General features: G+C 70.6%; 71 protein-coding genes, 1 tRNA gene and 3 pseudogenes. 33 read left to right on the forward strand and 42 right to left on the reverse strand.

Annotated elements, in window-relative coordinates; translation table 11 throughout:
• Positions 1-86 precede the first annotated feature (86 nt).
• From ACWEBX_RS07645 to ACWEBX_RS07660, 4 genes and pseudogenes are all read right to left on the reverse strand, one after another.
• Positions 87-284: pseudogene (locus ACWEBX_RS07645) on the reverse strand (transposase); the annotation flags it as partial.
• Complete coding sequence (locus ACWEBX_RS07650; RefSeq protein WP_451884055.1) at positions 257-580, reverse strand: hypothetical protein; 324 nt, start codon at positions 578-580, stop codon at positions 257-259. The pseudogene ACWEBX_RS07645 and the gene ACWEBX_RS07650, both read right to left, overlap by 28 nt.
• A 13-nt stretch (positions 581-593) precedes the next feature.
• Positions 594-732, reverse strand: a pseudogene (locus ACWEBX_RS07655) (transposase); the annotation flags it as partial.
• 250 nt (positions 733-982) lie between these two features.
• Entirely contained in the window at positions 983-1,819 is an 837-nt protein-coding gene (locus ACWEBX_RS07660) for a LysR family transcriptional regulator (RefSeq protein WP_451884051.1), read from the reverse strand.
• 96 nt (positions 1,820-1,915) lie between these two features.
• Here ACWEBX_RS07660 and ACWEBX_RS07665 point away from each other — a divergent pair, with 96 nt between their 5' ends.
• Both ACWEBX_RS07665 and ACWEBX_RS07670 read left to right on the forward strand, forming a co-directional pair.
• Positions 1,916-2,410: a cupin domain-containing protein gene (locus ACWEBX_RS07665; RefSeq protein ID WP_355984831.1), complete on the forward strand. Its 495-nt coding sequence runs from the start codon at positions 1,916-1,918 to the stop codon at positions 2,408-2,410.
• Between the two features lie 161 nt (positions 2,411-2,571).
• Complete coding sequence (locus ACWEBX_RS07670; protein ID WP_451883987.1) at positions 2,572-4,464, forward strand: endonuclease/exonuclease/phosphatase family protein; 1,893 nt, start codon at positions 2,572-2,574, stop codon at positions 4,462-4,464.
• 278 nt (positions 4,465-4,742) lie between these two features.
• On the opposite strand, the gene ACWEBX_RS07675 is transcribed toward ACWEBX_RS07670, so the two are convergent.
• A complete protein-coding gene (locus ACWEBX_RS07675; RefSeq protein WP_451883988.1) occupies positions 4,743-5,138 on the reverse strand; it encodes a MerR family transcriptional regulator in 396 nt (131 codons plus the stop codon).
• Between the two features lie 68 nt (positions 5,139-5,206).
• Here ACWEBX_RS07675 and ACWEBX_RS07680 point away from each other — a divergent pair, with 68 nt between their 5' ends.
• Entirely contained in the window at positions 5,207-6,421 is a 1,215-nt protein-coding gene (locus tag ACWEBX_RS07680; RefSeq protein ID WP_451883989.1) for an MFS transporter, read from the forward strand.
• A 42-nt stretch (positions 6,422-6,463) separates the two neighbouring features.
• Here the strand turns inward: ACWEBX_RS07680 and ACWEBX_RS07685 are convergent, their stop codons facing one another.
• A complete protein-coding gene (locus ACWEBX_RS07685) occupies positions 6,464-7,297 on the reverse strand; it encodes an alpha/beta fold hydrolase (RefSeq protein ID WP_451883990.1) in 834 nt (277 codons plus the stop codon).
• A 171-nt stretch (positions 7,298-7,468) separates the two neighbouring features.
• Between ACWEBX_RS07685 and ACWEBX_RS07690 the strand changes: the two genes are divergently transcribed.
• Positions 7,469-7,912: a MarR family winged helix-turn-helix transcriptional regulator gene (locus tag ACWEBX_RS07690; protein ID WP_451884052.1), complete on the forward strand. Its 444-nt coding sequence runs from the start codon at positions 7,469-7,471 to the stop codon at positions 7,910-7,912.
• Between the two features lie 384 nt (positions 7,913-8,296).
• On the opposite strand, the gene ACWEBX_RS07695 is transcribed toward ACWEBX_RS07690, so the two are convergent.
• The 6 genes from ACWEBX_RS07695 to ACWEBX_RS07720 form a co-directional block, all read right to left on the reverse strand.
• On the reverse strand, positions 8,297-9,886 hold the full coding sequence (locus ACWEBX_RS07695) for a hypothetical protein (protein ID WP_451883991.1): 1,590 nt from the start codon (positions 9,884-9,886) through the stop codon (positions 8,297-8,299).
• Between the two features lie 174 nt (positions 9,887-10,060).
• Positions 10,061-10,474, reverse strand: a complete 414-nt coding sequence (locus ACWEBX_RS07700; protein WP_451883992.1) for a peptidoglycan-binding domain-containing protein — start codon at positions 10,472-10,474, stop codon at positions 10,061-10,063.
• A 329-nt stretch (positions 10,475-10,803) separates the two neighbouring features.
• A complete protein-coding gene (locus ACWEBX_RS07705; RefSeq protein WP_451883993.1) occupies positions 10,804-11,106 on the reverse strand; it encodes a protealysin inhibitor emfourin in 303 nt (100 codons plus the stop codon).
• A 70-nt stretch (positions 11,107-11,176) separates the two neighbouring features.
• A complete protein-coding gene (locus tag ACWEBX_RS07710) occupies positions 11,177-12,388 on the reverse strand; it encodes a M4 family metallopeptidase (RefSeq protein WP_451883994.1) in 1,212 nt (403 codons plus the stop codon).
• A gap of 548 nt (positions 12,389-12,936) precedes the next feature.
• A complete protein-coding gene (locus ACWEBX_RS07715; protein ID WP_451883995.1) occupies positions 12,937-13,653 on the reverse strand; it encodes an HAD family hydrolase in 717 nt (238 codons plus the stop codon).
• A 329-nt stretch (positions 13,654-13,982) separates the two neighbouring features.
• Positions 13,983-14,444 carry a hypothetical protein gene (locus ACWEBX_RS07720; RefSeq protein ID WP_451883996.1) on the reverse strand — a complete coding sequence of 154 codons (462 nt, stop codon included), beginning with the start codon at positions 14,442-14,444 and terminating at the stop codon, positions 13,983-13,985.
• 178 nt (positions 14,445-14,622) lie between these two features.
• On the opposite strand from ACWEBX_RS07720, the gene ACWEBX_RS07725 reads away from it, so the two are divergent.
• Positions 14,623-15,822 (forward strand): M48 family metallopeptidase, encoded by a 1,200-nt coding sequence (locus tag ACWEBX_RS07725; protein WP_451883997.1) that lies wholly within the window; start codon positions 14,623-14,625, stop codon positions 15,820-15,822.
• Between the two features lie 62 nt (positions 15,823-15,884).
• Positions 15,885-16,250 (forward strand): signal peptidase I, encoded by a 366-nt coding sequence (locus ACWEBX_RS07730; protein ID WP_451883998.1) that lies wholly within the window; start codon positions 15,885-15,887, stop codon positions 16,248-16,250.
• A gap of 164 nt (positions 16,251-16,414) precedes the next feature.
• Here ACWEBX_RS07730 and ACWEBX_RS07735 read toward each other — a convergent pair whose 3' ends face one another.
• Together ACWEBX_RS07735 and ACWEBX_RS07740 are read right to left on the reverse strand one after the other, a co-directional pair.
• Positions 16,415-17,404, reverse strand: a complete 990-nt coding sequence (locus ACWEBX_RS07735) for an aldo/keto reductase (RefSeq protein WP_451883999.1) — start codon at positions 17,402-17,404, stop codon at positions 16,415-16,417.
• Between the two features lie 272 nt (positions 17,405-17,676).
• Entirely contained in the window at positions 17,677-18,915 is a 1,239-nt protein-coding gene (locus tag ACWEBX_RS07740) for an MFS transporter (RefSeq protein WP_451884000.1), read from the reverse strand.
• Between the two features lie 90 nt (positions 18,916-19,005).
• Here ACWEBX_RS07740 and ACWEBX_RS07745 point away from each other — a divergent pair, with 90 nt between their 5' ends.
• Complete coding sequence (locus ACWEBX_RS07745; protein ID WP_451884001.1) at positions 19,006-19,767, forward strand: DeoR/GlpR family DNA-binding transcription regulator; 762 nt, start codon at positions 19,006-19,008, stop codon at positions 19,765-19,767.
• A gap of 53 nt (positions 19,768-19,820) precedes the next feature.
• On the opposite strand, the gene ACWEBX_RS07750 is transcribed toward ACWEBX_RS07745, so the two are convergent.
• Entirely contained in the window at positions 19,821-20,252 is a 432-nt protein-coding gene (locus ACWEBX_RS07750) for a hypothetical protein (protein ID WP_451884002.1), read from the reverse strand.
• 238 nt (positions 20,253-20,490) lie between these two features.
• Between ACWEBX_RS07750 and ACWEBX_RS07755 the strand changes: the two genes are divergently transcribed.
• The 6 genes from ACWEBX_RS07755 (at position 20,491) to ACWEBX_RS07780 (ending at position 25,295) form a co-directional block, all read left to right on the forward strand.
• A complete protein-coding gene (locus ACWEBX_RS07755) occupies positions 20,491-21,060 on the forward strand; it encodes a hypothetical protein (RefSeq protein ID WP_451884003.1) in 570 nt (189 codons plus the stop codon).
• Between the two features lie 211 nt (positions 21,061-21,271).
• Complete coding sequence (locus tag ACWEBX_RS07760) at positions 21,272-22,027, forward strand: glycoside hydrolase family 16 protein (RefSeq protein WP_451884004.1); 756 nt, start codon at positions 21,272-21,274, stop codon at positions 22,025-22,027.
• A 31-nt stretch (positions 22,028-22,058) separates the two neighbouring features.
• Entirely contained in the window at positions 22,059-22,457 is a 399-nt protein-coding gene (locus ACWEBX_RS07765; protein ID WP_451884005.1) for a DUF4440 domain-containing protein, read from the forward strand.
• Positions 22,458-22,805: 348 nt separating this feature from the next.
• Positions 22,806-23,441: a TetR/AcrR family transcriptional regulator gene (locus tag ACWEBX_RS07770; RefSeq protein WP_451884006.1), complete on the forward strand. Its 636-nt coding sequence runs from the start codon at positions 22,806-22,808 to the stop codon at positions 23,439-23,441.
• 337 nt (positions 23,442-23,778) lie between these two features.
• Positions 23,779-24,387 carry a superoxide dismutase gene (locus ACWEBX_RS07775; protein WP_451884007.1) on the forward strand — a complete coding sequence of 203 codons (609 nt, stop codon included), beginning with the start codon at positions 23,779-23,781 and terminating at the stop codon, positions 24,385-24,387.
• A gap of 143 nt (positions 24,388-24,530) precedes the next feature.
• Positions 24,531-25,295: an SAM-dependent methyltransferase gene (locus ACWEBX_RS07780; RefSeq protein ID WP_451884008.1), complete on the forward strand. Its 765-nt coding sequence runs from the start codon at positions 24,531-24,533 to the stop codon at positions 25,293-25,295.
• Positions 25,296-25,430: 135 nt separating this feature from the next.
• On the opposite strand, the gene ACWEBX_RS07785 is transcribed toward ACWEBX_RS07780, so the two are convergent.
• The 6 genes and pseudogenes from ACWEBX_RS07785 to ACWEBX_RS07810 all read right to left on the reverse strand — a co-directional run.
• Positions 25,431-26,627 carry an NAD(P)/FAD-dependent oxidoreductase gene (locus ACWEBX_RS07785; protein ID WP_451884009.1) on the reverse strand — a complete coding sequence of 399 codons (1,197 nt, stop codon included), beginning with the start codon at positions 26,625-26,627 and terminating at the stop codon, positions 25,431-25,433.
• 112 nt (positions 26,628-26,739) lie between these two features.
• Positions 26,740-27,684: an RNA polymerase sigma-70 factor gene (locus tag ACWEBX_RS07790; protein ID WP_451884010.1), complete on the reverse strand. Its 945-nt coding sequence runs from the start codon at positions 27,682-27,684 to the stop codon at positions 26,740-26,742.
• A 107-nt stretch (positions 27,685-27,791) separates the two neighbouring features.
• Complete coding sequence (locus tag ACWEBX_RS07795) at positions 27,792-28,373, reverse strand: VOC family protein (RefSeq protein WP_451884011.1); 582 nt, start codon at positions 28,371-28,373, stop codon at positions 27,792-27,794.
• Between the two features lie 318 nt (positions 28,374-28,691).
• On the reverse strand, positions 28,692-29,531 hold the full coding sequence (locus ACWEBX_RS07800) for an IS5 family transposase (RefSeq protein WP_451884012.1): 840 nt from the start codon (positions 29,529-29,531) through the stop codon (positions 28,692-28,694).
• A 328-nt stretch (positions 29,532-29,859) separates the two neighbouring features.
• Positions 29,860-30,903 (reverse strand): YVTN family beta-propeller repeat protein, encoded by a 1,044-nt coding sequence (locus tag ACWEBX_RS07805; protein WP_451884013.1) that lies wholly within the window; start codon positions 30,901-30,903, stop codon positions 29,860-29,862.
• A gap of 107 nt (positions 30,904-31,010) precedes the next feature.
• Positions 31,011-31,307: pseudogene (locus ACWEBX_RS07810) on the reverse strand (transposase); the annotation flags it as partial.
• Here ACWEBX_RS07810 and ACWEBX_RS07815 point away from each other — a divergent pair.
• Both ACWEBX_RS07815 and ACWEBX_RS07820 read left to right on the forward strand, forming a co-directional pair.
• Positions 31,306-31,683 carry a hypothetical protein gene (locus ACWEBX_RS07815; protein ID WP_451884053.1) on the forward strand — a complete coding sequence of 126 codons (378 nt, stop codon included), beginning with the start codon at positions 31,306-31,308 and terminating at the stop codon, positions 31,681-31,683. The pseudogene ACWEBX_RS07810 and the gene ACWEBX_RS07815 sit on opposite strands and share 2 nt — an antisense overlap.
• A gap of 510 nt (positions 31,684-32,193) precedes the next feature.
• Positions 32,194-33,747 carry an alpha/beta hydrolase gene (locus tag ACWEBX_RS07820; RefSeq protein ID WP_451884014.1) on the forward strand — a complete coding sequence of 518 codons (1,554 nt, stop codon included), beginning with the start codon at positions 32,194-32,196 and terminating at the stop codon, positions 33,745-33,747.
• On the opposite strand, the gene ACWEBX_RS07825 is transcribed toward ACWEBX_RS07820, so the two are convergent.
• The 12 genes from ACWEBX_RS07825 to ACWEBX_RS07880 all read right to left on the reverse strand — a co-directional run bounded on the left by ACWEBX_RS07825 (position 33,668) and on the right by ACWEBX_RS07880 (position 61,675).
• Complete coding sequence (locus ACWEBX_RS07825; protein WP_451884015.1) at positions 33,668-33,904, reverse strand: DUF6207 family protein; 237 nt, start codon at positions 33,902-33,904, stop codon at positions 33,668-33,670. The two genes, ACWEBX_RS07820 and ACWEBX_RS07825, sit on opposite strands and share 80 nt — an antisense overlap.
• Positions 33,905-33,911: 7 nt before the next feature.
• On the reverse strand, positions 33,912-35,072 hold the full coding sequence (locus ACWEBX_RS07830; RefSeq protein ID WP_451884016.1) for a vWA domain-containing protein: 1,161 nt from the start codon (positions 35,070-35,072) through the stop codon (positions 33,912-33,914).
• 41 nt (positions 35,073-35,113) lie between these two features.
• Positions 35,114-36,325, reverse strand: coding sequence for an AAA family ATPase (locus tag ACWEBX_RS07835; protein ID WP_451884017.1), 1,212 nt, complete (start codon positions 36,323-36,325; stop codon positions 35,114-35,116).
• The gene (locus ACWEBX_RS07840) at positions 36,322-38,250 is read right to left on the reverse strand and encodes an ankyrin repeat domain-containing protein (RefSeq protein WP_451884018.1); all 1,929 of its coding nucleotides are present in this window, start codon (positions 38,248-38,250) and stop codon (positions 36,322-36,324) included. Before ACWEBX_RS07840 ends, ACWEBX_RS07835 begins: the two co-directional genes overlap by 4 nt.
• Positions 38,247-39,380 (reverse strand): gala protein, encoded by a 1,134-nt coding sequence (locus tag ACWEBX_RS07845; protein ID WP_451884019.1) that lies wholly within the window; start codon positions 39,378-39,380, stop codon positions 38,247-38,249. Before ACWEBX_RS07845 ends, ACWEBX_RS07840 begins: the two co-directional genes overlap by 4 nt.
• Positions 39,381-39,486: 106 nt before the next feature.
• A tRNA-Arg gene (locus tag ACWEBX_RS07850) sits at positions 39,487-39,562 on the reverse strand.
• A gap of 114 nt (positions 39,563-39,676) precedes the next feature.
• The gene (locus ACWEBX_RS07855; RefSeq protein ID WP_451884020.1) at positions 39,677-40,456 is read right to left on the reverse strand and encodes an alpha/beta fold hydrolase; all 780 of its coding nucleotides are present in this window, start codon (positions 40,454-40,456) and stop codon (positions 39,677-39,679) included.
• A gap of 62 nt (positions 40,457-40,518) precedes the next feature.
• Positions 40,519-41,655: an alpha/beta hydrolase gene (locus tag ACWEBX_RS07860; protein ID WP_451884021.1), complete on the reverse strand. Its 1,137-nt coding sequence runs from the start codon at positions 41,653-41,655 to the stop codon at positions 40,519-40,521.
• Entirely contained in the window at positions 41,652-44,285 is a 2,634-nt protein-coding gene (locus ACWEBX_RS07865; RefSeq protein WP_451884022.1) for a thioester reductase domain-containing protein, read from the reverse strand. The genes ACWEBX_RS07860 and ACWEBX_RS07865 overlap by 4 nt, the downstream gene beginning before the upstream one ends.
• A gap of 66 nt (positions 44,286-44,351) precedes the next feature.
• Entirely contained in the window at positions 44,352-58,259 is a 13,908-nt protein-coding gene (locus ACWEBX_RS07870) for an SDR family NAD(P)-dependent oxidoreductase (RefSeq protein ID WP_451884023.1), read from the reverse strand.
• A gap of 289 nt (positions 58,260-58,548) precedes the next feature.
• On the reverse strand, positions 58,549-60,267 hold the full coding sequence (locus ACWEBX_RS07875) for a fatty acyl-AMP ligase (RefSeq protein WP_451884024.1): 1,719 nt from the start codon (positions 60,265-60,267) through the stop codon (positions 58,549-58,551).
• Between the two features lie 562 nt (positions 60,268-60,829).
• Complete coding sequence (locus tag ACWEBX_RS07880) at positions 60,830-61,675, reverse strand: hypothetical protein (protein WP_451884025.1); 846 nt, start codon at positions 61,673-61,675, stop codon at positions 60,830-60,832.
• A gap of 633 nt (positions 61,676-62,308) precedes the next feature.
• Between ACWEBX_RS07880 and ACWEBX_RS07885 the strand changes: the two genes are divergently transcribed.
• The 3 genes from ACWEBX_RS07885 (at position 62,309) to ACWEBX_RS07895 (ending at position 65,594) form a co-directional block, all read left to right on the forward strand.
• Entirely contained in the window at positions 62,309-62,887 is a 579-nt protein-coding gene (locus ACWEBX_RS07885; RefSeq protein WP_451884026.1) for a hypothetical protein, read from the forward strand.
• Positions 62,888-63,011: 124 nt separating this feature from the next.
• A complete protein-coding gene (locus tag ACWEBX_RS07890; RefSeq protein WP_451884027.1) occupies positions 63,012-63,350 on the forward strand; it encodes a cyclic-phosphate processing receiver domain-containing protein in 339 nt (112 codons plus the stop codon).
• 741 nt (positions 63,351-64,091) lie between these two features.
• Positions 64,092-65,594: an FG-GAP repeat protein gene (locus tag ACWEBX_RS07895; RefSeq protein WP_451884028.1), complete on the forward strand. Its 1,503-nt coding sequence runs from the start codon at positions 64,092-64,094 to the stop codon at positions 65,592-65,594.
• Between the two features lie 264 nt (positions 65,595-65,858).
• Here the strand turns inward: ACWEBX_RS07895 and ACWEBX_RS07900 are convergent, their stop codons facing one another.
• Both ACWEBX_RS07900 and ACWEBX_RS07905 read right to left on the reverse strand, forming a co-directional pair.
• Positions 65,859-68,345 (reverse strand): ABC transporter permease, encoded by a 2,487-nt coding sequence (locus ACWEBX_RS07900; RefSeq protein WP_451884029.1) that lies wholly within the window; start codon positions 68,343-68,345, stop codon positions 65,859-65,861.
• The gene (locus ACWEBX_RS07905) at positions 68,342-69,157 is read right to left on the reverse strand and encodes an ABC transporter ATP-binding protein (RefSeq protein ID WP_451884030.1); all 816 of its coding nucleotides are present in this window, start codon (positions 69,155-69,157) and stop codon (positions 68,342-68,344) included. The genes ACWEBX_RS07900 and ACWEBX_RS07905 overlap by 4 nt, the downstream gene beginning before the upstream one ends.
• An 860-nt stretch (positions 69,158-70,017) precedes the next feature.
• Between ACWEBX_RS07905 and ACWEBX_RS07910 the strand changes: the two genes are divergently transcribed.
• From ACWEBX_RS07910 to ACWEBX_RS07920, 3 genes are all read left to right on the forward strand, one after another.
• Positions 70,018-70,899 (forward strand): phosphotransferase enzyme family protein, encoded by an 882-nt coding sequence (locus ACWEBX_RS07910; protein ID WP_451884031.1) that lies wholly within the window; start codon positions 70,018-70,020, stop codon positions 70,897-70,899.
• A 209-nt stretch (positions 70,900-71,108) separates the two neighbouring features.
• Positions 71,109-72,875 (forward strand): ATP-binding cassette domain-containing protein, encoded by a 1,767-nt coding sequence (locus ACWEBX_RS07915; protein WP_451884054.1) that lies wholly within the window; start codon positions 71,109-71,111, stop codon positions 72,873-72,875.
• An 833-nt stretch (positions 72,876-73,708) separates the two neighbouring features.
• Complete coding sequence (locus ACWEBX_RS07920; protein WP_451884032.1) at positions 73,709-75,898, forward strand: tetratricopeptide repeat protein; 2,190 nt, start codon at positions 73,709-73,711, stop codon at positions 75,896-75,898.
• 991 nt (positions 75,899-76,889) lie between these two features.
• Here the strand turns inward: ACWEBX_RS07920 and ACWEBX_RS07925 are convergent.
• Entirely contained in the window at positions 76,890-77,723 is an 834-nt protein-coding gene (locus ACWEBX_RS07925; RefSeq protein WP_451884033.1) for an SAM-dependent methyltransferase, read from the reverse strand.
• 216 nt (positions 77,724-77,939) lie between these two features.
• Between ACWEBX_RS07925 and ACWEBX_RS07930 the strand changes: the two genes are divergently transcribed.
• The 3 genes from ACWEBX_RS07930 to ACWEBX_RS07940 all read left to right on the forward strand — a co-directional run bounded on the left by ACWEBX_RS07930 (position 77,940) and on the right by ACWEBX_RS07940 (position 79,707).
• A complete protein-coding gene (locus tag ACWEBX_RS07930) occupies positions 77,940-78,434 on the forward strand; it encodes a hypothetical protein (RefSeq protein ID WP_451884034.1) in 495 nt (164 codons plus the stop codon).
• Between the two features lie 84 nt (positions 78,435-78,518).
• Entirely contained in the window at positions 78,519-78,953 is a 435-nt protein-coding gene (locus ACWEBX_RS07935; RefSeq protein WP_451884035.1) for a hypothetical protein, read from the forward strand.
• Between the two features lie 265 nt (positions 78,954-79,218).
• The gene (locus tag ACWEBX_RS07940; RefSeq protein ID WP_451884036.1) at positions 79,219-79,707 is read left to right on the forward strand and encodes a phosphotransferase; all 489 of its coding nucleotides are present in this window, start codon (positions 79,219-79,221) and stop codon (positions 79,705-79,707) included.
• A gap of 71 nt (positions 79,708-79,778) precedes the next feature.
• On the opposite strand, the gene ACWEBX_RS07945 is transcribed toward ACWEBX_RS07940, so the two are convergent.
• From ACWEBX_RS07945 to ACWEBX_RS07960, 4 genes are all read right to left on the reverse strand, one after another.
• A complete protein-coding gene (locus tag ACWEBX_RS07945; RefSeq protein ID WP_451884037.1) occupies positions 79,779-80,105 on the reverse strand; it encodes a DUF4259 domain-containing protein in 327 nt (108 codons plus the stop codon).
• A gap of 58 nt (positions 80,106-80,163) precedes the next feature.
• Positions 80,164-83,451: an NACHT domain-containing protein gene (locus ACWEBX_RS07950; RefSeq protein WP_451884038.1), complete on the reverse strand. Its 3,288-nt coding sequence runs from the start codon at positions 83,449-83,451 to the stop codon at positions 80,164-80,166.
• A 275-nt stretch (positions 83,452-83,726) separates the two neighbouring features.
• Positions 83,727-84,398, reverse strand: coding sequence for a transcriptional repressor LexA (gene lexA, locus ACWEBX_RS07955; protein WP_451884039.1), 672 nt, complete (start codon positions 84,396-84,398; stop codon positions 83,727-83,729).
• Positions 84,399-84,530: 132 nt separating this feature from the next.
• Positions 84,531-84,719, reverse strand: a complete 189-nt coding sequence (locus ACWEBX_RS07960) for a hypothetical protein (RefSeq protein WP_451884040.1) — start codon at positions 84,717-84,719, stop codon at positions 84,531-84,533.
• A gap of 99 nt (positions 84,720-84,818) precedes the next feature.
• On the opposite strand from ACWEBX_RS07960, the gene ACWEBX_RS07965 reads away from it, so the two are divergent.
• The gene (locus tag ACWEBX_RS07965; protein WP_451884041.1) at positions 84,819-85,880 is read left to right on the forward strand and encodes a LuxR C-terminal-related transcriptional regulator; all 1,062 of its coding nucleotides are present in this window, start codon (positions 84,819-84,821) and stop codon (positions 85,878-85,880) included.
• 111 nt (positions 85,881-85,991) lie between these two features.
• Here ACWEBX_RS07965 and ACWEBX_RS07970 read toward each other — a convergent pair whose 3' ends face one another.
• A complete protein-coding gene (locus tag ACWEBX_RS07970) occupies positions 85,992-87,986 on the reverse strand; it encodes a BTAD domain-containing putative transcriptional regulator (RefSeq protein WP_451884042.1) in 1,995 nt (664 codons plus the stop codon).
• Positions 87,987-88,396: 410 nt separating this feature from the next.
• Here ACWEBX_RS07970 and ACWEBX_RS07975 point away from each other — a divergent pair, with 410 nt between their 5' ends.
• The 7 genes from ACWEBX_RS07975 to ACWEBX_RS08005 all read left to right on the forward strand — a co-directional run bounded on the left by ACWEBX_RS07975 (position 88,397) and on the right by ACWEBX_RS08005 (position 95,699).
• Positions 88,397-89,491, forward strand: a complete 1,095-nt coding sequence (locus ACWEBX_RS07975) for a radical SAM protein (protein WP_451884043.1) — start codon at positions 88,397-88,399, stop codon at positions 89,489-89,491.
• Positions 89,488-90,180, forward strand: coding sequence for an iron-containing redox enzyme family protein (locus ACWEBX_RS07980; protein WP_451884044.1), 693 nt, complete (start codon positions 89,488-89,490; stop codon positions 90,178-90,180). The genes ACWEBX_RS07975 and ACWEBX_RS07980 overlap by 4 nt, the downstream gene beginning before the upstream one ends.
• Complete coding sequence (locus ACWEBX_RS07985) at positions 90,173-90,382, forward strand: aroma-sacti cluster domain-containing protein (RefSeq protein ID WP_369480547.1); 210 nt, start codon at positions 90,173-90,175, stop codon at positions 90,380-90,382. Before ACWEBX_RS07980 ends, ACWEBX_RS07985 begins: the two co-directional genes overlap by 8 nt.
• Positions 90,382-93,567 carry an AAA family ATPase gene (locus tag ACWEBX_RS07990; RefSeq protein ID WP_451884045.1) on the forward strand — a complete coding sequence of 1,062 codons (3,186 nt, stop codon included), beginning with the start codon at positions 90,382-90,384 and terminating at the stop codon, positions 93,565-93,567. The genes ACWEBX_RS07985 and ACWEBX_RS07990 overlap by 1 nt, the downstream gene beginning before the upstream one ends.
• Positions 93,567-94,427 (forward strand): S8 family peptidase, encoded by an 861-nt coding sequence (locus ACWEBX_RS07995; protein ID WP_451884046.1) that lies wholly within the window; start codon positions 93,567-93,569, stop codon positions 94,425-94,427. The genes ACWEBX_RS07990 and ACWEBX_RS07995 overlap by 1 nt, the downstream gene beginning before the upstream one ends.
• Positions 94,424-95,035, forward strand: a complete 612-nt coding sequence (locus ACWEBX_RS08000) for a GAF domain-containing protein (RefSeq protein WP_451884047.1) — start codon at positions 94,424-94,426, stop codon at positions 95,033-95,035. The genes ACWEBX_RS07995 and ACWEBX_RS08000 overlap by 4 nt, the downstream gene beginning before the upstream one ends.
• A gap of 151 nt (positions 95,036-95,186) precedes the next feature.
• Positions 95,187-95,699, forward strand: coding sequence for a GNAT family N-acetyltransferase (locus ACWEBX_RS08005; RefSeq protein WP_451884048.1), 513 nt, complete (start codon positions 95,187-95,189; stop codon positions 95,697-95,699).
• Here the strand turns inward: ACWEBX_RS08005 and ACWEBX_RS08010 are convergent.
• A complete protein-coding gene (locus tag ACWEBX_RS08010) occupies positions 95,685-96,806 on the reverse strand; it encodes a glycosyltransferase (RefSeq protein WP_451884049.1) in 1,122 nt (373 codons plus the stop codon). The genes ACWEBX_RS08005 and ACWEBX_RS08010 overlap by 15 nt on opposite strands.
• 161 nt (positions 96,807-96,967) lie before the next feature.
• Between ACWEBX_RS08010 and ACWEBX_RS08015 the strand changes: the two genes are divergently transcribed.
• The coding region (locus ACWEBX_RS08015; RefSeq protein WP_451884050.1) for an RNA-guided endonuclease InsQ/TnpB family protein at positions 96,968-97,454 on the forward strand (487 nt) is incomplete at its 3' end.

The following is a 97,454-nucleotide window of genomic DNA, read 5'->3' on the forward strand; positions in this document are numbered from 1 at the left end:
CACACCTACAACGAAGCAGTCGCCTTCCCACAGGCCTCAGCAGGCCTCAAGGCAGCGGCGGCTTGACGCTTATCCGCGTGGGATGTCTTGTCGGCGGCCACCGCCCCGGGCCGGGTGCGCGGGCGACCCCTCGGACCTGCGACACGGACCCGGTCGAGTACCGCCCGGAACTGCGGGCAGTCCGCAGCCTGACCTGGGGTCAGCACGAGCACCAGAGGCAGTCCCGCCGCATCGACCGCAGCGTGGACCTTGCTGCTCAGACCACCTCTGGACCTGCCGAGCCCGGCGGCCTTCGCCCGTGCCCGGCGACGACGCCGTGCCGCGGACCGCTTCCGGTCCTCCTCCTGCGCGTCGCCCGCACCGGGTGCGGCCTGCGGCGCATCACCCGCAGAACGGGTCCCTGCTCCGGCAGCGGAACCCCCTTTTCCTCGGTCGGGGCCTGTTCGAGAGCGTCCAGGGTCTCCCCGGCGATCGCCAGGCCTGCCGATTCGTGATGGGCCCGCACGATCGTGGAATCCACACTGACCAGTTCCAGCCCGTCCCGCCCGCGTGCGGCCGCCTCGGCGATCAGGCCGTCCATCAACCCCTGGAACACCCGGCCTTCGACCAGGCGTTGAACCGCGAATACACCGTGGACCAGGGCCCGTAGCGCTCCGGGACATCACGCCATCCGCTGCCGGTACGGAACCTCCACAACACCCCGTTGAACTGGTCCCGCACCCGCCGCGGCAGCGGACCCGTCGCCGCCACCGGCAGACGAGCCTCGACCAACACCCACTCGGCATCCGTCACATCAAAACGCGCCACACCCGACTTCTACCAGCCCGGACCAGCACACCACCGAGCATCAAGAAGATCCGAACTCCGAACAGCTCCTAGAACCCAGATGGTCGGGCCGACCGTGGCCCCAACCAACCATGGTTGAGGTCTGGTGGTCGGGTTGGAGGTGGCGGGTTTTCTCGTCGTTGACCAGACACTCCCCTCAACAACGGTACGCGGTTGTCGCGATCTCGATGAAGGATCGGATCAACGGGTTGGTGTCGCCCTTGTTCCACGCCGCCACCACTCGGTTCGGAGGCATGTCGATCAGCGGCACCAGGGCCAGTCCCCCGGGCAGGTCGTGCCCGAGCGGGGCCAAACCGACCGTGCCGTTCCACAGCACGGCCTGCAGGCATTCCTGGACGGCGCGCACCACTGGGCCCTCACGCGGCCTGCCACCGTTCCAGTACGACTGCCAGACAGGGTCAGTGCCCTGCGGGAACTGGAACCAGCGGCGGTCGCTCAACTCTGCCAGCCGCAGCCCGTCGCGGCCGGCCAGCGGATCGTCGGCGCGCAGAACCACGCCGACCGGATCGGTCCGCAGTTCACGCACCGTCAGTGCGGTCTCGTCGAACGGCGCCCGGGTCAGCGCGACATCGACCAGTCCGGCGCGCAGCCCGCAGGTCGGGTCGGTCAGATCGGTCTCGCGGATGCGGATGTCGATGCCGGGGCGGCTGCGGCGGTAGACGGCGGCCAGCCTGGCCACTCCCGGGTCGGTTCCGTCGCCCAGGAGACCGATGGTGATGGTCGCGACGCCGGCCGCCGCGCTCACGCGTACCCGTAAGCGGTCGGCATGGTCGAGCAGGGCCCGCGCCTCGTCCAGCAGCACCGAGCCCACTGCAGTGAGCGTGACCCCCGCAGGCGAGCGGGTGAACAGCGGGGCACCGACCTCAGCCTCCATCTGCTTGATCGCCCGGCTCAGCGGCGGCTGACTCATGTGCAGTCGGGTGGCGGCCCGGCCGAAATGGAGTTCCTCGGCAACCGCCACGAAGTAGCGCAGGGTCCGTAGCTCCACGCTGCAACAATACCCACGCGGTATCAGCGCCACAGGACGAGTCTTGGACACCGGCGGGTCCCCGCCGGTGAACTCGTGGACATGGCCGAAGAAGCGAAGACCGACAAGCCGCAGACTCACCCCGGTGTATCGGTGGTGGGTGCCGGCGACGGCGAGACGATCGTTCTGGGCACCACACGCATGCGCGTTCTGGAAGACGGCAGCCACACCGGGCACCGCCTCGCGATCGCCGAGTCCGTTCTCGCCCCGTACACCCAGGGACCGCCGCAGCACCGCCACGCCCGCCACGACGAGGGCTTCTACATCCTCTCCGGCACCGTGCGATTCACCGTCGGGGACGAGGACCACGACGCCGCCGCGGGCACGCTCGTGATGGTTCCGCCCGGTACCCCGCACACCTTCGCCAACCCGACCGGCCAACCCGCCGTCATGCTCAGCACCTTCACCCCCGACCTGTACGTCCAGTACTTCCGGGACCTCCAAGACGCGCTCGCCGACGGCCGGCCGCTGACGCCACAGGCCAACATCGACGCGATGAGCCGCTACGCGACCGTGCCCGCCACCGGCCCGGCCTGAAGCGGCATGGCCAAGGACCGTGGGCTGACACCAGGCCGAAACCCCGTACCCGCTGCGTCCGCATGGCGCGTGAGGGGCTCTTGACGCAGAACCGCCGAACTGAAGAGATCGTTCGTGCGGCCGTTCGCAACCTACACAGATCGCTCTGAAAGGGAGACCCGATGCGATTACCGTTGTTCCCGTCCCGTACCAGGGCACGCTCCGGCCCACGCGGATCGCGGCTGACCGCCGTCCTGACCGCCGCGCTGCTGGCTGCCGGACTGCTGGTCGGTGCCGCACCTGGCCCGGGTGGCTACTCGGCGCGGGCCGACGACCGGCGGACAGACCCATCGTCAGACGGCAGCCTGTCGTTCGCCACCTACAACATGCAGGGTTCCAGCCGCGGGTTGCGCTGGAACGGCGAGGTCGGACCACTGACGATGCGACATCAGGTCGTCGCCCTCCAGGAGGTCGGCAACGGACCGCCCCCAGAACCGCACCAGACCCGGGGCACCGGTGAATCGATCCCCATCCCCGGTCCGTTCCCGGCCGGCCTGCCGAACCATGTGAGCCACACGCAGTGGGAATACCACCACCACCGCCTTCACGTCTACTACCTGCAGACCGACCCGCGTCGCGACAGCGCCACGGGACGGGATCGCTGGCAGGGCGGCCGGGTCAACCTGGCAGTCGTCACGCACGCCCGCGCGGACGCGGTCCGCGTCATCGAGAACCCGCTGTACGACCGCGACGAACCCCGCGACGACTACCGCTACCGCCGCGCCCTCGGTGTACGGATCGGCAACACCGTCTACTACAACGTCCACGCCCGCGGCGGCGACGTCCCCGGCCTGCTCGCGGGAATCCGCGCGGCCGCTCGGCCCGGCGAGAACTGGGTCATGGTCGGCGACTTCAACCTCAACATCCGCAACCGAACCGACCAGCAGGCCCGGGATCAGAGTCTGCGCCTGCGTGCCAACGAGCAACTGGCCCGTCCCAACCGCTCCACCCACCAACAAGGCGGCGAACTCGACTACGCGATAACGCGCGGTACACCCCGGTTCAACGCGGACATTCCCGCGGCGCGCGGGGCGGACCACTATCCCGTCCAGTTCGAACCGGCTCCCACTCCCGTTCCGGCCGCGCCCGACGGCCCGGTGCACAACTTCACCTCGAGCCTCGAGAACGCCCGGACCGGGTTGGTCCTGGACGCCCAGAACAGAGCCTGGGGTGAGGTGACCACCACCCAGGAGCGTTACAACCTGCGTCAACGGTTCCGTGTGAACACCGTGCAGGCGCACTGGTACGGCTTTGCCGTCGGCAGCAGCCCCGCGGCGAGGTCCGGCGCCCGAAGCGCTCTTGCCGACCGCGCCACCGGGATGTGCCCCGGCCTCAACCCGTTCCTCCCTCTGTCCGTCATCGTGCTGTCGTGCGACTCCCCCCTCGCACAGTGGCAACCCGACGACCTCGGGACACCCGGCGGCCCGCTGCGCTGGCACAACTCGGCCTATCCGGGCCTGTGTCTGACCGGTCTGGGCAACGAACAGCGTGTCCTGGCCCTGGCGTGCAACGACAGTCCCTCACAGCAGTGGTGGGACAATTCCCGGGGGGTGTCCGACCGCGCGTGGGAGGACGGTGACCTGCGGGTCCGGCTGCGTGCCTGGAACGGCCTCTACCTGGACCAGTTCGGGGAGCCCGGCCGTGACGGCACCCGACTGACCACCCGTTCGCGCAACAACGCGTTCACCCAGCGCTGGGACATGGAATACGCCGGCCTGGGCGACAACATCGTCCGGCTGAAGGCGTTCGGCAGCGGTGGTCGCTGCGTCGATATCCTGGACACCCATCAGCCCCGGCCCGGCGCACCATCCCTGCTGCACGACTGCAGCGACCGAGGCGCCAGGGACGACGGCACGGGGCACCGCTGGCAGGCGGAGATGTACGAGGACGGCTCCCTCCGCTTCCGCAACGAGGCCGCACACCAGTGCCTGGTGCCGTCGGCGCGGGAAGCGGCCTACGTGACGATCGACAACTGCAACGACGACGCCCGGCAGCGGTGGACGATCGTGCCGTAGCCGTGACGCCGTAACCGTCACCTCGCGGCGGCGGGGCGAACCGGGCCTGGGCCGACGCGCAGCAGTCGGCCCAGGCCCCACCGACGGGCCTCCGCCCTCTCCTCACCCGTGCTCAGTGACCGACCGGCCCAGAGCTCCGCGACACCCCTCGACCGGATCACCGCCACGACGGGGACAGGATTGTCCGTGAGCTAGTCAGGTGAGGAAGCGGACGACGGCGACCGGATGGTCCAGGAGCTTGTCCTGCGAGGAACTGGCTTCAAGTGCCGCGCTGTTGATCAGGCGCTGTCCCGCCGACCGGGCGCGACCGGGGCGCGGTGCTGCTCCACCTCGGCCAAGTACTCGGTCATCGCGTTACGGTTCCGGGTGAGCACCTCGATCCGGTCGGTGAGCTTGTCCCGCTCCGAGGTCAGCAACGCCAGCATGTCCGGGGTCGCGTCCGGGAAGTGAATGGACCTGGGCTTGTCCAGGCACGGCAGGATCTGCTTGATGAGCCGGGTGGGCAGCCCCGCCGCCAGCAGGCCGCGTATCTGCTTCACGCGGTCCGCGTTCCGCTCGTCGTAGTCGCGGTATCCGTTCGCCGACCGGTCCGGCACGATCAGGCCCTGCTCCTCGTAGTAACGCAGCAGACGCCGGGACACGCCCGACACGCGGGACAGTTCACCGATGCGCACACGCTTGAGGTTAGCCGCCCGGCCCGGGCTTGACCATCACATGTATGTGAGGGTTTCACGATCAGTGCATGACGACCACAACAGCTCCTCCCACACGACGTGTTGCCCTGCCCTGGTCCGCTCTGCTGGCACTGGGCACCGCGGTCTTCATCACCAGCCTGACCGAGACCCTCCCGGCGGGCGTACTCCCCCAGATGTCCTCTTCTCTCGGCGTCAGCTCCGGTGCGGCGGGCCAGACCGTCACCGTGTACGCCACCGGCACGGCCCTGACCGCCATACCGCTGGCCGCCGCCACGGCGGGAGTCCGGCGCAAGCCGTTGCTACTGGGCGCCATGGCCGTCTTCCTGGTCGCGAACACGCTCACCGCCGCCGCGTCCACCTACGCGGTCCTGCTCGTCTCACGGTTCCTCGCAGGCGTCGCCGCCGGACTCGCCTGGGCGATCCTCGCCGGATACGCACGGCATATCGCGCCTGCCGGTCAGGAAGGACGCGCCATCGCGATCGCGATGACCGGAATCCCCCTGGCGTTGTCGCTGGGTGTTCCCGCCGGAACGCTGATCGGGCAACAGATCGGGTGGCGAGTGTCCTTCGTGGCTGTCTCCGTGATCACTCTCGCCGTCCTCGCGTGGATCCTGTTCAGCGTTCCCGCCATCAGCCGGCCGACGGCGACCGCCGAGAAGCCGAAGCCGACCACCCTGCAAACGCTCCGGGTCCCCGGCGTCAGCGCCGTCATGGCCGTCGTCGTGACCTTCGTCCTCGGCCACACCGTCATCTACGCGTACATCGCGCCGTACCTGTCACATGCCGGCCTCGGCAGCGCGGCGGACGCGATCCTGCTGGCCTTCGGCATCGCGTGCCTGCTCAGCATCTGGTACACCGGCCGCCACATCGACGGTCGTCTTCGCGGGCTCGCGCTGGCCGCCGCGACGCTGTTCACCCTCGCCACGGCCGCTTTCGCCGCCACCACGGCGCACGCCGTCGTCTGGGTGGCGGCCGTCGCGTGGGGTCTGGGGTGGGGCGCCGCGCCCACGCTTCTTCAGACCGCGGCCGGTCAGGCCGGGACACGTCGGAGTCCAGCCGTCGCCGACACCGCGCAAGCCATCCTTGTGACCTTGTGGAACGCGGCCATGGCACTCGGCGGCATCATCGGCGGCCTCCTCGTGCAGCGCGTCGACGTCACCGCCGACGCCACGGTCGCGGCAGGCCTCGGAGTCCTCAGCCTGACCGTGATCGCCCTCGCGCGACACCATGCCTTCGCACCGGCGGACCAGGACGCACCGTGACACGCGCGAACACATCACTGTCCGTGGCACGGGCGGACACCCCTACCTCCGCAGGGCGGGAGCACTCGCGGCACCGGCGTGCGCATCGACGTGCGCGTCGAGGGCGGCGAAGGTCGCTTCGGGGCGCTCGACGTGCGGCAGATGACCGGCCTCGGCGATCGGCTCGAAGCGCCCTCGGGCGAACGCCCGCGCGTAGGCCCGTCCGTACGCGGGCGTGACGATGCGGTCGCTCTCCCCCCACACCACGAGGGCCGGGATCCGCACCCGTCCGAGCCGGTTCAGAAGCTTCGGGTCGTGCATATACGGGTCACCGGCAAGCAGGCGAAGCGTGGCCATGTTGGCCTGCTGGACCGCGATCCGCTCCTCGGTGAGGGTGGCCGGGTCCACCGCGAAACGGGCCGGATCGTGGAAGGAGTACGCGGCGATCTCGTCCGGCCGGAGCCCGAAGATCTCGCGGACCGGCTCTCCCGGGACAGCCACGCCCGCGGCGTTGACCAGGACGAGCGAGCCGATCACCGCGCCGTCGTCGCGGAAGGCCATCTCGGCCGCGGTCCAGCCGCCGAGCGAGGAGCCGACGACGAGGACGTCACGGTGGCCCTCGTCCCTGAGCCAGTGCAGATAGGCGAGCGCCAGGTCGTCGACGCCGGTGAGCCAGTCGGGGCGCTCGGTCCCGTTCCAGCCCGGGTGGGTGGGAACGACGGCACGCATGCCGTGTCGTTCGGCCAGGTGCGTGGCGATGCCCTGAACGGTGGCGGGCCCGCCGCCGCCGTGCAGGACGAGCGCGAGGCGGCCGTCGGCGGGTCCGGTCTCGGTGAGGGTGATGGGGAGGTCGGGGCGAGGATGGACGGTACGGGTGCGCATCTCGGTGTCGGTCATGCGCTCCACGGTATCTACGTATACGTATATACGCAACCGTAGATTCTGGAATAGGATGCGACCATGACCGCGAACCATGAGGAATCCAGGGCCCGAAGCGCGGCCGACAAGGCCGGGACCAGGGCCGCTGCCACCCCCGGCACCGCGTCCGGCCTCGCCGCTCCGGCCGCCGTGGACCCGGGCTCGCCCGCCGTTCCCGTCGATGTCGAAGAGCTGGGGCGCGCCGTGAAGGAAGCGCAGTACCGGCACCACCGCGCGCTCGACACCCGCCTGGCGGCGGTCGGCACGACGCTGGCGCAGTGGGACGCGCTGCGGGCCATCGCACGCACGCCCGGAGCATCCGCACATGAGCTGGCGGTCGCCACGTTCCAGGGCGACCAGTCCTTCGGCACACTGGCCTCCCGGCTCGCGGCCCAGCACCTCATCGAACGCCGTCCCGGTCGCGGCCGGCGCATCGAGCACCACCTGACGGAGACCGGCGAGCAGGTCCTGAGGGCGGGGCGCACCGTCACCCGCGATGTCCTCGCCGCGTCCTTCGACCCGCTCGACGAAGGCGAACGGGCCACGCTGCTCGGCCTGTTGCGGCGCATCGGCGCTCCGGGTGAGGAGCTCTAGGATCAGCGACCGAGCAGCTCCCCGCAGCTCACGAGGGCTGACATCCTGACCTGCGCCACCGTCCTCGGAGCGGGCTGGGAACCCGCCCACGGGTGGCGGCCGGTGTCCCTGTAGCGTCCGGTCCGTGATCGCCCTCGACGCCCTCGTCAGGGTCCTCTGTGGGAGCAGCACGCCATGGGGTGCTCGCTTTCCTCCTGGCCGTGCTCACCGGGACTGCGGAAACGGAGTACTTCGGCTGCCTCCCCGGAGCACTGAAGCCGGGAGAGCACCGTTTCGTGACGGCCGACGCGATGTTGGGCACGGCCGGGCAATGAGCCGTCGGCCGCTCTCGACGCCCCGGACACACACTGACGGACGCTGACGCTCTCGGATCCGGGAGACCTGTCAGACGCGGAAGTACAGGGTGCGTTTCAGGAGGCCGAGCGACGACTGCGCCCAGGCGAGGATGTTCAGGGTGGAGTCCAGGTTGCCGGGAGGCTGGTTGACCAGGGTGTCGCGGCGGATGAGCCGTTCGAAGTCGACCGTGACCGGGGCTGTCCGTGCGCTGCCGTCGGAGTGGCGGAACCGCACGCCGGCGGTGAGCATGACGTTGATCAATTCCTGGGCGACGATCCCGTAGGCGATGGTGGTGGGGTGAATGCCGTCGAGCGAGAACAGGCCGCCGTCGGTACGTCTTGTCCCATCGCTGGTGATGAAGTGGGAGTTCGGCTCCGGAGCAAGGGCCTTGAGTTGCGGCGGCAGTTGGTAGGGCCGCCACCATGAGGGTTGGGCCGTCATGTCTTTCATGTAGCGGCGTGACGCGAGTCGGTCGAGCAGGCCTGCCGTGTCCATGAGGAGCCAGTCCGCCCCCGCCGTCCGCGCTGCTCTCACGTGGTCGGTGATGGCCTCGTTGTAGAGGTCGATGGCACGGTCGATGTCTTCCGCCTGCTGTCCCGTCAGGTGAGGGTGGAGGACGGGGCTGAAGGTGTCGTCGTCGATCCAGGGCCGGGTGTAGTAGGGGAAGTACCTGGATCCTGGAGCGCTCTTGGCGCCGATTCCACGGGCGAGCGGGGCGATGGTGACGTGCGGGACGGTGCACCAGATGACATGGCGAGCCGCGATCTGCCGTACTTGGGCGGCGACTTGCCTCAGCTCGTCCTTGAAGTGGGTGGGATCCCAGACCGTGTACTCCTTCTTGCGTTCGAGGTCGTCGTATCCCTCACCACTCCACTCCACTTTGAGCTGGGTCACTGTCTGCAGGGCGTTGTTGGCGCCGAGGAAGACGATCAGGGTCTCGATTCCGTGGTCCTCTCCGGTGGGCCGGTCCTCACCGAGGCGGCGGGCGGCTGCCAGCAGCGTCATGGTTCCGCCTCGGTCGACGCTGCTGGAGGGCAGGACCCGTAGTGCCGCGCGGTCACCGTTGTTCTCCACGGTCTGCCGCAGCAGGTTGTCGGTGGGTGTCGCGATGGCGTCCTGGCAGATCTTGGCGCTCTTTTCGAGGACGTCGCGCAGGTCCCAGCCGTACACGGACAGGTTGTCGTTGATGGCGTTGATCTGCGGGACGACGCTTCCCGGCCCGCGCTCCCAGTAGTCCTCGACCTCGTCCAGGAACCTGCGGGCGTGGAACAGGGCCAGCGGGACCTCCCACCAGTCCAGATCCTTGCCGAAGCGCTCCTGAAGCTCCCTCAGCAGCAGTTCGATGTTGAGGGGCAGCCCTCCGTACCCCGGGTACTCGGGGAATCGGAAGTCGGTGTCGGAGCCCAGTTCGTGAGCGATGATCGCCGGGTAGGACAGATCGGTGTTGAAGATCGCTCCGCTCTGGAACCCGTGCGTGAGTGAGTCGCCGATCGTCACGAGCCGGTGGCGTGGCTCCTGTCCCGGCTCCGGGTGATCGATCGGGAGCCCCAGCGTAGGGTCCGTGACCGGTTCGCGTGGTGGTTGTCCCCTGCCCGCCAGTACCTCGGGCGGGATGTGGGCGTGCATGTGGTCGGCCATGGTGTTCTCCTCGGCCTGATGTGAACCGGCTCTGCCGACATGGCTGGGTGTCACCCAGGGACCCGGGAGCGTTGGGACCGCGGGGGCGTGCGGGGACTCCCTGGGCGATGGCATGCCTGGTATGCCTGGGCCAAAGACGTCAGGCGCCGGGTTTCCCGGGTGCCCCCTGACTCGTCAGCAGAAGGGAGCGTCCGGAGAGTTGGCCCAGAAGGAAAGGAAGGACCAAGTCTGCGCTCCGACAACCCCGTCGACGACAATCTCGGCACATTGCTGGAATTCCTTCGTCGCGGACTTCGTGAGCTGACCGAAGTCCCCGTCCTCGTCCAGGCCGGCACCGATCGCCTGATTCAGGTAGCACTGAGCTTGTTGTACTGCCCGGCCGGCAGATCCTTGATGAAGGCTCGGTCGGCTCTTGGTGTAGTTGCAGACGTCATCCGGGCCCTGGGACACGAGATGTGCCGGATTCTTCGACTGGTGCACGACCTGAACACTGGAAGCCGCCTTGACGGAGGTCTCGCCGGACGCAGCGACAGACGACGCTCCCGCCAGGGCAATGGGAAGAGCAAGGGCCGCTGCGGCGGTGAACACACGTCGCATCCTCATCGCCTCCAAGAAGAGAGAACCCCTCTCCATCATGCGCTTCACGCAACCTGGTTGCACCTCGAGGAATCCGAAGGTGTCAGCGGTATGAAAGCCTCTCACCAAGCGTGCGGCCAAAGGGAGTTGCACAGGATTCGGTACGGACACCCCGAGACGGCTGAGGGGTCCTTCTGCTGATGTCGCGCGAGATTCTGCATGTGGGGCGGCGGCCTGAACCGCATGACGGAGACCGCCGCCCACTGTCGGCAGCCGCGCAGGGTCTTGGTCGGCAGCCACACAGGGTCTTGCAGCTCTTCATCCGGACGCTCTTGGACGCATCACGGCTGTGCGACGTGCGTTTCGAGCCAGCCGAGCAGAGCGGCGAACGCCGGGGACATGGCGGCTTCGGACTGGGTCAGCGTGGTCGAGCGACCGCCGTCCTCCACCGTGATCGCGTAGCTCATCGCGTCCCTGGCCCGGCTCGGCCGTGGCTTCCCGGCCTCGGGGGCGGCCGCCGCCACCAGCCGGTCCAGCTCTCCCGCCGCGCTCTGGGACAGGGCATCGGCGTCGAGCACCTTGGGCGGGAGGCCCAGGCGGATCGCGGCCGCCTGGCCTCCCTGTGCTTCCCAGGTCACCCGCATCGGGCACACCTTCCCGGCCGACCGACCGGCTCCCTCGCCTCGGAGGGGCGCCGACGTCAACCCCCGTCGGTCACTTGCCCTTCAGCGCGGTCACGTCCCTGGCCAGCCCCGTCACCTGGGCGGCCAGTGCGCCGATCTGTTGGCTCACGGTTGCCATTCCCTTGTCCGCGCCTGAGCCACCGTTCCGGTTGGCGGCGAGGCTTCGCGAGCGGGCGACGCCTGCCAGGATCCCGCTGATCTGGATGCCGACATCCTGCCAGGCGGCCAGTACGGCGAGTTGTTCGGCGCTGTCGTCGCCGAACAACTCCGCGGCCTTCCGGTACGTGGTGTTCGCGAACTCCTGGAACTGCGTCTCGGCGTTGGAAGCCTTGAGCGATTCGTACCAGATGAGGCCGGGAGCCTCCCAGGCGAATCCGCCGATGCGCGACGCCGTCAGGAAGAACGCCTTGTTCGGGATGCCGGAGTTGACGTGTACTCCACCGAGGTCGCCCTTCTCGGTGTCCGGCAGTCTGACGAAGTGCTCCATGTGGTCGGGTTGGGGGTCCCTGCCGAACAGAGCGTTGTCGTACGCGTGCCCCGGGGCCTTCATCGACCGCAGGGCGTCGGCGTCGATTCCCGGGGTGAAGATGTCAGGCCCGATCAGCCAGTCCGCCTCATCGGCCGACTGCTTCAGCGACCACTGTTTGACCAGCGACCCGAAGACATCCGACATGGATTCGTTCAGAGCCCCGGACTGGTTGTGATACTTGAGTCCCGCGGTGAGCTCGGTGACTCCGTGTGTCAGCTCATGGCCGATCACGTCGACCGATCCGGTGAAGTCGGAGAACATCCTTCCGTCCCCGTCACCGAAGACCATCTGCCGGCCGTCCCAGAAAGCGTTGTTGAACCGTTCGCCGAAGTGGGCGAACGCGTCCAGGCGCATTCCCTGGCCGTCGATCGAATTGCGGTTGAACACCGACTTGTAGAAATCGCGTGTCGTTCCGAGTCCGCCGAATGCCCGGTTGACGGAATCGTCCGGGGACTCCGGGCCGTCCTCCGACCGGGCGAGAACAGCCGAGGGGAGGAAGGTGCCGTTCTGGCAGTCGAAGACGGTCCGCCGGCCGTTGCCGGGGGCGGCAGCGACTCCGGCGAAGGATGCCCGGATCCCTCGCTCACCCCGCAACCGAGCGGTGGTCAGCATGGTGTTCAGCGCCATCTGGCGCACTTCGCTGTCGTCACTGCTCAAGAGCTTCTCGAGCAGGTGTGGGGGGATGATGCAATGGAGGTGGTAGGTCCTGGTCATGGGACACCTCGCGTACATGAGGAGAGGCGGGGAAACCTCACTCATCGGATGTGGTCGCGTGGTTGTTCTCAGCGTTCGGAACAATCACACCGATCCCGACTGGAGCTCGCCCTCGTCGATCGTCTGCGCCGGAGACGGCGCATCGACGGTGTCGATCGCCAGGCGGACGGTTTCACTGTGGCCGGACAATCGCGTCTGACGCGCCGGGCCCACCTGCTCCGCACCTCTGTACGGCGAGGTGAATTCCGGGGTGCCGGCTCAGCCGTGTAGCGAGCGGTCTCACTGTCTCTGCTTCGTGCGCATGACCGAAGAGGTGAGAACCGTGTCTACTTCGAGTATCCGCTCCGTGTCATCGACGCGCACCCCGGGCGAGGCCCCTTTTCCCAGGATGACGCGGACCCGGCCGACAGCTTTCCTCAGGCAACAACTTCCGCGCACACTCGGTCACTTCGGACGCGAGTTCGGTGTTCACGCTGTGCCGCCCACACTCATCCGGTGCCGCAGCAGGCAACGTTCGCCCGACGGGGCGAACGTTGCCTGTCGCGGCGCTAGGACGTGAAGGGAGTGCCGAGTCCGGTAGTAGTCGCTCGGTGTGCCGGGGCGGGAGCGAGGAAACGATCGTCGTGGATGAGAGGCGTTTCCGTATCCTCCACCGGTCCCCGCAAGTCGACCGTGAAACCGGCCTGTTCGAGTGCCGTGGCTCCGGCCGTGCTCGCCATGGCCGGCACGAGCCGGGCGGAGGTCTTGTGCAGGGTCACGACCTCGGTCCGGTTCGCGACGGCTTCCAGAGCCGTCAGCCCTTGGCCATCGGACAACTCGATCCGAGCCCGGAAGACGGGCCGGTTCTCCACTGCGGCGCGAGTGAACACGGGGTGAGGCGCGGTACGCAGCCCGGCTTCCCTCGCGAACGCGCGCTCCTGGGGATCCTCGCCGACGAAGACGCAGTCGCCGGCCGCCGAGGGCGGCGAGTCCTCCCCCGCCGTGCCGGCGACCGCCTCGTCGAAGATCTCCCGGTTGTCCTTGGAACCCCAGTGCACGAGCGCGTTGTCCGTGAAGCGACCGGGGAACGCCTCCCGCAGAGCCGAAAAGGCGCGCTCCGCAGCACCTTCACCGGGGCCGGGGTTGGAAATGACACCCTTGCGTACGTCGCGGAATTCATCGAGTACGGCGAGGACACGCGGTCGGGGCAGCAACGTCAGCGAACCGTCCGCCTCCACGCGGGCGTCGGCCAAGGTCGCTCCTATGTCGAAGAAGAGCACGGGCATCTCGATGCCTCCGCGAGGTGAAGCCGGCCCCTGAATCGGCACGCGCCCAGGCGAAACGGCCGTAGCAGGAAGGACTGTTCGGGGACAAGGGGGCCGGAGGGGCGGGTGTCGCCCACTGCGGGAATCCTGAGGCCCGCGCCGTCCGCCGGCGGCCATACAGGCGCTCCGAGCACGGACTCCCGGCTCCTCCATCGTCCCCCTTCGGTTGCGCTTTCGCATCCTGAGATGTATGAGAATGCCGTTCAACTTCAGACAGTTGAAGGGAATACGGAGTGCGAGGAATGCCATCCGCTGAGGAGGGCATCCCACGACGATGGCGGCCTGAGCGACTACACCTGCTCCTGGTACACCCTGATCTCGGCGGGCCTGAGTCTGCGGATCGCCGTCCACGCTGCCCGCTCGGTCACACCCCGGGCCCACTCTTCGAGATCGTCTCCGGCCCCGTGAAAGAACCAGCAGTTGAAGCTTTCCAGGGACTCCAAAGCGGGTGCCCGTCCGTACCGAAGCTCGCAGTGGACCTGCACGTAGTGCTCGTGATCACCGCCGCTGTCGATGACCTCGAATTGCCGGGCGAGGTCCAGCGTGAAGGTCGGAGGACCGTCGAACGCGTACGTGCCGTACTGAAACAAAAGGCCGTCGGCGTCAGGTGCGTCCGGGACATGGAACACCCGTCGGCCGAAACGGAGGAAGGCGAGCCAGACGTCTTCCGTGACCGGATCGGCAGGCGCCCCCGTCCCCACCTCGCCAGCAAGCACCCCCGCGGCTGCGTCCATCGACGGTCTCGGCGTCACGCCCGCCCTCCTCCGACGCAGCCAGGCTGAACGTAACTTTCGATCCCGAGGTTGAACACGTCGGGATCTTCTCAGAACGAGACATCCCACAGGCGGAAAGCCGCCTTGGCAATACTCCGCGCGAGGAGGAGGATGCCGCCTTCGGTGACCGTCGGGGGGAGCGGCATGCGAGGTCGAGGTGGCTGCTGAGGTCGAGGCTGAGACTGACTTACCGTACCGGGAGCACTTATCCACGGCCGCCGCCTATGGCATCGCCTGCCTGGTGCACATCCTGACGGCGAGTTTGCTGATCGGCGGTCTCCTGCTGATCGTGCTGCGCCTCAAGACGGTTGTGCAGCCGCTGGTCGGGCTGGTGCTGGTCCTGTGCGCCGCCCTCTTGCTGCCCCGTTTCGACAGACTCGACCCGGACCTGCCCCCGTTGTCGCGGGAGGAAGCGCCCGCTGTGTACGCCCTGTTGGACGACGTGGCGGATGCACTGGGCGTACGGCGCCTCGATGTCGTACAGCTCAGCACGGACTTCTCCGTACGAGCCACCACCTACGGCATACGACGCAGACGGCGACTGGTGCTCGGCTATCCCCTCTGGCTGGCCTCTGCGCCTCAACAGAGAGTCGCCGCTCTCGCACATGAATTGGGGCACTTGGCATCTCGCGATGTCCGACGTGGGGCAGTCGTCGGCAGCGCGCTCGCTGCCCTGGCCGACGGGGTGGAACAGATGGAACACCGGGCCGCCACAGCGGACGCAGCCTTCGACACGTCCCCGCTCTCCCGGTACGCCGATGAGATGGCCGTGGCTGCCGTGCGGTTCAAGGCCCACGGCCGCACGGCGGATTGGGCCCTGTGGATCCCAGGCCTGCTGATGAAGGGCACCGTTCGGCTGCTGGTCCGGCTCACACTGCCAAGCGCCCGGCGCGCGGAGTTCCAGGCGGACGCCGCGGCTGCTCGTGTCGCTTCCACCCAAGCGGCTCTCTCAGCCTTGCATGACCGGCGACTGGCCGACGGCGTCACTATCGAGATACACCGACTGGCCGTCGCAGCACAGTCGTTCGGCTGGACCGGCAGCGCCCAGAACGTGGACGAGGACTTTTGGACGAAGGTCGGCACGCACGCGGTAGTACTGCGCGACAGCGCGCGAAGCAAGGGCGATGACGTCAACCCGGGCAACGGGGTCCCGGCAGATCCCGCCCCACCGAGCGGACAGGACAAGGATTCCGCTCTCCCAGCCAGTGGCCTGCGCGTGACGCGGCTGTCCCTGGGGACGCCACACCCGGCCACCGTCACGCTCGACGCGCCCCGGGTCGCCGCCATCGAGGACGAACTCCGCGAACGGAAGCGCCTACTGGCTCGCAGGATCGTTCAAGACTGCGTCCAGGACTGACGTTGCAGACGTGTCAGCCATGGCGAACCAACACAATGTAGTCGGCTGCTACCTTCCGAGACATGACCGACAGCGTGTATGTGGGCAACGCGGGCAAGGACGCGGCACTGGACCGGGGATGGCTGCTGGGGCATTTCAAGGGCGTCTCCGACCCTCGGCACAGTGAAGCCCTGGAGATCAAATGGGGCGTCCATCCGCAGGGCGATGAGCGCGCGCAGTGGGTGACGGGTGAGGAGCGCACCGCCCTGCTGGTCCTCATCAGCGGGCGTTTCCGGGTGGAACTGCCGGGACGCAGCGTGCTCTTGGCCGAGCAGGGGGACTACGTCGTGTGGCGCCGGGGCGTCGATCACTCCTGGTTCGCGGAGGAAGAGTCCGTGGTTCTCACCGTCCGTTGGCCCTCGCTCCCCGGATACAAGGCGGCCGACTAGGGCGATCCGGCGGTGTGTCCCATCCGCTTCCTGCCTGGCCACCGGCGTCGGCGCCCCTGAGCGTGCGGTCGCCGCGGCCGGGGGCGGGGAGCCCGCGGCCGCGGCGAAGGCGGCGATTCTGGTGACGGCAGGACCGGACCCGGCAGTGGCTGCCGGCGGCCCGGCTAGCGATTGACGGATCGCATACCGGCCTCGTCGTAGCGCTCCCCCGCCGCCTCGGGCAGCTCCGCGTCGATGCGGGCCAGGTCGTCCTTGGTCAGCTCGATGTCGACCGCGGCGGCGTTCTGCTCCAGGTAGGTGCGGCGCTTGGTGCCAGGGATCGGGACCAGGTGCTCGCCCTGGGCCAGTACCCAGGCGATGGCGAGCTGGGCCGGGGCCACGTCCTTCTCTGCGGCGATCTCCTTCACCTTCGCCGCCAGCCGCATGTTCGCCTCGATGTTGGCGTCCTGGAAGCGCGGGTTCTGGCGGCGCCAGTCGTTCGCGTCCAGCTCGTCCGGCGACGTGAACCGGCCGGCGAGGAAGCCACGGCCGAGCGGCGAGTACGGCACGAAACCGATGCCCAGCTCACGGCAGGCGGGCAGCACCTCGGCCTCCACGTCCCGCGACCACAGCGAGTACTCGCTCTGCACCGCGGTGATCGGGTGCACGGCATGGGCGCGCCGGATGGTCTCCGCGCTCGCCTCGCTCAGACCGATGGCCCGCACCTTGCCCTCGGCGACCAGCTCACCCAGCGCGCCGACCGTCTCCTCGATGGGCACGTTCGGGTCGACCCGGTGCTGGTAGTACAGGTCGATGTGGTCGGTCCCCAGACGCTGCAGGGAGCCGTGGACCGAGCTCCGGACATGTTCGGCGGAGCCGTCCTGCGGGCCGACCGTGCTGATGTCACCGGGTACGGCATCGTCCATCCGGTAGTTGAACTTCGTCGCGAGAACGTACTCCTCGCGACGCCCCCGGATCGCCTCGCCGAGGAGCGACTCGTTGGTGAGCGGCCCGTACATCTGCGCGGTGTCGAGGAAGTTCACCCCGAGGTCGAGAGCACGCCGGATGGTCGCGATCCCCTCGTCCTGATCCGTGGATCCGTAGAAGGCGGACATGCCCATGCATCCCAGGCCGATGGCCGATACCTGAAGGTCCCGCAGACTGCGCTTCTGCATGCCGTCTCCCAGTTTTCTCTGCACACTCGTCATGTCGTTCATCGGGCGGCGAAGCCCTTCATCCATCCAGCGACGATTCCCACGGCCGGGCATCCCCTGAGGGGCCGGGGCCACAGGCTTCGTACACCGTGGTGTCTGCGACGCTACGACCTGGAGCGCACTCCAGCGCAAGTCGGCTCTCACGCCGAGCTGCACCTCGAACGGGACATTCCGCGCGGCCACGGATACCTCCCTGTACCGGCCTCACCCCGTCCGGTGAACGACGCACGCGGTCACTGGCCGACGGGTGCCAGATCTTTCCGGGGCGTGCTGTCGGATCCGGTGCGCAAGGTCCCCGCGGCCGCGGCGGTGGTCACGCACAGCAGGGTGAGCAGGATGAAGGCGTGGTTGAGGGCGACAAGGTGGGTCAGCCAGCCGATGACGGCGGGACCGGCGAGCATGCCGACGTAGCCGAGTCCAGCGACCCTGGAGACGTTGGCGCCGGCAGCCGCGGGATCGGCGTGCCCGGCCGCGCTGAACAGTTGAGGGACCGTGCCCGACAGGCCCAGGCCGAACAGCGCCCAGCCCGCGAACGCGGCCCACATCCACGGGCCGAGAGCCACGAGCGTGATGCCGACGGCCGCCATGGCCGCACCGTGGCGCAGGATCGCCATGGAGCCGAACCGGGCAACGAGGCGGTCGGCGAGCAGCCGGCCGATGGTCATGGCCGCGGCAAACGTGCCGTAGGCGAAGGCGGCCGTGCCGGCAGGCGCGCCGAGGACGTCCTTGAGGTGCAGGGCGCTCCAGTCGTTGGCCGCGCCCTCGCACAACATGACCATCAGTGCCAGGACGGCGAGGAGCCAGACGCGTCCCTTACCGCCGCGAGGCGTGCCGACCGGTGATGTCTCGGCCTCCTCCGCGGAGCCGGAGCCCGAGCCGAGGTCGGGGTCGGGGTCGGCGGCGACAGGTGCGGGGGCGATCGGCAAAAGGGCGCGCGCCGACGCGAGGGCGATCACGATGGCCACGGCGCCGAGCGCGGCCATGCTCGGGACCGGGCTCAGGCCCGCACGCGCGGCTCCGGCCGCGACGAGGGCGGCGATGACACCGCCGACGGAGAACGTGGCGTGGAAACCCGACATGACGGGCCGGCCGTACGCCTTCTCCACGTGGACGGCGTGGGCGTTCATGCTCACGTCCAGGCAGCCGTTGCAGAACCCGAAGGCCAGCAGCGCCCCCGCCAGCGTCCAGGGGGTCGCGGCGAGACCGGGCAGCATCAGGGCCGCGCCGCACAGCACTCCGCCGGCCGGGACCACGACGCGTGCGCCGAGGCGGTCGGTCAGGGGGCCGGCCATCTGCATCCCGGCGAAGGCCCCGAGCCCGAGCAGGACCAGCAGGCCGCCCAGCGTCGCGTGGCTGACGCCCACGCGCTCCTCCGCGGCGGGAATGTGCACCACCCAGGCGCCCATGAGGGTGCCGCACAGGACGAAGTAGACGTAGGTCGCCACGCGGGCGGCTCGAAGCGAAGGTTGCATGCCGCTCACCGTAACGAACGATTTCGATGTTCGAAAGTCCGAGTCTTGAACACATTGCATGTTCATTGTGTCGTGGTGTTCAATCCCGGTATGAGCAACGCAGAGCGCCACGGGCTGATCGCGAAGGCTGTCAGGGACTCCGGCGGCGCGACGGTCCAGGAGCTCGCGGAGCTGACCGGCGCCTCGGAGATGACCATCAGGCGCGACCTCGACGCCCTGGCCGGCCAGGGCGTCCTCGAACGCGTCCGTGGCGGCGCACGCACCCTGCTGCTCAGGGGCGAGGAGCCCCCGTTCGCGCTGCGCACCAACGAGTCGGTCGACGCCAAGCGCCGGATCGCCGCCGAGGTCTCCGCGCTCATCGCCGACGGCGAGAGCGTCCTGCTGGACAGCGGCACCACCTGCCTGGAGGTCGCCCGCCTCCTGCGCGAGCGTCCCGTCACCGTGATGCCGCTGTCCCTGCAGGCCATCCACCTGCTCGGCGAGACACCCGGCCCGGCAACGCTGGTGGTGCCCGGCGGACAGCCCCGCGCCGCCGAGGGAGCCCTCACCGGCCCGCTCACGCTCGCCTCCTTGGCAGCCCTGCGTTTCGACACCGCCGTCATGGGCTGCTGCGGACTGAGCGCGGCCGACGGCCTGACCGCCTACGACCTCGACGAGGCCGCGGTGAAGAAGGCGGGCATCACCTCGTCGCGTCGTCTCGTCCTCGCCACGGACGGCAGCAAGTTCGGCCGCACCGCCTACGCCTACGTCGGCCCGTCCACGCTGGTGCACACCCTCGTCACCGACACCACCGCACCCACCGAGGAACTGGCCGCGCTCGAGAGCGGCGGCACCATCATCAAGACCGTCTGACCACCCCGCCGCGCAGCCCAGCTGCCCACCGAGGTCGCCGTGGGCCGCCGGGGTCACCAAAGCCCTACGGGCTCCCCTCGCGACGCCCGGAGCAGGATGTCCCGCGTGGAACCCATCCCGTACCTGTCGACGCCACTGGACAGTGCGGCGACATCCAGCAGGAGGGGCCGGATGTCGACACCGACATCCCGTGCCCGCTCGCACAGATCATTCAGCTCGACCATCATGTCCCGCGTGTCGTGGCCCTGGTCCCCGACCGAGATCTCCAGCAACCGCTGCCGGAAACCCTCGGGCGTCAATTCGAACGGCAACGTCGTCGCCCAGCGGAACGAGTGGCACCGCTCCATGAGCGCGCGCAGGGCGGACCGGATGTCCTCGTCGCCCTCCCCGTAACGGGAGAGCACCTCCTGCAGCGCCGCCTCGGCCTCCGGCCGGACACCCGCCTCGTCCAGCGCCGGCGACAGCCGACGGGGAAGGGGCGCCATGGGGGCACTGGCGGAGCTCGAGGAACGGGTCGCGGCGATCGATGCGTGCCTCGAGCCCATAGCGACGAGGCCGGTGGATCTCACCGACGCCGACTGGATGCGCACGATGGGGGAGGGCCCGCGTCCGTGCGGTACTTCATGATGCTGCGGTTGTCGCTGCCGTGGGCCGCCCTGACCGAGAGACGGACCGGCCGACCCTTGTGAGGGTGGGCGCGACGGCCGTCAGTAGGGTGGTGACATGCACATACGGGGGCGCAGGCTCAGATTCACCGCGGTGTCGGCACTGGTCGTGCTGGCCCTGACCGGGTTCTCTTCGGGTCGCCACGGGAGCCGCAGCCATCACAGCGGGGGCGGTTGCAGCAGTTCCAGCCAGGACCACGACGGTTCGTCCACGTCGGGCAGCGGCGGCCCGTCCGGAGGCAGCGACGACTCCGGGACGAGTACGAGTGACAGCGGCGGAGCCACGTACCGCTCCCGCCCCACCCACCGTTCGACCACCACCGCGCCCTCCCCCAGGCATACGGCCCAGCCCCTGAAGGACGGCACCGCCGTGCTCGTCCACTGCGCGAGCACGGACGACCCGTACGCGACCGTCCAGATCAGGAATCCGAACGGACGCGACGGCGTCTTCGCCCTGAAGATCAGCTTCAAGGACCGGAACGGCGCCACCGTCATCGAGAGTGGCGATCAGGTCTCGGTGCCCGCGAAGGACAAGACGACCTACCGGGTGCCCGTTGCCGGTGCCGGGGGCGGCGTGGACCAGATCGATCACTGCGAGGTCGATCCACGGGCCACCGCCGTCCGGTAACGCCCTGCGGAACTCACCGCGTCCGGGGACCACTTGGGCGTTGCGCCACCGCTGAGACGACGGCGACACCGCCGCCGTTCGTTCATTTCCGGAATGAATGAAGCAAGCCGTGCCGCAACTCTTGTCAGGTCCTGAACAAGCTCCTACGTTCCGAATGAGTGCGTGGGATCGCTCCCACGCGTCGTCCCACCCATCGAGCAACGGAGCTCCGATGACGACAACCTTCGTACGGTCCAGGTGGTTCGCAGGCCTCGTGCGGCTCAAGTGGTTCCTGGGCGCCGTGTTCGCCGCCTGCGTGATGCTCATCGCGGCGCAGCAACCAGCTCACGCCGCCTCCTGGGGCACACCGCAGACCGTCAACTCCTGGAACGTCATCAGCGGCAGGTGGACGGCCAACAACGAGTTGGAGACGTACACGCCGGACTGCGTCTGGTACGACGGCGGCACCCTGATGATCAAGACGTACAGCGCGGGTGGCGGGCTCTACTACTCCGGCCGTGTGGAGTCGAAGGCCCTCTACGGCTACGGCACGTACAGCTTCACCGCGAACATGCCGAGCGGACAGGGGCTGCTTCCCGCGGTCTGGGCGGCCTATCTGAACCCCTGGCTCCCCGAGTTCGACGCGGCCGAGATCGTCGGATCCAATCCCAACACCGTCGACCAGACCTTCCACGACACCAGCAACGCGCAGACCCAGTGGGCCGTGAACAACTCAGGGGGCTGGACCAACAGCTTCCACGTCTACGCGTTCAGCTGGTGGCCCGACCACATCGACTTCTGGGTGGACGGCGCCTTCCAGGGGACCAAGTGGTACACCACCGCTCCGGGCGTCGGCATGCACTTCATCGTCAACACAGCGGTGGGCGGTGACTGGCCGGGCAACCCGAACTCCTCGACCTGGGCCACCGCGGACGGCGCCCGCTACCTCAAGGTCTCCGCGATCACGTACACCCCGTACTACCCCTGAGCCGTCCCTTCCCGGCTGTTACCGTCGCGCCATGTCCAAGACCGAGATAGACGCGCTGACCACCGAGTTCTTCGGTGCCTTCGACAACCGGGGCGGCAAGGCCGCCGACGTGGACCGGATCAGGCGACTCGTTCTCCCCGGCGGGGTGATCGTCAAGACAGGCCCCGAATTCACCGTCTATACGGTGGACGAGTTCACCGAGCCGCGCCGGCACCTGCTGTCCGACGGCCGCCTGGTCGAGTTCTCCGAGTGGGAGACCTCCGAGCGGACGGAGATCGCAGGCGATATCGCGTCCCGGTTCAGCGCATACCGCAAGTCCGGGACCTTGGACGGCCGGCGGTTCGAGGGAGACGGCACCAAGACCATCCAGTTCGTGCGCACCTCACAGGGCTGGCGGATCACCGCGGTCGCCTGGTACGACCGACCCTGACCACACACGAGTCCCACAACGACCCGCCGGCATGGAGCGATGACGGACACGGGTGAGGTCAGGGTGGCGGCTCCCTGTCAGAAACCCGAAGGTGTCGGCAAGCAACTGAAGTCTTCACTCGCTCCTCGGGCTGAAGCCCTAGGATTCCGGCCTTCTCGTCCGTTGCTGTGCCGCTATGCGGCACGGGGAGCACAACTGACGCACTCTCATCTGATGATCCATCAGGACGTTTACACAGGGCCCCCTTTGTCGAAGCGCACCGAGGGTGGCACGCTCGTCACCAAGCGCGCTTCCGCCGACTCCCGGGCGGGACCGGCGGAAGCGCGCTCCTCATGGCACACTGCGGGCATGCCTGACGGCCACGCCCCCGCGACGCCACGCCTCCGGCCGGATCCGCCCCGTGTGGCCTGGCGCAAGGAAATGCGCGAGCGGGTCATCACCGAGGCCAGGGCGCTCGCCGCCGAAAGCGGCTGGGACCGCGTCCGGGTGGCCGACCTCGCCCTGCGGGCCGACGTGTCGCGCCCCTCCATCTACAAGGAATTCGGCGACCGCGCGGGGATCGGCCGCGCCCTGGTGGAGCGCGAGACGAACGAGTTCCTCATCGGCCTCGCCGCAGTCCTGGACGGCCACCGTGGTCGTCCTGCCCCGGCACTGGAGGCGGCCGTGGCCCACACCCTGGAACAGGCGGAGGTCAACCCGTTCGTCGGCGCGGTACTGACCGCCACACGCGGGGGCACCGACGCCCTGCTGCCCTTCCTGACCAGCAGGCCCGAGCCCGTCTTCTCCAGCACGCGACGACTGCTCTGCGCGTGGCTCGGCGAAGAAGTCCCGCAAGCCGCCGAGGACCGTCGCGCGGCTGCCGCCGATCTGGCCGTGCGCCTCACCGTCAGCCACATGCTGCTGCCCGCCCACGACCCGGGGGCGACTCCGCTCCACGTTGCGCGGACGGTGTGCACGATTCTTGGCGTGCCGGAGCAGGACTGACCGGCACCCGGCCGTTCATCGAGCCGGACGACAACCAGAAGGCCCCCTCCCCCGCGTCGCCCCGCATGGCGCACCGCGGCGATGTCCCGGTCCGGGCGCGTGGGGTCGACGCGTGCCTGAGCGGGGCCGGCCGGGACCGGCGGGTGCCGGGTGAGAAGACGATCACTCTTCGGGAAGGACGCGCCGGACGGACGGAACGACGCTCGGACACCGAGGACTGACGGGCCGACCCCGCCACCGACCATGCTGCTGCATAGATCTCGCTGTTGCAAGTTATTCGCAATAAAGGCATAGGGTGTGCCGGGACGATCACTCACCCGGAAAGGGGACCTGCCCGATGGGCACCTACACGCTTCCCGACCTGCCCTACGACTACGCCGCGCTGGAGCCGGTCATCACCGGAGAGATCCTGGAGCTGCATCACGCCAAACACCACGCCGCCTACGTCAAGGGCGCGAACGACACCCTCGAGCAGATCGCCGAGATCCGCGACAAGGACCGGATCACACCGACCTCGCTGGTCGGGCTGGAGAAGACCTACGCCTTCAACCTCTCCGGCCACGTCCTGCACTCGATCTTCTGGCAGAACCTCTCCCCCGACGGCGGCGACCGACCGGACGGCGCCCTCGCCGACGCCATCGACGAACACCTGGGCGGCTTCGAGCAGTTCAAGAAGCACCTCACCGTCGCCACCAGCAGCGTCCAGGGTTCCGGCTGGGGTGTCCTCGCCTGGGAACCCCTCGGCAGGCGCCTGATCGTGGAGCAGGTCTACGACCACCACGGCAACGTCGGCCAGGGGAGCACCCCGTTGCTCGTCTTCGACGCCTGGGAGCACGCGTACTACCTGCAGTACAAGAACGTGCGCCCCGACTACGTCACCAAGCTGTGGAACCTGGTCAACTGGGAAGACGTGACGGCCCGGTTCACCAGGGCAGCCGCCAACTGACCGACGACACCGGCGGAACCACCACCGGCACCACCGGGCCGGGTGGCCCCCGTGCCTCCCGGCCCGATCCGGTTCGCGTCGTTGATCGACCGCCGTGAAATCCGGTTGCGCCCCGGACCGAGGATCGGCTTGGGTTCGTGCTCGTGGCCGATCTCAGAGATCTCGTACGTCCCGACCGCTATCCGCGCTCCTCTCGCTATGACCCCGCCTGGCTGCTCGACCTCGACATGGGGCCCAACCCCTTGTGGCTGCTGGAGGATCTGGCACAGAATCTCGATCTGCGCCCCGGGATGCGGATTCTCGACCTCGGTTCCGGCAAGGGCGCCACGTCGGTGTTCCTGGCCCGCGAGTACGGGGTCCAGGTCGTCGCGGCCGACTGGTGGATCGCCCCCGAGGACGCGGCAGCCGTTTTCGCGGAAGCGGGTGTCGGCGACCAGGTGAAGGCCGTACGGGCCGAGGCGCACACCCTGCCGTTCGACGAGGCGAGCTTCGACGCCGTCGTGAGCGTGGACGCGTTCGAGTACTTCGGTACGGCGGACAGCTATCTGCCCTACCTGGTGCGGTTCCTGCGACCCGGCGGGCAACTGGGCATGGCGACGCCTGCCTTGACACGGGAGGTCCGTGAACTCGGGTCGATCCCACCCCATATCAAGGAAGTGGTCGGCTGGGAGGCGATCGCCTGGCACACCGCGGACTGGTGGCGGTTCCAGTGGGAGATCACCGAACTGGTGGAGATCACGTCCGCGCGACTGCAGCAAGACGCCTGGCGCGACTGGCTGTTGTGGGCCCGGGCCGGGGCCGAGCACCACCAGGACGGCCGGAGCGCGAACCAGCCCGTCATCGACATGCTGACCACGGACGGCGGGGAGTTGCTCTCCTTCGCCCTCGTGACAGCACGTAGGAACTGAGCGGGCTCCCCACCTCGACGGGTGAGGGAGCCCGAGCCGTCCGAGCCCCGGGTTTCGGCCCGGGGCTTCGGTCGGTTCGGCCAAGGGCTTCGGTCGGTTCGGCCAAGGGCTTCGGTCGGTTCGACCGGGGGTGGGTCAGGCGGTTGCCTCCGCGCGCGCCGGGTCCTTGGCCTCCTGCCGTACGACCCGCCGGCGCCGTGACGGCAGGCCCACCGTCGGGTTGGCGACGCCCCAGGCCGCGCCCTTGCAGATCAGCTCTTTGTAGAGAGCGGCCGTGCGGCCTGTCAGAGCGCGGTCGACCGCCTGGTCGTCGGCCGTGACGAACTGGATCAGGCCCTCCTTCCGGCCGAGGGAGACGCACTGCTGGAAGTAGCGGATGGAGACGTGGGGGATCTTGGTGCCGGCGAGCCGGGCGGCGATGGCGTCGGCGGCCTGCCAGGCCATGGGGACGCCCGAGGCGCAGGACATGCGGAGGGGCTTGTCCTGGGGTCCGATGGCCATCGCGGCGTCGCCCACGGCGTAGACGTCCGGGTGGGAGACCGAGCGCATGGTGCTGTCGACCACGATCTGGCCGCGCTCGGTGACCTCCAGGGTGGTGGCCCGGGCGATCGGATGGACGGCGAAGCCGGTGGTCCAGACGGTGACCGCGGCGGGGAGGGTCCGGCCGTCGGCGGTTGTCACGCCGTCCGCCGTCACGGCGGTGACCGTCGCGTGCTCGTGGACCTCGATGCCGAGCCGGTCGGTCACCTTCCGCAGGTGGGCACGGCCCTTCGCCGAGAGCCAGTCCCCGAGCGCGCCATGGGCGGCCAGGGAGATGCTGAGGTCCGGGCGGGCCTCGGCGATCTCGGTAGCGGCCTCCACACCGGTCAGGCCGCCGCCCACGACGACCACGGCCTTGCCCGCGTCAAGGGCGTCAAGCCGTTCGCGGAGACGGTGGGCGCCCGGGCGGCTCGCCACCTGGTCGGCGTGTTCGGCGACGCCGGGGACGTCTCCGTCGTTCCAGCCGCTGCCGAGGGCGTAGACCAGGGTGTCGTACGCGAGCTCGGCCGGACCGTCGGCGCCGGTGAGGGAGACCGTCCTGCGGTCCACGTCCACGGCGGTGACGCTCGCGAGCCTCAGCTCCACGCCCGTACCGGCGAACATCTCGCTGAACGGCCGGGCCTTGAGGTCCTGGCCCGTGGCGAGCTGGTGCATCCGGACGCGCTCGACGAAGTCGGGCTCGGGGTTGACGAGGGTGATGCTCACGCCCTCGCGGTGCAGCCTCTTGGCGAGGCGGCCGGCGGCGGTGGCTCCGGTGTATCCGGCTCCGAGGACGACGATGCGGTGCAGCATGTCCGTGCTCCTGTCTGGGCGGGTCCGCCGTTGTCCGGCGTGGTGTCGCCCTTTGAACCGGGTAGCCCGGCGTTTCCTGACAGGATCGGAATGTGACCTGCGTCACATCGCATCAGAGGGTGTAGAGCGGGCCCTCCTCGTGGTCCATGGCGGCCCACTGCCGGGTCGCGCGGACGAGTTTGTCGGGGTTGACCTGGCTCCGGACGGCCACGATGCCGTCCGCGGTGACCTCCAGGCAGGTGATGCCGACAACCCTGCCGTCCACGACGGCGACGATCGCGGGCCCGCCGTTGGCGGTTGTGGCGTACATGTCGGGCGCGCCGCCGATGTACTTCCGCTTGGCGTCGCTGGGCTTGAACAGGCCGCGCAGGAAGGTGGCGACCGCGTGCGCGCCTTCGAACGCCTTCGCGCGGGCCGGGATCTTGCCGCCGCCGTCGCCGACCGAGACGGCGTCCTGGGTGAGCAGGCGGACGAGGGGTTCGGTGCGGCCGCTGGTCGCCGCCGCCAGGAACTCCTCCACGATCTGCCGGGCGGCGGCCTCGTCGACCTCGGTGCGCGCCTTGCCCTCGGCGACGTGCTTCTTGGCCCGGTGGTAGATCTGCTGGCCGGCCGCCTCGGTGATGTCCAGGATCTCGGCGATCTCCCGATGCGGGTAGTCGAAGGCCTCCCGCAGCACGTACACCGCCCGTTCCTTGGGCGACAGGCGCTCCAGCAGGACGAGGACGGCGTACGAGACGGACTCGCGCTGCTCGGCGGAGTCGGCGGGGCCGAGCATCGCGTCCCCGGTGAGCAGCGGTTCGGGGAGCCACCGCCCCACGTACGTCTCGCGGCGCGCGCGGGCCGAAGTGAGCTGGTTGAGGCAGAAGTTGGTGAGGACCTTGGTCAGCCAGGCCTCCGGCACCTCGATCCGGCCGAGGTCGGCCGCCTGCCAGCGCAGGAACGTCTCCTGCACGGCGTCCTCCGCCTCGCCCGCCGAGCCGAGCAGCCGGTAGGCGATGGCCTCCAGCCGGGGCCTGGCCGCCTCGAACCGGTCCACGTCACTCATGCTCAGGGCCATGCCCGCGATCTTAGGCGCCCTCGCGCCGGAACGGCAGGCGGCCCTCCGTCCGACAAGGACCACGTCCTACGAGAACGTTGGCGGACCGAGGCCGAGGCCGCCGGCGGTCAGTGCGCGACGTGGAACTCGTTGCCGCCGGCGTCGAGGAACTCGCCCGGTTCCCAGTCGCGTTGAATGACCTCCAGGCGCAGCCTGTTCCGTCCCGCCTTCGGCGCCGCGGGCGGTCCCATCACCAGCGAGACCGTGCTGGAGGGTCTCCGGCGCAGCCGGACGCCCCACTCGCGGTACTCGACGGTGTGCCAGCCTGCCTCGGACTGCCAGAAGGCCGACTGCGCGTAGCGATCCGCCTCGGCGACGTCGAGGCAGATCGCGGCGAGGCCGAAGTCGGCGAGCACCCCGGGGTGACCAGGACGCAGCACGCAGAACTCATTGCCCTCCGGATCGGCCAGCACGTCCCACGGGACGTCCCCCTGGCCGATGTCGACCCGCTTGGCACCGAGTGCGACTAGGCGTTCCACCTCGACTTCCCAGCCAGGGCCCCCGGCCAGATCGAGGTGGAGCCGGTTCTTGCCCGCCGGCGGCTTCGGCTTCACGGACGGCACGAAACGCAGTTCCAGACCGCCCGTGCGCCCCTTGGTCGCGTCCAGCCAGAAGCGCTCCATGCCCGCGACGTCGACTGCGTCGATCACGATCCCCGTCAGCATCCCGTTCCCCCAAGCCCTCGAACCCAAGCCGCCGAACTCAAGCCGTCGAACCCGTCAGCTCGTCGATTGTCTCCAACTCGTCGATTGTCTCCGCCAACGGGTGACCTTCGTGTGGGTCGGTGCGGCCGTCAGCGCCCTCGTGGCGGGCCCGGCCGACCCCCGACGGCCACACCGCCCCCACAATCACCCGGCGCATCGCCGCGGCCCTGGCTCCCGAGCACCCGATCCCCGACTTCGACTGACCGGACGGCTGGAGCCTGTCTCTCAGAGGGCGTTTGATCTAGGTAGATTGCCCTTTATCTCCTAGTAAGTTCCTCGCCAGGTGGGTGTCGTCTCGTCCGTTATGCGCTTGGTGAGGTTGTCGATCGAGGCGACGTGGATCATGGCCTCGGAGCTGGAGGGCAGGGTCTCGTAGTCTCGGGCGAGGCGCCGGTGCAGCATGATCCAACCAATACTTCGTTCGACAACCCAGCGCCTTTTGACAACATGGAAGCCGCGAACTCCCGGGTTTCTGTTGACGACTTCGACGTCGATTCCGAGGCTGGCGCCGTGCTCGATGACGGCGTTCTTGAAGCCGGTGTCAACCCAGCTCTTGGAGATGGTCGGGTAGGTCTTCTTGGCCTGGTCGAGGAGGCGTATTCCGACGGCGTTCTCGGACAGGCTCGCGGCGGTCACAGTCACGGCGAGGATGAGTCCGATCGTGTCGGTGAGGATCCCCCGCTTCCTGCCGACGATCTTCTTGGCGGCGTCGGTTCCCTGGCTGGTCAGGGGCATATTGGTGGAGGTCTTCACGCTCTGGGTGTCGATCACGGAAGCGGTCGGTTCGGGCTTGCGCCCTTCCTTCACGCGGGCCAGGCCGGTCAGGTCGTAGTTGAGCTGGGTGAGGATTCCCTCGTCGCGCCAGGCGGCGTAGTAGGCGTAGACCGTGCCGTGGTTGGGAAAGTCATGCGGGAGGTATTTCCAGGGGATTCCGGTGCGATTGATGTAGAGGAGTGCGTTGAATACATCGCGCAGGTCAACTTTGGCCGGCTGCCCGGTGGGCCTGCGGTCGAGCCGAGCCTTTCTCCAGGCCGTCAACGTCGGCTCGATTAAGGCCCATCTGGCGTCGGACAGGTCGCTGGGGTACGGCTTCCGCTGGCTCACGCCGTAGCGTGATCATGGATGCGGCGGACGGTGTTGTTCCGCTGCTGCTGGGCGTTTCTGCCTGATCTTCAAACCAGACGGACTTCACGCACGAGAACCGGAGTAAACGGGTGGCCTCGTTCGCAGCTCGACGGACACGATGGTGCACGTACAGGGCAAACGCCTCAAGCCTGACGGCCATGAAAGTTACTTACCGGCATAGATCATTACTAAATGCCCACTCAGAGGGTGGTTCGTGCGGTGATGTCTGTTTCCGGCTGAGGTTGGAGCAAGGTGGGACTGTAAATCGTTCGGTGCAGTTCCCCCAGCGACCGACACGGTCATGGGCTCAGCAGGGGCGTCCCGTAGGTCCCGGACCGGGCTTGCGCGGGGTGACCGCGACGCCGGTCGGACCGTCGCCGACAGGCACGGTGCCCGTGACCCGAGCAGCCGCCGTGCCGATGACCGACACCCTGTCCGCGTCGAATTCACTGACGTGGACGCGGGAGCCGTCGGGGCTGACGGCAAGTCCATTGGGCCCTGCGCCCACCTCGATGGTGTCCGTGACGCCATGGGTACGGGTGCTGATCACCGACACGCTGTTCGAGCCGATATTGGCCACGTAGACGTGGCATCCGTCAGGGCTGGCACCGATGCCGGCGGGTTGCACTCCGACCGGGATGCGGGCCGTGACCGTGCCACTGCGGGTCTCGATCACCGACAGGTCGTCCGAGGTCAGGTCGGAGACGTAGAGCTGGCGGCCGTTCGGGGTGAGGGCCAGTGCCGTGGGCCCCTTGCCCACGGGGACGGTGCCTACGACCGTGTTCGTGTCGGTCCGGACCACCGAGACGTCGTCCGAGGCCGCGTTGGCGACGTAGAGGCGGGAGCCGTCCGGCAGTACGGCAAGGCCCAGGGGCGAGTCCCCCACCTTGACGGTGTGCGTGACCTCGCGCGTCCGGGTGCTGATCACCGAGACGTCGTCCGACCTCACGTTGGCCACGTATGCGTGCCGTCCGTCCGGTGAGATCGTGACCCTGCTGGGCTCCTCCCCCACGGCGATGGTGTCGACGACCGTCCTGGTACGGGCCTCGATCACCGACACGGTGTCCGCCGCGGAGTTCGTGACGAAGACGTGCGAGCCGTCGGGAGTCACAGCCACGCTGTCGGGCCCGTCGCCCACTCGAACGCTGTCCACCACCGCGTCGGTACGGATGTCGATCACCGAAACCGTGTCGGAGCGGAGGTTCGCGACGTACACGAAGGCCCCCGGCCGTGCGGAGGGCTTCGATGCCGGCACCGCGAGGGCCCCCGGTGCACTCGCCATCGCCGCGAGTGCCACCGTCGCCACCAGCGCCGCGGCCGCTCGGCACCCGGTCCCCTGAGTCCGTGTCATGGACCACAAGCTACGACTCGGGGTACTGGGCGGACGCGAGGCTCGCCCAAGATCGCTGGTGGAGGCTCCGTCGGCTATTGCTTCCTGGTGAAGTTGGGAGTTCATGGGACTTGGTCGGTCCCGTCGTCCCGCCAGGCGGCGAAGTAGTAGTACGTCGCGCTCTTCTGCGGCAGATCGTGCGGGAGATGGGCCCACTGGCGGCCGGTTCGGCTCTGGTACAGGATCGCGTTCACGATCTCTCGCATGTTGTAGGCGCCCTGGTGGCCGCTGACCGAACGGTGCCAATCCTTCCACACGGTGATCACCGGCTCGATCAACGACCACTGCTCGTCGGATAAGTCACTCGGATACGGCTTACTCACAAACTGCCCTCTCAGATCCGCGTATGGGATCGTCGTGAGCATGATCGAGTCTTGGGTGATCGACGACGGCAGGGGTGTGCCGGTGGCGGCAGACACTGTGCGCGACATGCTTCGGGCGAGGATCGCCGAAGGGCAGCGTGAGACGTGGCTGGCCAGTTCGTCCGGCCGCTTGTCGGCTCTCGTGACCAACGGCGAGCGGGCGATGCTGTCGTTGCTCAACGAAGAGGGCGACCCCGGCGAGCACGCGGTGGATCCAGGAGCGGAGGGATCGAGCGAGGGCTCCGTCCTCTCCAACGCGCAGCACGACGCGTATCCGAACGAGGACACCGTGCCGCTCGAGGAAGCGTTCAGGATCCTCAGCCACATCTTGGGCGAGGGTTCCTGGCCTCCTGACGCGTCCTGGATGGACGATCGCTGACGAAGTGCGCTATCGGCGCGCCCCGATGAGAACGGCGGCCAGGTGCGGTGCGGCAGGTGAGTTCCGTGTGGACGGGTGAGTTCCGTGTGGACGCTCGTCATGGTGCTGCCTCACGTCGTGTCGCTCGCTCGGGACGACTCGGTGATCGCAGGACGTTGCGTCGCAGGTGGGGCAGATCGCAGCTTCCGTTCGCCACCGGGTACGGATGCCTCCGCCGCCGAGGGTGCGCCCTGCCCGGAGGAGGCACGGGCAGCGGCGGAGCAGCCGATAGAGGGGGCCGGCGCATACCGCGCGGGGTCGAACCGGACGCTCAGGCGACTGGCTCCAATCCCGGTCCTCCATCGGCTGAACGGCCGTGCCGAGCCCGCCGCACGGGACGTCGCACGCCGGGCGTCCAGCCGTGCTGTCGGAGGCGGCTTGTATCCTGCACGCATTCGACGATCGGACGATCGCGGATACGGGCTTGCGGGCACGGGGCGGGCATCCAGGGGCGGGAGCGCAGGGATTTCGATGAGTGACGCACGTCCGATACGAAGCCACGGACCGGGTCTCTCGGTCGGCGCGCGCATCATCGCCGTGGTCGTCCTCGTCGTGATGGGGGCCGTCAGCGCGTGGCTCCAGCACGACGCTCGCGGGCGGAGTGCGGAGCCGCGTACGGAGTTCACCGCGAACAACCCGCCCGCCGGTCTGCCCACCGCGCTCACCACCGGCCAGCACCTTCACTGGTCACGCTGCACCTCGCCGCCCACCGCGCGCACGGGCTACGACTGCGCCACCATGAAGGCCCCCCTCGACTACCGGAAACCGGTCGGCAGGACGATCGACGTCGCCCTGATCCGCCGCAAGGCCACCGGCCCGAACGCCCGGCGCATCGGCTCGCTCGTCCTCAACTTCGGCGGCCCCGGCGTGTCCGGCGTGAGCGGACTGCCGGAATTCCTCAACCAGTACGAGCCGCTCCTCGACCGCTACGACCTGGTCTCCTTCGACCCGCGCGGCGTCGGCGCGACCATCCCCGTGCGATGTGGGAAGACCGCGGACGACACCGGCTACGACGGGGCCGACGCCTGCGCCGAGCACTCCGGGGCGCTCCTCCCCTACATCGGCACCTCGCACACCGCGCGCGACCTCGACCTGATGCGCTACCTCCTCGGCGACGAGCGGCTGCACTACTTCGGCGTCTCGTACGGAACGGCGCTCGGCGCGGTCTACGCCCACCTGTACCCGTCGCACGTGGGACGGCTCGTCCTCGAAGCGTCCGTCGATCCGACCGAGGACCTCGACGAGAAGGGAGTGTCGCAGGTCAAGGCGGTCCAGGCGGCGTTCGACCGGTTCGCCGCGCACTGCGCGGCCCATGTCCGCCACTGCCCGACCGGCGACGGGCCCGAGGAGGCCGCGCGGCGCATGGCGCGCCTGGCCCACCGCTTGGAGAAGAAGCCCGCCCCGGCCGGCGCCGGAAGGCACCTCGACGCCGACGACCTCGCGTACGACGTCAGCGAGCATCTCGACCTCGGCACGGACGGCTGGACGCCGCTCGCCAAGGCCCTCACCGCGCTGATCGACCACAACGACGGCCGCCCGCTGAGCAAGGGCGCAGACGACATCGGCTCCGCCGACCGCGCGGCATCCCCGCGCGACCACAGCCGCGCCGCCCTGGTTGCGATCACCTGCGCGGACTCCAGTCTGCGCCCCGGCTTCGAACGCCTCGACCGGGACGAGGCCCGCATCAAAGCCGCCTCGCCCCTCTTCGGCGCAACCTGGTCCACCGGCGTCTACCTCTGCTACGACTGGCCGTTCGACGGCGAGCGCGACACGCTCCAGGTGAACGCCGACGGCGCGGCCCCCGTCCTGGTGGTCGGCGGCACCGGCGACCCGAACACCCCCTACGCCGGCGCCCGTCACATGGCCCGCGCCCTGGGCGACGGCGTCGGCGTCCTCCTGACGGCCGAGGAGGAGGGCCACGGCACATATCCGCAGAACCGCTGCGTCACGGAGGCGGTCGAGCACTACCTCCGCACGGGCCGCACCCCTGCCCCGGGGACGGTGTGCCGGGGCAGCATGTCCTGAGGCTCGTACGGATCCGCCGGGCAGCCGTCAGCCCACGGTTCGCTCGCATCTGGAGGGTGAAGGCGTTCGCGTCGTCGGCGGCGGCAACGTCCACCGCTGCCGGGCCCGGCTCGGCCACGTGCGCGTCAAGGATTGCTCTCATGACCCTTTGGGCCATGTCCGCCCTAGGCGGTGGGAATGCGTACCGTCTCCACCCAGCTCGGGGGCTGCTGTGAGGCGGAGCCGATCAGGGCCGCGATGACGCGGCAGGGCGGGTTCTCGTCGGGCCAGGGGGTGAGCCCGTCGGTGAGGACCACGACGATGTTCGGGCGGTCCGGCGTCGCGAGCGCGGCCTCGATGCCGACGCGCATGTCCGTGCCGCCACCACCGCCCAGGGTGATCTGTTCGGTGGCCACCACCCGGGACACGGCCTGCACATCGGCGTCGCATGCCAGCACGGTCACGCGATTGCCCCGTACCCCCACCTCACGCAGGACACCCGTCACCTCCGCGAGGGCGGCGGCCAGTTCGGCGTCGCCCATCGAACCGGAGGTGTCGATGACCACGGCCACCCTCGGCAGCGGCCGGCGCAGGCTCGGCAGGACGACACCGCGCAGCGCCGGGGTGCGGCGCGACGGGCGGCGATACGTGTAGTCGACGGCTCCGCCCGCCCACGCCGCGGCTTCGCGGACGGCACCGGACAGCGCCTGCCGCCAGTCCACGGTGGGTTCCAGGATCTCCTCGGCCCAGCGTTGCCAGCCCCCGGGCAGATGGCCACGGCCGCGCTGGTGGGCGCGCATCGCGTCGGCGGTCTGGCGGCGCAGTGCCTGCGCCTCGATCTCCCCGATCCGTGCGGTCCCCGCCTCTCCCGGCAGGTCCCAGGGCACGGGCCGGCCGTGGGCGCCCGATCCGCAGTCCGGCGTACGCACCTCCGGCGGCAGCCGGTCCAGATACACCTCGAACAGCTGGCCCTCGGGAAGGCCGAACAGGCGGGGTTCCATACGGCCTTCGGGCAACCGCAGACCGTCGGAGAGCAGATCGTCGTTGATCTCGCAGTCCTGGGCGACGTTCACGCGGTGCCCGTCGCGCTGGGCGGCGGCGGGGAGCCGGTCCGCCCGGCCGTGGTGGTCGCGCAGCAGGTGCGCCACCTCGTGCACCCACACGCCCGCGAGCTCGGGCACCGGAGTCGCCTCGACGAAGGCGGGTGACACATAGCAGCGCCAGTGCCGGTCCACGCCCATCGTGGGCACCTGCGTGCTCGGCACGACGGTCAGCGAGTACAACGCGGCCGCCAGATACGGCCGGTCGCTCGCCGCCCGGTAGCGGGCGGCGAGCAGTTTGGTCATGTCCAGGGCGCCGCGGGTGTCCCCCGTGGTCCCCCCGGGCGTCACCGGCCGCCGCCGGGCAGCGCCCCCGACATCTGCAGCAGGTCGAGGAACCCGTCGATGCCGGGCGGTACGGGCCAGTCGAGGTGCCGCATCATCGCGAGGTCGGTGGCGGCCCGGGCGGCCACGTCGGGTACGCCCGCGTCCACGGCCTTCGCCAGGACCACCCACCCCGCCTCCCAGCGCGGCCGGGTGAGGTCGCTCTGGATGGCGGAGACCACCGCGATGAGGAACGCCAGTTGCCGGTCTCCGCGATCGGGCAGGGCGAAGGCCTCCGGGTCGGCGAGGACGCGGTCGGGGTCGGGCAGGTCGAGGTGTTCGAGGTAGGAGAGCAGTTCGAGGCCCGCGCCGTCCCCGACGGCGCCGGTGAGCGCGGCGGCCAGCGCCTCCCGGCCGGCACCGGCCGCGTATCCGGTGGCGAGCAGCTTGAGTGCCATCTCCCAGGTGCGGGGAGAGGGCCACGAGCGGCCGCGGCTCTCGGCGTCGCCGGGGATGTGGTGGACGAGCCCGGGCCGGGCCGTGAGGAAGCCGGAGATCGCGCCGCGGGCCCGCGCGACCGCGCCGGGAACCTCGCCGGCGCCGACGACGGGCACGGTGACCTCGGGCCAGGTGCCGGCCATGCCGCGGGCGACGGTCCGGGGGTCGTGGGTCCATTCGAGGTGGACGAACCGGTTGGCGAGCGGGGGGCTGAGGTGCCAGCCGTCGGTCGCGCTGGACGGCGGGTTGGCGGCGGCGACGATACGTACGGCCTCCGGCAGGACCAGGCTGCCCACCCGTCGTTCGAGCACGACGCGCAGCAGGGCCGCCTGCACGGCGGGCGGCGCGGAGGAGAGTTCGTCGAAGAAGAGCAGGCCCTGCCCGGCCTTGGCGAGGCGGACCGCCCAGTCCGGCGGGGCCATCGGGACGCCGGTCGCGGCCGGGTCGTCACCGACGATGGGCAGGCCCGCGAAGTCGGAGGGTTCGTGCACGCTGGCGATGACCGTCTCCAGCGGCAGGCCGAGCCCACCGGCGAGCTGTTCCAGGGCGGCCGACTTGCCGATTCCCGGTTCTCCCCACAGCAGCACGGGCTGATTGGCCGTCACGGCGAGGGCCAGTGCTTCCAGTTGGGGGTTCGCGGCGGGTTCGGTGCGGTGCGTACGCAGCCTGCGGTTGAGGTCGTCCGCGGCCGCCAGCGGGCCGGACGGCGCGGTGGGGGCGGTCACGTCGGTGCTCAAAGGGGCAGCCTCTCCTCGTCGTCGGGCTCGTCCTCGTCGTCGGCCTCGGACTCGTCGGCGGGCTCGTCGGCGGGCTCGTCGGGTTCGGACCCGTCGTCGGACGCTGCGGGCTCGAACCCGAAGCCATGCCCGTCGGGTCGGACGTCGTCTTCAGGCTCGTCGGGCTCGTCGGCGTAGGACTCCGCCTCCTCCTCCATCCACTCGTCCCACCAGTCGGCGCCGATGCCGGGGTGCTCCGCCTGGACGCGCTTCTGCAGGAAGCCCAGGTCGCGCCGCTTGTAACGGCGGACGATCTGGGCGAGCGAGAGCTCGGACTCGTCGACCACGTCGAGCCGCGCCCCGGCGGCGACGAGCGCCTTGACCAGCGCCTTCGAACCGAGGTCGTTGGCAGCCACGTACAGCGGTGTGCGTTCCCTTTGGTCACGTGCCTCGAGGTCGAGTCCGGCCGCCAGCAGCCGCGGCAGAAGCGTCTCGTGGTCGAGGAGGTTCAACAGGTGCAGCAGAGAACGGCCTTTGGGGTCCCGAACGCGCGGGTCGACACCGGCGTCGAGGAGTTCGAGCACGCCGGGGGTGTCACCGTGCTGGGCGCGCAGGAAGAGCTCACTGCGCTGGGTCCGCAGTGCCTTCGGCAGGCGGCCATCTCCGGAGGTCCATGTCTGTTCCATGGCGAAGCATCCGGCGACGGCGCCGCCGAACGCGCGCAGGGCGCGTTCGCGCTGCTGCTCCTCGTCGGTGTGCGGCATGGCCAGCAGGCCGCCGGGGCGGAAGGCCACCTCGTGCCATTCCCCGCGGCACCTGATCCGCACCGGTTCGGGGAGCGTCGGCCCCGGGGGGCCGGCCGGGGCCGCCGGGGCGGGGAGAGCCGGGAACAATGCCTCGCGGACGAGCGGGTGAAAGTGCTCCGCCGCGATGCCCCCGGCGCGCATGAGGTCGAGGTCGGGAAGTCTGCGCCACAGGACTTCGGCGAGCAGCGGAACGCCCTTGGCCTCCTCCCGGTCGACGGCTCGCATCAGCAGTCCGCCGGCGGCCGCGGGCTCCAGGAGGATGTAGGTCCGCCAGTGCGCGGCAATGACGAAACGGTCGGCGACGCCCGCGGCGATCTGCCGGCGGATCTCCGGCTCCAGTTGGGTGTGGTCGAGCGCGATCCCGCCGAGGAGCTCCTCCAGGTCGACCTGGTACCAGCGCGAGTTCTCGACGGGTGTCAGGTCCGCCGCGATGCCGACGGCGGCGAGGGCGGCCCGCGTCTCGCCCTTCTGGTGCAGCAGCGTGGCCCATTCGGCCCGCGCCGCCGGATCACCCGCGCCGGGATCGGCCGTGGGCAGTTCACCGGTGCCGCGCGGGGTGGCGTCGGCGTGGAAGAACGGCGGCCGGTCGGTGCCGCCGCTGCGTTCGAGCAGTTCGGCGGTGTGCCGTACGTCCCACAGGTGCCGCGCGTGCCGCCAGTCCTCGGTTCCCGGGCCGAAGACTCCCCCGTCCCGCTCGTCCTCGACCGTGCCGAACCGCAGGGCGATCCGCTGCGGTCCGTCGACCATCGCGGGTGTGGTGATGTGCAAGCACGGCGCGGTCAGACGGTCTTCGTCGGCCGCCTTCGGATGGTAGCGGGCCAGGACGACCGTCTTGTCCGTGGCAAGCGTGGTCCGGCCGCCGAGTATGCGCGGCAGATGCCAGCGCAGCAGATCGGGGGCGAGGTGACGGAGGTCGTTCTCCAGGGCCGTGGCGACGTGGTCGCCGCAGTGGTCGGCCACCTCGGACAGCGTGAAGGCGACGTCGACGTTCGCCGCCGCGCAGGCTCCCCGCCAGTCACCGGCCAGTCGTGCGGCGGTGGCGCGTTCGATCATCCAGCGGGGCACCGCGTACCGGCGGATGCGGCGCCGGCTCGACGCCTCGTCCGCGGGGAAGCAGCGGAGTTCGCCACGAGGGCTCAACGGTAGACGCTCCCTATCGCGCGCAGGTCGGGGTGCGCCCTGCCGACGGGCCGCAGGCGCAGGGTGAAGGACCGCTTCGCCTTGCGGGGCAGACCGGGGCCCAGACCGACGTACTCCAGGGGCGAGTTGTCGGGGACGGCCGCCAACAGGGTCTTCGCGCCGCGTCCGGTCAGACCGGTGTGGCACAACTCCAGTCGGCGCAGCGGGCTTCCGGGCAGGGCGGCAGCCAGTGCGTGGGCGCCTTCGTCGCCGGTGGTGTTGGCGGGGGCGCCGAGGCTGCGTTCCGACAGTGGCCGGCCGAGGTCGAGTGCCTCGATGCCGCCGAGGGAGTCGGCGAGGGCTCGGGCGCCGACGGGGCCGATGCCGTTGCCGCCGAGGCCGAGACGGACGGGTCGGGTGGAGTCGGCGGCGGCGGCCAGGATCGCGGCGCCCTCGTCTCCGAGGTGGTTGGCGGGGAGGTACAGCTCGCGCACGCCCGCCTCACGGATCAACTCCGCCAGGAGCGGGGCGGCTTCGGCGGTCAGGCCGTTGCCGCCGAGGAAGAGGCGTTCGACCGGGCTGGGCCGGTCGGTGAGGGTTTCGCACAGAGCGCGCAGGCCGTCGGTGGTCAGTCCGGTGTTGACCAGGTCGAGGGTGCGCAGGGTGGTGTTGCGGCGGAGCATGGCGGCGAGTGCGTGGGCGCCGTGGTCGCCCACCGGGTTGCGCTTGAGCCACAGGGCGTGGACGGTGGCGTCCGTCGCTAGCGCGTCGGTGAGTGCGTCAACGCCTGCGGGGCCGATGCGGTTGCAGCCGAGGTAGAGGGTGTGCAGGCCGTGGTCGCCCGCGAGCGCGTCGGCGACCGCGCGGGCTCCCTCGTCGCCGATGGCGTTGGTGCCGAGCAGGACGTGCGCGGCGTGCGGGGAGGCGGCCGCCACGGGCATCAGCCGGGCGGCGCCGTCCGCGCCGAGTCCCTGCTTGCACAGGTCGACCCGTCCGTCCGCGCGCACGGTGCCGAGCGGGTACGTCTCGTCGGCCTCGACCGGCCGGGCGGACCGCAGTCGGGCGAGCAGCGGTTCCAGGGCGGCGGGATCGCTGATCGCGATGTCGGGGTGCTCGATCGCGGGGCAGCGTACGGGCGTCGGCTGCGTCATCACCACTCCACCGGTCCATCGCCGGTGCCCGGCGCGCGGAGAGCGGCATCGCCCTCCGCCCTCCGGGGGTGAACCGACGCCAATCGACATTCCTCCACGAAAAGGGTGGCAAGACCGGCCGGATTCGAACCGACGTCCTCCAGCTCGATGCTTGGGCGCGACGACCTCTGCGCTACAGCCTTGCCACGGTGATCATAACCAATGCCGCGTCCGCGCCGACACCCGGTCGGCCGGATCTGTGGACGACCCGGCCGGGTGGAGGATGTGCGACTCCCGGCGGGGTCGGAGCCACTCGGTTACGCCTTGTCGGTCACGAAGCCGTCCAGCGCGGCCGTGAGTTCGGCCGGCTTCTCCACGGGCAGTTCGTGGCCGGCGTCCACGATCCGCACCACGGCGTCCGGGTAGGCCTTCGCCATCCGGAGCATCTGCGAGACGGGCAGTTGGATGTCGTGGAAGCCGTGGATCAGGAGGGTGGGGGTACGGATCTCGCCGAGCCGGTCGAGGACGTCGAAGGACCGCATGGCGCCGTAGCAGGTCATGACCACCTCGCGGGGCGTGCCCGCCGAGGCGCTGATGTACTCGCGGATCTTCTCGCGCGGGTAGCCGGGGGCGAAGGCCCGCTGGATGTTGGCGGCCACGAACAGCTTGAACGGCACCCTGGTGGAGACCGCCATCAGCAGGCCCCTCCCCCGGCTGTACGTCATCCTGCTGATCGAGTTCACCAGCACCAGCCGCTCGACCCGCTCGGGGTGGGCGAGTGTCAGGGTCTGCGCGATCATCCCGCCCATGGAGTGGCCGACGAGGACGAACCGGTCGAGCTCCAGATGGTCGAGGACGGCGAGTACATCACCGGCCAGCTCCGCCACGGTCCGCCGCCCCGACCCCTCGCTCTCCCCGTGCCCGCGCAGGTCCAGTCGTACGACCCGCCGCTTCTGCGCGAAGTGGTCCATCTGGTGGTCCCAGCGGTGCCGGTTGGCCGTCCAGCCGTGGATGAACACCAGGGGCACACCGTCGCCGTCGCGGGGGCCCTCGTCGTCGTACGTCAGCGCGGCGCCGTCGACTTCGAGCTGCGGCATGGGGGCCTCCTGGGTGCGGTCTGGTTACTGGTCGGTACGGTAACGGGCGACGGGGCCCGCCGTCACCGTCGTTCGCCGAGGAATTCGAGGATGTGGCCGAAGACATCGAGAGCGGCGCCCCGGCCCAGGAACGTGTCGAGGTGGCCGTAGGCGGGGATCTCGGTGTACGACACGTCGAGCTGCGGTTGGCGGTGTGCCAGCACCTCGTGACAGAGCCGCTGCGAGTCCAGCCACAGTCCGTTCTCGCTTCCGGCGAGCAGCAGCACTGGGGCGTCGATGCGGCCGGCCGCATCCAGGGCGTTGGGCGGCAGCGCCCGGTAGCGGTGGTCGGTGTCGTGCCAGCGGACGACGCTGCGGGCCAGCTCGATACGGCGCAGGTGCGGCAGGATCCACAGCGGCGCGGGACCGAGCAGTTCGGCGAGCCGGTCGTGGGTGGTCTCGGACAGGTTCTCGTGCAGGAACAGCGAAGCGCCCGAGCCCCACGCCGAGTTGTGGAGGATCTGGCAGGTCGGGTCCGGGCAGGCCGCCCCGCGCGAGGCCAGCGCGAACAGGGGCGTGTACCTCGACCGGAGGCCCACCTTGCGGAAGTCGACCGGAATGTGGTCGATCCGGCTCTTCAACAGCTCGCCCGCCAGCGTCATCCGCAGCGAGGTGCGTCCAGCGAGCTTAGGCGTCAGGAACACGCCCTGGGAGACGACGCCCGCGAGCCCGGGCACCAGTCCCGCCGTCATGCTCAGGGACAGGGCGAGGGAGCCGATGCAGTGGGCGACCACGAACAGCGGCCTGTCTCCGATGCGTTCGCGGATGCGGGAGACGGCGGCGGGAATGTCGTGGAGGGCGACGTCGTCGTAGGTGTACCTCTGGCCGGTCTCGTTGTAGGGCAGCCGGCAACTGCCCCGCCAGTCGAGGAGCCAGGGCTCGTAACCGTCGTCGAGCAGAACGTCGACCAGGTTGCGGGTCTCCGGGAGCAGGAACATGTCGGCGGACGCGGTGTGGCCGTGCAGGAGCAGCACGGCGGGCCGGTCCCGCTCTCCGCTGTCCACGCGGGTGAGAGCGAGTCGTACGCCGTCCCCGGCACGGAAGGGGATCTCCTCGACGCGTGACGGGTCGAGGCGATGGCGAAGGGGACGCAGGGCCGTGCCGGTCCTGACCTTGCGGATCGTCGGCCTGGTACGGGAGTTGGCGCTTCTGAGGATCATCGGTGGCGCTCCGAGGGGGTCGGGGTGCGGCGCAGGTCGAGGAGGTCCGCGGTGGCGCGGGCGAAGGGGCCGAGCAGGCCGCGGCCCATCTCCACTCCGAACCAGGCGAGCCAGGTCAGTTTGGCGGCGCGCTTCTCCCGCCCGGTCAGCCGAGGGTCGACCTTGATGCCGTCGATCTGGTCGCGCACATAGGTGTCCGCGGGTACGACGAGCTCGCCCGCGAGGCATGCCGGTTCGCCCTCGCGGCCGAGCTCGACGCTCAGCGCCCGGGTCTGCCGCCAGACGTCACGGCGGGCGCGGGCGTACTTGTGCCCCTCGAGCCACCAACGGCCTCCGTCGGCGTCGCGCAACGTCAGTCGGTAGCGCAGGAGTTGGTGGCGCATCCCGTGCCGCTGCGGGATGCCCTCCTCGGGGCGGATCCAGACGTCGCCGCGCTCCACGAGCAGCGGCGCGGGATGGACCGCGGCGCACAGCAGCTCGCCGCTCACGTCCACCCGGCGCTCCTTCACCAGTTGGTACATGCTCGCGATGGAGAGGGTGAGCGCCATCGAGCAGGGGGTGTCGGTGGCGGCGCCGACCGGGCCCACGGCACCCTCGGTCGTCTCGGAGAACCACAGGTACGGCTGGTCGTCCTTGTGGGGAAGCCGGGCCAGCCCGCCCTGGGCGAGGCTTTCGAACGTCCTGAGTTGAGCCTGGGCGTCGTAGCGGGTGGCGGGGCTCAACCCCAGCGCTTCGACGAGGGCGGCGGTGCGTTCGCCCGACGCCGCCGGCCCCTTCAGGGTCGCCTCGCACAGCTTGAGGGCGGTGGGGCTTCGCAACACGCGTGTGAGGAAGTCGAGTTCGGGAACCGGGTCGGTCTCCAGGCGGGCCAGGACGTCGGTGCGCCACTCGTCCCAGTCCTGTACGCGCACATGCATCCCGCCGAAGGCCATGTCCCGTACGACGTCGTCGAGGGTGTTGGGCACGCCGGTCAGGTTGTAGTCGAACCCCCAGGCGTCGGGTTCGCAGATGACGGCGGCCGCGACCCGGCTCACCCAGTCCACCGGGGCCGCGTTCAGACACTGAAAGGCGGGCACGGTGCGAAAGCGCCCGAAGGCCGCGATGAGGCCGCTGCTGAGGTCCTGCGGGTTGTGCGCGCCCGTCCGGGTGTGGCCCCCGATGCCTCCCGGGCGCATCGCGGTAACGATCAGACCGTGGTCGCGGGCCCGCCGCAGGGCGACCTCTGCCGCCCATTTCGTCTGGTCGTAGCCCGCGACGAGGCGGTCGACGTGGGCGAGCGGGTCGTCCTCGCCCATGGAGGTGATACCGACCTCGTTGAAGACCGCGATCGAGGAGATGTGGTGCAGCGGTTTGGGCGGGCCGGTCGCCGCCAGTTCCGCGAGGGTCAGCGCGCCGATGACATTGCTCTGCCGCAGTGACTGGTAACCGCGCAGGAAGTCCACGGCCGCCGCCACGCCCACGACGCTGTCCACTTCGTGGGCGAGCTTGTGCCAGACGTCGTCGGACAGACCGAGGCGCGGTCGCCTGATGTCGCCGGGAAGCACCGTCACCCGACGGCGGATCTCCGACGACCAGGGCAGCCGGTGGCTCTTCAGCGACGCGGCGAGGCGCGCCGTGGCGGCCTCCTCGTCGGCCGCGCGAACGAGGCAGTGGACATGTGCGTCACTGTGCCTGAGCAGGTCGAGGAGCAGATGGCTGCCGAGGAAGCCGGTGGCGCCGGTGAGCAGGATCCGGCGGGGCGGCGCGGGCTCGGGCGAGCCGGTCCAGGGAAGGCGGTCGGCCAGGGAGAGGTCGGCCAGGATCTGGTCGAGGTCTTCGGGCCGGGCCGTGGCGTACGACGTGTCGCCACCGGTGGTCCGAGCCGTGACCGTCGCCATGGGTGCGGCGACGATCGCGCTGCTCGGCGGGGCCGGGGCCGGGGTCCGTGTGTCCGCCGAGGTCGCCGGCACACTCGGGGCTGCGACGACCGCCGCGGCACCCCCGACGGCCAGCCAGCGCCGGGCGAGACTGCGTGGCCGGGCGTCGGCGAACACCTCGTCGAGGTCGATCTCCATGCCCAGCTCTTCCTCCAGCGCCGCGACGAGTTCCACGGCGCCCACGGAGGTGCCACCGGCGTCGAAAAAGTCGGTGTCGGGTGAGAGCCGCCCTCCAGGGACGAAGCGAGCGGCCGCCGCGGCCACGACGACGGCCAGGCCGTCCGCGTCGGGGGCGGCGACAGGGGTGGGCAGGACGTCGGCGTCGCGATCCGTCGCGGTGCCCGGGTCGCGATCCCTCGCGGTACCGGCGTCGCGATCCCTCGCGGTACCGGTGACGCCACCGGCGCCCACACCCGCCACTGCCGCTGCCTCTGGCGCTGCACCAGCACCAGCAAACGGCTCGGTGTCCGTCACGGACACGGCAGTGGCACCAGCGTCCGCCGCCGGGTCCTCCCCGGCGCTCGACGCGGCGGTGTCCGCCTCTGCGCCCGCGTCCGGATTCGTGCCGGACCGCGTCACCGTGGGGGCCGGGGCCGCCTGCGCGATCCTGGCCAGCAGGGCCTCCACGCTCAGCCCTCCGTCACCCCGCTCGATCGCCTCGGCGGTCGCCCGCTGTCCTGCGGACGGCGACGCGTCCTCGTTCACATCACGCATAAGAGACCTTCCCCGTGTGCACTGTCCATGTCCGCACTGCCTGCGCCCGCCGGAGCGCCCACCCGCTCACTGCCGGCGCCAGGAGCGGAAGGCCCGCAGTTGTTCCGGCGTCACCACGGCCTCCAGTCGCTCGTCGTCCTGGTCGCCGCCACCGAGCGCGGCCAGCAGACGCCGTGCCGGTACGTTGCGGTCGGTGCGCTCGGCCGTCAGCCGGACTTTCGCGCAGCCCAGCCGGTCGGCGTGGTCGGCCAGCCGACACAACAGCCGTTCCTCGACGCCCCGGCCGAGTGCGCGGCAGCTCAGCTTCCAGGCGAGAACGTCGAGTTGATCGCCGTCCGCGCGCACGGCGAGCAGGCCGATCTGGCCGTAGTCGCCGAAGCGGTCCCGTGCCGCGGCCGTCCAGACCTCACCCTGCTCCCGCCACCGCGCGAGATCGCCACCGTCGGCGGAACGGGGATGGAGAGTGAACTGATTGGTGCGGCGTACGAGTTGTTCGGCCCGCTCGACGTCGGCGTCGGACAAGGCCCGGATGTCGACCTCCAGCTCCAACTGGGCGAGGAACTCCTCGAACCCGGCCTGCTCGCGCACCGCGTCCCGCTCCCGCTCCTGCGCGTAGAACCCGGCCCGCAGCTCGTCCTCGGCCGTCGCCGCCGCCGGGACGAGCGGCCACAACCGGCGCAGGAAGTCGTCCAGTTCGGCCGCCGGGGGGCAGGTCACCGACAGCACCTCGGGCAGCACCGAGCGCACTCCCTCGATCTCGACGGGGTTGTCGTCGAGGAACAGGAAGCTGTCCAGCCCCAGGTTGAGGGTGCGGGCCGCCTCCGTGAGCCGGCCGGGCTTGGGGCCCCAGCCGGCGGACAGCGCGCTGAAGTGTTCCGCCTTCAGCGTGCTGTCCGGACGGTCCAGGACGGCTCGTACGGTGTCCTCGTCGTTGTTGCTGACCAGGGCCAGCAGCGCGCCCGAGGAACGCCACCGCAGCAGCGTGCGTGCCAACTGAGCGCGCGGGCCCGTGAGATCCACCGACTCGGGGCCGATCTCCCCGGCGACCCCGCCCCACAGGGTCTCGTCCCCGTCCACCGCGATCACCTTCGGCGCCGGACGCAGGACCGCTCGCACTACTTGGGCCAGTCTCAGGGCCACCGCCGCCTGGAATCGCGGGGTGAACGGGAGATGAGCGAGCCGCTCGGTCCGTCCGTCGAAGCACTCCGCGAGGCCGTGTCGGCCCGTCCAGTCGTCCGGGCCGAGTACCGCGATGCCGGTCGCCTCGGCCAGCTCGGCGGCGAGGTCGTTCTCCCATCGCGCGAAGCGGTCGTCGTGCCGCGCCGAGGGCAGGATGCCGACAATCAGTGGTCTGCGGGTCCGCTCGGACAGGGCCCGCAGCGCGGCCGGGTAGGCGGTGCGCAGTTCGGCCAGGACGGCGTCGGTGACCGGGCCGAACCGTTCCAGGTCCACGGCCCGCAGCAGCACCACACCCACCGCTGCCGTCGGATCGGCGAAGACACCCGAGGGATCGCGCAAAGCGGCGAGCACCTGGTGGTACGGCGCTTCCGCCACCGTCGGACCCTCGTCCCGCCCCCGCTCCCCCGCTCTTCCCCGGGCGTCCTCCTCCATCGCCGCCTCGCACAGCAGCGGCAGGTTGCCGAGCGCGAAGGTGGCGGCGAGGGCGAGCGAGCTGCGCGGGTGAGCAACGGGCTGTCGCTCGACCGGGGTTGCGGTCGCACGGACCGCCGCCGTCGGGTCGTCGGCCGTCACCGCGAGCAACCGCAGGTATTCCTGCGCCAGCTCGGTGGTGGTCGTCGCGTCCAGGATGTCGAGATTGTGGTCGAGGCGGAGGCGGCCGGCGTCCGGCGTCATCGTGACCATGAGGTCGAGGTCGGAGTATCCCGTTCCGGCCGGGAGCACCTCCAGTCGGCGGAGGTGGGCCGCCGAGGAACGTACGTAGTTGAAGTACACCTCTACGAGCGGGGCGTTCGCCCGGTGCAGTCCCTGCCTGGCCAGGGTCGCCAGCACGTCCGAGAACATGGCGCCCTTCGCGAGGACCCGGTCCAGGCGCGCGTCCGTGCGACGCAGTACCTCCTCGATCCGCTCCCCCGCGCCCGCCTGTGCCGGGAACGGCACCGGTACGCCGAAGAAGCCCACCGCGTCGTACGCGTCGGCGTGGATGCGCGTGTCGACGGGCACGGCGAGCACGAAGCGCTCCCGTTCACGCATCCTGGCCAGCAGTACGGTCAGGGTGCCGAGACAGAAGGCGGCGGGGGTGACAGCGAGCGCGCTCGCGGCCGCCGACACCCGCTTCATCAGCCCGTCGGGGATCGTGACGGTCACGCTCCCGGCCCGGTACGAACGCGCCGCCGGGCGGGGCCGGGCGAGCGTCAGGTCGAGCCGCTCGCTGCCGTGGAAGGCCTCGCGCCAATCGGTGTCGGCGCCGGAGCCGTCACCGCCTCGCTGGGCCTCGATGAGCAGGTCGATGTCACGGTTGGTGACGGCGTCGCCGAGCGAGGTTCCGGAGAGTTCGGCGTCGATCTCCCCCGCCACGAGCAGGAGCGACTGCAGATCGCTCACCGCGTGGTGCGCGCCGAACAGCAGGGTCTGGCCTCGCGTGCCGGCGTCGAACAGTTCGAACCGCCACAAGGACGCTCTCGCGAGGTCGAACGGAGTCTCCAGCAGTCGGGACAGCCGTGCGTCGGCGTCCAGTTCGGCATCGGCAGGCAGGTCCGTCCAGCGCAGCAGCGGATCGGTCGACTCCCGCTCCACACGGAGCTGTCGGCTCCGTCCGTCACCGCCGTCGATCGCCGTGCGCAGGGCCGCGTGGCGCCCGGCGAGCCTGGTGACGATGTCGGTGAGCGCCTCGCGGGTGGTGGGTGCGGTGAGCCGGACGGCCAGGCCGACGGCGTGTGCCGCGTGCGGCATGCCCGGCTGGGCGCTGCGCAACAGCCGTACGACGTCACGGGTCGCGGGCCGCAGTTCGCTCTGGGGCACCTCGGAGGTGACGTCGGGCTGTGGCTCCTCGTTTCGTGGAGCGGTGTCGCGTTCGGGCAGTACCTCGCCCAGGGCCCGCGCTAGGCCCCGGATGTCGGACGCCGAGAAGACGGCGGCGGCCGGGAGTTCGGCGCCCAGCTCGCGGGTGAAGGCGTTGCGCAGCCGGACCAACATGAGGGAGTCCAGGCCCAGTTCCTTGAGGGCCGTGGTCGCGGACACCTCCACGGTACCGCCGGAGACCTGGCCGACCTTGACCCGTACATACGCTTCGAGCCGTGCGGCGCGGTCCCGGTCCGTCGTCGCCGCGAACACCAGGGCGACGAGGCCGTCCGTGCTCGCGGGGCCCGTGGCGACGGTGATCAGGTCAGCCAGGATCGGGCGGGTGCGTGCCGCGTCCGGGTCGAGCTCCAGTGCCGCCAGGTCCAGGGCGAGGGGGGCGAGCTGGCGGCGGGAGGTGGCGAGCACCCGCTCGAACAGGTCGCCGCCTTCCGCCGGGGTGAAGGCGACCAGACCCGAACGGCTGGTCTCTGCGGCCCGGGTGCCGGAACCGGCGACCATGCCGACCTCCGCCCAGGCGCCCCAGTCCAGGCTCAGCGCGCGGCGGCCGCTGCGGGAGAGGTGGTGTGCCCAGGCGTCGAGGTAGGCGTTCGCCGCGGCGTACGGGCTCTGGCCGGCCGAGCCGAGGACGCCGGCCGCCGAGGCGAAGAGGACGAACCTCTCAGCCTCCGGCGCCAGTTCGGTGAGCAGGGTGGTGCCCAGGACCTTGGGGGCGAGCACGCGCAGGACGCGTTCGTCGGTCAGGTTCGCCACCGTGGCGTCGTCGAGGACGCCCGCCGCGTGAACGACGGTGGCGATGGGTCCGGCCTCGCGTCGTACGGTGTCCAGGGCGGCCGTCAGCGCGGCGCGGTCGGCGACGTCGGCACGGGCGAGGTGGACGGTGACACCGCGTGCCTGGATCTCTTCGATCCAGCTCCGCGTGGCCGCGTCGGGTCCGCCCCGGCTGAGCAGGGCAAGTCGGCGGGCGCCCCTGCGGACCAGCCGCTCGGCGACCACGCGGCCGAGGCCGCCCAGACCGCCCGTGATCAGGTGCACGCCGTCGACGCTGATCCCGTCGTGCGTGGCGTCGGCGCTGACGCCGTCGTGACCGCTGTCGTCCGGGCGGGTGCGGGCCAGTCGTGGCACCAGTCGGCCCGATTCCCGCAGCGCGACGAGGCGTTCGTCGTCCGCGTGCCGGAGCTGCGTCCACAGGGCGTCGTCGCCGTTCGTGGCCGGTAGGTCGACCAGCGTGGTCGACAGCTCCGGGTACTCCTGGGCCACCGAGAGTCCGAAGCCCCAGGCGAGGGCCTGCTGAGGGTGCGTCACCTGCGTGCTGTCACCGGCGGCCTGGCTGCCCCGCACGACCACGAACAGGCGCGGGGCGCGGCTCCGGGGCCGGTCGGCGAGCGCCCGTACGAGGTGCAGGGTGCTCAGGGTGCAGCACCGCGCGGCCTCTTCGGCCGTGGCGGCGTCGGTGACGGCCGGGGCGTCGAGTGCCGAGAGCTGGACGACCCGCGCAGGGGGCCCGTCAGGGAAGGACTCGTCGAACAGACGGGTCAACTGCTCCGGATCCGCGGGATCGAGGACATAGCGATCGAGGCTCTCGGCTCCGAACACCGCGCCTCTTCGCGCGATCACATGGGGCACGTCGGCGGCGGCCAGCCGCGCCGCGAGTGCGTCGGCCACTCCGGTCCCGTCGGCGAGGACGAGCCAGCGGCCGTCGACAGGCCCGTCCTGTGCTGCCGGGCGCGGCTGCCAGCGTGTCTCGAAGAGCGCGCCGTCCAACGGTGAGAGCGCGGTGAGTTCGAACTCCAGTGCCTCCAAAACGAGTTGCTCCCTCTCGTCCCAGAGCCGCACGTCCAGGAGAGCGGTGTCGCCGTCCACGGAGCGCAGTCGGCAGGTCGCCCACGCGGGCGCGGAGCGCAGGCCGGTGTGGCGCAGCCGTCCGACACCGGCGGGCACGAAGGCCCGGCCCGCGGGCGCGTGGGCAGGCAGGGCCGCGGTGTGGAAGGCGGCGTCGAGGACCGCGGGATGCAGCAGATGACCGGCGGCGGGCTGCCGGGTGAGTCGGCCGACCGCCGCGGTGTCCGTTCGCCGGCCCTGCTCCAGGAGCCGGAAGGCGGGGCCGTACTCGATGCCGAGGCCCGTGAGTCCCGCATAGACGGCGGGCAGGTCGGCTTCCTCCTCGCACCGGTCGCGCAGCACGGCCGGTTCCTCACCGGAGTCAGGTGCGACCTCCGTCGGTTCGGCGGCGCCGTCGATGACTCGCCCGGTGACATGCCGTTCCCAGGCCGCGCGCGGCTCCCCCGTGGCCGCGGAGGAGATGGTGAAGTCCCGTGAGCTGTCGTCCCCGGCAGGCTGCAGTACCAGTTGCAGCCGTACGGGCCTCTGCGCGTCGAGAGCCAGGGGCCGCACGAACCTCACGTCGGCCAGTCGTACCTGGCCGCTCTCCCCCACCGCGGACGCGGCCTCGAGCGCCAGATCGAGGAAGGCGGCGCCGGGCATCCAGACCTCGCCGGTGACCCGGTGGTCGGTGAGGTAGGCGAAGCGGCTGTCGCGCAGGTCGATGTCGCTCTGGAAGATGTGCCGGCCGGGTTTGTCGCTGGCCTCGACATGCGTGCCGAGCAACGGGGATCCACCGGCGGTCCGGGAGGCCAGGACGGGCGCGCGCCAGTGGCGTTCGCGGGCGAAGGCGTACGTGGGCAGGTCGACCCGGCGGCCCTGGGGGAACAGCACGGGCCATTCGGGGGCGTGTCCGGCCTCGTACAACTCCCCCAGCCGGCCCAGCAGTACGCCCCGTCCCTCCCGTTCACGGCTCAGCGAGCCGACCGTGACCGCGTCGATCCCCGCCTCGGCCGCCACCGCTTCGATCGACGCGGTGAGCGTGGGATGCGGGCTCAGTTCGACGAAGTAGCGGTAGCCGTCGTCCAGCATCCGCCGGATCGTGTCGGCGAAGCGGACGGGCCGTGCCAGGTTCGCGTACCAGTGGTCGGCGTCCAGCCGGTCGCCGGGCACCGGTTCGGCCAGCACCGTCGAGTAGAGCGGGGTCGGCGTCCGTGTGCCTCGGATGCCGGCGAGGTGGTTCAGCAGGTCCCCGCGAACCGGGTCCATCAAGGGGGTGTGGGAGGCGAACGGCGTCGACAGCCGTCGTACCGGGATGTCCCGCGCTTCGAGGTGCGCGCGCAGTTCGGCCAGAGCCTCGGTGTCACCGGAGACGGCCGTGGAATGCCCGCTGTTGACCGCCGCCACGAACAGCCGGCCGGAGTAGGGCGCGAGCACCGTCTCGGTCTCCGCGCGCGGCAGCTCAAGGGACAGCATGCCGCCCTGGGCGACCAGCGGGGCGACCGCTCGGGCGCGCCCGGTCACCACGGACACGGCGTCGTCCAGAGCCAGAGAGCCCGCGCTGTACGCGGCGGCGATCTCGCCGAGGCTGTGCCCGGTCACGGCGTCCGGGCGGACACCGAGCGCACGCCAGGCGGCGGAGAGGGCCGCGTTGACCGCGAACAGCACGGGTTGCAGGTACTCGGTGCGGTCGAGGGGGGCGAACTCCTCCGGAGCGCGCAGCACGTCGAGGACCGACCAGCCGACCTGACGGCGCACCGCGTCGTCGATTCGGGCCAGCTCCTCACGGAACGCCGATGACTCTGCCGCCAACTCCATTCCCATGCCCGGCCGTTGTCCGCCGTGTCCGGCGAAGACGAAGGCCACCTTGCCCGTGGGATCCACGCGGGGCGGGACCAGTGGTGTGCGTCCGGTGGCCAATGCGAGGAGCCGGGAACGCAGTTCGTCCCGGTCCCCGGTCACGATCGCCGCCCGGTGTTCGAAGTGGCTGCGGTGTCGGGCCAGGGAGTGGGCGATGCCGGGCAGGTCGACGTGCTCGTCCAGGTGCCGGGCCAGTCGTGCGGCCTGCCCCCGCACGGCGGCCTCGCCACGCCCGGACAGCAGGAACAGCCGTGCACCCGGGGTCGTTTCGTTTTCCGGCGGCGCGACGGAGGACTCGGCCTCCTCCACGATCAGGTGCGCGTTGGTCCCGCTGATCCCGAAGGCGCTCACACCGGCCCTCCGCACGCGTCCGCCCGAGGCGGGCCAGGTGACCGTCTCCCGCAGCAGGTTCAACCCGCTGTCGTCCCAGTCGACATGGCGACTGGGTGTGCCGGCGTGCAGCGTGCGCGGCAGGGACTGGTGGCGCAGGGACTGTACGACCTTGATCAGACCGGCCACACCCGAAGCAGCCTGCGCGTGACCGATGTTGGACTTGAGCGAGCCGAGATGCAGCGGGCGGCCCTCGGGACGTGAGGTGCCGAAGACCTCGGCGAGGGCGTTCGCCTCGATCGGGTCGCCGAGCGTGGTGCCGGTCCCGTGCGCCTCGACGTAGTCGATGTCGGCGGGGTCGAGACCGGACAGCTCCAGGGCCCGCCGGATCACCTGTTCCTGGGCCGGGCCGTTCGGCGCCGACAGGCCCTGGCTGCGGCCGTCCTGGTTCACGGCCGTACCGCGCAGCACGGCCAGTACCTCGTCGCCGTCGCGCCGAGCGTCGGAAAGTCGTTTCAGTACGACCATGCCGGCGCCCTCCGCCCAGATGGCACCGTCGGCGTCGTCGGAGAAGGAGCGGCACCGCCCGGTCGGGGACAGTCCCCGCAGACGGCTGAACTCGACGAAGGTCCCCGGCGTCACCATCAGCGTCACCCCGCCGGCGAGCGCCAGGTCGCACTCGCCCGACCGCAGCGCCTGCGCCGCGAGATGCACCGCCACCAGGGACGACGAGCACGCGGTGTCCACCGTCAGCGCCGGTCCGTTCAGGCCCAGCGTGTACGCGAGCCGGCCCGAGGCCACGCTCGCCGCCGACCCGGTGCCGACGTAGCCGTCCAGTTCGTCCAGCCGGGTGCCCGCGAGGTAGTCGCTGCCGAACATGCCCACGTACACGCCGGTGCTGGTGCCCGACAGCTCGGCCGGGACGATGCCGGCGCGTTCCAGTGCCTCCCATGCCGTCTCCAGCAGCATGCGCTGCTGCGGGTCCATGGCCGCCGCCTCCTTCGGCGTGATGCCGAAGAAGCCCGCGTCGAAAGACTCCAGGTCGTCGAGGAAGCCGCCCTCTCGTGCGTACGACGTGCCCAGGGCCTCCGGGTCGGGGTCGTACAGCGACTCCATGTCCCAGCGGTCCGCCGGGAACGGACCCACCGCGTCGCGGCCCTCGGCGACGAGACGCCAGAGTCCCTCGGGGTCGCTCACGCCGCCGGGCAGACGGCAGGCCATGGCCACCAGGGCCAGCGGCTCGTCCGACGTCGCCGACGTGGTGCGGTGGGACCGCGGCTCGGCTGCCCCGCGTCGCGTGGTGCGGCCGTCCGTGCCCAGAGCGGTGGCCAGCAGGTGTGCGGAGAGACGGGCCGCGGTGGGATGGTCGAAGAGCAGGGTCGCGGGGAGCCGGGCGCCGATCCTGGTGCCGATGCGGTTGCGGAGCTCGACCGCCGTCACCGAGTCCATGCCGAGTTCGCGCAGTGGCTGATCGGGGCGGACGGACTCCACCGAGGGCAGGCCGAGGGCCCGGGACGCCTCCTCGCGGACCAGGGCCAGGACACGTGCGGCGCGGTCGGCCTCGGGGAGCCGGGCGAGCCGTTCGGCCAGACCGACGCCGGCCTCCTGACCGGTGCGGCGCGCGGGCAGCAGCGAGCGCCACAGGGCCGCCGAACCGTCGTCCATGGCGGCCGTGGTCGTGCGCAGGCGGGGCAGGTCCAGGGCGGAGGCGATCAGGTGCGGTGCGCCCCGGTGCAGGGCGAGTTCCACGAGTTCGCGGCCCTGGTCGGGGGTGAGGGCGCGGTGGCCCAGCCGGGCCATGCGGTCGAGGTCGGCGTTGTCCGCGGCCAGACCCTCGCCCGCCCAGGCGCCGAAGGAGACCGAGACGGCGGGGAGGCCCAAGCCCCGCCGGTGGTGTGCCAGTTGGTCCAGGAAGACGTTGGCCGCCGCGTAGTTGCCCTGGCCCGGGTTGCCGAGTACGCCGGCGGCCGAGGAGATCAGCAGGAACAGGTCGAGCGGTGTGTCCGCGGTGAGCCGGTGCAGATGGGCGGCACCGTCCACCTTGGGGCGCAGCACCCGGGCGAGGCGTTCGGGCGTCAGCTCGGCGACCACCCCGTCGTCCAGGATTCCGGCGCAATGGACGACACCGCGCAACGGCGACGCGTCGCCGATCCGGGCGAGTACGCCGGCCAGGGCGGCCGCGTCCGCGACATCGCACTCCGCGATCTCGGCCTCGGTTCCGAGCGAGGCCAGTTCGGCGGTGACCTCGGCGGCACGCGGGTCCGACGGCCCTCGACGCGAGGTCAGAACCAGCCGGGGGACACCGCGTTCGGCGAGGAGCCGGGCGATGTGCCGGCCCACGGCCCCGAGTCCGCCGGTGATCAGCACGGTGCCGTCGGTGGGCGCCAGGACGTCGCGGCCGAGGACGGCCGGGATGCGCGGCGCGTCGGACGGACGGGCCCGCACGAGCCTCGGTACGAGCAAGGAACCGTCTCTGAGGGCGAGTTCGGGCTCGCCGGTGTGGAGGACGGCTGCCGTCAGAGCGTCCGCGGCATGGAGGCCCCCGCGGCCAAGGTCCAGCAGGGTCAGCCCGAGGTGCGGATGTTCGGCGCGCGCACTGCGGGCGAGACCCCACAGCACCGATTGGGCCAGGCCGGGCACCGTGTCCCTGGCATCGGCCGCGACCGCACCCCGGGTCACCCAGAGGGTACGGGCGGGCAGCCGGTCCTCCGCGAGAGCGATCAGGTCGTGCAGCTCGGCCAGCGCCAGAGCGGCCAACTCATGTGCAGCGACGGCCGGTTCGGCATCGAGTGCTGGACGCGGCCAGAAGCGTACGACGATGTCCGCGCCCGTTTCGCGCACCTGGACGCCTGCCGTCGCCAGGCCCCGCAGGGTGGCCGCGACGTCCGGGTCCGAGCGGTCACCGTGGACGGACCACGAGGCACGCTGTTCCGCCGCGGGCTGTTCGGTCGGGGCCGTCCACGCCACTTCGTACAGGTGACGGCCGTTCTCCGAGACGCCGTTCAGGTCCGCCCGGTCAGCGGCCCGCAGTCGTACGTCCTCCAGTCGGCCCGCCGGGAGGCCGTCGGCGTCCCACAGGGTCACGTCGAGGGTGCGGTCCGTCGCCGAGCCGCCCGTCCGCCGTACCAGCGCCGTGAGGTCGCCCGCGCCGCCGGGCGGCAGGACGCAGCGGCCCACCGCGACCGGCAGCAGCACCCGCTCGTCGGACGTGTCCAGCGCTGCGGCCACGTGCAGTGCGGCATCCAGCAGTGCCGGGTGGACGGGGTAGGGATCTGTCGTACCTCGGACCGCGGCGGGCAGCGACAGCCGGGCCAGCAGCTCGCCGTCGTCGGTGGTCGCGACCGCCGACCGGACGCCCTGGAAGGAGGGGCCGTAACCGAGACCGAGGGCGGCCAGCCGTTCGTACGTCTCCGCGCTCCAGACGGACTCGGCGGCCTCCGGCCAAACCGGTGGCCCGTCTCCCGTCACCGGGGCTGGGGCGGACGCCGAGGCGGTGGCGTGAAGAGTCCAGCCCGGGGCGTCGCCGCCACGCGGGCGGCTGTACACGGTGACCTCCGGCGCGGCGCCCGCGGTGACGACTTCGACGGACACCTCGACCGTGCCGGTCCTGGGCAGTACGAGGGGCGCGAGCAGGAGCAGATCCGTCACGTCGCCGGGATCGCCCGGGCAGGCCACGGCGAGCGCGGCGCGGCACAGCTCCATCATGGTCGTGCCCGACACCACGGTCCGCCCGAACACGGTGTGGTCGGGCAGCCAGTCGGCCGTGGCCGGGGACCATTCGTTGCGGAAGGTCCAGCGGGTCTCGTCCGCCGACTGCAGATGAACGCCCAGCAACGGGTGCGCGGCACGGTCGAAGAGGCCGGAGGTCACAGCGCCGGACCCGGGTTCGGACTCGATCCAATAGGAGTGGAGATCCCAGGCGTACGTGGGCAGTTCGGTCACTTCCGCGTCGGGAGCGACGCGGCGCCAGTCGATCCGCCGTCCGTGGACGTGGAGTTCAGCGGCGGCCCGGTCCAGACAGGCGGGCCCGTCCTCGTCGCGGCGCAGTGACCCGACGGCGACCAGGTCCTCGTGGCCGTGCGCCTCGGCGACCGTGCGCACGGCGGTGACGAGGGAGGGATGGGGGCTGAGTTCGACGAAGTGGCGGTAGCCGTCGGCCGCCATGCGTTCCACGGCGGGCGCGAAGCGCACGGGTTCACGCAGGTTCGTGTACCAGTAGTCGGCCTCCAGTTCCTGGGTGACCGGCTCACCGGTGACCGTGGAATACCAGGCGACCGTGGTCGGGGAGGTGGTGACGCCGTCGAGTTCGTCGAGGATCGTCGCGCGCAGTGGCTCGACCCGGGGACTGTGGGAGGCGTAGTCGACGTCGAGGCGGCGGACGAAAACCTGCTCACGGTCGAGGTCGGCGAGCAGGGCGTCGAGGGGTTCCACGTCACCGGCGATCACCGTCGAGCGGCCGCTGTTCACGGCGGCCACGGAGACCCGGCCACCGAGGTCGGCGAGGCGCGCCTCGACCTCGCCGTGCGGCAGGGCGACGACGGCCATGGTGCCGGTGCCGGACACCTCCCGCAGGGCCTGGCTGCGCAGGGCGACCACCGCGGCGGCGTCGTTGAGGCTCAGCGCCCCGGCGACGCAGGCCGCGGCGACCTCGCCCTGGCTGTGTCCGATGACCGCGTCCGGACGGACGCCGCGGGCCCGCCACACCGCGGCCAGGGAGACCATCACGGCGAAGAGAACGGGCTGGACGACGTCCACCCGTTCGAGGGAGGGAGCGCCGTCGTCGCCGCGCAGGACGGCGGCCACCGACCAGGTGGTGAAGGGACGCAGTGCGGCGTCACAGCGGTCGAGTTCGTCGGCGAACACCGGTGAGCGGTCGAGGAGTTCGCGGGCCATACCGGACCACTGGGCGCCCTGGCCTGGGAAGACGAACGCCAACTTGCCCGGCGGCAGGGTCTCTTGCGGGCCCACGACCAGGTCGGGGTCCGGAGCCCCCTCGGCGAGGCCGCGGAGCGCGGTGAGCAGGTCGTCGTGGTCGGCCGCACGGACGACGGCACGATGCTCGAAGTGGGTGCGGTGGTGGGTCAGCGTTCCGGCCACAGCGAGCAGTTCGGGTCTCGGTTGCGCGGCGAGCGCGTCGAGCAGGCGGGCCGCCTGCCCCCGGAGGGCCGGAAGGGTACGGGCGGACAGGGGGAAGAGCGTGGGATTCACGATCGGCGCCTGAGTGGTCGTCAACTTCGGCTCCGCACCCGGCGTCGGACCGGTTGCCGGGGTCGGCTGCGCGGCCGGTCGGGTCAGGTCCTCCGGGGATTCCTCCAGCACCACATGGGCGTTGGTGCCGCTGATCCCGAACGCGCTCACCCCGGCCCGCCGTACGCGGTCGGCGTGCCGTGGCCACGCCTCGGCGTGGCTGTGCACCCGCAGCCCACTGTCCGCCCAGTCGACGTGCTCGGTCGGGCTCTCCGCGTTCAGGGACGCCGGGATGCGGTCGTGGCCGAGGGCCAGGACCGTTTTGATGACGCCGCCGATGCCCGCCGCAGCCTGTGTGTGACCGATGTTGGACTTCAGGGAGCCGACACTCAGAGGCCGGTCGGCCGGGCGTCCCGGTCCGAAGACCGCTGCGAGCGCCCGTCCCTCGATGGGGTCGCCGAGCCGTGTGCCCGTGCCGTGCGCCTCGACGTAGTCCAGGTCCTCCGGCCGGAGCCCGGCGTCGTCGAGGGCGGCGCGCAGCACCCGTTCCTGCGCGGGACCGCTGGGCGCGCTCAGGCCCTGGCTGCGGCCGTCCTGGTTGATCGCCGACCCCTTGACGACCGCGAGGACCCGGTCGCCGTCCCGGCGTGCGTCCGCGAGCCGCTTGAGGAGCACCAGTCCGCAGCCCTCGGCCCACACCACGCCGTCCGCGTCGGCGGAGAACGGGCTGCACCGCCCGGACGGCGACAGCCCGCGCAGCCTGCTGAACTCGACATGCCCGCGCGGTGTCACGAGAACCGTCGCACCACCGGCCAGCGCGAGGTCGCACTCACCGCCCGCCAGCGCCCGGGCCGCGAGGTGCAGGGACACGAGAGAGGAGGAGCAGGCGGTGTCGACCGTGACAGCCGGCCCCTGGAGTCCGAGGCTGTACGCGATGCGCCCGGACGCCACGCTGGCCGCCGAGCCCGTGCCGACGTGCCCGTCGAGCCGGTCCAGCGAGGCCGAGGCGAGGTATCCGCTGTCGTACAGGCCGACGTAGACGCCCGTACGGCTGCCGTTCAGCGTCTCCGGGACGATCCCCGCGCGTTCGATCGCCTCCCAGCCGGTCTGCAGCAGCAGTCGTTGCTGCGGGTCCATGGCCGTGGCCTCGCGCGGCGAGATCCCGAAGAAGGCCGCGTCGAAGCGGTCGATGCCGGTCAGGAAGCCGCCGCGCAGCGTGTACGCCTTGCCGGAGGCGTCCGGGTCGGGGTCGTGGAGCCCGTGCGTGTCCCAACGGCCCGCGGGCACCTCGCCCACGGCGTCCTCACCCGCGGCGAGCAGGCGCCACAGGGCCTCCGGGTCGTCGGCTCCGCCGGGGAACCGGCAGGCCATAGAGATGATCGCGATGTCGTCGCCGCTCCGCACGGACGGGTCGACCGGCACGGAGGCCGACGCCGGAAGCGGATCGGCCGTGCCCGGGGACCGTTCGTCGAAGACGGCTTCGGCGATCCCCGCGATCGTGGGGTGGTCGAAGACGACGGACGGATCGAGGGGCCGCCCGGTCCACTCGGACAGACCGGCGACCAGCCTCACCAACTGCACGGACCCCAGACCGAATTCGGCGATCGGGCGCTCCGGTGCGACGGCCGACGGGGCAAGCCCGGCCGCTTCCGCGACGGCGGACGTCAACCAGGCCCGTACGCCCTCGGAGGTCGTCGGGGACATCTCGGGGTACCGCTTCGGGGACTCGTTCGCAGGCATCTGTGCTGGTGTCCTCGTGAACTTGGGCTCAGGTGGATTCCGTACGGCTGACGCGGCGGGCGCGGACAGCGGCGTACGACTGATGGCGCCGACGCACAGCGCGCGACGCACGGCGGCATGCGCGGGGGCGGCAGCGGACGGCTGAGGCCGACCGCCGACCGCTGACGGCCGATGTCCGACCGCTGAGGGCTGAGGGCTGACGGCTGACGGCTGACGGCTGTGGAACTGGCCTACCAGAGGCCCCCCTTGAGCCTCCGACAGCGCGCACGCGCGCCGCCGGAGGGGGAGGTCAACTCGTCGTGGGCCCGCCGACCAGGGAGAGGGTGCCGTCGAGATACCCGGCCCGGGTGGCACGGCGCTGGATCTTCCCGCTCGACGTCTTGGGGATGGTGCCGGGGTGGACGAGCACGACGTCACGGACCGGCAGGCCGTGTGCCTCGCTGATCGCGCCGCGGATCAGATCGATGATCTTCTCGGACTCGCCCACCGCCTCGGGTGCCGTCTCGGCGACGACGACGGGCTGCTCTCCTTCTCCTCCGCCGTCCACGGAGAAGGCGGCGGTGCAGCCGGGCCGTAGCGCCCAGTGGGACATCTCGGCGGACAGTTCCAGGTCCTGGGGGTAGTGGTTGCGTCCTTCGATGACGATCAGGTCCTTGAGTCGCCCGGTGACGAAGAGTTCGCCGTCCCGCAGGAATCCGAGGTCGCCGGTGCGCAGGAACCGGCCCTCGTAGCCCTCGAGCGTGGCCCGGAAGGTCTGCCGGGTGGCGAGTGCGTTGCGCCAGTAGCCCTTGGCGACACTCGCGCCCGACACCCAGATCTCGCCGACCTCGCCCTCGGGGAGTTCCTCCTGACGTTCGGGATCGGCGATCACCACGGTGATGCCGGGGCCGGCCCGGCCCGAGCCGACCGCTGCCGCGTCCATCGACCTGGATTCCAGGGCGCTGACCCGCGGCCCGACCTCATCAAGGGCAGTGGCGGGGGCGAGTGTGGGCGGGGCCTGCACCGAGCTGCCGGTGACGATCAGCGTGGCCTCGGCCAGGCCGTAGCACGGATACAGGGCCTCACGGCGGAAGCCGGCGGCACCGAAGGTCTCGGTGAACCGTCGCAGGGTCGCGGCCCGCACCGGTTCCGCACCGTTGAAGGCGACCCTCCACCGGCTCAGGTCGAGGCCTTCGACGAGATCCGGCGTGGCGTGCTTCAGGCACAACTCGTAGGCGAAGTTGGGGCCGCCGCTGGTGTGCGGACGGTACCGGCTGACGGCGGTCAGCCAGCGCTCGGGCCGCTGCAGGAAGTGCAGCGGGGAGAAGAGCGTGGCGGTCACGCCGAGGTAGGCCGCGTTCAGGACCGGGCCGATGAGACCCATGTCGTGGTAGACGGGCAGCCAGCTCACGAAGAGTTCATGGTCGTACTCTTCGATCACATCCGGAGTGTGGCCCATCCGTTCGGTGATGACACGCTCGTTGTCGAGCAGATTCCCATGGGTCACCATCACCCCGCGCGGGGCGGAGGTGGATCCGGAGGTGTACTGGAGGAAGGCGACCGAATCGGCGGTGAGGTCGGGTTCATGCCAGGAGCCGGCCGCCTCGTCGGGGATGTCCTCGGTGGCGACGCAGGTGATCTCGGCAAGTTCGGGCAGGTGTTCCGACATGGAGGCGAGAGCCGCGATCACCTCGCGACCGCCCAGGATCACCTTGGCGTCCGCGTCGGCGATCAGGCGCTTCATCCGGAGCAGGGCGCGATGGTTCTGCGAACGCCCGTGCGGCGGCAGGCCGGGTACTGCGACGACCCCGGCCGAAAGACAGCCGAGATAACCGCTGATGAACTCGATGCCGGGCGGATACAGCAGCATGGCGCGGGAGCCGGCCAGGCCGCGCTCCTGCAGCCAGGCGGCGATGGCGCGGGACCGCTCGGCAAGCCGCCCGTAGGAGATGTCCTGGATCTCTCCGTCACAGTCGCCCGTGACGAGGTACCGGTACGCGGTCCGGTCGGGTTGCCGGGAAGCGTGCATGGTTAGAAGATCGACCAGGGAACGAACCATAAGAGGAGTCTCACCTGTTCGGATGAGTGAGCGAAAAGACTGGAGTTCGAGGGCCGCGTCATACATACGCGCAGATGCCGCGTCCGCCTGGCCCCCTTGCCAGAACGTCCGTCTCGGCCGAATCCGCCCGGGAAGTGACGGCGACACTCGCGCCGACTCCCCGAAGCCCCCTACGGATTGCTACCAACGAGTAACACCCTAGCAAGCCAGATCGACTCCCCAGATGTAACTCCCGGTACTAATGACGCAATTGGACGACCTGACGGTCGGTCACGGGGCATGAACCGAGCGAAGTCGCTGGTACGCGGGATACACCGTCGGAAGATGTGTGCCGCATCACGCACTCCGAACAACGTTCGAGAACCCCGTCCACCCCACCGGATGAACACGGGAGTCCGGCACCGGCCGGAATCGGGTTCGGCCGACAGCGCGAACGGCTCCGCCCGTGGGCCGACGCCGGTGAGCGTCGATGCCGTACGGGCGGAGCCGTTGGAGCGTCCTTGGGGCGCGGAAGTTGCCCCGAATACCTGTGTCAGGAGCGACGTGCGCGGCGAGACATGACCACGGCGCCGGCTCCGGCGACGATCACCAGGGCCGCACCCCCCGCGATCGGGCCGATCGGGCCGCTCGCACCGGTCTCGGCCAGCGGCGGCGTGCTGCCACTGGGCGACGGCGCCGGGGTGGCCGGCGGCGTCGAGGTGAGCGGCGGCACGTCCGGCGTGGTGGTGGGCGTGCTGGACGGCTTGGGGGTGGCGGGCTCCGTCGTCTCGTCGGCGGGCGGCTCACTGGACGAGGGGGTCGCGGGCGTGGCCGGAGCGGACGGCGACGGGGTGGGCGAGTCCGGCGTCGCGGGGGTGCACGCCTTCTCGCCGCCGTTCCAGGCGGCTATCAGGTGGTAAGGGGTCACGACATTGTCGGGCTGGTAGGGCAGAGGGCCGTGCCCCTCCCCGGTCTTGCCGTCGTACGAGACGTCGTCGCCGTACAGGTCGATCTGGCCGTAGCAGTCGGGCGCACGCACCTCGAGCTTCTGCCAGGTCTGCTTCGCGTCGGCCGAGTCGGCGACGTCCGCGGCCGTGAGGTAGACGGTCGCCTTGTCGACCAGGCTCTGATGACCGGAGACGAACCAGTTCGGCCCCTCGGCGGTGTATTCGGCGAGGGAGACGGGGTACTTGCAGCCGTCGCCGACGCTCTGGCCCGGGGCCAGCCGGACCTCCACCGTTCCGGGAACGCTGTCCCACTGGTGGAAGCCGCCCTGGGAGGACCAGTCGGCGCCGACGGGCTTTCCGTCCGCGTCCACGATCCGGTACTGGACCGTGGCGGACTGGCAGTCCCCGGACGTCGCGGCGCTCGCGGTTCCCGCGCCGACGAGCGGAATCACGGCACCGGCGAAGGCGGTTGCGGCGAGGGCCGTGAGAATTCTTGTTTGTTGCGAACGCGACAAGATGAGCCTCTGTGAAGGTCAGGGTGTGGGAGGTGGCAGAGTGCGAGCGGTCGACATGGGCGGGTGCCATGAGACATGGCCGACGAAGACATGGCCGCCTGTGTCACTCGCGTCGCTTCGCTCTCTTCAGACACGGCGAAGCGAGCCGTATTCTTGTCACCTTTCACAACTCCCGTCAATTCTGCACGGGTTGAGCACAGCCACCGCCTCGACGGGCGGCTCCACCTGGGCGTTCGAATGGGTGAGGCCGCCCCGTTTCCACCCGGATTGGCGACCTGCGCGCCGCCCGTCGCGGGGTTCTCGGTGCCGCCGGCGGACTGCCCGGTAGTCCGAGGTCCACGTCAACTGCCGCTACGCGCAGGGCTTGCCCACCCGCACCGTGATCGGGGTGTGCACGGTTCGTTCGCTCTTCCCGTCGAGAGCGGTGAGCACCGGGCCATGTGGCCCGACCCGCAGCGAGGAATCGCACAGGACACCCTTCGGAGCGGGTCACAGGTTGAACACATGGATCTGAAGCGGGCGACGCACACACGATGATGCCTCCCTCGGCTCGCACGACCTGGGGAGACCATGCGCACCAGCACCGTCACTGTCACCGTCGCACTGCTGCTGGCCGCGGCCACGGGCTGTACCGGGAGCGGCAACACCGCGAAGCCGATCACCGAGTCCGGCACGACACAGGCTGCCGAGAAGAGCACCTCCGCGGACCCGAGCACGGATCCGAAGGGGCCTCGCGCGTTCGGCAGGCCGTTCGCCTACACGACCGACGGAGCGACGATGGCGATGACCGCGCTCCGCTACGAGCAGGGGCAGCTCCACTCTCGGCGCTCGGCCGACGAGGAGTTCGGTACGACCGGATACACGTGGGCCGTGGTCGAGATGAAAGCGTGTCTGAAGAACGGCTTCGCCGTTGTCACCCGCAACTCGTGGGTGCTCGCGTACGCGAACGGAGCGCGGATCAAGCCGAGCAGCGTGACGTACGACGACTTCCCGCGGCCGGAGTATCCCCGCATGGCAACCGTGAAGGCGGGCACATGCGTGCGCGGGAAGACGGTGTTCGCGGTGCCGGGGAAGCAGCGGCCGGTGCGGGTGCTGTACACCTCGACGACGCCGGAGAAACCGGCGGAGTGGTCGGTGCCGAAGGCGTAGGCGATGTCTTGATTCGTGGTTGGCTCGTTGCCTCAGGCCCACCTTGGCGGGAGAAGGAAACCCGAAGGCCGCCCGAGTTCAAAGCCTCGTGCCTGCCCCACTCACCTGCTGTGACAATAGTCCGATGAGCGAAGCCCCCACCGCGTCGATGCCCGTCATCCTCGGGATAGACGACCTCCGACCGCTTCCCGGATGCACGAGGATCGCCCGCACCAGCCGTGAAGGCATCCAGCTCCTGGAAGAGCACCGCGACAGCTACATCGACGAGCTGTGGCTCGACCACGATCTGGGCGGCGACGACACCATCATGCCGGTGGTGACCCTCATGGAAGAGGCCGCCTTCAACGGGCGGCCCTTTCAGATCGGAACGGTCTTCGTCCACAGCGCCAACCCCATCGGCGCAGAAACCGTCGTCCGGTCACTCGCACGGTGGAGCTACCGTGTCCAGCGGGCAACGGCCTAGAACGCCCAGCGTTCCTCCTGCATGAGTGGAGGCAGCCCGCACACCGCCCTCTCGGGCTCGCCTGCGCCCGTACCGCTCCACGGATCAGAGGCTGAAGGTGGGGCCGCCCAAATCAGCACCGTCGACGTCGAGGAGGTCGCCCGTGGATGCACCCCTGCGTGCTATCGAGGCGCCGGTTGGCTGTCTGCCTCGGCGCCGAGGTCAGCGAGGACCGGTTCGATGAGAGCCAGAGAACGAATGCGCGGTATCGGCGACGGGAGTAGCCAGAGCAACGACAACGCTCCTCCGGCGGCAGCCGTGATCAGGGTTGTCCGGAGTCCGATGACGGTGGCGAGCATGCCGCCGACGAGGGCGCCGATAGGGCGTACCCCGTAGTTGACCGTGCTGAAGGCGCCGGCCACGCGACCCTCGAAGACCACACCGTTCTCAAGAGCGGCGCGGTGTTCCTCACTTACACGCGCGTCAACGACTGAGCGCGCTCCGGGCCGACCCCGCTGCGCGAGCCGGGGCCCGGTCAGCCACCCACGCACCGACTACAACCCTGGACGAACCTCGGGTGTCTTCTGGGTGAGCGGAAGAAGGCTCAGCTCTCGACGCGCCGTCCGACAGGGGGACTCGTATGACTCCAGCCGCCGTGTGGCGGGCGCGACGTCAATCCTGCCCTCCCGCACCGCAGACTCCCTCCGCCTCGGCCGAGCCGGACGCCGCAGGCAGCCCAGGAACCCAAGGAGGTTCGCTCCTGTGCGTCACATCAACCGTGCGGCCCTGACGGCCGCGGCACTCTTCGCTCTCGGTGGCGGCGCGGTGATCGCGGCCCCCGCGGCACAGGCCGTAACGCCCTTCCCGTCCATCGGCTGGCAACAGCACAACTGCGACTTCGACGGCAACGGATTCGACGACGTGCTGATCGGCGCCCCAGGCGCCACGGTGAGCGGCGCCAAGTCCGCCGGCTACGTCTCCGTGCAGTACAGCTCGTCGAGCGGTCTCAGCACCACCAAGAAGAGCGTCCTCCATCAGAACACCTCGGGCGTTCCGGGCGCTGCCGAGGCCGGCGACGGCTTCGGCAGCGCCGTGGCCTCCGGTGACCTGAACAATGACGGCTACGACGACGCGATCGTCGGGATCCCCGGCGAAGACCTCGCCGGCCTGTCCGACGCGGGCGGTGCCGTCGTCTTCTGGGGCTCGCCGAGCGGCCTGCACGGGTCCGACAGCACCTGGCTGGAGGACACCGGCCAACCGCGGGGCGGCGCCAGGTTCGGTCTGGCCATCGAGGCCGCCCGGTACTTCGCCCCGGACCCGGCGAACCCCGACGCCAACCCACGCGACAGCATCGCCGTCCTGGAGAACGACACGCTCCTGTTCTTCACCTCTGCGCCAAGCGCGGCGGCGCGGCAACTCAGCGCGGTGGACACGCAGGTCCGCGCTCGGGACGTGAGCCCGTCGGACACCGGCTTCGCGTTCCGGAGCCTCAGCCACGGCAACTACAACGAGGACTCCTGGGCGGACCTGGCGATCTCCGGTGTGACCACCGGCGACCAGCCCGGCGTGGGCGCCACCCAGGTGCTCCACGGCGCTCCCGGCGTCGAGGCGCTCGGCGACGGCGGCGCGTTCGAAGGCGGCCCCGCGGTCGTCTCCAGCGACTTCAACCACGACGGCCAGGACGACCTGGCGATCGGTGACACAGGCGTCGGCTCGGCCGTCGGCGGATCCGTCTCCGTCTATCTGGGCAAGGGCGATCTCTCCGGCCTCGACCCGACCCCGGCGCAGACGTGGACGCAGGACTCCCCGGGCGTCCCCGGCACGGCCGAGGCCGGCGACCGATGGGGTGCCGAGCTGTCCGCCGGTGACACCGACGGCGACGGCCGCCCGGACCTCGCCGTCGGGGCGCCCGGGGAGGACGTGGGTTCCGTGTCCGACGCGGGTGCGGTCTGGACGCTGCGCGGCGCTCCGGGCGGGCTGACGGCATCGGGCGTGCGCAGCTTCGACCAGAACTCCTCCGGCGTTCCCGGCGCGGCGGAGGTCTCGGACCGCTGGGGCAGCCAGGTGCGGCTGATCGACGCCAACAATGACGGCCGCTTCGGTCTTCTGGCGGCGGCACCGGGTGAGAACACCGGCGACGGTTTCGTATGGGTCATTCCCGCGTCGTCATCAGGCCTCACCGCCAAGGATTCGTGGACCTATGGCGGAGCGCGCCTCGGGGCACCGGCGGCCGACGCACGGTTCGGCGCGGCGATCGACGAGTAGGGGAAGACCCAAGAGAGCCTGTGAGTTCGGCGGATTCGTTTCAGACCTCACCAGGCTGTACGAGCCTCACGGGCCGGTGCGAGGTACGCGCCGGCCCGTCGGTCAGGAAGCGGACGCGGGCGCGGCCGTGAAGAATCCGGTGCCCTTCCGGGCAGCCGCCACCTCCCGGGCGAACCTGCGCCGGAACCCACGTCGGTGGGGTCACCTCCGGCGAGCAGGGCTCGTCCCACGTACCCGCCTGAAGTCCCAGCCCGGCCACCGGTCTCAGTCTCGCCCGTCACGCAGTACCGCTCGCGCGGGGAGGCTGACGGCGAGCAGGCCGAGGCCGACCGCCGCCGCGGCGAAAGCCCCGTACGTCAGCGGGGGTATGTACGGGGACTCCCCCGTCAGACCGCGTGTCATCGGGATCAGCGTGGCCACGGCGATGATCGTGCCCAGGACCACGCCCGCCGTCGCCACCAGCAGTCCCTCCCAGCGGAGCATCCGCATCACCTGGATCCGGGTGGCGCCGACGAGGCGGAGCATGCCCAGTTCACGGCGTCGGTCGAGGACGGTCATCACCAGCGTGTTGGCCGCGGCGACGGCCGCGAAGCCGCCGAGGACCGCGGCCATCGTGTAGTTCGCCCAGGCGTTGAGTTCGCTGTCGGTGTTCCGCTCGACGGCGTAGCCGAAGGCGTCGGTGACCTTCCCCAGGGGTGCCAGGGCCCGGGCGTCGCCGCCCCGTACCAGCAGCGTGCCGTCGAAGCCCGAGGTGACGTGGGCGGCCAGCGACGCCCGGTCCATGGTCACCGCCGCGAGGCCGAGGCCACGACCGTACACGGCGACGACTTCGGGGCTGACCCTGGTGCCGTCGGGGAGGTAGAGCGGCAGCCTGTCGCCGATCCCGGCCTTCGCCGAGGTGGCGAGGGTCCTGTCGATGGCGATACGGCCCCGGCCGACCCGGTCAAGGCTGCCGCTGCGTACGTCGAGGTCCTGCACCTTCGCGAGCTGCGCGCCGGAGCCGGAGATGCCCTGGGTCGCCGCGCCCTCGAGCCATCGGTCTCCGCCGGAGCCGACGGGCACGAGTACCTGGGTTTCGAGAAGGCCGACGGCCACGTCGACACCCGGCAAGCGGGCGGCCCGGGAGACCGCGTCGGCGGGCAGTCCGGCCGGATCCGTGACGACGTGGTCCGCGGTGACGCCGGCACGCAACTGCTGCGCGGCGACGTGGCTCTCGCTCGTGTGCATGAAGACGAGCGTCGAGGCGAACGCCATGGCCAGCACGATCGGGGTGATCGCGGACGCCATCCGGCGTGCGTTCGTACGGGAGTTGGCGGCGGCCAGTGCGGCCGCGGCGCTGCCGTCACGCAGCGCCGACCCGAACAGCGTGGCGCACAGCCGCGCCACCAGAGGGCCGAGAAGGGCGACGGCGAGCATGAAGAGCATGACGACGCCCAGGGCCGCGTTGGCGGCGTCCTCCCCGGCCGAACGGGCGGCGAGACCGGTGAGGAACCCCCCGCCGACGAGGGCTCCGATGCCCAGTCCGGTACGGATCACGCCCGGCCGCAGCCGTTCCACCGACGCGTCGGTGAGCGCCTGGCCCGGCCTGGTCCTCGCCGGCCTGCGGCCGGCCGCCCAGCCGGCCACGAGCGCGGTCAGCAGTCCCAGGCCGACGGCGACGACGAGCGGGATGAAGGACACGTGCAGGTCAACGGCTTCCGGGACGGCTCCGCGGTCCTTCAACTGCCCGAACCACCAGTACGCGAGGCCGACCCCGGGCAGGCAGCCGACCAGCCCCGCGATGGGCGCGACGAGCAGTGCCTCCGCGGCGACCGCGCGGCGGATCTGCCGCGGGGTGGCTCCGACGGCGCGCAGCAGCGCGAATTCCCGGGCGCGCTGGGCGACGGACAGAGCGACCGTGCCGGCCGCCGTGAAGACGGCGACCACGGCGGCGATCCCGCCGAAGGATCCTCCGAGGCCGGTGAGCGTCTCCTTGGCGTACCCGAGCCCGTGCTCCTCGACGGCGCCGCGACCGTCGCCTGTGTACACCTTGGCCCGAGTACCGGCGAGCGCCTTCTGCACCCCGTCGGCAACGGCGTCGGCGTCCGCCCCGGTCTTCACCATGACGGCGATGGCGTCGGCCTTGCCCGGGTGCCCGGCGAGCGCGGGCGCCTGGGCGTCGGAGAACCAGCCCGTGGCGCCCCCCGGCACGTCACCGGATCCGGCCTCCGCGAGCCCGGAGACACGGAAGTCGGCCCGACCGGTGGCGGTTTCGAGGGAGACAGTGTCGCCGACGCCGGCCCTCGCAGCCGCCGCGTCGAGCACGACCTCGCCGGTACGGGGCGCGGTCCCGGAGACGAGCGCGGCATCGGTGAAGCCGTGTGAACCCCAGCCGTGCCCGGTCAGCACTCCGTCACCCTGACGTACGGGGAACGTGAAGTCCGGCACCGCCGCCTTCACTTGGGGCACGCGGGCCGCCCTGCGCGCCAGTACGGCATCCACGCGCGCGGTGTCCGGCAGCAGTCCCGGGGAGTCCGAACGGCTGTCGCCGCTGCCCGTGACCAGATGGGCGTACTGGTCGGCCGCCACGACGACCGCGGAATGCGCATATCGCTCCGCCGGCACCGAGGCACGCGCACCCGTCTCCAGGAGGATCCCACAGGCGGAGACGATCAGGGCCGACATCATCAGGGCGACGAACGTGCCCGCGAACGAGGCTGGTTTGAAGCGCACGGCCGCGCGGGCGAGGCCGTTGGGGGCGAGGCTCCTCACGCCGCGGCCCTCGCCATCGTGCCCGTCCGGGAGGTGAGGGCGGCCATCCGCGCCGCGATCTGCTCCGGCGCGCCTCGGTCGAGGCCGTCGGCGAAGACGCCGTCCGCGAGGAACAGCACACGGTCGGCCCAGGTGGCGGCGGCCGGATCGTGGGTGACCATGACGACCGTGGCGCCGAGGGCGTCCACCGCGTGCCGGAGCAGGCCGAGGATCTCGGCCGCGGTGTTGGTGTCGAGAGCGCCGGTGGGCTCGTCGGCGAAGATCACGTCCGGGCTGGTGACCAGCGCACGGGCGATGGCGACGCGCTGCTGCTGGCCGCCGGAGAGCTCGCCGGGCCGACGTCCGGCCTTGTCGGCGAGCCCGACCCGCGCCAGCACCTCGGCGGCGCGGCGGCGGTCCCGGCGCTGACCGGCCAGCCGCATCGGGAGCAACACGTTCTGCTCGACGGTGAGGGACGGCAGCAGGTTGAAGGCCTGGAAGACGAAGCCGATGCGGCCGCGGCGCAGCTCGGTGAGCCGGTTCTCCCGCATTCCCGTGATCTCCGTACCGCCGAGGCGTACGGAGCCGGCCGACGGCCGGTCGAGCCCGGCCGCGCACTGCAGGAACGTGGACTTGCCGGAGCCGGACGGGCCCATGACGGCGGTGAAGGTGCCGCGCGCGAGGGCGAGGTCGACGCCGGCGAGGGCGTGCACGGCGCCGTGGCCGCGGCCGTACTGCCGCCGTACGCCGCGCAGTTCGACCGCGAAGGCGGACGTGCCCTGGACTCCCGCCGGGCTGTCCGCCTTCTGGCGCTTGTTCCCGCGCAGCCTCAATGTTCCGCCCTCTCACGATCTTCTCGCAGCGACAGCTCGACGCTACGGATCGCGGTCACCGCGGACCATGGCGGCTGCTGGCGGATCGAGGGTGGGGTTAACCCGAGACCGAACTTTGGCGGAACGCCGAGACGACGCCGCCGACGCCGACGCGCTCACGTCACCGTCCGGCACGCACCGGCGCATGGGGCTGACGACAGCCGCAGGCACGTCGCCCCGTGATGCACCGCTCTGGAATCCGACCACGCCGCACGTACGGTCCGGGCAGTTCAAGCCATCTCATCGACCGCTCAACTCCGGGGATTCGTCGACCGGTTCGAGAATCCTTTCTCCTGACTCCGCCCCAGGCCATTCGGTCGCCGCGAAGACCGGCGTTCGACGCCGAACGGGCCGCTCGGATTGTCCGGATCCCGGCACCGCATCCACCCGATTGTCAGTGGCGTGGCCCAGGGTTCCGTCCCTCGGCCCCCGCAACGCCCTACCTAGGAGACCGGTGCATTCCACGCCCTCACGCAATCCCCCATTCGGGTCACGCCTTCACCGCTGTCCCCTGGCCGAGTGAATCGAACGGGTACGAGCGCCGACCGCGCTTGCCCCTCACACCACAGCTCGAACCTGCGATCGATCCGTCGCCCGGTACACCCCGTATCGCCCCCGTGAACAGCCGCGTTGTCCGGGGTGCTCCACCCGATCCCTACCGAGGAGAAAACCGTGAATCCCGTACGCCCTCTTCCCGCCGCCCACCCTTCGTTCGAAAATCCTCCCACCGTGTCCGTCAAGCCCGTGGTGCTCCAGCGCCCGGCGGACGCGCGCCGCGCCCCGTTCGCATCGGCATCACGACCGTCACCGAGGTGGGGGGTATGAGCGACGCGACAGCACTTCCCGCGGCGCTGCGCGGCTGGGCCGAGCGGGAGATCGGGGCCGTCGCCGAGGTCCGGGACGCATCCCACCCGCGGCGGGCCTCCCGGGTGTGGGAGCTCGTACGCGGCGACGGCTGCCGGTTCCACCTGAAGATCTCCGGCACGGCGCGGACGTACGAGAGGGAGACGTTCGCCCTGCGGCACGCGGTGCCCGCGCTGGGAGCCGGCCGAGCGCCTCAGCTCCGGGCGTCCAGCACCGAGCACTTGGCGCTGCTGACGACCGCCGTGCCCGGCCGCCCGGTGCAGGAGCTCACGCTCACGGCGGCCGAGGAGTACGAGGCACACCGGCAGGGCGGTCTGCTCCTGGCCCGGCTGCACGCGGCCGGCGACCTGACCGGCCCCTGGCGCATCGAGGCCGAAGAAGCGCTGTGCTCGGCGGCGCACGGCCTGGACGGACGCCTCGACGACGCCGGGGATCGGCTGACCGAAGAGGAGCGCGCACTCGTACGCACCCTGACCCAACAGCTCCGCTGGGTGGGGCCGTTGCCGCTCGGGTTCATCCACGGCGACGCCCGGCCGAGGAACCTGGTCTGGTCGGGGCGCGGGGCCTGGATCGACTTCGAGCGGTCCCGATTCGCGCCGGTCGTCCAGGAGTTCGTCGCCCTGGCCTGCGGAGTGTGGGCCGACAGACCGCGGCTGCGCGCCGCCTGCCTGAGCGGGTACGGACGCGAGCTGACACCACAGGAGCTCCATGTGCTGAAGTGCCTGGCCGGCCTGGACGCGGTGAGTGCACTCACCTGGGGCGAGGAGCACGACGATCCATGCCTCGCCGCGCGCGGGCGTCGCACCCTGAACCGACTGATGGCGGGGGTGTTCGCGTGAAGCGGTTCCGTATCACCAGCCGACCGCCGGCGGCCGCCGTGCCGCAGGCCCTGTCCGCCGCCGTGCCGCACGCCCTGCCCGCCGCCGGGGACACGGCGGCGGCCGTTCCCGGCGCCCGCTCGGCGGCCCCTCAGCCCTCGGCTCCCCCCGAGCTGGACTACAACGGGCGCAAGCACCGCCGGGCCATGGACGACGCCACCTTGTGGGACATGGCCCGCCGCATCCCGACGGCGCTCGCCCAGTCGGCCCGGCTGGCCTGGTCCGTCGACCGACGGATGACGATCACGATCCTCCTGTGCCAGGTGCTGTCCGGCCTCGGCACCGCCGTCATGCTCACCGCGGTCTCCAGAGCGCTGCCCCACCTCGCCACCGCCGACGCCCGCACCGGGCTCCGGCAGGCCTGGCCGGCACTGACCGTCGCGGTCGTCGCGATGGCCATGGGTTCGGGTATGTGGATCCTCGCGGACTGGGCGACCCGCCGCCTCAATCCGAAGATCGCCTCGGCCGCCGATCTCACCCTGGTCGACCTCCACATGAGAGCCGAGCTCTCGGCGTACGACACCGAAGGGTTCACCGACCGGAGCCAAGCCGCGGAGATCGGGGCGCTGCGCGCGGTCGACCTCGCCGACGACGCCAAGACGCTCACCAACGGCTTCGTGCAACTGGTGTCCGCCGCGACCGTCCTCACCTCCCTCCACCCTCTGCTCCTGGGCGTGTTGCTGCTGTCGGTCGTTCCGAGGGGCCTGGGCGGAGTCATCGCCGCGCGGATCGACTATCGCGTCCACGACCGCACCCTCTCCGCCCGCAACGTGCGCGGCATGATGCGCTGGTGGCTCACCACCTCTGAACTCGCCGACGAACTGCGCGCGAACACGATGCGCCCCTACCTGCACTCCTGGTACCGGGCGATGTGCGACCGGGTCGAGGGACGCGAACTCCAGGGTGCCCGGCCGTACTTGCTGGTGACGCTCCTCGCGGCTTCCCTGGCAGGCCTGTTCACGCTCGGCATGTGGGTCTCCTTGGCGACGCTCGTCGTCTCGGGAGCCATGTCGACGGCGATCGCCGGAACCGCCGTCGTCGCCTCGCAGACGGCCGGCCGCGCCCTCAACTCGATCGTGCGGTACGGCGCGGTGATGTTCCACCACGGCCTCTACCTCAGCGACTACTACACCTTCGTCGACGAAGTCCGCTCCATGACCACCGCCCGCGGCACCACCCGGGCCCAGGCGCCGCAGCAGATCCGCCTGTCCGAGGCCGAGTTCACGTATCCCAACAAGGACGCCCCCGCCTTGCACCCGATCACTCTCACCCTCAACCGCGGCGAGGTCGTCGCGCTGGTCGGCGAGAACGGCGCCGGCAAGTCGACCCTGATCCGCCTGCTCACCGGGCTGACCGTGCCGACCGGCGGAACCGTCCGGTGGGACGACACCGACCTCGCCACGGCCGACGCCGAGTCCGTCTGGCGGCACGTCGGCCTCGTCCCCCAGAAGAACGGGCACTGGCCGCTGCGCGCCCGGGAGAACATCACCCTGGGCCAGCCCCGCGAGCACGGGGACGAACGCGTCTGGGACGCCGCGGAACGCGTCGGGATGGCCAAGGTCCTCGAAGGGCTCCCGGATCAGCTCGACACCCTGCTGGCCCGCTCGGTATGGGGCGGGCACGAGCTGTCCGGCGGTCAGTGGCAGCGTCTGGCCTGCGCGCGGGCGATGTACCGGGAGCCGGCCGTGCTCGTCCTGGACGAGCCGACCAGCGAGATGGACGCCCGCGGCGAGCACCTGATCTTCCGCGAGCTCCGCGAGATGGCCCCGGACCGCATCACCGTGGTCGTCACACACCGCTTGGACAACGTGAGAATGGCCGACCGCGTCATCGTCCTCGACGGCGGACGCATCCGCGAGGAGGGCACCTTCGATGCCCTCGTCGCCACTGAGGGGAGCCTCTTGGGCGAGCTGTACGCGCTCGCCCAGGACCGCTGACCTCTCACCCAGCAGGCGGGGCCGCGTGCGGACGCGGCCCCGCCCACTGATCGATTCTCCGGCAATGTCAACTTTCACGTTTCCCGGACGGGCATATTTTCCCCCTGCACCACCTCTGTTCCATCCCTTTCCGGCAGCGGGGTGACTTCGACTGCGGTCATTCGTTGGGAACGGTGGCACTGCGTTCGGCAGATAGTTCATCTTTGCGCCCTCCTCGCGCCCCCTGCTTCACCGCTGACGGTTGACCGCCGATAGGCGCGGAATGAATAGGGGCAGGGATTCGCCACACCATGACGCGTGCGGGTCATGGGCGCTTCGACTGGTTGGAACCACAGGGGGACACACGTGTTGAATGAGTCCATTGTCGCTTTAGCGGCGGCAGGGGGCGCTGCCGTCGTGCAGGCTGCGGGAACAGACGCCTGGGCTGCCGCGAGGGAGCGCATACGGCAGGTGTTCTCGAGGCATCACGACCGCGGCCGTCACGCCGCGCTGCTACTGGACCGCATGGAATCGGAGCTGACTGCCGAGCCAGCGCCTGCCGCTCAGGATCTTCTGCGGAACCAGTGGCGAGGCGTGTGGCACGGATACTTGGAGAGCTGGCTGGAGCAGCTTCCACATTCCGAGCGCGCGGTCCTGGTGGATGATTTGAGGAGTGCTTCCGCCGCAGCGGGAAAGTCCGACCGGACAGGGGACGTGCAGGTCGGCCGGGACGTCACCGTGCGGGCCGAAAGCGGGTCGGTGGCCTCCGCATCACTTCGTGTCGAGGGAGGAATTCATCTCTCCGCCCCTTTTACCGGCCCCGCACAGCCGGGGAGGTAGAGCCGGGCGGTGCGATGGCGCGTTTCGGCACGGTGGCCGCCGAGAACCTGAACATCGCCCATGTGGTGGTGAGCGGGCAGGGCGACGTGTCAGAGGGTGACGTCACGCTGGCGGCGCCTGTCGGGGAGCGTGATTGGCGGATCCCGCTGCGGGGTCGTGAAGAACTGGTGGCCCGGTTGACGCGGTTGTGGCAGCAGCCGGGTGACGGCCTCTTGCACGTGCTGCACGGTATGAGTGGGATCGGAAAGACGGCCGTGGCCCTGGAGATGGTGATGCGGGTCCGCGCCGGAGCCGGCGGGCGTGCACCTGCCGAGCGGGTGTTCTGGGTGGACGGGCGGCACGAGGCGGCATTCGTGTCGGGCATGCGGGCGGTGGCCCGGCAGATGGAGGTCGGCACGCAGGAGGTCCACGGCGGCGGGGTCGTCGATGCGCTGTGGGAACGTCTGGAAAGCTCGCCGCACCGGTGGCTGCTGATCGTGGACGGCGTCGAGGATCTGTCCCTGTTGGACGGCCCTGGACGTCTCACCGCCGGAACGGGCTGGGTCCGTCCACACGGCTGTCCGGCGGGACTGGTGGTGATCACCTCTCCGTGCGGCATCGCCCGGCTGTGGGGAGGCGGCGCGCTGCTCCACGCCGTGGGTCCGCTGGCCTTGGAGGAGGCGGCGAGTGTGTTACTGGACCATACGGGTGGATCGGCGGGCACGCGGACGGAGGCCTGCCGGTTGGCGCACCGCCTGGGCGGACTTCCGCTGGCACTGCGGCTCGCGGCCTCGTACCTTTCGGAGGCTGTCGCCATGCCGCGGTCATTACGCAGTGACCACACGCCGGTGGACTTCACCGGATTTCGACTGGCTCTCGATCAGTATGGGATCGACCTGAATCCGGCTGCGGCAGTCGCCGGCGCATGGCGGATGTCGGTGGAGCTGCTGCAGCGTCAAGGTCTGGTCCACGCACCGTATCTGGTGCGCCTCCTTGCCTCCTTCAGCGCGGCGCCGATCCCCTACACGCTCCTGCTGCGGCCGGCCGTGCTGAGTGCCCTGCCCGGTGGCTCCGGTCTCGACGGAACCACGGTCTGGCGCACCTTGCAGGAGTTGGCCGCATTGCAGCTCGTCGAACTCGACGGTTCTGCACCGAAGCACGAAGGACCCCTCTGCGTGAGTCTGCATCCGTTGATCCGTGACATCGCCCGCGCCGGGTCCCCGTCCACCGTTCCGGTGGCTCTGATGGAACGCGTACTGAGCCTCAAAGAGGTGGAAGAGGCGCCGGAGAACCCTGCGGCGTGGCCCGTGTGGCGGGCACTGGCCCCGCACTGCCTGGATCTGCTGCGGCAGGGACGCTCGGAGGCCGCTGGATTCAGCCCGGCAGAACGCGAGGTGTGCGCGGAGGCAGCCGAGCGGGCGGCACGATTCCTGCAGGCGCAGGGCATGCACAAGCAGGCACGCGAGAGCCTGGAAGGGGTGCTGGCACTCAGAGTCCGCCTGGGCGCCGACGACCTCAGTACGGCGACCACACGGCACAGCCTGGCGCTCGTCCTGCACAGTCTGGGCGAATGGGAGGCGGCCCAAGCCTTGTATACGCAAGTGTGGCAGGCACTCTCGAACGGCAGGGGGGCATCTCACACCCATACCCTCAAAGTGCGGCACGAGCTGGGGCGCGTCCTGCTGGACCAAGGTCAGTTGCAGCAGGCCCAGGAACACCTTCGGGCCGTGCGCGAGACGCGTGAGCAAATCGGCGGAGCGGAGGACCCGGACGCCCTGACAGCCCGCCACGAACTGGCGCGCGTACTGCACGGGATGGACCGGTGGGCCGAGGCCCGCGAGGAGTACGAGGCCTTGCTGGTCCTGCAGCAGCAAGTCTCGGGGGCCGGGCATCCCCGGACGGTGACCGTGCGGCACAACTACGCCTGCCTGCTGCAGGACATGGGCCTGCCCGAACAGGCGCACGAGGAATGTGAGCAGGCGCTTGCGGCGCGACGATCACTGTACGGGGACGATCACGGACTGACGTTGAGTACGGGGTATCTGCTGGCCGTCATCCTGCGCGCGAGGACCCGGACCAGAGAGGCACGCGCGACCCTTGAGGATGTGGGCGAGCGGTGCCGGGAACGATTGGGTGAGCTTCATCCCCAGACAGTGCGATGCAAGTCGCTGCTTCAGCGATGGGACGATCTGGATCATAAGGCCTGCCCTACACCCGACAGGTAAGACTGTCATACCGTCAGATGACCTGTGGCTGCGGTAACTTTGCCACCGTGTATCGGGCGACCAGACCGCCTCCCTGAGCCATAGGCAAACTTGCCTATAAACACGACACGCGGGACAGATCACCCCATCGGGACGGTCACGCACTACAGTGAACACACACGAACACGACACAACACTCTCGCGCTTCCGCCGAGCCGGGTTTCCGGGTTCCGACGATGCGCCGAGCCCTTCAGGTCCCGACTACCTGAAGGCCAGAGCTTCCGCCGGAAGCGGCGTGGATCGGGGGGTGGAATCGCCTTGCTCGGTGGGCGGGGGATCGGGTTCCCCACCATTTTTTGACACTCGGACGTTCCCCTCTCCGGTCATTCGTATAAGAATGCTTAATACGTGACTGGGGCTCAGAAGCTACGCCCCCGGACGGAAGTCGGCGACAGGACCGTTCCTGCGGAATCACCGGCCGCGAATCGGGAATCCCGGCCTGACCCACCGGCGGACACCACGTGATTTCCCCATCACGCAACCCAACAGGGGTTCCGCGTCACCATACCTTCCGCTGCGGCACGCCTCAGGCAGCCACGCCGAGCTGATCGTTTACATCACGCGGAGAGCCCTCATCAGCCCGTTCACCTGCGGGGCAAGGACGCGCAAGGTCACTGGATCAGGTTACGACGAGTCGCGTCGCCCACTCGCGCTCCACGTCGAGTAGGTCCTCGAGTTCACCGGAGCGCTGTTCCGAATGCACCGCCGACAGACCGGCGTATTGCATGAGACCGGTCGCACAATGAGCACTCAACCACGGTACGTGCGGCTGAATATGGCGATAAGTCAGCGATCACAGCTCAGGGGCCATTCCTGCCCGTAATGGCACTTCAGACTTGAAAGGTTGCGCACACCTTCGCCACCCTTCGAGCCAGGGCACGAGGAAATGAAATCCCGCGCTGACCCGACGGCGGGCACGCCGACCACCCGGGGTACGGAGAACCGGTTGCCGTCAGTCCTTGCGGGCCAGCCCCGCGGCGATGAGGTGTTCCCAGACGGTGAGTTCCCTTGCGCCGCCGGCGTTCCACGGGTTGTCGTTGTCCACCTCTGCGGGGCGCCACAGCGAGGCGGCTACGACTCCGGGGTCGAGGATCTCCAGACCGTCCAGCAGGGACGCGATCTCCTGGTCGGTACGCCAGCGGCCACGGCCGAACGTCTGCTGGAGGACCTTCTCCGCCTCGGCCGTCTCCGGGTTGTTGCCGGAACGGAAGTGGCTGACGAAGAAGTAGCTTCCGGAGGGCACGCGGTCGCGCCAGAAGCGGACGATCCCGGCAGGGTCCTCCTCGTCGTTGACGTGATGGAGGATGGCACTGAACACGACGGCCACCGGGCGGTCGAAGTCGATCATTTCCCGGGTCTCGGGGTGGTTGTAGACGGCTTCGGGGTCTCGGACGTCGGCCTCGATGACCCGGGTCCTGTCGTTCTCCTCCAGCAAGGCGCGCCCATGGACGAGCACTTGGGGGTCGATGTCGACGTAGACCACGCGTGACTCCGGGGTATGGCGCTGCGCGACCTGGTGCACGTTGTCGGCGGTCGGCAGACCGCTGCCCAGGTCGATGAACTGGGTCACCTCGGTGGTCGTCGCGATCTCCGCGACCGCCCGGGTCAACGCGGAGCGGTTGGCGAAGGCGATCGCAACGGAGCCGGGAAGATCACGCTTGAACACGTCGCCGATCTCCCGGTCCACGGCGTAGTTATCCTTGCCTCCCAGCAGATAGTCGTACACACGCGCAATGCTGGGCTTTGTGGCGTCGATCGAGGTGCCTTCGCTCGTCATGACGACCATCCTCCCCCGCGAGAGAACGTGCTGCCCAGCACTTTGGACCATCGAACTGGCAAGTTCTGCCGCTTCGTTGATCCCGGGACGGCCACCCCGTACGGTTCTGGAGTTCCCGCACGGTGCCGGGTGACGCCGATGTGATGTGGAGGGATCTCACCCCCCTACGGCAGGCACGCGGTACCCGAGCCGCTCCGCTAGCGGGCGTCTCCGCAAGATGAGCACATGACCGAAAGCGAAGCTGATCTGCTGGAGTTGCTGCGTGAGCTCGATGATCCGCAGTGGCTGGAGCGGCCGCAGAACTACGACCGTGGAGCGATCGCCGTCCACTTCGGTGGTCTGGTGGCCCGGCTCGAAGGTGACTTCGCGGCTCGCTGCACGGCGGAGCAGGACACTCAGGACTCCAGCGAATACGGACGTGTCGTCGTGCCCGGCGAGTCGACTGTATGCGGAACCCGGATCGTCGTTTGTGTGAGCAAGTTCGGCTCATTGGCGCTCGTGTGCGCGGACAACCCCGGCGCCTTCCTCGGGACGGAGGAAGCACAGGCTGAGGGCGAACTGGACGGAGCCGACCTCGCCAGGGTCAACCATGCGCTGGCCGAACTCGGCTATGTCGTGATGGCCGAAGAACTCCTGGAGAGCGACTACGACGGGCCGAGCCGTCTGCCGTCGCATGTTCAACGGCCGACCTGGTGGGCTCGCTTCTTCGGCTTCTTCTGACGATCATTCCGACAGGGGCAGGCCAGTTCCTTCTCCTACACCGCTGCGGATTCCGGCCGGTCATGGAAAATGAGCTTGCGTCGCGTGACGCGGCTGCTCTGGCTGAGTGCCGACGTCGACGCGGGCATCAGGATCACCGGGCGGATGAGGAAGACTGGACGGATGCGTCACGATCCCGGCGGACTCCTGTTCATAGCGCTCGGCCTGGCACTCGTCGCCGCCGGCTTCCTCTGGCGGGGACGTGTCGCACGCCCCTTCGCGATGAAGCGGGCCCAAGCGGCCGCGATCCGGGATCGTTCCAGAAACCTGCTGCGTTGTGCGGACACGGCGATCGCAGAAGCACGCGGCGCGGCCACACAGGGCGAACCGGCCATCGTCACGGTCAAGGACGTGGTCAGGGTGGCACGTCAGCGCTACGGGCACCTCTCCGTGGATCACGAGGAAGCATCTGCCGCCCTACGCAGGCGCTATGCGGCCGCCGACTGCCAAGCGGACTGCATGACCGACGCTTTCAGCTGAGACCCCTGTGGCGCCGGCAACAGCCGTACCGACAGTCGCTGACAGAGCAGACTCCGGAGATTCAAGCGGAAAACACCGCGACGCCGCCCACGCCGCATCTCGCCGGGAGCGGCACGACGACCTGAAAGTCGCGCTCGAAAGCGGCCATGTCAGCTCGGCCGCTGCCGGCCTCGGCTCGCTGCAGCCGACCCGACGGGAGCCCGGCAGGGCGGGCGTCCTTGGGTGGCCTCGCTCCGGCCGTCGGTTCAGTGGCCGCGCTGGCTCTATGGCTCTGAATCCCTGGAAGCACGACTCTGGCACCACCGTACGCGCGATCGGCCCTGGGCTACGGGCTCGCCATGACACCCTGCCCGTCGCGGACTGCCCTTTCGACTGGTCCGTCGAAGGGCGACTGAAGCGGGCGCGGGCGGCGGCGGGCCGGACACACCCGGCGGACTGGCACAAAGGCACGCAGAGGTTCGGCACGGTCGAGCGCGCACTCGGCCCACTGGCCGACATTCCGCCCGTCGACCGCCTCGTGGCGTGCCACGGAGACGCTTGCGCTCCCAACACCCTTGTCGGCGCGGACGGCGCGTGCGGCGGACACGTCGACCTGTGCGCGCTCGGCCTCGCGGACCGTTGGGCCGACCTCGCGGTTGCCACATGGAGTACGCAGTGGAACTGCGGTCCGGGATGGGAAGAGCCTCCGCTCGATGCCTACGGGGTCGAGCCGGACCGGGAACGGATCATGTACATCCGGCTGTTGTCCGGCTGAGCGGGCGGTTCCGCTGCCGAGTCCGGGGTCGGGGGCTCCCCGCGGTCGGTGACCGGGAAGAGGGTTTCCTCTTACGGCGGGATCGGAGGGTCGAGGATGTCGCGGAGGCGGGCAATGCCTTGGCGCCACTTCGACCCGTCCGGAACCTCGTCCCACAGCTCGGCGATTTCGGACAGCTCGGCGATCACCTGATCCAGGGCGTCGACAGCGAGTGTTCGGAGGTCGGCGGGGAACTCCGGCAGCGGTTCCGACGGGCCGTAGACGGAACAGGCGGGTTCGCCGTCGGGCTGCTGGGCGACGACCAGGGCCACCGCGGCAACAGCTCGCTCGGCGTCGGGGGTGTTCAGGTAGTCCCCGGGGTCCGCGGCGGCGTGTACGAACTCGATTGGGCCTGTCAACCGCCCCTCCAGCAGGGGCCCCCATCGCGTCAGCGGCCCCCCGGCCCGGAATCCACCGTCAGAAATCGGGTGTCACGGGATGCGTCATGGCGGGCGGCTGCGCTCCGTTGACACTCACCGTGACGAGTGTGTGCAGGTCGGCCCTCACGAGCGTCCCGTGGCCGTTCTTGATCTCCGCGTTCTGGATGCTCATCATGTACTTGCCCGGAATGTGGTCCGGAGCGCGGATCACGCCGGGCCCCTCCGCCCATCGGAGAGTGACGGACTCCAGGCAGGGCAGTCGCCCGAGGGACTCCAGGTCTCGCTCCCCCATCCGAAGCGGCAGACGCCCGTAGACGGAGAGCCTCTTGAGGCTCCGGGAACCGGGAAGACTCTCGAAGTCAAGAACCGAGTCGGGACCGACGTGGATGTCGAGGTCCTCCAGTTCGTCCATCCCTTCGAGCCACTCCAGGGAGATCCGGTCGTCCGCGGGCGCAATCTGCAGCCGCCGCACCCCGGGAAAGGCCTCGCAGAGGCTCTCCAGGGGCAGCAGTCCGGCCAGCCTGAGATCGCGGAGCCTCGGAAGGTGCGGGAAGTCCGCTCGTAGTGCTGTGGCCAGGTTGCCCTGGTCGACGGTCAGCGAATTGAGCCGCTGCTGCCGGGAGAGGCCCTCCATGGTCCGGAGCGGGAGGCCCTTGAGGGTCAGCCGGGTCAGCGCCAGTCCGTCCAGCACTCCGAGATCGGTCAGCCCCGAGCAATCGACGAGTTCCAGGTCGGTCAGCAGTCGGAACGCGGCCAGCATGCCGTGCCCCGCGGCCTCGCCGCGGTCGCCGCCCAGGAACAGCTTTCGTATCGTCGCCGCCGGTAGATGGCCGAGGTACTCCGCGAAGACCGTCTCGCCGGTGCAGATGAAATGGCCGCTTCTGTCCAGCCGACCGCTGGCCCTGGCCTGGGCGGCGTCCACCACACGGACGACGAAGTCCGACTGGGTCAGGACCATCTCCGCGTATTCGTCCGGATCGAACTCGGACCAGGCCTCGACGATGTCGGAACGCACCGCCTCGTCCTCGGTACCCGCGTATTGGGAGATGACACGCACAGCCCCGGTTCCACCGATCAGCGCGGCGGCGCGGACGACGGATCGCGCTTGCATCGGCGTGAGCCCGTCCGGCCCCGGCAACAGCTCCAACAGGAACGGCCCTACCTGCGAAAGCCGTTCGGCCTGCTCCAGGGTCGCCGGCGGGACGATGTCCGCAGCCGTCGACTCGATCATCCGACGGATGTCCGGATCGACCTCCGCAGAGTGCTCCAGGCACACCAGGCCGAGCAGATGCAGACGGGCGCTGAACTCGGGTTCGTTCTGGGCACGTTCCATGATCTTTTGGAGGAACTCGTCGCGTTCTCTTGGGCGGCAGTGTCCGACGGCCATCCTTATGGCGTCCTCCCAAAGCGCGTCGTGCGCCCGCTGCACCAGAAAGTCGAAGTCCTCGTCGTCCACGGCGGCTCGTGCGCCCAGATAGTCCTGGAAGGTCCGGTGGATGAACTCCACCGTCTCGGAACTGGGTTCCCTCAGAACACCGGAACGGTTGATGAGATGACTGAGCATCTGGGGTACCGGATCCCGGCGCGGTCCCGCTCCAGCGCCGGCGCCCGCACCCGACATCCTGGGCAACGCCTCGCGGATCATCCGCGCGAACGTGCCGGTCGACGTCTCCGACTGGCCGTTCCTCATCAGCCAGTAGGCGAGCCGCTGGAGCAGCAGCCGCTGCTCCTCCTCGTCCAGGGTGATCCGCTCCGGTCCCGAGACGTAGCGCTGTTCGTCCCGCTCCGACAGCAGCATGCGCAACGCCGCCTCGTACAGAGCCTGCCGGCCCTTGGGCAGCCGTCCGCGACGGTCCCTGTTGAGAGCGCACACCACCGCGCACATGAGCGGGTTCGACGCGATGCGCGCCAGGTCGGGCTTGAGATCGATGGTCTCCAGGAGCTTCTCCTGGTACGTCTCCAGCTCCGCGCGGGCAAGTGTCTCGTCGGCGGCGATGGTTGTCCGTGTGGCCTGATGCCAACGGTTCACGAAGAGCCGGACGTCCCGGCGCTTCATCGGGCTCAGGGCGAACTCGACGAACCGCTCACGGGCCAACCAGGCATCGGGCACCGACGAGGGACGGGCAGTGACGACACAGACGGTCTGCGGGAAGAGCTGGAGCAGTTCGCGGAGCCAGGCATGGGCCTGCTGACGGAACTCCTCGGTCACCTCGTCGATCCCGTCGACCATGAGCAGAGCACGTCCGCTTTTCATGATCCGTACCACCCAGCCCTGCGGCTCACTTCCCGCCAGCAGGTGGCCGGTCGCCTCCAGGAACGCGTTCGGTCTCGGCAGACCCTCGGGCCTTCTGGCCAGCGTGCGCAGGGGCAGGACGAAGGGAACCTTGCCGTTCAGCGATTCCAGAGTTCGCGAGAACCCCTGCTGGGCGGTCGTGACCGCCAGCCACTGGACGAGCGTGGTCTTGCCCGATCCGGCCACACCGCGGACGAAGACGCGCTCCTGTCCGGCCAGGGCGGCCTCCGTCGGCAAGGCGGTGTGAGACGAGTGCGGGATGTGCGCGCGGCGCGCGGCGGGCAGCCATTCGGCTTCCACGCCGCCATTCGGTGCGTATCGTCCGCCTTGGACCATCTCAAGGTGCGTGTATGCCATGTCCAGCGGCCACGAACTGTTCTTCATGTCCTTCAGGTCGATCCCGAAGACGGTCAACTGCGCGTACCGCTTGGCGATGCTGTCCCCGTACTCGATCTCGAACTGCCGGTCCAGCACGGACTCGGCGGTGATCCGGTCGAGGACCTGCAGCACACCGAGGTCGAGGCTCTTCAGGATCTGCACCGACCTCAGCAGGGCGAGCTGGGAGAACTCCGGCTGTTCGGAGAAGAATTCAAGGATGTGCAGAGAGCAGACACGCAAGATGTTGTCGTAGAAGACGACGGCGTCCGCAGACATCTCTTTCTCGTTCGGGGGCTTGTCGGCCCGTAGCCGCTTCGCCAACGCCTGGTGGTCGAATCCGGCCTCTTCCACCATGGCCATGTCCAGCTCGCCCAGGCTCATGAGCGTGGCGACCAGCGCCTCCGATATCAGCCGCCGTTCGTCGCTCAGCCCTTCGAGCTCCCGGTCGGTTCCGATGGTCTTGTCGACCAGCTCGGACACGAGCCGGCGCATCCTGTCCTCAGTCACGGTCAGCTGCATTCCGCCCCAGGCGACGCGCTGGGCCAGGGGGGTGACACCCTCGACCAGGCCCGCTCCGGGCGTCCGGGCGACAAGGATCTTGTTGGCCAGCGGGCGGGCGAGCAGCGAAGCGGCCCGCCCTGCCAGAGTTGCCATGAAGTCCATGCTCGTTCTCGTTCCCTTCCCCCGAGCGAGCGGGACGGGCTGACAGCCCCCGTCGGCACCTGCCGAAGTCCCGGTCCCCGTGTCGCACTGGACCTGACTCCTACCCCGCAACGTGGTCCGGCCAACGGCCATGTCCCGCGGCTCGCTTCGGATACGAGCGAGGAAAGGGCGACGAAGCCTCATGGTCGCGGCTGTGGGCAACACGGACAAGCCGGGCGCTGATCTGCCTGATACGGCGGCCCTGTGGGATTCCGGGGACCCCTGCTCTAGAGCAGACGCAGAACGCCGACCACCTTGCCGAGAATGCGGGCGTCGTCGCCGGGGATCGGGGCGAAGGACGTGTTACGGGGCATCAGCCAGACCTGGCCGTCCTGGCGGTGCAGGACCTTGACGGTGGCCTCGTCCTCCAGCAGGGCGGCGACGATGTCGCCGTGTTCGGCGCTGTCCTGCTTGCGGACGGTCACGATGTCGCCGTCGCAGATCGCCGCGTCGATCATGCTGTCGCCGGACACGGTCAGGGCGAACAGCTCGCCCTCGCCGACCACCTGGCGGGGCAGGAAGTAGACGTCCTCGACCATCTCGTCGGCGAGCAGTGGCGCGCCTGCGGCGATCCGTCCGACGAGCGGCACCTCGGCCGGCTGCGAGCTCCGGGTGGCGAGATCGGGCGCCCAGGAGGGACGTACGCGGTAGGCCCGGGGACGGTGGGGGTCGCGGTAGAGGACTCCCTTGTTCTCCAGTGCGCCCAGTTGGTGGGAGACCGAGCTGGTGCTGGAGAGGTCCACGGCCTGGCCGATCTCGCGCATCGACGGCGGGTAGCCCTGCCGGGCGACGGCCTCCGTGATGCAGCGGACGATGGCCGCCTGGCGGGCGGTCAGCTCACCCTCGACGGCTTGTACGCCCGGGGGTCGTCCCCGGCGTACTGGCGCACTGTTCTCCATCCCCGGGCCCCTCCGTGTCAAGATCCTCGCGGAACCTGACTTTAACCCGCCATCCAGTGCAAACGGAACGCCGGGAGGGGAATTCCGAGCCGCGGTGACGCGAAACAGGCTCGGCCCGGGGTCGGCAGGCACTCACCAGTGCGGTGTCGGCACGCTCGGCGCGTCGTCGTCGCCCTCGCGCACCGGGCGCGGAGGCTGGTCGAGGATCTCGCGGGCCGCGGCTCCGTCGCCACCGGCTCGGCGCTGCCGCCCCCGCACTCGTTGGCCCAGCACGGTGAAGCGTTCGATGAGCAGGGCGAATGCGCCTTTGGCCGGTTTCACAGTGATTCCTTCCGGGTGGGTCTGGGAAACTCCATCGCACATCTGAACAATGGACACAGCAGCGGGCTGTTGAGGTGTTCTGGCTGATGAGGGGGTTGGGTGGGCGGCATCGGTGAGGACGGCACGGTTCCGGACCTTCGTACGACGGCTGGGTGGCCGTCGCACGAGACGCAGTTGTCCGAGGACGCCGTCCGGGTGTTCCGGTGGGTGAGCGACCAGGGGTCGTGCGACGCCGGGACGCTGGGCGCGAGGCTCGGGCTGGCGGAGAGCCGGACGGCCGCGGCGGTGGCGACCCTGACCGAACTTCTGCTCCTGCGCCGACTGCCCGGGAACCCCGACCAGTTCGTGGCGGTGGCGCCGGACGCGGCCCTGGCCGCACTGGTCGCGCCCAGGGAGGCGGGGTTGCGGCGGCAGCTCGCCGAGATCGATCGGCTGCGGGCGGAGCTTTCCCTCCTGGCGCCGTTCTATGCGGAAGGCCGGCGGCAGTGGCAGGGGCGGGCGCCGCTGACGGAGGTCACGGACCTGAAGACCGTCGTGGGAATGATCACCGAGGCGACGATGCGGTGCCGGAAGGAGGTCCGCACCTGTCACCCCGGCGGCGGCCGCTCCCCCGCGCTCCTGGAGCAGGCGTTCATCCAGGACCGCGACATGCTGCGCCGGGGCATACGCATGCGCACGCTGTACCAGCACACGGCCCGCTACCACCTGCCCACGCAGGAATACGCGCGGCGCATGACCGACGAGGGCGCCGAGATCAGGACACTGAGCGAACTGTTCGGCCGCATGGTCGCCTTCGACGGGGAGACCGTGTTCATCCCGCACCAGGACGACCTGGACGCGGCGATCGTCATCCAGGAGCCCTCCACGGTCTCGTATCTCTGCGCGACCTTCGATCATGCCTGGTCCCTGGCCGAGCCCTATCACCCCGCCTGGACGGAGAGTTCGGCGCGGGACGAGGTGAAGCAGGCCATCGTGCGGCTGCTGGCCGAGGGCATGAAGGACGAGATGGTGGCGCGGCGGCTGGGGATGTCGCTGCGCACCTGCCGCAAGCACATCGCCGAGATCATGGAGCAGTTGGGCGCGGCCAGCCGCTTCCAGGCCGGGTATCTGGCCCGTGTGCAGTCCTCCGGTCCCGCCTCGGCGACCACGGGCGGAGCCTGAGCAGCTTGCCGCGGCAAGCCTCGTACGGCTGGAGGCCGAACAACTCGGCGGCACGTACGGGCTCAGGGTGGGGCCGCGAAGTCTCGCCTCCCCGGCGACGCCTGGCACGCCCTAGCACCGCTCTCCCGACGCGGCCGCCTGCTCTCGCGCGAACAGCAGGGTCAGCCAGGGGAGTTCGTAACGCACCTCCTCCGGGGCCGCGGCCAGATGCGCGGTCACCTCGGGCAGGGAGGGCGGGGGCAGGACGCCGACGTCGATCAGTTCCTCCAGGGAGCGTTGCGCGGCCCGCCCGTTCGTGCCCAGGACGCGGGCGGCGGCGGGGAGGGCGAAGGAAGCGTCCGGCAGTGCGGCCAGCGCGTGGAGGGAGTCGCGGGCGGGGGCGGGCAGTCGGGCCCAGGCCCCGGCGAGCCGGGCGCGGACCCCGAGGCCCCCGGACGCGAGTTCGTCCAAGGCCTCCTGAGGATGTTCGAGGCGGTCCGCGTACTGGCCGAGCGGCATGTGGCGCAGCACGGACAGGCGGTTTCCGGCCGCTCGCAGGGCGAACGGCCGGAATCCCGTGGCGGCGACGATACGTACGGCCGCGGTGTGCTCGGCGGTCAGCCGCGTGCGCCCGATGATCGTGCCGAGCAGGTCCAGGCCCTCCTCGGGCGACAGCGGCGGGAGTTCGACCCGGTGCGCGGACTCGAGACAGGGCAGCCGCTCGCGGGAGGTGACCAGCGCCGCGGCGGTGCCCGACGGCGGCAGCAGCGGGCCGAGGGCGGTGGCGTCGGGCGCGTCGTCCAGGAGGAGCAGGATGCGGCGTCCGGACAGCCAGGAGCGCCAGACGGTGGCGGCTTCCTCCCGGCCGGCGGGCAGCCGCTCGGTGCACCCGAGGGAGCGGGCCAGCTCCGTCAGCACCGATGCCCAAGGGCGCGTCGAGCCGTCCTCGGCGCACAGCCGGGTGGCGACCACGCCGTCCGGGTAGTGCGCGGCGAGGCGGTGCGCGACATGGACGGCGAACGCGGTCTTCCCGACGCCGACCGCGCCGGTGATCAGGACCGGGGGCCCGCCCTCGGTCTCCAACTGGGCTCGGACAGTGTCCAGTTCCCCCGTGCGCCCCGTGAAGTCGGCAAGGTCCGGCGGGAGGAGCATCCGTGACCCGGCGGTGCCGCTGCGCGGCCGGGGCGGGGCCATGTCGTCCAGGAGGGAGCGGTAGGCGCGTTGCAGTGCCGCGCCGGGTTCCAGACCAAGTTCCCGGGACAGCCGCTGACGGCAGTCGTCGTAGGCGGCCAGCGCCTCGGTCCTGCGGCCGACGTGGTGCAGCGCGGTGAGCTGGGCGGCGCGCAGCCGTTCGCGCAGCGGGTGACGGCTCACCATCTCGTCCACGGTGTCCGCGACCGGGCCCGGGTCGCCGATCTCGAGCTGCGCTTCCGCCCAGGCCTCGTAGACGGCCAGTCGCCGGGCCCGCTGCCGTTCGACGGCGGCGCGCAGCACGTCGGCACGGGGAGCCAGGTCGCTGAAGGGGTCGTGCCGCCACAGGTCGAGCGCCTGACGGTACGTACGGGCGGCGTGGCTCGGGGCGCCCGCGCGTGCCTCGGTGTCGCCGCGCCGGGCGAGTTCGTCGAAGCGGAGGGTGTCGCATTCCTCCGCGGTGAGGTGCAGTACGTAGCCGCCAGGACCGTGGCTCAGCCGGCCGAGGTCGTCGGGGTCGAGCACCCGGCGCAGGGTCGACACGTACGCCTGGAGGTTCTTGCGGGCCGTGCGGGGCGGGTCGTCCGGCCAGACGGCGTCGGTCAGTTCCTCCACCGACACCGGGGCGTTGGGGCGGGTGAGCAGGACCGCCAGGACGAGGCGTTGCTTCAACGGTCCGAGTGCGAGGGGCAGACCGCCGCGGGAGGCCCGCAGGGGGCCCAGGAGGGTGAGCCGTAAGAGGGCGGAGGTGACGGATTCCCTGCCGTTGCCGGCGGCGATGTCCCCGTCGTTGTCGTCGGCGTTCCCCCTGCCGTTGCCGTCAGCGGTCTCCCTGCCGACGGTGGTGGCGGTCTCCCCGCCGATGTTCCCGGCGGGCTCTCGCGGAATTCCGGGATCCGACGCCACGCCGCGGCTTTCCGTGAGGACGTCAGCCATCTCGGCCCCTCAGCCCCTTCCCCAGCCGGTGTCGGGGTCTTCGGAGTTCTGACAGAGGAAAGGAATTCTGTGCACGAAAGCCTCCGAGGAGCCGCAGGGGGTGAGGGAATCCGTGAGGAGCCGTGAACCTTCGGGAATTCGATCGAATTCCTTCGGCCTTCACAGGATGCGCACGGGCCGGTTCCGGGGCCATGGACTCGAGGATGGCTCAAGGTGCATGCAGCAACGCACCCGCCGGGATGGAAGGCAAATAGGAGCACAAAAGGTAGTAATCGACCCTGCCCAGGACCGTCTCCGGCGCTGGTCGGGCCCACCTCCGCGTACCGGCCTCGAACCGCCCGCGAACCGCGACCGAACCGGTCCCGCGCACGCTGGGGCCGCACGCCCCGGTGGCCTACGGAGGTGACGAGATGCGGCTGGCGGAGATCATCGAGCTACGTCCGGTACCGGCTGCCGGGCTCCTCGCCACCCTCACCAGGCGCTGCCCGCTGAGCTGCGCGCATTGCTCCACCTCGTCGGGGCCGCGCGGCGAGGACACGCCGGCGGAGGCGTTGCGCCGCTTCGTCGGCGGCTTCACTCCCGCCGACCGCCCGGAAGTGCTCATGCTCACGGGTGGCGAGCCCCTGTTGCGGCCCGCGCTCGTGGCGGACCTCGCGGCGCTCGCCGCGACGGCCGGAACGCGGACGTCGGTCCTGAGCGGCATGTTCTTCGCCGCCGACGGCCGGGTGCCCGCGCGCATCCTGAGCGCCCTGCGGCACGTCGCCCACTTCTCGGCGAGCATCGACGTGTTCCACGAACGTGAAGTTCCGCGCGCCGCTGTCTTTCGCGCGATGCACCGCATCAGGGAAAGCGGAATCGCCGTGAGTTTCCACGTCGCGGGCACCACGGCGGACGACGCCTATCTCGCGGACATCACCGCCTCCATTCGTACGGAATTTGACGACCAGGCGGCCGTTCTCGTGAATCACATACGACCCGTGGGGCGAGCGGCGGGCTGGGCGGCCGCGCGAACCGTGCCGCTGCGGGGTGGCCAGGCCCCGGGTCCGCCGCGAGACGCCGAGTCCGTGAGCCTCTCCGCGGTGCCGCCAGCACCGTGCGCGATGGCGGCCTGGCCGACAGTGGCCTTCGACGGCACCGTCGCGGCGTGCTGCAACCAGCGTGTGGTGGACGGCCGCCCCGTACCGGAGCACCTGCGCCTGGGGCACATCGCGCAGGACGACTGGGCCGCGATACGGCGCCGGTGCGTGGAGTCGCCGGTGCTGCGCACCATCCGTACGGCCGGAGTCGGATCATGTACGGACTGCCGCGGCCTGGCCCGACGCCCGGCGGCTCTCGACGCGGCCGAACGGTCCGGTTCGCGCCCCGCGGCCGGCGCGATGGACATGCTCGGCGCGCGCCTCCAGCACGACGCCGGGGCCGCCTCGCTGCTGCGACGGTACGGAAGCGACCGGTACGCACCGCTCGTGCTGCTCGGTCGCCCGGGGGACGGGGAGGCTTCCACGTGAGCGCACCTGCCGTCACGCGCCTGCGGCTCGAACTGTCCCTCGTGCAGCCGGTGTTGTGGGCCGCCTCCGCCCGCATGTGGCATTCCGACCCGGGGCTCCCCGGCCGCTACCGCCGCTACCTGCGCGCCATGCACCAGGTGATCCGCGCCTCCGTTCCGTTGATGGAGCGGGCCGCCGCCCGCTGCGAGGCGCTGACCGGGGACCCGGTGGCGCGGCCACTCGCGCCATACCTGCGGGCGCACGCCGAGGAGGAACGAGGGCACGACGAGTGGCTGCTCGCCGACGCGGCGGCGACCGGGGCGCCGCCCGACGAGCTGACCGACAGCGTGCCGCCGCCCCAGGTGGCCGCCCTGGTCGGGGCTCAGTACTACTGGCTCGAGCACAGCCATCCGGTGGCTCTGCTCGGCTACATCGCGGTACTGGAGGGCAACGCGCCCGCACCCGGACTGGCCGGCCGGCTGGCCCGCGAGACCGGGCTGCCCGATACCGCCTTCGAGACCGTACGCCTCCACGCGGACCTCGACGACGGGCACAGCGCCGACCTGGACCGGCTGGTGGAGCGGCTGCCTCTGGACGCCGCGCAGCGTTCCCTCGTCGCCGTCAGCGCGCTGCACACGGTCGCCTCCCTCGCCGAGCTGTTCGACCGCATCACCGCGGCACCAACCGAAGGGGAGAGCACCGATGACTGACTCCGCACCCGATCACGAGCGTCTCCGCGCGCTGGAGGACGCCGGGTTCCCGCTGCACAGCCTCTCTCCCGAGCAGCGAGAGGTGCTCCAGGACCTCAGCGCACAGGAGTTGACCCTCCTGCTGGACCTGAAGCAGCGGCTGGACGCGGCCGAGCCGGAGGTGCAGGCGCACAGCGAGATCGCCGGCGGAGCGCTGTTCTGATGACCGCGGCGATGACCGGCGGCACGCGCATGAAGTGCCCGCAGTGTCCCGAACCCCCGCCGGACGGCGCGGCGTTCTGCCCCCGGTGCGGAACCGCGTGCGTGGCCGCGGGCGACGCCGCCGCGGCCGAGGAGCGTCGGGTGGTGACCGTCCTCTTCTGCGACCTCGTCGGCTCGACGGCCTTGTCCGGGCGGCTCGACCCGGAGACCCTGCGCACGGTCACCCTCCGGTACTTCGCGCTGATGCGGGCGCGGATCGAGGAACACGGCGGCACGGTGGAGAAGTTCATCGGCGATGCCGTGATGGCCGTGTTCGGCGTACCCGTGCGCCACGAGGACGACGCCCACCGGGCGCTGGCCGCCGCACGCGGCATGGTCACCGGCCTCGACAGACTCAACGCCGAGCTGGAACGGGAACACGGCGTACGGCTGGCCGTCCGCATCGGCGTGAACACCGGTGAGGTGGTGGTCAGCGTCGATCCCGCCGCCCGGCAGGCTCTGGTGTCCGGCGAGGTCGTCAACATCGCGGCCCGGCTCGAACAGCACGCGGGCGCGGGGGACATCCTCATCGGTCCGGCCACGCTGCACGCCGCCGGTCCCACGGCGGTCACCGAGTCCGCCGGAGCGCTGTCCCTCAAGGGAGTCGGGGCCCCTTTCCCGGCCCACCGCCTGGTCGACCTGCACGAGGACGACCCGGAACGGGTACGCCGGTTCGACACCCCCTTCATCGGGCGCGACCAGGAACTCGCCGAACTCCGTCTCCTGTCACGCAAGTTGGAGACGGACCCGCGTTCGTACCTGGTGACCGTCTACGGCGAGGCCGGCCTCGGCAAGACGCGCCTGCTGCGCGAGTGGCTGCGGGACTCCCCGGCGTACGGTGAGGGCCGGTGCCGCCCCTACGGCGAGACCGGCTCGCTGTCGCCGCTCGCCGAAGCCCTACGTCAGGTTCTCGCGGCCGTCGGCGAGGACGCGGCCCTCGCCCAACTCCCCGCCCCCGAGCGGACGGAGGCGCAACAGGCACTGCGTCTGCTGCGGACCGGCCTCCTCGCGGACGGCACGCCCAGTCCCTCGGCGGACGACACCCTCATGGCCCTGGCCTGTCTCCTCGACGCGCTGTCCCGTGAACGGCCCGTGGTGCTGGTCCTCGACGACTGCCACTGGGCGTCCGAACCGCTGCTCGACATGGCGGACCGGTTGCTGGACGAGCTCGACCGCTCCCCCGTGGCGCTGGTGTGCATCGCGCGTCCGGAACTGCTGGAGACCCGTCCCGGCTGGGGCAGCGGGCGCATGCGGTCCGCGTCGCTGATGCTCACGCCCCTCACCCGGGACCAGGCCGCCGCCCTCGCCGGCGAGCTCGTCGAGGTGGCGGCCCACCGGCAGGGCGTACTGGAGGGTGTGCTGGAGGGCGCGCTCGACCGCGCCGAGGGCAATCCGCTGTACCTGGAACATCTGACGGCCATGGCCGCCGAGTGCGACGACCTGCCGCTGACCGTGCACGCCCTGCTCGGCGCCCGCATCGACGCGCTGCCGCCCGAGGAGCGGACGCTGTTGCAGGTAGCCGCCGTCCTGGGCCGGGAGTTCCAGCGCGCCGACCTGACCGAACTGGCCACCGTCGAGGAACCCGTGAGCCCGGCGGAGTCCCCCGGCGGCCTGCTGCGCGGCCTCGTACGACGGCGGCTCATCGAGTCCGGCGGCCGCTCCCGGTCCACCGGCTCCCTTCTCCGGTTCGGCAGCGCTCTGGTGCAGGAGACGGCGTACCGCGGTATGGCCAAGAAGGTGCGGGCCCGGCGGCACGAGCACGCCGCCCGGGTCCTCGTCCGCCACGACGCGGGGGACGCCGCTGTCGGCTCCCATCTGGCCCGCGCCCACCGTCTGCTCACCGAACTGGGCGTCCACGACGACGACACCGACACGTTGCGCGCTCGCGCCGCCGGTCTGCTCACCCGGGCCGGAGCCGCCGCCCTGGCACGCTCCGACCTCCCGTGGGCCGACGACCTGCTCACCCAGGCCCTGGACCTGGCCACCCCCGGCGAGCCCGTCGCCCGCGAGGCCGCCCGCCGGCTCGGCGAGACGAAGGTCGCCCGGGGTGAGCCGGAACGCGGCCGGGAACTGCTGACGGACGCGCTCGACGCGGCGGACCGGGCCGGTGATCCGCTCGGCGCCGCCCATGCCCGCCTCGCCCTCACCGCGCTCGACCCCCGGCACGGATCCGCGGCCGAGGTCGCCGAGGCCGCGCTCCCGCTGTTCACCCGGGCGGGCGACGACCAGGGCATCGCCCGGGCCTGTGTCCGTATCGCCCAGGACCGTCAGCGGCGCGGACTGCACGCCGAGGCCGAGGAACTGCTCCACCGGGCCCTGGACCACGCCGACCGAGCCGACGCCGAACCCGAACGCGCGCTGGCGCTCGGCGCAATCGGCATCTCCCTGTGGCGCGGCCCCACCCCGGTCGCTCGGGCCGTGGCACGCTGCGAGGAACTGCTGACGGCCCACGGCGCCGGCCGGCCGACCGTCCGTGCCACGCTCGGCTGCCCGCTCGCCGTGCTCCTGGCCCTGGAGGGCCGCCCCGACGAGGCACACGAGCGGCTGGCCGAGGCGGCGCGCCTGGCCCGCGGCCTCGGCTACGCGGAGAGCGCGCTGTTCATCCCGCTGTTCGCGGCGGAGGTCGAGGCGCTGACCGGCACACCGGCCCGGGGTCTGACCCTCCTTGAGGAGGCGGCACGCGCGGGCCGCGAACTCGGCGCCACGGGTGCCCTGCCCGGCATCGCCCGGGAGCGGGCGCGAATCCTCCTGGACCGGGGAGAACCGCCGGAGGCGCCGGCCCTGCCGGACCCCGAGCCGTCCGGCCTGCCTCCTGCCGAGTCCGCCGACGCCTACGGACTGCGAGCCCGCGCCCTGGCACTCGCCGGGGACCCGGACCTCGCGCGCGCCTGCGCGGACCGCGCCGTCGCCGCGGCCGGTGAGACGGACTCCCCGCTCGTACGGGGCACCGCGGCCCTCGACCGGGCTCACACGCTGCGCGCGCTCGGTCTGACCGCGGAGGCGGCGCGGGAGGCGCACACGGCGCGGGAGCACTTCGCCGCCAAGGGACACCGGCCGGGCACGGACCGCGCGTCCGCGCTCGCCGACGAGATGACGGCCACGGTCCGGGGCGCGGAACGCCCGGCCCGACGGGAAGGCAGGACCTGATGACCACAGGAACGGCGGCAGGGCTCACCTGGAGTCTGCGTGACCGCTCCCCCGAAGACCTCACGATGCTCGCCGACACGGTGCCGGATCTGCCCGCCGATCCCTCGGAGTGGTCGGACGGCGCCGGGGTGCGGGTGTGCGTGGTCGACACCGGGGTCGAGTGCGGCCACCCCTCGGTCGGCATCGTCCAGGGCTCCTACGAGGTGGCGCCCGCCCCCGACGGAGGCCTGCACGTCATCGACAGCGGCCGATTGCCCGACGGCGCCGGCGACGGCTGCGGCCACGGAACGGCCTGCGCGGGCATCGTCCGGCGCGTGGCGCCGGAATGCGAGCTGTACAGCGTGCGGGTGCTGGGCGAGGGCTTCACCGGCACGGGCGAGGCCCTGCTCACCGGGTTGCGGTGGGCCGTCGACCAGGGCTTCGACGTGGTCAACCTCAGTCTGTCCACGACCCGTCCGAAGTTCCTCGAAACGCTACGAGCCCTGGCCGACCAGGCGTTCTTCACCGGGACCACACTCGTGGCCTCCGCCCACAACACCCCCGTGGAGAGCTTCCCCTGGCGGTTCTCGTCCGTCATCTCGGTCGGCACACACCGCGAGGACGACTCCGGTCTCTTCCTCTACAACCCCGCGCCACCCGTCGAGTTCTTCGCCCCCGGCCAGAACGTGCAGGTGGCCTGGACCGGCGGCAAGACCATCCGCACCACGGGCAACAGTTTCGCCACCCCCTTCATCAGCGGGATGTGCGCACGCCTGCTCGGCACCCGCCCGAAGCTGACACCTTTCCAGATCAAACACGCGCTCTACCTCTCCGCCGCGAACGTGCGCATCGGCGAACCAGGAACCCGAGGTGAAAGATGACCCAGTCCCCCGGCCTCGTCCCCGCCACCGGCGTGGACCCCGCGACGCGCGTCGGCAGCGCCGAGCACGATCTGCTGCAGTCCGTCGTCGACACCGCGCGGGCCATCTTCGGTGCCGCGGCGAGTTCCGTCCTGTTGCACGACCGGGAGACCGACGAACTGGTCTTCCAGGCCGTGGCCGGAGAGGGAGAGGAGTCCCTCGTGGGCTCGCGGTTCCCCGCCGGCCGGGGTCTGGCGGGCTGGGTGCTCGTCTCGGGCGAACCCATGATCGCGGACGATCTCCGGGAACAGAGCATGTTCGCCAAGGACGTCGCGAAGTCGACCGGCTACGTACCCGACGCTCTCATGGCAGCACCGCTCGCCCATCGCGACCGGGTGCTCGGCGTCCTCGAAGTACTCGACCCCGCCGAGCAGTCCCGGTCCAGCCTCTCCGAACTCGACCTTCTCGCACTCTTCGCCCGTCAGGCCGCCGCGGCTCTCGCGGTCATCGCCGACCGGCGCCACGAGGAGACACCGTCGGCGGTCCGCGCACGGGGCCTGGAACTGGTGGCCGCGCTACGGGACGTACTGCTCGAAGGAGTACCACCGCATGCGTCGCCGGAGGGGTGAGGCGAGGCTGTCGCACATTTCGTGGGGGCTGTCGCCCATTCCGAGGCGGCAGCCCCTTCGTCCCGCCCGGCCAGGGCGCTGGGACGGGCGAGGTCCGCGCCGGCGAAAGTGGTTTGCGGGCCTGGACGGCGCGTGGATAGCGTCGTCGGCTGTGACCCCCACTCTGCGCACCGAGCGGCTTCTCCTGGAGCCGTACGTCCCCGAGGACGAAGACGACTTCGTCGCTCTGTTCCAGGACACCAGAGTGTCACGGTGGATGGGTGACGGCCCGTCCTCCGCATCAGCGGACCGGGCCCTGTTCGGACGGATCTTCACGAAGGTCTATGCCCAGTACCTGTTCGACGTCTGGGCTGTTCGCCGCGACGGGCTCCTGGTCGGCCATGCCGAGATCAAGCCGACCGACGTCGTCGGAGGCTACGAGATCATCTACGCTCTCGCGCCGGCAGCCTGGGGGTCCGGCCTGGGGACCGAGCTGGCAGAGGCGGTCGTCGCCCATGGCTTCGGCACTCTCGGACTGACCAAGGTGTACGCCACCGTGGCCGCGCCGAACGAGGCCTCGCTGACCCTGCTGCGCAGAATGGGCTTCGAGCATGTCCGGGACATCGAAGAGGATGACGGCAGCACCACCCTCGTGCTGGTTCGCTCTCGTTCAGCGTGCCGCTGACTCCACCGCGTCCGCGGCGCGGGACTCGCTCTTGCCGTCGGCGAGCGCGGCGCCGATCTCCTTTGCGCGTGACCTGAGTTGGGGGTCGTGTGCTGTCTCCTCGATCGCAGTGCGCAGGTCCGTGGCGGGAGTTCCGGGCTCCGGCAGCCTTCGGGCGACGCCGGCGCGCAAGCAGGCGGCGGCCAGGACCTGCTGCTCCGAGCCGTTGGGGGCGACGAGCAGAGGTTTGCCGTGAAGGAGAGCGGCGAGTACGGGGGCGGAGGTCGCGTTCGTCAGGACGAGGTCGGATCGGTCGACCAGTGGGCCCATCCAAGGACGGCGGCCGACGACCAGGTCGGCGCCCTCTGCCGCTTCGGGGGCGCCCGAGCGTCCGAGTTCCACGACGGCCCGGTAAGTGCCCGCGGTGAAGGCCTCGTTGAGGCGGGGCCAGAGGGAAGTGCCGCCGAAGGTACGGCCGAGGTGGACGTAGGCCAGAGGCTTGGAGTCCGGCAGCGGTTCGGCGGACCGGGGCTCCGGCTCCCACCAGCAGGGGCCGACATGCCGTACGGCCGGGGGAAGTTCGGCGTCGGCCGGTTCCAGCACGGGGTGGCCGCGCAGCAGGAAGGCGGTGCCGAGCAGCGGGGTGTCGGGGTGGCGGTCGTGCCGTGGCGCGAGGCCGGCGGCTGCCCGTAGCGCTTGGTAGTGCTTCAGGGTCTCCGTCAGCCGCCAGGTGCGGTCGTGCGTGTCCGCCGGGCCGGCGCCTCCGGAGCGGTAGGGCCACAGGTGTGCGGCGAGTCCGAGCACGACCACCGGCAGTCCGGCGGCCTCGGCGGCCACGAGCGCGCCGTGGTTGAGCACGGAGGTCAGCAGGACGTCGGGCCGCAGCCGCCGGACCGCCCGCGCCACCTCCGTGTACTGCTCGGCGCCGCGTACCGTCCAGTGGGCCACGGACAGGGCCGCGTCGTCGGGGGCGGCGGACACATCCAGGCCCGCCTCGGTCACCACCGGCGCGGCTCGCGGCCCGGCGAGGACGTGCACGGTGTGGGAACGGCGGCGCAGTTCGCGGCCCACCGCGAGTGCGGGGTACAGGTAGCCCGGGTCGCCCAGCGGGCACAGGAGCACATTCATCGGCGTCCCTTCATGGATACCCGTCCCCTACGGTCGGGGAGGAAACGAAACCGCCTCGGATCAGGGGAGACATAAGTTGGTTCGCCTTCAAGGCCGTTTGGCTGGTGGCTATGCCCGATTGGCGTCAATTGGCGACACGCTGAGGCTGTAGTGTTTGGGGCATGCGGGCCGTTCATGTGAAGCGGGCCTTCAAGTACCGCTTCTATCCGACCGATGTGCAGGCCGCCGAGTTGTTGCGCACGTTCGGCTGTGTGCGCAAGGTCTACAACCTGGCTCTTGCGGTGCGCACGGAGGCGTGGACGCGGCAGGAGCGGGTGAACTACAACCAGACGTCGGCGATGCTGACGGCCTGGAAGAAGACCGAGGAACTCGCATACCTCAACGAGGTCTCCTCGGTGCCGCTCCAACAGGTTCTGCGGCACCTCCAGGCGGCGTTCACCAACTTCTATGGCAAACGCGCCCGATATCCTCGCTTCAAGTCGCGGAAGAGATCGCGGAAGTCGGCGGAATACACCACTAGTGCGTTCCGGTTCCATGACGGCAGGCTGACCCTGGCGAAGATGGCGGAGCCGCTCGACATCGTGTGGTCCCGTGCGCTCCCCGTCGGTGTATCGCCGTCCACGGTGACGGTGTCGCAGGACGCGGTCG

It is taken from the genome of Streptomyces sp. NPDC005070, from assembly GCF_053600395.1.

Excerpts from the sequence above, each read along its gene's own strand:
- ACWEBX_RS07650 (WP_451884055.1), bottom strand. The coding sequence starts at position 580 with ATGGACGGCCTGATCGCCGAGGCGGCCGCACGCGGGCGGGACGGGCTG.
- ACWEBX_RS07665 (WP_355984831.1), top strand. The coding sequence starts at position 1,916 with ATGGCCGAAGAAGCGAAGACCGACAAGCCGCAGACTCACCCCGGTGTA.
- ACWEBX_RS07670 (WP_451883987.1), top strand. The coding sequence starts at position 2,572 with ATGCGATTACCGTTGTTCCCGTCCCGTACCAGGGCACGCTCCGGCCCA.
- ACWEBX_RS07680 (WP_451883989.1), top strand. The coding sequence starts at position 5,207 with ATGACGACCACAACAGCTCCTCCCACACGACGTGTTGCCCTGCCCTGG.
- ACWEBX_RS07685 (WP_451883990.1), bottom strand. The coding sequence starts at position 7,297 with ATGACCGACACCGAGATGCGCACCCGTACCGTCCATCCTCGCCCCGAC.
- ACWEBX_RS07695 (WP_451883991.1), bottom strand. The coding sequence starts at position 9,886 with ATGGCCGACCACATGCACGCCCACATCCCGCCCGAGGTACTGGCGGGC.
- ACWEBX_RS07705 (WP_451883993.1), bottom strand. The coding sequence starts at position 11,106 with ATGCGGGTGACCTGGGAAGCACAGGGAGGCCAGGCGGCCGCGATCCGC.
- ACWEBX_RS07710 (WP_451883994.1), bottom strand. The coding sequence starts at position 12,388 with ATGACCAGGACCTACCACCTCCATTGCATCATCCCCCCACACCTGCTC.
- ACWEBX_RS07715 (WP_451883995.1), bottom strand. The coding sequence starts at position 13,653 with ATGCCCGTGCTCTTCTTCGACATAGGAGCGACCTTGGCCGACGCCCGC.
- ACWEBX_RS07730 (WP_451883998.1), top strand. The coding sequence starts at position 15,885 with ATGACCGACAGCGTGTATGTGGGCAACGCGGGCAAGGACGCGGCACTG.
- ACWEBX_RS07735 (WP_451883999.1), bottom strand. The coding sequence starts at position 17,404 with ATGCAGAAGCGCAGTCTGCGGGACCTTCAGGTATCGGCCATCGGCCTG.
- ACWEBX_RS07740 (WP_451884000.1), bottom strand. The coding sequence starts at position 18,915 with ATGCAACCTTCGCTTCGAGCCGCCCGCGTGGCGACCTACGTCTACTTC.
- ACWEBX_RS07745 (WP_451884001.1), top strand. The coding sequence starts at position 19,006 with ATGAGCAACGCAGAGCGCCACGGGCTGATCGCGAAGGCTGTCAGGGAC.
- ACWEBX_RS07750 (WP_451884002.1), bottom strand. The coding sequence starts at position 20,252 with ATGGCGCCCCTTCCCCGTCGGCTGTCGCCGGCGCTGGACGAGGCGGGT.
- ACWEBX_RS07755 (WP_451884003.1), top strand. The coding sequence starts at position 20,491 with ATGCACATACGGGGGCGCAGGCTCAGATTCACCGCGGTGTCGGCACTG.
- ACWEBX_RS07760 (WP_451884004.1), top strand. The coding sequence starts at position 21,272 with ATGACGACAACCTTCGTACGGTCCAGGTGGTTCGCAGGCCTCGTGCGG.
- ACWEBX_RS07765 (WP_451884005.1), top strand. The coding sequence starts at position 22,059 with ATGTCCAAGACCGAGATAGACGCGCTGACCACCGAGTTCTTCGGTGCC.
- ACWEBX_RS07770 (WP_451884006.1), top strand. The coding sequence starts at position 22,806 with ATGCCTGACGGCCACGCCCCCGCGACGCCACGCCTCCGGCCGGATCCG.
- ACWEBX_RS07775 (WP_451884007.1), top strand. The coding sequence starts at position 23,779 with ATGGGCACCTACACGCTTCCCGACCTGCCCTACGACTACGCCGCGCTG.
- ACWEBX_RS07785 (WP_451884009.1), bottom strand. The coding sequence starts at position 26,627 with ATGCTGCACCGCATCGTCGTCCTCGGAGCCGGATACACCGGAGCCACC.
- ACWEBX_RS07790 (WP_451884010.1), bottom strand. The coding sequence starts at position 27,684 with ATGGCCCTGAGCATGAGTGACGTGGACCGGTTCGAGGCGGCCAGGCCC.
- ACWEBX_RS07805 (WP_451884013.1), bottom strand. The coding sequence starts at position 30,903 with ATGACACGGACTCAGGGGACCGGGTGCCGAGCGGCCGCGGCGCTGGTG.
- ACWEBX_RS07815 (WP_451884053.1), top strand. The coding sequence starts at position 31,306 with ATGATCGAGTCTTGGGTGATCGACGACGGCAGGGGTGTGCCGGTGGCG.
- ACWEBX_RS07820 (WP_451884014.1), top strand. The coding sequence starts at position 32,194 with ATGAGTGACGCACGTCCGATACGAAGCCACGGACCGGGTCTCTCGGTC.
- ACWEBX_RS07825 (WP_451884015.1), bottom strand. The coding sequence starts at position 33,904 with ATGGCCCAAAGGGTCATGAGAGCAATCCTTGACGCGCACGTGGCCGAG.
- ACWEBX_RS07830 (WP_451884016.1), bottom strand. The coding sequence starts at position 35,072 with ATGACCAAACTGCTCGCCGCCCGCTACCGGGCGGCGAGCGACCGGCCG.
- ACWEBX_RS07845 (WP_451884019.1), bottom strand. The coding sequence starts at position 39,380 with ATGACGCAGCCGACGCCCGTACGCTGCCCCGCGATCGAGCACCCCGAC.
- ACWEBX_RS07855 (WP_451884020.1), bottom strand. The coding sequence starts at position 40,456 with ATGCCGCAGCTCGAAGTCGACGGCGCCGCGCTGACGTACGACGACGAG.
- ACWEBX_RS07860 (WP_451884021.1), bottom strand. The coding sequence starts at position 41,655 with ATGATCCTCAGAAGCGCCAACTCCCGTACCAGGCCGACGATCCGCAAG.
- ACWEBX_RS07865 (WP_451884022.1), bottom strand. The coding sequence starts at position 44,285 with ATGCGTGATGTGAACGAGGACGCGTCGCCGTCCGCAGGACAGCGGGCG.
- ACWEBX_RS07870 (WP_451884023.1), bottom strand. The coding sequence starts at position 58,259 with ATGCCTGCGAACGAGTCCCCGAAGCGGTACCCCGAGATGTCCCCGACG.
- ACWEBX_RS07875 (WP_451884024.1), bottom strand. The coding sequence starts at position 60,267 with ATGCACGCTTCCCGGCAACCCGACCGGACCGCGTACCGGTACCTCGTC.
- ACWEBX_RS07885 (WP_451884026.1), top strand. The coding sequence starts at position 62,309 with ATGCGCACCAGCACCGTCACTGTCACCGTCGCACTGCTGCTGGCCGCG.
- ACWEBX_RS07890 (WP_451884027.1), top strand. The coding sequence starts at position 63,012 with ATGAGCGAAGCCCCCACCGCGTCGATGCCCGTCATCCTCGGGATAGAC.
- ACWEBX_RS07910 (WP_451884031.1), top strand. The coding sequence starts at position 70,018 with ATGAGCGACGCGACAGCACTTCCCGCGGCGCTGCGCGGCTGGGCCGAG.
- ACWEBX_RS07915 (WP_451884054.1), top strand. The coding sequence starts at position 71,109 with ATGGCCCGCCGCATCCCGACGGCGCTCGCCCAGTCGGCCCGGCTGGCC.
- ACWEBX_RS07920 (WP_451884032.1), top strand. The coding sequence starts at position 73,709 with ATGGCGCGTTTCGGCACGGTGGCCGCCGAGAACCTGAACATCGCCCAT.
- ACWEBX_RS07925 (WP_451884033.1), bottom strand. The coding sequence starts at position 77,723 with ATGGTCGTCATGACGAGCGAAGGCACCTCGATCGACGCCACAAAGCCC.
- ACWEBX_RS07930 (WP_451884034.1), top strand. The coding sequence starts at position 77,940 with ATGACCGAAAGCGAAGCTGATCTGCTGGAGTTGCTGCGTGAGCTCGAT.
- ACWEBX_RS07940 (WP_451884036.1), top strand. The coding sequence starts at position 79,219 with ATGGCTCTGAATCCCTGGAAGCACGACTCTGGCACCACCGTACGCGCG.
- ACWEBX_RS07950 (WP_451884038.1), bottom strand. The coding sequence starts at position 83,451 with ATGGCAACTCTGGCAGGGCGGGCCGCTTCGCTGCTCGCCCGCCCGCTG.
- lexA (WP_451884039.1), bottom strand. The coding sequence starts at position 84,398 with ATGGAGAACAGTGCGCCAGTACGCCGGGGACGACCCCCGGGCGTACAA.
- ACWEBX_RS07970 (WP_451884042.1), bottom strand. The coding sequence starts at position 87,986 with ATGGCTGACGTCCTCACGGAAAGCCGCGGCGTGGCGTCGGATCCCGGA.
- ACWEBX_RS07975 (WP_451884043.1), top strand. The coding sequence starts at position 88,397 with ATGCGGCTGGCGGAGATCATCGAGCTACGTCCGGTACCGGCTGCCGGG.
- ACWEBX_RS07985 (WP_369480547.1), top strand. The coding sequence starts at position 90,173 with ATGACTGACTCCGCACCCGATCACGAGCGTCTCCGCGCGCTGGAGGAC.
- ACWEBX_RS07990 (WP_451884045.1), top strand. The coding sequence starts at position 90,382 with ATGACCGCGGCGATGACCGGCGGCACGCGCATGAAGTGCCCGCAGTGT.
- ACWEBX_RS07995 (WP_451884046.1), top strand. The coding sequence starts at position 93,567 with ATGACCACAGGAACGGCGGCAGGGCTCACCTGGAGTCTGCGTGACCGC.
- ACWEBX_RS08000 (WP_451884047.1), top strand. The coding sequence starts at position 94,424 with ATGACCCAGTCCCCCGGCCTCGTCCCCGCCACCGGCGTGGACCCCGCG.
- ACWEBX_RS08010 (WP_451884049.1), bottom strand. The coding sequence starts at position 96,806 with ATGAATGTGCTCCTGTGCCCGCTGGGCGACCCGGGCTACCTGTACCCC.